99 protein-coding genes, 2 tRNA genes, 1 other RNA gene and 2 pseudogenes (1 of these 104 only partly in view) are annotated in these 112,789 nt (G+C 64.2%); 64 read left to right on the top strand and 40 right to left on the bottom strand.

What is annotated here, in order from left to right:
* Positions 1-295: 295 nt before the first annotated feature.
* The 8 genes from fdnG (at position 296) to E8F12_RS24795 (ending at position 11,742) form a co-directional block, all read left to right on the top strand.
* The gene (gene fdnG, locus E8F12_RS24830) at positions 296-3,370 is read left to right on the top strand and encodes a formate dehydrogenase-N subunit alpha (protein ID WP_280327872.1); all 3,075 of its coding nucleotides are present in this window, start codon (positions 296-298) and stop codon (positions 3,368-3,370) included.
* An 11-nt stretch (positions 3,371-3,381) separates the two neighbouring features.
* Positions 3,382-4,287 carry a formate dehydrogenase subunit beta gene (gene fdxH / locus E8F12_RS24825; RefSeq protein ID WP_280327871.1) on the top strand — a complete coding sequence of 302 codons (906 nt, stop codon included), beginning with the start codon at positions 3,382-3,384 and terminating at the stop codon, positions 4,285-4,287.
* Between the two features lie 78 nt (positions 4,288-4,365).
* Positions 4,366-4,998 (top strand): formate dehydrogenase subunit gamma, encoded by a 633-nt coding sequence (locus tag E8F12_RS24820; protein ID WP_280327869.1) that lies wholly within the window; start codon positions 4,366-4,368, stop codon positions 4,996-4,998.
* 204 nt (positions 4,999-5,202) lie between these two features.
* A complete protein-coding gene (gene fdhE, locus E8F12_RS24815; RefSeq protein ID WP_280327868.1) occupies positions 5,203-6,132 on the top strand; it encodes a formate dehydrogenase accessory protein FdhE in 930 nt (309 codons plus the stop codon).
* Positions 6,133-6,176: 44 nt separating this feature from the next.
* Positions 6,177-7,583 (top strand): L-seryl-tRNA(Sec) selenium transferase, encoded by a 1,407-nt coding sequence (gene selA, locus E8F12_RS24810; protein WP_280327867.1) that lies wholly within the window; start codon positions 6,177-6,179, stop codon positions 7,581-7,583.
* The gene (selB, locus tag E8F12_RS24805; RefSeq protein ID WP_280327866.1) at positions 7,580-9,493 is read left to right on the top strand and encodes a selenocysteine-specific translation elongation factor; all 1,914 of its coding nucleotides are present in this window, start codon (positions 7,580-7,582) and stop codon (positions 9,491-9,493) included. The genes selA and selB overlap by 4 nt, the downstream gene beginning before the upstream one ends.
* Positions 9,494-9,840: 347 nt before the next feature.
* On the top strand, positions 9,841-11,139 hold the full coding sequence (locus E8F12_RS24800; RefSeq protein ID WP_280327865.1) for a nucleotidyltransferase: 1,299 nt from the start codon (positions 9,841-9,843) through the stop codon (positions 11,137-11,139).
* Positions 11,140-11,145: 6 nt separating this feature from the next.
* The gene (locus tag E8F12_RS24795; RefSeq protein WP_280327864.1) at positions 11,146-11,742 is read left to right on the top strand and encodes an SLATT domain-containing protein; all 597 of its coding nucleotides are present in this window, start codon (positions 11,146-11,148) and stop codon (positions 11,740-11,742) included.
* Positions 11,743-11,791: 49 nt separating this feature from the next.
* Here E8F12_RS24795 and E8F12_RS24790 read toward each other — a convergent pair whose 3' ends face one another.
* The 4 genes from E8F12_RS24790 to E8F12_RS24775 all read right to left on the bottom strand — a co-directional run bounded on the left by E8F12_RS24790 (position 11,792) and on the right by E8F12_RS24775 (position 14,900).
* A complete protein-coding gene (locus E8F12_RS24790) occupies positions 11,792-12,250 on the bottom strand; it encodes a hypothetical protein (RefSeq protein WP_280327863.1) in 459 nt (152 codons plus the stop codon).
* A gap of 328 nt (positions 12,251-12,578) precedes the next feature.
* The gene (locus E8F12_RS24785; protein ID WP_280327862.1) at positions 12,579-13,895 is read right to left on the bottom strand and encodes a cell envelope integrity protein TolA; all 1,317 of its coding nucleotides are present in this window, start codon (positions 13,893-13,895) and stop codon (positions 12,579-12,581) included.
* Between the two features lie 143 nt (positions 13,896-14,038).
* A complete protein-coding gene (locus E8F12_RS24780) occupies positions 14,039-14,554 on the bottom strand; it encodes a hypothetical protein (RefSeq protein ID WP_280327861.1) in 516 nt (171 codons plus the stop codon).
* Positions 14,555-14,633: 79 nt separating this feature from the next.
* The gene (locus E8F12_RS24775; RefSeq protein ID WP_280327860.1) at positions 14,634-14,900 is read right to left on the bottom strand and encodes a DNA-binding protein; all 267 of its coding nucleotides are present in this window, start codon (positions 14,898-14,900) and stop codon (positions 14,634-14,636) included.
* Positions 14,901-15,025: 125 nt separating this feature from the next.
* On the opposite strand from E8F12_RS24775, the gene E8F12_RS24770 reads away from it, so the two are divergent.
* The 10 genes and pseudogenes from E8F12_RS24770 (at position 15,026) to E8F12_RS24725 (ending at position 22,246) form a co-directional block, all read left to right on the top strand.
* On the top strand, positions 15,026-15,250 hold the full coding sequence (locus tag E8F12_RS24770) for a DNA-binding protein (RefSeq protein ID WP_280327859.1): 225 nt from the start codon (positions 15,026-15,028) through the stop codon (positions 15,248-15,250).
* Between the two features lie 3 nt (positions 15,251-15,253).
* Positions 15,254-15,547: pseudogene (locus E8F12_RS24765) on the top strand (DUF5447 family protein).
* Positions 15,548-15,550: 3 nt separating this feature from the next.
* Positions 15,551-16,168, top strand: coding sequence for a DNA cytosine methyltransferase (locus E8F12_RS24760; RefSeq protein WP_280327858.1), 618 nt, complete (start codon positions 15,551-15,553; stop codon positions 16,166-16,168).
* Positions 16,169-16,321: 153 nt separating this feature from the next.
* The gene (locus E8F12_RS24755; protein WP_280327857.1) at positions 16,322-16,627 is read left to right on the top strand and encodes a transcriptional regulator; all 306 of its coding nucleotides are present in this window, start codon (positions 16,322-16,324) and stop codon (positions 16,625-16,627) included.
* A 157-nt stretch (positions 16,628-16,784) separates the two neighbouring features.
* Positions 16,785-16,880: transfer RNA gene (locus E8F12_RS24750), tRNA-Sec, on the top strand.
* A 485-nt stretch (positions 16,881-17,365) separates the two neighbouring features.
* Positions 17,366-17,668, top strand: coding sequence for a hypothetical protein (locus E8F12_RS24745; protein WP_280327855.1), 303 nt, complete (start codon positions 17,366-17,368; stop codon positions 17,666-17,668).
* A 172-nt stretch (positions 17,669-17,840) separates the two neighbouring features.
* Positions 17,841-18,131 carry a hypothetical protein gene (locus tag E8F12_RS24740; RefSeq protein WP_280327853.1) on the top strand — a complete coding sequence of 97 codons (291 nt, stop codon included), beginning with the start codon at positions 17,841-17,843 and terminating at the stop codon, positions 18,129-18,131.
* 647 nt (positions 18,132-18,778) lie between these two features.
* The gene (locus E8F12_RS24735; RefSeq protein ID WP_280327852.1) at positions 18,779-19,231 is read left to right on the top strand and encodes a hypothetical protein; all 453 of its coding nucleotides are present in this window, start codon (positions 18,779-18,781) and stop codon (positions 19,229-19,231) included.
* A 557-nt stretch (positions 19,232-19,788) separates the two neighbouring features.
* A complete protein-coding gene (locus E8F12_RS24730; protein ID WP_280327851.1) occupies positions 19,789-21,588 on the top strand; it encodes a multicopper oxidase domain-containing protein in 1,800 nt (599 codons plus the stop codon).
* Between the two features lie 40 nt (positions 21,589-21,628).
* Positions 21,629-22,246, top strand: coding sequence for an SCO family protein (locus E8F12_RS24725; RefSeq protein ID WP_280327850.1), 618 nt, complete (start codon positions 21,629-21,631; stop codon positions 22,244-22,246).
* Positions 22,247-22,339: 93 nt separating this feature from the next.
* On the opposite strand, the gene E8F12_RS24720 is transcribed toward E8F12_RS24725, so the two are convergent.
* The 7 genes from E8F12_RS24720 to E8F12_RS24690 all read right to left on the bottom strand — a co-directional run bounded on the left by E8F12_RS24720 (position 22,340) and on the right by E8F12_RS24690 (position 26,869).
* Positions 22,340-22,807: a YbaK/EbsC family protein gene (locus E8F12_RS24720; RefSeq protein ID WP_280288458.1), complete on the bottom strand. Its 468-nt coding sequence runs from the start codon at positions 22,805-22,807 to the stop codon at positions 22,340-22,342.
* A 228-nt stretch (positions 22,808-23,035) separates the two neighbouring features.
* A complete protein-coding gene (locus E8F12_RS24715) occupies positions 23,036-23,533 on the bottom strand; it encodes a GNAT family N-acetyltransferase (RefSeq protein ID WP_280327848.1) in 498 nt (165 codons plus the stop codon).
* A 7-nt stretch (positions 23,534-23,540) separates the two neighbouring features.
* Positions 23,541-24,098: a DUF4136 domain-containing protein gene (locus E8F12_RS24710; RefSeq protein ID WP_280327847.1), complete on the bottom strand. Its 558-nt coding sequence runs from the start codon at positions 24,096-24,098 to the stop codon at positions 23,541-23,543.
* 203 nt (positions 24,099-24,301) lie between these two features.
* A complete protein-coding gene (locus E8F12_RS24705) occupies positions 24,302-24,901 on the bottom strand; it encodes a DUF4136 domain-containing protein (RefSeq protein WP_280327846.1) in 600 nt (199 codons plus the stop codon).
* Positions 24,902-24,912: 11 nt separating this feature from the next.
* Entirely contained in the window at positions 24,913-25,662 is a 750-nt protein-coding gene (locus E8F12_RS24700; RefSeq protein WP_280327845.1) for a methyltransferase domain-containing protein, read from the bottom strand.
* Complete coding sequence (locus E8F12_RS24695) at positions 25,659-25,961, bottom strand: MazG-like family protein (protein ID WP_280327844.1); 303 nt, start codon at positions 25,959-25,961, stop codon at positions 25,659-25,661. Before E8F12_RS24695 ends, E8F12_RS24700 begins: the two co-directional genes overlap by 4 nt.
* Before the next feature lie 53 nt (positions 25,962-26,014).
* Complete coding sequence (locus tag E8F12_RS24690; RefSeq protein ID WP_280327842.1) at positions 26,015-26,869, bottom strand: MaoC/PaaZ C-terminal domain-containing protein; 855 nt, start codon at positions 26,867-26,869, stop codon at positions 26,015-26,017.
* A 171-nt stretch (positions 26,870-27,040) separates the two neighbouring features.
* Between E8F12_RS24690 and E8F12_RS24685 the strand changes: the two genes are divergently transcribed.
* Positions 27,041-28,039, top strand: a complete 999-nt coding sequence (locus tag E8F12_RS24685) for an AraC family transcriptional regulator (protein ID WP_280328095.1) — start codon at positions 27,041-27,043, stop codon at positions 28,037-28,039.
* A 351-nt stretch (positions 28,040-28,390) separates the two neighbouring features.
* Here the strand turns inward: E8F12_RS24685 and E8F12_RS24680 are convergent, their stop codons facing one another.
* Entirely contained in the window at positions 28,391-29,746 is a 1,356-nt protein-coding gene (locus E8F12_RS24680; RefSeq protein ID WP_280327840.1) for a 3-oxoacyl-ACP reductase, read from the bottom strand.
* Positions 29,747-29,908: 162 nt separating this feature from the next.
* Here E8F12_RS24680 and E8F12_RS24675 point away from each other — a divergent pair, with 162 nt between their 5' ends.
* On the top strand, positions 29,909-31,186 hold the full coding sequence (locus E8F12_RS24675; protein WP_280327839.1) for an acetyl-CoA C-acetyltransferase: 1,278 nt from the start codon (positions 29,909-29,911) through the stop codon (positions 31,184-31,186).
* 238 nt (positions 31,187-31,424) lie between these two features.
* On the opposite strand, the gene E8F12_RS24670 is transcribed toward E8F12_RS24675, so the two are convergent.
* Both E8F12_RS24670 and E8F12_RS24665 read right to left on the bottom strand, forming a co-directional pair.
* A complete protein-coding gene (locus E8F12_RS24670; RefSeq protein WP_280327838.1) occupies positions 31,425-31,706 on the bottom strand; it encodes a DUF2218 domain-containing protein in 282 nt (93 codons plus the stop codon).
* A gap of 9 nt (positions 31,707-31,715) precedes the next feature.
* Positions 31,716-32,357, bottom strand: a complete 642-nt coding sequence (locus E8F12_RS24665) for an NAD(P)-dependent oxidoreductase (protein WP_280327837.1) — start codon at positions 32,355-32,357, stop codon at positions 31,716-31,718.
* 100 nt (positions 32,358-32,457) lie between these two features.
* Between E8F12_RS24665 and E8F12_RS24660 the strand changes: the two genes are divergently transcribed.
* From E8F12_RS24660 to E8F12_RS24645, 4 genes are all read left to right on the top strand, one after another.
* Positions 32,458-33,351 (top strand): LysR family transcriptional regulator, encoded by an 894-nt coding sequence (locus tag E8F12_RS24660; protein ID WP_280327836.1) that lies wholly within the window; start codon positions 32,458-32,460, stop codon positions 33,349-33,351.
* A 71-nt stretch (positions 33,352-33,422) separates the two neighbouring features.
* Complete coding sequence (locus E8F12_RS24655; protein ID WP_280328094.1) at positions 33,423-34,316, top strand: PA4780 family RIO1-like protein kinase; 894 nt, start codon at positions 33,423-33,425, stop codon at positions 34,314-34,316.
* Between the two features lie 65 nt (positions 34,317-34,381).
* A complete protein-coding gene (gene bfr, locus E8F12_RS24650) occupies positions 34,382-34,846 on the top strand; it encodes a bacterioferritin (protein ID WP_280327835.1) in 465 nt (154 codons plus the stop codon).
* Positions 34,847-35,422: 576 nt separating this feature from the next.
* Complete coding sequence (locus E8F12_RS24645; protein ID WP_280327834.1) at positions 35,423-36,325, top strand: EamA family transporter; 903 nt, start codon at positions 35,423-35,425, stop codon at positions 36,323-36,325.
* Here the strand turns inward: E8F12_RS24645 and cueR are convergent.
* The 3 genes from cueR to E8F12_RS24630 form a co-directional block, all read right to left on the bottom strand.
* Positions 36,291-36,692, bottom strand: coding sequence for a Cu(I)-responsive transcriptional regulator (gene cueR / locus E8F12_RS24640; protein WP_280327832.1), 402 nt, complete (start codon positions 36,690-36,692; stop codon positions 36,291-36,293). The two genes, E8F12_RS24645 and cueR, sit on opposite strands and share 35 nt — an antisense overlap.
* Positions 36,693-36,805: 113 nt before the next feature.
* Positions 36,806-39,193, bottom strand: coding sequence for a heavy metal translocating P-type ATPase (locus E8F12_RS24635; protein WP_280327831.1), 2,388 nt, complete (start codon positions 39,191-39,193; stop codon positions 36,806-36,808).
* Positions 39,194-39,254: 61 nt separating this feature from the next.
* Positions 39,255-39,626, bottom strand: a complete 372-nt coding sequence (locus E8F12_RS24630; protein ID WP_280327829.1) for a hypothetical protein — start codon at positions 39,624-39,626, stop codon at positions 39,255-39,257.
* A gap of 111 nt (positions 39,627-39,737) precedes the next feature.
* Here E8F12_RS24630 and E8F12_RS24625 point away from each other — a divergent pair, with 111 nt between their 5' ends.
* Complete coding sequence (locus E8F12_RS24625) at positions 39,738-39,935, top strand: cation transporter (RefSeq protein ID WP_280327828.1); 198 nt, start codon at positions 39,738-39,740, stop codon at positions 39,933-39,935.
* Between the two features lie 103 nt (positions 39,936-40,038).
* On the opposite strand, the gene E8F12_RS24620 is transcribed toward E8F12_RS24625, so the two are convergent.
* Positions 40,039-40,659, bottom strand: coding sequence for a TetR family transcriptional regulator (locus E8F12_RS24620; RefSeq protein WP_280327827.1), 621 nt, complete (start codon positions 40,657-40,659; stop codon positions 40,039-40,041).
* A gap of 146 nt (positions 40,660-40,805) precedes the next feature.
* On the opposite strand from E8F12_RS24620, the gene E8F12_RS24615 reads away from it, so the two are divergent.
* The 3 genes from E8F12_RS24615 to E8F12_RS24605 all read left to right on the top strand — a co-directional run bounded on the left by E8F12_RS24615 (position 40,806) and on the right by E8F12_RS24605 (position 46,517).
* Positions 40,806-41,981 carry an efflux RND transporter periplasmic adaptor subunit gene (locus tag E8F12_RS24615; RefSeq protein ID WP_280327826.1) on the top strand — a complete coding sequence of 392 codons (1,176 nt, stop codon included), beginning with the start codon at positions 40,806-40,808 and terminating at the stop codon, positions 41,979-41,981.
* Positions 41,982-41,994: 13 nt separating this feature from the next.
* Positions 41,995-45,135: an efflux RND transporter permease subunit gene (locus E8F12_RS24610; protein WP_280327824.1), complete on the top strand. Its 3,141-nt coding sequence runs from the start codon at positions 41,995-41,997 to the stop codon at positions 45,133-45,135.
* A gap of 191 nt (positions 45,136-45,326) precedes the next feature.
* Positions 45,327-46,517, top strand: coding sequence for a Bcr/CflA family multidrug efflux MFS transporter (locus tag E8F12_RS24605; protein ID WP_280327823.1), 1,191 nt, complete (start codon positions 45,327-45,329; stop codon positions 46,515-46,517).
* Here E8F12_RS24605 and E8F12_RS24600 read toward each other — a convergent pair.
* From E8F12_RS24600 to E8F12_RS24590, 3 genes are all read right to left on the bottom strand, one after another.
* On the bottom strand, positions 46,514-46,693 hold the full coding sequence (locus E8F12_RS24600) for a hypothetical protein (RefSeq protein ID WP_280327821.1): 180 nt from the start codon (positions 46,691-46,693) through the stop codon (positions 46,514-46,516). The two genes, E8F12_RS24605 and E8F12_RS24600, sit on opposite strands and share 4 nt — an antisense overlap.
* Positions 46,694-46,802: 109 nt before the next feature.
* Complete coding sequence (locus E8F12_RS24595; RefSeq protein ID WP_280327819.1) at positions 46,803-47,816, bottom strand: PAS domain S-box protein; 1,014 nt, start codon at positions 47,814-47,816, stop codon at positions 46,803-46,805.
* A 283-nt stretch (positions 47,817-48,099) separates the two neighbouring features.
* Positions 48,100-49,116, bottom strand: coding sequence for a zinc-binding alcohol dehydrogenase family protein (locus E8F12_RS24590; RefSeq protein ID WP_280327817.1), 1,017 nt, complete (start codon positions 49,114-49,116; stop codon positions 48,100-48,102).
* A 100-nt stretch (positions 49,117-49,216) separates the two neighbouring features.
* On the opposite strand from E8F12_RS24590, the gene E8F12_RS24585 reads away from it, so the two are divergent.
* The 6 genes from E8F12_RS24585 (at position 49,217) to E8F12_RS24560 (ending at position 56,356) form a co-directional block, all read left to right on the top strand.
* The gene (locus E8F12_RS24585) at positions 49,217-50,131 is read left to right on the top strand and encodes a LysR family transcriptional regulator (protein ID WP_280327816.1); all 915 of its coding nucleotides are present in this window, start codon (positions 49,217-49,219) and stop codon (positions 50,129-50,131) included.
* 172 nt (positions 50,132-50,303) lie between these two features.
* Complete coding sequence (locus tag E8F12_RS24580; protein WP_280327815.1) at positions 50,304-52,847, top strand: PAS domain S-box protein; 2,544 nt, start codon at positions 50,304-50,306, stop codon at positions 52,845-52,847.
* 120 nt (positions 52,848-52,967) lie between these two features.
* Complete coding sequence (locus E8F12_RS24575) at positions 52,968-53,234, top strand: PepSY domain-containing protein (protein WP_280327814.1); 267 nt, start codon at positions 52,968-52,970, stop codon at positions 53,232-53,234.
* 3 nt (positions 53,235-53,237) lie between these two features.
* Positions 53,238-53,771, top strand: a complete 534-nt coding sequence (locus tag E8F12_RS24570; RefSeq protein ID WP_280327813.1) for a cytochrome b/b6 domain-containing protein — start codon at positions 53,238-53,240, stop codon at positions 53,769-53,771.
* 234 nt (positions 53,772-54,005) lie between these two features.
* Positions 54,006-55,421 (top strand): MFS transporter, encoded by a 1,416-nt coding sequence (locus E8F12_RS24565; RefSeq protein WP_280327812.1) that lies wholly within the window; start codon positions 54,006-54,008, stop codon positions 55,419-55,421.
* A gap of 275 nt (positions 55,422-55,696) precedes the next feature.
* On the top strand, positions 55,697-56,356 hold the full coding sequence (locus E8F12_RS24560; RefSeq protein WP_280327811.1) for a 7-cyano-7-deazaguanine/7-aminomethyl-7-deazaguanine transporter: 660 nt from the start codon (positions 55,697-55,699) through the stop codon (positions 56,354-56,356).
* Between the two features lie 90 nt (positions 56,357-56,446).
* Here E8F12_RS24560 and E8F12_RS24555 read toward each other — a convergent pair whose 3' ends face one another.
* The 4 genes from E8F12_RS24555 to E8F12_RS24540 form a co-directional block, all read right to left on the bottom strand.
* Positions 56,447-57,397: an adenosine deaminase gene (locus tag E8F12_RS24555; protein WP_280327810.1), complete on the bottom strand. Its 951-nt coding sequence runs from the start codon at positions 57,395-57,397 to the stop codon at positions 56,447-56,449.
* Between the two features lie 528 nt (positions 57,398-57,925).
* Positions 57,926-58,510 carry a YigZ family protein gene (locus tag E8F12_RS24550; RefSeq protein ID WP_280327809.1) on the bottom strand — a complete coding sequence of 195 codons (585 nt, stop codon included), beginning with the start codon at positions 58,508-58,510 and terminating at the stop codon, positions 57,926-57,928.
* Positions 58,510-59,175, bottom strand: coding sequence for a TetR/AcrR family transcriptional regulator (locus E8F12_RS24545; protein ID WP_280327808.1), 666 nt, complete (start codon positions 59,173-59,175; stop codon positions 58,510-58,512). The genes E8F12_RS24550 and E8F12_RS24545 overlap by 1 nt, the downstream gene beginning before the upstream one ends.
* A gap of 213 nt (positions 59,176-59,388) precedes the next feature.
* Positions 59,389-60,309: a LysR family transcriptional regulator gene (locus tag E8F12_RS24540; RefSeq protein ID WP_280327806.1), complete on the bottom strand. Its 921-nt coding sequence runs from the start codon at positions 60,307-60,309 to the stop codon at positions 59,389-59,391.
* A gap of 120 nt (positions 60,310-60,429) precedes the next feature.
* On the opposite strand from E8F12_RS24540, the gene E8F12_RS24535 reads away from it, so the two are divergent.
* From E8F12_RS24535 to E8F12_RS24525, 3 genes are all read left to right on the top strand, one after another.
* Positions 60,430-61,776: an aspartate aminotransferase family protein gene (locus E8F12_RS24535; protein ID WP_280327805.1), complete on the top strand. Its 1,347-nt coding sequence runs from the start codon at positions 60,430-60,432 to the stop codon at positions 61,774-61,776.
* Positions 61,776-62,063 (top strand): cupin domain-containing protein, encoded by a 288-nt coding sequence (locus tag E8F12_RS24530; protein ID WP_280327804.1) that lies wholly within the window; start codon positions 61,776-61,778, stop codon positions 62,061-62,063. The genes E8F12_RS24535 and E8F12_RS24530 overlap by 1 nt, the downstream gene beginning before the upstream one ends.
* Before the next feature lie 179 nt (positions 62,064-62,242).
* Positions 62,243-63,739 carry a CoA-acylating methylmalonate-semialdehyde dehydrogenase gene (locus tag E8F12_RS24525; protein ID WP_280327803.1) on the top strand — a complete coding sequence of 499 codons (1,497 nt, stop codon included), beginning with the start codon at positions 62,243-62,245 and terminating at the stop codon, positions 63,737-63,739.
* A 104-nt stretch (positions 63,740-63,843) separates the two neighbouring features.
* Here the strand turns inward: E8F12_RS24525 and E8F12_RS24520 are convergent, their stop codons facing one another.
* A complete protein-coding gene (locus E8F12_RS24520; protein WP_280327802.1) occupies positions 63,844-65,133 on the bottom strand; it encodes an FAD-binding oxidoreductase in 1,290 nt (429 codons plus the stop codon).
* A 325-nt stretch (positions 65,134-65,458) separates the two neighbouring features.
* Here E8F12_RS24520 and E8F12_RS24515 point away from each other — a divergent pair, with 325 nt between their 5' ends.
* Entirely contained in the window at positions 65,459-66,856 is a 1,398-nt protein-coding gene (locus tag E8F12_RS24515; protein ID WP_280327801.1) for a VOC family protein, read from the top strand.
* A 162-nt stretch (positions 66,857-67,018) separates the two neighbouring features.
* On the opposite strand, the gene E8F12_RS24510 is transcribed toward E8F12_RS24515, so the two are convergent.
* From E8F12_RS24510 to E8F12_RS24490, 5 genes are all read right to left on the bottom strand, one after another.
* Positions 67,019-67,810, bottom strand: coding sequence for an NYN domain-containing protein (locus tag E8F12_RS24510; RefSeq protein ID WP_280327800.1), 792 nt, complete (start codon positions 67,808-67,810; stop codon positions 67,019-67,021).
* A 339-nt stretch (positions 67,811-68,149) separates the two neighbouring features.
* Positions 68,150-68,491 carry a zinc ribbon domain-containing protein YjdM gene (locus tag E8F12_RS24505; RefSeq protein WP_280327799.1) on the bottom strand — a complete coding sequence of 114 codons (342 nt, stop codon included), beginning with the start codon at positions 68,489-68,491 and terminating at the stop codon, positions 68,150-68,152.
* A 194-nt stretch (positions 68,492-68,685) separates the two neighbouring features.
* On the bottom strand, positions 68,686-69,156 hold the full coding sequence (locus tag E8F12_RS24500) for an LEA type 2 family protein (RefSeq protein WP_280327798.1): 471 nt from the start codon (positions 69,154-69,156) through the stop codon (positions 68,686-68,688).
* Positions 69,157-69,659: 503 nt separating this feature from the next.
* Entirely contained in the window at positions 69,660-70,409 is a 750-nt protein-coding gene (locus E8F12_RS24495; RefSeq protein WP_280327796.1) for a phytanoyl-CoA dioxygenase family protein, read from the bottom strand.
* 123 nt (positions 70,410-70,532) lie between these two features.
* On the bottom strand, positions 70,533-71,369 hold the full coding sequence (locus E8F12_RS24490) for an arylamine N-acetyltransferase (protein ID WP_280327795.1): 837 nt from the start codon (positions 71,367-71,369) through the stop codon (positions 70,533-70,535).
* 385 nt (positions 71,370-71,754) lie between these two features.
* On the opposite strand from E8F12_RS24490, the gene E8F12_RS24485 reads away from it, so the two are divergent.
* Positions 71,755-73,200: a sodium:solute symporter family protein gene (locus E8F12_RS24485; RefSeq protein WP_280327793.1), complete on the top strand. Its 1,446-nt coding sequence runs from the start codon at positions 71,755-71,757 to the stop codon at positions 73,198-73,200.
* A gap of 78 nt (positions 73,201-73,278) precedes the next feature.
* Here the strand turns inward: E8F12_RS24485 and E8F12_RS24480 are convergent, their stop codons facing one another.
* The 4 genes and pseudogenes from E8F12_RS24480 to E8F12_RS24465 all read right to left on the bottom strand — a co-directional run.
* Complete coding sequence (locus tag E8F12_RS24480; RefSeq protein WP_280327792.1) at positions 73,279-73,590, bottom strand: hypothetical protein; 312 nt, start codon at positions 73,588-73,590, stop codon at positions 73,279-73,281.
* A gap of 108 nt (positions 73,591-73,698) precedes the next feature.
* Positions 73,699-74,517, bottom strand: coding sequence for an outer membrane protein OmpK (locus tag E8F12_RS24475; RefSeq protein ID WP_280327791.1), 819 nt, complete (start codon positions 74,515-74,517; stop codon positions 73,699-73,701).
* A 655-nt stretch (positions 74,518-75,172) separates the two neighbouring features.
* A tRNA-Ala gene (locus tag E8F12_RS24470) sits at positions 75,173-75,248 on the bottom strand.
* 69 nt (positions 75,249-75,317) lie between these two features.
* Positions 75,318-75,476: pseudogene (locus E8F12_RS24465) on the bottom strand (type II secretion system protein GspG); the annotation flags it as partial.
* A 168-nt stretch (positions 75,477-75,644) separates the two neighbouring features.
* Here E8F12_RS24465 and E8F12_RS24460 point away from each other — a divergent pair.
* Entirely contained in the window at positions 75,645-76,265 is a 621-nt protein-coding gene (locus E8F12_RS24460; protein WP_280327788.1) for a lytic transglycosylase domain-containing protein, read from the top strand.
* Between the two features lie 157 nt (positions 76,266-76,422).
* Here E8F12_RS24460 and E8F12_RS24455 read toward each other — a convergent pair whose 3' ends face one another.
* On the bottom strand, positions 76,423-76,872 hold the full coding sequence (locus E8F12_RS24455; RefSeq protein ID WP_280327787.1) for a phage infection protein: 450 nt from the start codon (positions 76,870-76,872) through the stop codon (positions 76,423-76,425).
* Positions 76,873-77,330: 458 nt separating this feature from the next.
* Between E8F12_RS24455 and E8F12_RS24450 the strand changes: the two genes are divergently transcribed.
* From E8F12_RS24450 to E8F12_RS24440, 3 genes are all read left to right on the top strand, one after another.
* Positions 77,331-77,639 carry a hypothetical protein gene (locus tag E8F12_RS24450; RefSeq protein WP_280327786.1) on the top strand — a complete coding sequence of 103 codons (309 nt, stop codon included), beginning with the start codon at positions 77,331-77,333 and terminating at the stop codon, positions 77,637-77,639.
* 284 nt (positions 77,640-77,923) lie between these two features.
* The gene (locus E8F12_RS24445) at positions 77,924-78,133 is read left to right on the top strand and encodes a DUF3203 family protein (RefSeq protein WP_280327785.1); all 210 of its coding nucleotides are present in this window, start codon (positions 77,924-77,926) and stop codon (positions 78,131-78,133) included.
* A 120-nt stretch (positions 78,134-78,253) separates the two neighbouring features.
* On the top strand, positions 78,254-78,439 hold the full coding sequence (locus tag E8F12_RS24440; protein WP_280290043.1) for a hypothetical protein: 186 nt from the start codon (positions 78,254-78,256) through the stop codon (positions 78,437-78,439).
* A gap of 124 nt (positions 78,440-78,563) precedes the next feature.
* Here the strand turns inward: E8F12_RS24440 and E8F12_RS24435 are convergent, their stop codons facing one another.
* Positions 78,564-80,321: a carboxylesterase family protein gene (locus tag E8F12_RS24435; protein ID WP_280327784.1), complete on the bottom strand. Its 1,758-nt coding sequence runs from the start codon at positions 80,319-80,321 to the stop codon at positions 78,564-78,566.
* A gap of 496 nt (positions 80,322-80,817) precedes the next feature.
* On the opposite strand from E8F12_RS24435, the gene E8F12_RS24430 reads away from it, so the two are divergent.
* Positions 80,818-81,519: a response regulator transcription factor gene (locus E8F12_RS24430; RefSeq protein WP_280327783.1), complete on the top strand. Its 702-nt coding sequence runs from the start codon at positions 80,818-80,820 to the stop codon at positions 81,517-81,519.
* Between the two features lie 177 nt (positions 81,520-81,696).
* Here the strand turns inward: E8F12_RS24430 and E8F12_RS24425 are convergent, their stop codons facing one another.
* Both E8F12_RS24425 and E8F12_RS24420 read right to left on the bottom strand, forming a co-directional pair.
* Positions 81,697-85,758 carry a DUF5801 repeats-in-toxin domain-containing protein gene (locus E8F12_RS24425; protein ID WP_280327782.1) on the bottom strand — a complete coding sequence of 1,354 codons (4,062 nt, stop codon included), beginning with the start codon at positions 85,756-85,758 and terminating at the stop codon, positions 81,697-81,699.
* Positions 85,759-86,117: 359 nt separating this feature from the next.
* The gene (locus E8F12_RS24420; RefSeq protein ID WP_280327781.1) at positions 86,118-86,474 is read right to left on the bottom strand and encodes a hypothetical protein; all 357 of its coding nucleotides are present in this window, start codon (positions 86,472-86,474) and stop codon (positions 86,118-86,120) included.
* Positions 86,475-86,857: 383 nt separating this feature from the next.
* Between E8F12_RS24420 and mhpB the strand changes: the two genes are divergently transcribed.
* From mhpB to E8F12_RS24325, 19 genes are all read left to right on the top strand, one after another.
* Positions 86,858-87,817, top strand: a complete 960-nt coding sequence (mhpB, locus tag E8F12_RS24415; protein ID WP_280327780.1) for a 3-carboxyethylcatechol 2,3-dioxygenase — start codon at positions 86,858-86,860, stop codon at positions 87,815-87,817.
* 1 nt (position 87,818) lies between these two features.
* A complete protein-coding gene (locus E8F12_RS24410; RefSeq protein ID WP_280327779.1) occupies positions 87,819-88,676 on the top strand; it encodes an alpha/beta fold hydrolase in 858 nt (285 codons plus the stop codon).
* Between the two features lie 14 nt (positions 88,677-88,690).
* Positions 88,691-89,485 (top strand): 2-keto-4-pentenoate hydratase, encoded by a 795-nt coding sequence (gene mhpD / locus E8F12_RS24405; RefSeq protein ID WP_280327778.1) that lies wholly within the window; start codon positions 88,691-88,693, stop codon positions 89,483-89,485.
* A gap of 20 nt (positions 89,486-89,505) precedes the next feature.
* Entirely contained in the window at positions 89,506-90,447 is a 942-nt protein-coding gene (locus E8F12_RS24400; RefSeq protein WP_280327777.1) for an acetaldehyde dehydrogenase (acetylating), read from the top strand.
* Positions 90,444-91,463 (top strand): 4-hydroxy-2-oxovalerate aldolase, encoded by a 1,020-nt coding sequence (gene dmpG / locus E8F12_RS24395; RefSeq protein ID WP_280327776.1) that lies wholly within the window; start codon positions 90,444-90,446, stop codon positions 91,461-91,463. Before E8F12_RS24400 ends, dmpG begins: the two co-directional genes overlap by 4 nt.
* Before the next feature lie 257 nt (positions 91,464-91,720).
* Positions 91,721-93,700, top strand: coding sequence for a methyl-accepting chemotaxis protein (locus E8F12_RS24390; RefSeq protein WP_280327774.1), 1,980 nt, complete (start codon positions 91,721-91,723; stop codon positions 93,698-93,700).
* 224 nt (positions 93,701-93,924) lie between these two features.
* On the top strand, positions 93,925-94,968 hold the full coding sequence (locus E8F12_RS24385) for a YCF48-related protein (RefSeq protein WP_280327773.1): 1,044 nt from the start codon (positions 93,925-93,927) through the stop codon (positions 94,966-94,968).
* A 35-nt stretch (positions 94,969-95,003) separates the two neighbouring features.
* Positions 95,004-97,379 (top strand): MMPL family transporter, encoded by a 2,376-nt coding sequence (locus E8F12_RS24380; protein WP_280327772.1) that lies wholly within the window; start codon positions 95,004-95,006, stop codon positions 97,377-97,379.
* Positions 97,380-97,423: 44 nt separating this feature from the next.
* Complete coding sequence (locus E8F12_RS24375) at positions 97,424-99,031, top strand: DUF1302 family protein (RefSeq protein WP_280327771.1); 1,608 nt, start codon at positions 97,424-97,426, stop codon at positions 99,029-99,031.
* Between the two features lie 21 nt (positions 99,032-99,052).
* Complete coding sequence (locus E8F12_RS24370) at positions 99,053-100,318, top strand: DUF1329 domain-containing protein (protein ID WP_280327770.1); 1,266 nt, start codon at positions 99,053-99,055, stop codon at positions 100,316-100,318.
* Positions 100,319-100,447: 129 nt separating this feature from the next.
* On the top strand, positions 100,448-101,554 hold the full coding sequence (locus E8F12_RS24365) for an alcohol dehydrogenase catalytic domain-containing protein (RefSeq protein ID WP_280327769.1): 1,107 nt from the start codon (positions 100,448-100,450) through the stop codon (positions 101,552-101,554).
* Positions 101,555-101,622: 68 nt separating this feature from the next.
* Positions 101,623-102,171 carry a cupin domain-containing protein gene (locus E8F12_RS24360; protein WP_280327768.1) on the top strand — a complete coding sequence of 183 codons (549 nt, stop codon included), beginning with the start codon at positions 101,623-101,625 and terminating at the stop codon, positions 102,169-102,171.
* Between the two features lie 306 nt (positions 102,172-102,477).
* Positions 102,478-103,479: an AraC family transcriptional regulator gene (locus E8F12_RS24355; protein WP_280327767.1), complete on the top strand. Its 1,002-nt coding sequence runs from the start codon at positions 102,478-102,480 to the stop codon at positions 103,477-103,479.
* A 162-nt stretch (positions 103,480-103,641) separates the two neighbouring features.
* Entirely contained in the window at positions 103,642-104,976 is a 1,335-nt protein-coding gene (locus tag E8F12_RS24350; RefSeq protein WP_280327765.1) for a Rieske 2Fe-2S domain-containing protein, read from the top strand.
* 51 nt (positions 104,977-105,027) lie between these two features.
* On the top strand, positions 105,028-105,891 hold the full coding sequence (locus tag E8F12_RS24345) for an alpha/beta hydrolase (RefSeq protein ID WP_280327764.1): 864 nt from the start codon (positions 105,028-105,030) through the stop codon (positions 105,889-105,891).
* Positions 105,888-107,285, top strand: coding sequence for an amidase (locus tag E8F12_RS24340; protein ID WP_280327763.1), 1,398 nt, complete (start codon positions 105,888-105,890; stop codon positions 107,283-107,285). The genes E8F12_RS24345 and E8F12_RS24340 overlap by 4 nt, the downstream gene beginning before the upstream one ends.
* 500 nt (positions 107,286-107,785) lie before the next feature.
* The gene (locus E8F12_RS24335) at positions 107,786-108,811 is read left to right on the top strand and encodes a ring-hydroxylating dioxygenase ferredoxin reductase family protein (protein WP_280327762.1); all 1,026 of its coding nucleotides are present in this window, start codon (positions 107,786-107,788) and stop codon (positions 108,809-108,811) included.
* A 10-nt stretch (positions 108,812-108,821) separates the two neighbouring features.
* Entirely contained in the window at positions 108,822-110,147 is a 1,326-nt protein-coding gene (locus E8F12_RS24330; RefSeq protein WP_280327761.1) for an acetylornithine deacetylase, read from the top strand.
* A 205-nt stretch (positions 110,148-110,352) separates the two neighbouring features.
* Complete coding sequence (locus tag E8F12_RS24325; RefSeq protein ID WP_280327760.1) at positions 110,353-111,108, top strand: SDR family NAD(P)-dependent oxidoreductase; 756 nt, start codon at positions 110,353-110,355, stop codon at positions 111,106-111,108.
* Between the two features lie 118 nt (positions 111,109-111,226).
* Here the strand turns inward: E8F12_RS24325 and ssrA are convergent.
* Positions 111,227-111,601, bottom strand: a transfer-messenger RNA (tmRNA) gene (ssrA, locus tag E8F12_RS24320).
* Positions 111,602-111,742: 141 nt separating this feature from the next.
* Between ssrA and E8F12_RS24315 the strand changes: the two genes are divergently transcribed.
* Positions 111,743-112,789: the 5' end (the start) of an ATP-binding protein gene (locus E8F12_RS24315; RefSeq protein ID WP_280327759.1), read on the top strand. 1,872 nt of this gene lie beyond the right edge of the window; the window shows 1,047 of its 2,919 coding nt (coding positions 1-1,047); its start codon is at positions 111,743-111,745; its stop codon lies off the right edge, out of view.

The raw sequence follows: 112,789 nt of genomic DNA, 5'->3' as shown, positions 1-112,789 counted from the left end.
AGCAGTCCCTGGCCACGGAATTTAGAAGCGCCGCGATTCATCTTTCACATCCAGCCACTCACGGCTTGCCGGTGGGCTTCACCCCTGTGGGGGCGATTTCAATCGTCAAGCAGGCTGCCGGTCTGGCCTTGGGTCTTCCCAGGGGCAGCTGCGCTGCCCTTGGCGAATGAATTCGCCCCCACAAGGCCCTCTGCCCCGCGGCTCTGGCATTACCCCCGAAGCTAGCTAACCTTTTAAGGGATATGTGCCCGGCAATGTACCGGGCTGGGTCTGCCTGATGAGGTGGGAAAGCACGATGGACATGAACCGTCGACAATTCTTCAAGGTCTGTGCCGTGGGCCTTGGAGGGTCCAGCCTGGCGGCACTGGGGGTCGCGCCCCCGGAAGCCTTCGCCGACCAGGTCCGGCACTTCAAGCTGGCGCGCACCAACGAGACGCGCAACACCTGTCCCTACTGCTCGGTCGGCTGCGGCCTGATCATGTACAGCCAGGGCGATGCAGCGAAGAACGTCGCGCAGAACATCATTCACATCGAGGGCGACGCCGACCACCCGGTCAACCGCGGGACCCTCTGCCCGAAAGGCGCCGGTCTGCTGGACTTCGTCCATAGCCCCAACCGCCTGAAGTACCCGGAGATCCGCGAGCCCGGCTCCAACGAGTGGAAACGCATCGAATGGGATGAAGCCCTCGACCGCATCGCCAAGCTGATGAAGGCCGACCGCGATGCCAACTTCGTCACGCAGAATGCCCAGGGCCAGACGGTCAACCGCTGGCTCACCACCGGCTTCCTCGCGGCATCGGCATCATCCAACGAGTCCGGCTACATCACCCACAAGGTGGTGCGCTCCCTCGGCATGCTGGGATTCGATAACCAGGCTCGTGTCTGACACGCCCCGACGGTAGCAGGTCTTGCTCCGACGTTTGGCCGTGGCGCCATGACCAACCACTGGGTCGACATCAAGAATGCCGATCTGGTGCTGATAATGGGCGGCAACGCCGCCGAAGCCCATCCCTGCGGCTTCAAGTGGGTCACCGAAGCCAAGGCGCACAACAAGGCCCGCCTGATCGTGGTCGATCCGCGCTTCACGCGCTCGGCCTCTGTGGCGGACTACTACGCGCCCATTCGCGCCGGCACCGATATCGCGTTCCTCGGCGGCCTGATCAACTACCTGATCAGCCACGACAAGATCCAGCACGAGTACGTGCGCAACTACACCGACGCGCCCTTCATCGTGAATGAAGGCTTCAGCTTCAAGGACGGCCTGTTCAGCGGATACGACGAAACCAAGCGCTCCTACCCCGACAAGTCCACCTGGAGCTATGCCAAGGGAGACGACGGCTACGTGCTGTCCGACCCGACCCTGCAGGACCCGCGCTGCGTGTTCCAGCTGATGAAGCTGCATTACAGCCGCTACACCCCGGAACTGGTCAGCAGCATCTGCGGTACGCCGAAGGCGCTGTTGGAGCAGGTCTGGGGCCTGGCCGCCGAAACGTCCGACCCGACCAAGGTCATGACCATCATGTACGCCCTGGGCTGGACCCAGCACTCGGTGGGCTCGCAGATGATCCGCACCGGCGCCATGGTGCAGCTGCTGCTGGGCAACATCGGCATGCCCGGCGGCGGGATGAACGCCCTGCGCGGCCACTCCAACATCCAGGGGCTGACCGACCTGGGCCTGCTCTCCAGCTCCCTGCCGGGCTACCTGACCCTGCCGGCCGAGGCCGAGCAGGACTACGCGGCCTACATCGACAAGCGCGCGAGCAAGCCAATTCGGCCGGGGCAGATGTCCTACTGGCAGAACTACGGCAAGTTCCACGTCAGCCTGATGAAGGCCTGGTTCGGCAAGTCGGCAACCGCCGAGAACAACTGGTGCTACGACTGGCTGCCCAAGCTCGATGTGCCAGCCTATGACGTGCTGCGCTACTTCGACATGATGTCCCAGGGCAAGGTGAACGGTTACTTCTGCCAGGGCTTCAACCCCATCGCAGCCTTCCCCAACAAGGCCAAAGTCACTGCCAGCCTGGCCACGCTCAAGTACCTGGTGATCATGGACCCGTTGGCCACCGACACCTCGGAGTTCTGGCGCAATGCCGGGGAGTTCAACGACGTCGACACGGCCAGCATCCAGACTACGGTGTTCCGCCTGCCCACCAGCTGCTTCGCTGAGGAGGACGGCTCCCTGGTCAACAGTGGACGCGTGCTGCAATGGCATTGGAAGGGCGCCGAGCCGCCCGGCCAGGCGCGCACGGACATAGCCATCATGGGCGGCCTGTTCCATCGCCTGCGCAATCTCTACGCGAAAGAGGGCGGGGCCTTCCCGGACCCGATCCTCGGCCTCGACTGGGGCTACCAGCGTCCCCATGATCCATGGCCCGATGAGCTGGCCCGCGAGTTCAACGGCAAGGCCCTGGCCGACCTCACCGACCCGGCCACCGGTGCCGTGCTGCTCAAGGCCGGCGAGCAGATTCCCGGTTTCGGCGTGCTGCGCGACGACGGCAGCACCGCCAGCGGCTGCTGGATCTTCGCCGGCTGCTGGACGGCCGCCGGCAACCAGATGGCCCGCCGCGACAACGCCGACCCCTACGCCATGGGCCAGACCCTCGGCTGGGCGTGGGCCTGGCCGGCGAACCGGCGCATCCTCTACAACCGCGCCTCGGCCGACCCATCCGGCAAGCCGTGGGATGCAGAGAAGAAACGCCTGGTGTGGTGGAACGGCAAGGCCTGGACCGGCACCGACGTGCCGGACTACAAGGTCGACGCGGCGCCCGAGGCGGGCCTGAGCCCGTTCATCATGAACCCCGAGGGCGTAGCGCGCTTCTTTGCCGTGGACAAGATGAACGAGGGGCCGTTCCCCGAGCACTACGAACCCTTCGAGACCCCTGTCGGGCGCAACCTGCTGCATCCGGATCACCCCAAGGTCACCAGCAGCCCGGCGGCGCGGGTGTTCAAGGGCGACCTGGAAATGTTCGGCAAGGCGGACCAGTTCCCCCATGTGGCCACGACTTACCGCCTCACCGAGCACTTCCACTACTGGACCAAACACTGCCGGCTGGCCGCGATCACCCAGCCCGAGCAGTTCGTCGAGATAGGCGAAGCCCTGGCCAAGGAACTGGGCGTCGCCGCCGGCGAGCGGGTCAAGGTCACCTCCAATCGCGGCTTCATCAAGGCGGTGGCGGTGGTGACCAAGCGCCTCTCACCGCTGACCGTGGATGGCAAGACTGTCCATCAGGTCGGCATCCCGCTGCACTGGGGCTTCTCCGGCGTGGCGCATAACGGCTACCTGATCAACACGCTTACTCCCTTCGTCGGCGACGGTAATACGCAGACGCCGGAGTTCAAGTCGTTCCTGGTCAAGGTCGAAAAGGCATGAGGAGCTGAGCCATGGCATCACAAGACATCATCGCCCGCTCCGCCACCACCACCCCATACCCCTCGGTGCGCGAGATGGATGAGGTGGCGAAACTCATAGACGTCTCCAAGTGCATCGGCTGCAAGGCCTGCCAGGTGGCGTGCTCGGAATGGAACGACCTGCGTGACGAGGTCGGCCAGAACCACGGCACCTACGACAACCCGGCGGACCTCACGGCCGACTCCTGGACGCTCATGCGCTTCACCGAGTACGAGCCCGAGGCGGGCAAGCTGGAGTGGCTGATCCGCAAGGACGGCTGCATGCACTGCGACGATCCGGGCTGCCTGGCGGCCTGCCCGAGCCCTGGTGCCATCGTCAAATACGCCAACGGCATCGTCGACTTCAACCAGGACAAGTGCATCGGCTGTGGCTACTGCATCACCGGCTGCCCCTTCAACATCCCGCGCATCTCGCAGAAGGACCACAAGGCCTACAAATGCACCCTCTGCTCCGACCGGGTTTCGGTCGGGCTGGAGCCGGCCTGCGTGAAGACCTGCCCGACCGGCGCCATCGTCTTCGGCACCAAGGAAGACATGAAGGAGCACGCCGCCGAACGCATAGTCGACCTCAAGTCGCGCGGATTCGAGAACGCCGGCCTCTACGACCCGCCGGGAGTTGGCGGCACCCACGTGATGTATGTGCTGCACCACGCCGACAAGCCCTCGCTCTACGCCGGCCTGCCGGACGACCCGGTCATCAGCCCCATGGTCGGCCTGTGGAAAGGCGTGACCAAGCCGCTGGGCCTGCTGGCCATGGGCGTGGTGGCGCTGTTCGGCTTCTTCCACTACGTGCGGGTTGGCCCGAACAAGGTGGACGAGGACGAGGCGCCGCAAGGCGATCCGGCGGTGCGCCGGCCCGACCCGAAATCGCCAAGTTGACTACGGCACAGAACCACCCCCTCTCCCTCTGGGAGAGGGTTGGGGAGAGGGAAGCCCGCCCCAGCTACGGAGCCAGACATGAACAAAGACATCGAGCGCTACACCCCTTCCGAGCGCAGCAATCACTGGGCGGTGGCCATTCTCTTCGTCCTCGCCGGGCTCTCCGGCCTGGCGCTGTTCCACCCGTCCCTGTTCTGGCTCAGCGCCTTCTTCGGTGGAGGGCCCTGGACGCGCATCCTGCACCCCTTCCTCGGCGTCGCCATGTTCCTCTTCTTCATCTGGCTGGCCATGCGCTTCGCCCACCACAACCGCTGGGAAAAGAACGACAGCCAGTGGCTGAAACAGTGGAAGGACGTGGTGAACAACCGCGAGGACAAACTGCCCGAAGTCGGCCGCTACAACGCCGGGCAGAAGCTGCTGTTCTGGGTACTGCTGCTCTGCATGCTGGTGCTGCTGCTGACCGGCGCGGTGATCTGGCGGGAGTACTTCAGCCACCTATTCGGCATCGAACTGATCCGTATCTCGGCCCTGCTGCACGCCTTCGCCGCCTGGGTGCTGATCTGCAGCATCATCGTCCACATCTACGCCGGCATCTGGGTCAAGGGCTCCGTCAGCGCCATGCTCCATGGCTGGGTCAGCAGGAGTTGGGCACGCAAGCACCACGGCGCCTGGTACAAGGAAGTCAGCAAGGAGGAGGGAGGCAAGCGTTGAACTTTTCTGTGGGGGGAATTCATTCGCCAAAGGCCGCGAAGCGGCCTTGTAATTTGGGCAAAACTCCGCGAAGCCCAACGATTCCACGCACAGGTTCGTAGGCTGGGTGGGGCGCAGCGATACCCATCAATTCGGCGCAAACGCTGGGTATCGCATTGCTCCACCCACCCTACACCCCTGACCAATCCACTGAAGGAGTCTTGAGTGCCAGGCCAGATACTAGAACCCGGCCAGATCGAAGCGGCCGCCAACATTCCGCCTTTCCTCCACCTGCCCGGGCGCGACCTGTTCCGCCAGCGTGCCGCACGTCTGCGCAAACTCGCCGAAGGCCACCCCCTGGCCGGCTACCTCCAGTTGGTCGCCGAACTCTGCGAGGCCCAGCAACAGGTGCTGGATAACCCGCCACAGCTGCCCGGCCCGGCCCCGGAAGCCCTGGCCCGCAGCCGCGAGCACGACATGCCGCCGATTGCCTTCGAAGCCCTGGTCCGCGCCGATGGTTGGCTGGCCGCCCTCGATGCCCTGCTGACGCGCTTCCAAGCTCCGTCCAACCCCGCCGTCACCGCGGCCCTGCATCAACTCAAGGGGGCCGACCCGGCCCAGCGCAAGGCCTGGGGTGTGGGCCTGCTCAGTGGCCAGTTCGACCTGCTGCCGCCGGCCCTGGCGCCCTTCATCGGTGCCGCCCTGCAGGTCGCCTTCAGCCATTGGTTGCTGGCCCTTCCGGAAGGCTCGCTGGTGGAAACCGAAGCCACGGTGCTCTGCCCGGCCTGCGGCTCGCCACCGGTCAGCGGCATGGTCCGCAATCGCGGTAAGCATAATGGACTGCGTTATCTCGCCTGCTCCCTGTGTTCCTGCGAATGGCACTACGTGCGTCTGAAATGCAGCCAATGCCAGGAGGGCAAGCGCCTGGCCTACCTTTCCCTGGAGCGCGACGGCCTGAAGGGAGAAGAGGCGCCCATCCGCGCCGAGGCGTGCCCCAACTGCCAGGCCTACCTCAAACAGTGCTACCTGGAATTCGACGCCGAGGCCGAAGCCCAGGCCGACGACCTCGCCAGCCTCGACCTCGACCTGCGCCTGGCGGAGGAGGGCTACCTGCGCCACGCGCCCAACCTGCTACTGGCCCCCGGTGGGGAATAAGCACCTAGACTCAAATACGGATCGCCCCGCGCTAAGGAATGCCCATGTCGGCCGCTCGATTGCCTTCCATTGACCGCCTGCTGCGCAGCCCGGCCTGCGCTCCCCTGCAACAGCGCTATGGCCGCGAGGCCCTGCTCAAGACCCTGCGCGACCTGCTCGACGAGCTGCGCGAACCCGCGCGCCAGGGCCAGCTCGCCGCCATCGAACTCACCGACGCCGTACTCGCCGGCCGTGCCGGGGAACGCCTGGCAGCCTGGCACTCCAGCCAGGTGCGGCGGGTATTCAACCTCACCGGCACCGTGCTGCACACCAACCTCGGCCGTGCCCTGCTGCCGGAGGACGCCATCGAGGCCATAGCCCTGGCCGCGCGCTATCCGCTCAACCTGGAATTCGACCTGGCCAGCGGCAAGCGCGGCGACCGCGACGACCTCATCACCGGGCTGATACGCGAGCTCACCGGCGCCGAGGCCGTCACCGTGGTCAACAACAACGCCGCCGCCGTGCTGCTGGCGCTCAACAGCCTGGGCGCGCGCAAGGAAGGCGTGATCTCCCGCGGCGAACTGATCGAGATCGGCGGCGCCTTCCGCATCCCCGACATCATGGCCCGCGCCGGTGTGAAGCTGGTGGAGGTGGGCACCACCAACCGCACCCACGCCCGCGACTACGAAGCCGCCATCGGCCCGCGCTCGGGCCTGTTGATGCGCGTGCACACCAGCAATTACAGCGTCCAGGGCTTCACCGCCAGCGTGCCCACGGCGGAGTTGGCGGCCATCGCCCACGCCCACGGGCTGCCCCTGCTGGAGGACCTAGGTAGCGGCACCCTGGTCGACCTGACCCGCTGGGGCCTGCCCAAGGAGCCGACGGTGCAGGAGGCGCTGGCCGACGGTGCCGATGTCGTCACCTTCAGTGGCGACAAGCTGCTCGGCGGGCCCCAGGCCGGGCTGATCCTCGGCAGTCGCGAGCTCATCTCGCGAATCAAGAAGAATCCCCTCAAGCGCGCCCTGCGGGTGGACAAGCTGACCCTGGCCGCCCTCGAAGCCGTGCTCGCCCTCTACCGCGACCCGGAGCGCCTGGCCGAGCGCCTTCCTACCCTGCACCTGCTCAGCCGCTCGCAGGTGGAGATCCAGACCCAGGCCGAGCGCCTGGCGCCGCTGCTGGCCGCACAACTGGGCGCTACCTGGCAGGTGAACGCGGTGCCGGCCCTGGGCATGATCGGCAGCGGCGCGCAGCCCGTGGCGCGCCTGCCCAGCGCCGCCCTCTGCCTGCGCCCGCAGCAGCCAAAGCGCCTGCGCGGCCGCGCCCTGCGCCAGCTCGAAGAAGCCTTGCGCAGCCTGCCCATCCCGGTGATCGGCCGCCTGGACGACGACGCCCTCTGGCTCGACCTGCGCCAACTTGACGATGAGCCGGCCTTCCTCGCCCAGCTGCCGCAGCTCGCGGGGGGCGCCGAGTGATAGTCGGCACCGCCGGGCATATCGACCACGGCAAGACCGCGCTCCTCAAAGCCCTCACCGGGCTGGAAGGCGACCGCCGCCCAGCCGAGCGCGAGCGCGGCATCACCATCGACCTCGGCTACCTCCACGCCGACCTGGGCGATGGCCAGCCCACCGCCTTCATCGACGTGCCCGGCCACGAGCGCTTCGTCCACAACATGCTCGCTGGCGCCTGCGGCATCGACCTGCTGCTGCTGGTGGTAGCCGCCGACGATGGCGTGATGCCCCAGACCCGCGAGCACCTGGCCATCGCGGAGCTGCTCGGCATCCGCCGCGCCCTGGTGGCCCTGACCAAGATCGACCGTGTAGCGCCGAAGCGAATCGAACAGGCCCGTGCCGAAGTGGCGGCCCTGCTGGCGCCCGGCCCGTTCGCGGACGCCGCCATTTTCCCCGTAGCCAGCCCCGGAGGCGAAGGAATCGAAACCTTGCGCCAGGCCCTGCTGGGTGAGTCCGCCCGCGTCGCCGCGCGCAGCGCCGAGGGCCACTTCCGCCTGCCCATCGACCGTGCCTTCAGCGTCGCCGGAGCGGGGGTGGTGGTCACCGGAACCGCCTTTGCCGGGCGGGTGACGGTGGGGGATGAACTGGTCCTCAGTCCGTCAGGCCGCAAGGTGCGGGTGCGTGGCCTGCATGCGCGCAACCAGCAGGCCGAGCGGGCCGAGGCCGGCCAGCGCGTCGCCCTCAATCTCACCGGCGAGCGCCTGGCCCTGGAGCACCTGCACCGAGGCGACTGGCTGCTGGCCCCGGCACTGCTGGCACCCACCACCCGGCTGGATATTGACCTCAACCTACTTCCTGGTGAGGCCCATGAGCTGGCCCACTGGACCCCGGTGCACGTGCACCTTGCTGCTCAGGACGTCACCGGTCGCGTGGCGCTGCTGGAAGGCAACAGCCTGGCCCCCGGCCGGCGCGCCTTCGCCCAGTTGCTGTTGAATGCCCCCAGCCACGCGGTGCATGGGGACCATCTGGTGCTGCGCGACCAGTCCGCCCAGCGCACCCTCGGCGGTGGCCGCGTGCTCGACCCCTTCGCCCCGGCACGCAATCGGCGCATCCCGGAGCGCCTGGCCCAGTTGGAAGCCCTGCGCGGGGACGGGCTGGAGGCAGCGCTGGAAGCCTTGCTGGCAACCGCCGCCAATGGTCTCGATCCCCAACTGCTGGAGCGCCAATTCAACCGCCCGCGCAGCAGCTGGGCGTTGCCCGCCGATGCCCTGGAAATCAGCAGCCGCCTGGGCCCACGGCTGTTCGCCAGGGACCGCTGGCAGGCATTGGAAGAAGAGCTGCTCCAGGGCCTGGCACGCTTTCACGCGGAACTGCCCGACGAACTCGGTCCCGACCGCGACCGATTGCGCCGCTATGCATTGCCCGAGCTGGACCGCCCAATCTTCATCGCCCTGCTGGAGCAGGCCTTGGCCAGCGGCAGCGTCCAGTCCAGCGGCCCCTGGCTGCACCTGCCCGACCACCGTGTGCAACTCAGCACCGAGGACGAAGCCCTGCGCGAGCGCATCTGGCCCTTGTTGGAAGCAGGCGCCTTCGACCCGCCCTGGGTCCGCGATCTGGCCAAGGAACTGAAGGTCGACGAGGGCGCCATGCGCCTGCTGGAACGCAAACTCGCCCGCATCGGCCTGCTGCAACAAGTGGTGAAAGACCTCTTCTACCCCGATGCGACCATCCGCCAATTGGCGTTACTCGCCCGGCAACTGCAGGATGAATGTGGCAGCATCAAGGCCGCCGCCTGGCGCGATCGCCTCGGCATCGGCCGCAAGCGCAGCATCCAGCTACTGGAACACTTCGACCGCATCGGCTTCACTCGCCGAATCGGCGACCAACGCAAGATCAGGGAAGACTCCGCCCTGGCCCAAGGGCCCGACCCCTGATCACCGATTTGGAAGGCAAGCACGCCCGGTGGCGTGGCCGGGCTTCAAACCCGATTTTATCTTGGTTTATCAATGGGCTACGTTGGCGAGTATCAGCAAGGGTCGTGATTTCTTTTGTTTTAAATGGGCTTTTCTGGTCAATCGTGGCCAGTGATTTCGACACATTTTCGACACCTCTTCTTCAGTATCAGCTTCTTGAACGATTCCTCTGTCTCACGTCCTTAAGCCCAGCCTCCACTTGTGGATCGGGGGTGATTTGAATTTTTTGATCCTGCATACCTTGGGCTAGACATGGTGATATCAAATTAGTAGCCTCCAGTGATTTGGGTCATCAGGGATTGAGTGGCATGAGTGTGGCGGATAATTTTAAGAATTTCTTAAACAATATTAAAATTACGAACGATGACCAGATAAGTCTTCGGTATGGAGAAATAACGGCGGCTTTAAATAGGGAGTTCAGAGAAACTGACTCAAAGACCGCCAATAATCTTCAGGTGGGCTCATATGGCAGATGGACCGCCATTCAAGGTGTATCAGATCTCGATATGCTATATATAATGCCTGCATCCAAGTGGGCGGGTTACAATAAGAGTGGTGGCCAGTCAAAGCTTCTTGAAGATACTAAGAATGCCATTAAAGATCGGTACCCTCGCACAGATATATACGTAGACAGTCCTGTGGTTAGGGTGCTGTATACTAACTTTCATGTTGAGGTTCAGCCCGTATTTGAACAAGAGGATGGCAGCTTCAAGTACCCAGATACGTCTAATGGCGGTAGTTGGAAGATTACAAAGCCTAGGGAAGAGATAAAGGCCTTATCTGATGTAAATATTGAGAAGAATCGCAATTTGCGTCGCTTGTGTAAGATGGCGAGAGCTTGGAAGAATAAGCACGGTGTTGCGATGGGCGGGCTTCTCATAGATACACTTGCGCACAATTTTTTGAAGTCTACTGATTATTATGATGAAAGAAGTTTTCTTTACTATGATTATATGAGTAGAGATTTCTTCAAGTATTTGGCGGATCAGCCGGACCAAGAATATTATGCTGCGCTAGGAAGTGGTCAGAGGGTAAAGGTAAAGAAGAAGTTTCAGAAGGCAGCAAAGAAAGCATACGATCTTGCCCTTGATGCCATAAGTGCAGCGGGGGATGACAGCGAAAATGATAAGTGGCGTAAAATATATGGACGCCCATTCCCTGCGGCAGAGAAGGTAACCAGGGCCGCTTTGGAGACGTTAGCTTCGAATCGGCGCTTCGATGATACCGAACAGTTCATAGAACTTAAGCATCCTATAGATATTCGTTATCATTTGCGAATTGAGTGTGAGGTATCTCAAGATGGATATAGAGAGGCTTTCTTGCGGGACCTGCTCAGTAAGAGAATACGGTTGAATGTAAGGAAGTCGCTAAAGTTTTATGTTGTTCAGTGTGATGTTCCTGTGCCGTGTCAAATTTATTGGAAAGTTTTGAATAGAGGGCCTGAGGCAGAGCGCCGCAATTGTATTCGTGGCCGAATAGTGGCCGACGGTGGTCATCGTGAGGTAGTTGAGAGGACTGATTTCAACGGTGATCATATCGTTGAGTGTTATGTTGTTAAGAATAATGTTGTTGTCGCAAAAGACAGAATTCACGTACCTATACAGTGATTTGGAATGAATAAAGATCTGTTGTTAAAGAGCATCGCTGATGCTGGGTACAATGTTGGCTTCGGTGGAAGGAAGCATTGGGCTACTTATGATATTGTAGATAAGGTTCCTGGGCTTATTGGCTTTGTTTCGATGGCGTTTGGCATATATGCTTTGGTTTATGATGAGCTCTCGGCGAAATATTTGTCTGCCGCGCTTTTGGTTATTGGCTTGATGGGGTTGTATATATCTTTTTATGATCACAAGAAGGGTGATTATGAAAAATCTGCGAATAAGTTGACTTGTCTATATAATGAGCTTCGCAATCTCTATAGAGAGGTGCAAAGTAGTTATAGTTCGCCTGATGAATATTTGGTTAGGCTAAAGGCTATAGAGTCTGAGTACTATGACAACTGTATCAGTAAGCAGATATTGTTTAGTGATTGGTATGCTCACTATAAGTTCTTTTGGCAGTATCAAATTGGTTGGGTTAACGAACAAAAGGATTTTAAGTTTTTTAGAGATATGGTTCCGTTGTCATTTACCTGTTGGGTAGTTCTGCTGGTCGTTGCTCTTGTTGTTTGGGTTGTAAAAAATATGGGCTTTGGTTGGTTTGGTTGCTAACTGCGTTTTGATTGAGTTTTTATATTTTACGGTTGGCGATTAGATGTTGTTAACCCATAGGGCTAAAGCTACTCGCCGCCGAGCAATACCTCTGTTTCATGCGGTCGCTTTGTTGCGACCGGTCGTTTTGCCATCGCTCTCCCCAAGCCCTGCATTCATCCTTGAAAAACTGCTTCGCGCCTTTGCGGCATTCGCGATAATCAATCGAACCTCGCTTGTGGTTGCCGCACACGCTGCCGCCGTCGATGTAGTTATTCACGATGGTCCAGGTGGCATAGTAGCGGGCGCCGCCGCTCCACTTGTCGATCCACTCGCCATGCTTCTTGATGGTTCTGCTGCGTGTGGTTGTCTGCTGGGCGGGCTGTTGATAGGCGGATGACTGTCTGACGCCTTCCATGCTCACCACATTGTCAGGCTGTCGCGGCGTGTAGTTGTGATCGTTGTAGTCGGTTTGCTTGATCTGGGCTTTCCGCTCTTGTTCTTGCTGCTTGACGCTGGACCAGAACATTTCTTCAGCGGTCGGCTGATTCGGATCCGGTTCTTCAAATGGAGGGAGGGAAGACTGTTCGTCTTGTCGCTGCTCGATCTGCGCCGTTGGGGTGGAGTCCTGTAGGAAAGGAATTCCGACACCTGCAAGGTGAAGTAGACCGGCTGTAATGCTGGTTCCTATTACACCGGCAATCAGCCACTTCCCGATTTCACTACCGCCTTTGGATGCCTTCAGGCGGGGCGGGGCGTCATCCCAGTCCGATTTAATTTCGTGCTCCTTGCCAACCCTTATTGACTCCGAGTGTCAGAAAAATCTATTTCGGATTGAATGTTGTGCCGAAAACTTTTCAGCTTTCTATATGGTCTTCTTCATAGTAATCATTAAGTTTTGCTTTAACTTTTTCAATGGTGAAATCGCCAAGTGCATATTTTCCGACTTGCAAGTTGCTTCGTACTTCTACGCTGATTGAAATTTCTCTCCCTGCAACATCACTTTCTCTTCTATGATGGCCGCTGGCGGATGCATGAATAACAGAATTAAATCCATTTTCGAAGGAGGAAGTCCTTGCTTCTTCTATGTTAACTTCTTCGAAGACTGTGTCGGATTCGGCTATTGGGCCGGATAAGCTTTCATGCTCTAGGAGAGAGTATTTGTTGTTTTCGATAAACTCCATGCTGATCTCTTCCAGGTCTCCAAAAGTTGTAAGCTTGTATGGTAGGTCATCAAAAATAGACCGTATGTGATCGAAAAGTAAATCTGAGGTTAGATTTTCGTCTGGCGATTCTTCGATTGAAATGACGTCGTCCAGTTTCTTTGCGAGAATATCTGGTGAGTAAAATATGTATTTTACTTTAGATAGGGTGGTGTTGTTGAATTTTTCATCTTCGACAAGGGAGTCAAAATCTTTGTAGCCAAATATGCTGGCCACAATTTTGCTGGTTGCCGAGAGCGAAAGTTTTATGCCGTCTTGGCTTGTGCTTTCCTCGATTAGGGACATAAAAAAGTATGCTGATGGGAAACGATGCGAAGCTAGGGTTGACCTGTTTTCTGCGCTGCTAATTCTGAAGCGTTGCTGCTCTAACTCTGATTGTTTTTTTCTTTTGCTCTCTTCGAGTTGGAGTATGTTTACTTTGCTTTGTGCTTCCGCAGCTTTAGCTGTTGCTTCTAGAGCTTTTGCTTTGACGCGTACCGTTCTTTGTTTTGTTTGTTCAAGAATTTCTTTCTTTCGATCTATGTCCAGCTGTACGCTTTGCTCCAAGAACTGCTTGTCAGGATTTGATCTCAATTTAATTTTGTTTAGATTTTCCTGCTGTAATACCTTGCTGAGGTCAACGTCAACGGCTTGCTGATGAAGTTTTCCATTTGCTTTTCTTTGTAGTGAATTTACGATTAGTGATAACCAAGGCAGTGCAAATAGATAGAAAACTGAAAGTATAAGTGGTATGGAGAATACTGCATTAAGCTCGAATGGGTTGCTTTCAGTTAGATATCGATGAAAGTCGCTAATTCGTTGGGATGCGTTCCCTTCTCCCCACAGAAGAAGTGCAAGATGGTTCCAGTTACAGACTACCCATGAAGCTATAAATGTTCCAATGAATGGATCGTTGACTCTGACTTTTGCGTTTCCTATAACTGATGACCAAATATCATCAAGTATTTTCATTTTCTGCTGGTCCAGGGTTCTTAATAAATATTGGCTATTTATTTTGTAGAGTTGCGACGTATTTTGGTGGTGCCTGATGCGGAGTGTTGGAAAGACATGCTTTTCTCGGCGTCTTGGCTGAGCTTTGTGGGTTTTCAGACGCCTTAGTTATTTTGGCCTCCGCATGCCTCTGCCTTTTTCTGTACCGTTCGCTCTGTAGGATTCTCTTGATTCTGTTGCCACCAGAACTGGCACTGGGCAGACTCGAAGCGCTTTTCTTGTTCGATCCTAGCTCGCTCGGCTTTCTGCTGGGCTAGCTCTTGAGTACGCCGTTGTTCTCTTGCTTGAGCTTCAGCTGCTGCACGCTGTCGCATTTCGGCTTGGGCTCGTCTTGAATCCTGCTCTGCCTGTTTCAGCGACTGCTGCATGTATAAGGCGGCTTCATTGAGAGCGGCCTTCATACGCTGTTCCTGGAGGTAGTCGTAGAAGAGCTTCCCACCCCAAAGGCCGCCAACGATGATGATGGCGGCCAGGATGATGGCGTGGCTTGTGTCCATCGGCTGATGGGCATGACGATAAGAAGTGGCTCTCCTGCCGCGACGTTCATTGCGATCGTCGATTTCTTCATCCATGTCGAAGCTTAGATTTTTCAGCTGCTCGTCGACTTCGCGTTTTTCCATGCCTGACGTACTCCCTGCTAACCCTTCCTGACTCCATGTGCTCGGGCAAACCAGCGCCTAGTCACTTCTGTTGTGATCGCTATCCCGCGTTCTGTTCGGTCAAGTTTCGGTTGGCCTCGTCGTGCTCGGGGCTCGTTTGTCCAATCTCGGGCATGACTTCGCCGGTGCTTAGCCACCAGCGGTATGCCGGGAACACTTTGCCGAGAATCTCTATTTCCTCGGCGCCCACTCTGGCTTTACCCCGTCGAATACTCGCCCAGCGGTCGTAGTTCGTCTCTCCCGCGCGCGTCAGCGTGTTGAGGTTGGTGCGCTCAATTAATAGGAGTGCTCTATCGGTTATGTTCATGCTGATCGAATATTGTCATTAATGGACTATTGCCTGGACATAGTCCCGATGCCAGTATCTGGATATAGTTCTGGACATAGTCCAGATAATAGTCCTCTATAGACCAACATAGTGCAGGAAACGCCATGGATGTGGAAGGAACCGACCTATCGATTAAAGACCTGCTCAGCCCGCCCCCAGTGATGCCCTGGCGCGAGTTCGCCGACTGGATACGGATGAGCGACGAACACAACATCGTATGGGGATGGATTCGCAACGGCTACATCCCCTCCCACAAGGTCGGCAAGCACGTGATGGTCAACGTCGCGCTCCTGACCCAGCAGTTGCTGGAGAAGGAGCGGACGGCATGAGCCATGAACACACTCTACCGCTACCGCCGCCTCGCCCACGCCGAAAGTTGCGACTGCTCTGTCTGCTGGTCCCGTCGCGAACGGGCGAAGAGCGCGCCCTACCGGTCCATGTCCTGCGAGCACTGCCACCCCGCGTAGATATCCAGGGTCGCTGGGCGCCGGGTCTGCCAGCCGGCCTCGTTCTGCGGGAAACACAGGCCCGTGCACCGCGCCCAGAAGCACTGGCTCGTTGTATATGGCAGCGGCAAGCCCACGCCCTCCATGCCCATTTGCGAGCCATTCGACAGGGAGCCCTGAGCCATGCCTGAGCGCCAACCCCGGGCCTTGGTGGCCTGCGAATTCTCCGGCCGCGTACGCGATGCCCTGACCCGCGTCGGCTTCCATGCGGTGAGCTGCGACCTGCTGCCCTCGGAAACCGAAGGCGAACACGTCCAGGGGGATGTATGCGAACTGTTGGACCTGGGCTGGGACTTGCTGATCGCCCACCCGCCTTACGTTGACTTCGCGACCTCCGGTGGCCGTCAACTCGCCGCCAAGGTCGCGGACGGCAGGCAGGGCAGGGCGCTCGATTTCGTCCGCACCCTGCTGGCTGCGCCGATTCGCTTCAAGGCCCTGGAGAGCCCCAAGTCGGTGATCTCCACGCAGGTCCGCAAGCCGGACCAGATCGTCCGGCCCTGGATGTTCGGCTACGGCGAGCGCAGTGAAATTCACCTCTGGCTGGAGAACCTGCCGAAGCTGCGGCCCACCCGCATCGTTTACGAGCGCGATCCGGCCGCGCGCTACCTGACGCCCGGCCCCGGCCCCGAACGCTGGAAGAACCTCTGCCGCACTTACCAGGGCATCGCCGACGCGATGGCTGACCAGTGGGGCTGCTACGTGATCGACCAGCTTGCCGGGCGGCACCGGGCCAGCGAGTGACTCGCCAAGATCCTCACGATCATGCGGAAAATTTCGCGCAGCTCACCTTGCTCCCATATTCCTTATGGGCGTGAGGATTATTCAGTTAACGTGCCTATCGACTCTCCAAGAGCCCTGGATCGCCTCATTCGGGCCTGCCGAAAGGCAATAGCTATGCGCCAGGATGTGGCCGCTGGCGTTATCGGCGTAAGTGAAAACTTTCTCGGCAAGGTCGAGCGCGGCGGCGAAACTGTGCAATGGGGCCTGCTCTTTCAGGTAATGCGAGAGCTGGGGCTGAAAGTGTCGGTGGAGGTTCCCGATGAGATTGCCGGGGAGGCGAGAGCTCAGTTAGGTCGCGCACTCAGCAAGTCTGCGCTAGCCCATTCCGGCGAGAGCAATTCAGGCTCCGATGATCTGGACCGTCTGCTGTTTGCCATCGAGAAGTCCTTGAGTACTCAGCCTGACGACAACGCGCGATGATGGATCGCAATGGCCTGCCCCTTTGCTACGCTCACCTCGCGCCAGGTCATTTCCAGGACGTCCTGGAATTTGGCCCAGCCCGGGATTTTCGACAGTTCTTCGACACCTCCCCGCCTGCAGAGCAGGAAGGCACGGAAAAAGCCTTATAGATCAACATGGAAGGCAAGCACGCCCGGTGGCGTGGCCGGGCTTCAAACCCGGTGGGGGACGGCAGCCGTTCCTGGGTGGGTTCGACTCCCACTGCCTTCCGCCATTTCTGCCCTCGTCTTTTGGAAGAGAATCCGGGAATGAGGGAAGCCTTGCTTGGACGCAGTACCAATCCATTTCCGTAGGGGGGGAGCGCTCTTCTATCCACCATCGCCGCCAAGCGAAACGTCGTCCGGTGGACAGAAAGAGCGCTGTCCACCCTGCATTTCGGGAGGGCGGGAAACGGGGTAGAACTCCCCTGCTGCAACCGACCACCACATTGGATGCAGCCTGCAGGAAAATCGCCGACCTCTTTGGATCGCCCCTCTCCGGCAGAATGAATCCGTCCTCTGCTTCTCCCAAGCTCCTGCCCCCTTTCTCGGCTCGAAGGCCGGACGTCGGGACACTGCCGGGTGATCTGGGCAGAAGGCCGCGCTGTACTAGACTGCACCACGCTTGCGCGGTCGAGGTTCAGATCGCTGCATAACCAGGTTTCCAGATCGCTGCAACGCGGACCACGGAGGGCCGCCGTTCCAGGTGGAGAGCGTATTCGTGCCGTACAGAAAACGTCTGATCGTTGCTGCCGCAGCTGTTGCGGCCGCCTTCATGTCCAGTGCCCATGCCAGCGACTCAGCCATCCAGGCGCATTGTCAGGAGAAATGGAGCGGCGATGCCATGCGCGCTTATTGCCTGGAGGAACAGCGCGAGGCGGCCAAGGCGATTGCCAGCTACAGCGGCCCGATTCGTAGTCGCTGCGAGTCCGAATGGAAGGACGATTTTCATATGGTGCTGTTCTGTATTAAGGAACAGGAGCCTCCATTCCAAGCCACCATCGGCGATGTGATTCAGGACTAATTGGGGTCTATCAGCGCGTACGACGGACGGTCGACCGAAGCCGGTCTTGAGCCCTTGCGGTGTCCATGGGCGCTCAGCACTATTCGCGTGGGGCGGCAGCTCGAGCTGTGCCAACCAAGAATGCGCCTCCACGAAGACGCACTTCCGCACGAGCGATTAGTTAGGAGTTGATATGGCCGTCCGAATCGTACTGGGCAGCGCGCTGGTACTCATGGCAAGCCTGGTGTTTGCCGCAACCCCCGCAGCCAAGGCCAAGCAGGGGGGCAGCGACAATTACTACCTGAACTGGCAGGAACGTAATGGCGTGATCGCCCTGGACAGCGTCTGCAGCAAGAACGAGAAGGGTTCTTCGCAGTTCCGCGACTGCCAGAAGCACGCCCAGGTGGTGTTCCGTAACTCCTGCACCCGGTCGAAAGACCCAGCCAGCAAGTGGTGCGTTGCCCAGGGCCACTACAAGCCCTGAGCCCGCAGTGAGGCATGAACGGCCGGATTGGCCAGGGATGCTGTCGCCGCGTTCATGTGAGTAGCTGCGGTGTGGGCTTCAGCGGCGAGACAGGATGGCAGCCCGGTTCCAGGAATACTGTAGAAACTGAGCTCTTCTTCGGCATCGCCTGCGGCACATTGCAGGTATGTGTCCTTGGGTCTGTGTTCGCAAAGTGAGTCGTAGAACTCTTGGGATGGTTCTATGTTGATTCCCGTCCAGCATAGAAACCATTCTCAAAGAATCTCAGTGCGCGCAATATCTGATTTCTTCGAAATTCTGCGCATACCAAATGAACTTCAGGTTTATTGCCCGTTGATTATGGTGATGAAGTGCGTTGGTAGTTGCGCGAATGGCTGTGGTCTTGATGCGCGTATGCCAGGATTTTCGCCATAGCCTGTCGACTTTGAATGCGCATTTCCAGGCACGCATACCTTGTCACGGCCAAGGCCCGCCAAGATTAAGTGGCGGCTATATTTGCTGCCCTTGGCATGGACAGGCTACTGGAAACGATCACACCCAGGACCGCTGGGCAGAGAAGGCGCTGTTCTGAATGATGGCGGCCCGGCCGGCTCTTATAGTGAAAAGGTGACTATTGCATCGGCGCTACTCACGCCAGGCGGTCATCGATGAACGCGAAAGAATGTCTGGCACTGGTCATGGTCGCTGGCGGACTGTCAGCATGCGCGAGCCCAGCGGGCAAGGTGGATGAGCAGAGACTCGATGTCAGGATGACGGCCACGGAGAGGAATGCGGGTGAAATCGCCCAGGCGACTCTGGTGCCTCGGGGAGGTGAGACGGGCGTGACGCTGTTCGTCAGTGGAGTTCCATCCAGCGTGGCGCGACCTGTCCATCTCTACACCTACATCTACCCTGGAACCTGCGCGGCTCCGGGCGCTTCGCCGGCCTATGAACTGAACCGGACGGTGAACACTTACCATTATTCGCGGGGCGATGTATGGCGGCTATCGAGAACCGCGCCAGTCGCTCTGGCGACGCTTCGCTCAAGCAGCCACTCCATCGTTCTACGAACGAGCCCGGCGGACGGCAACCTCGATATCTTTTGCGGCGACATTCGCTGACGCCCATCCGCGGCGAGATTACAGGTGCGGAGCCAAGTGCGATTTCCCGCCATATCCCGGGGGCTTAAAAGCTGATGCCAATGCGCCGCATCGGTCTATGAAAACCAAACTGAAACAGCGGGTTGCTGGCCGCTCGGGAATGATTCTTGATCTAGACTAATTGTTGACATTTTTTGCAATACAGCTCGGTTCCCGAGATGGGGTCGAGCACTGGAAGGCACGGAAAAGTGCCACACAAGAGGCTGAACAGCGAAGGAGCAGATGAAGAGCACAGCAGCAGTCACGCGCGTGGCGGCGAAGCCAACCGCCGCTCTTACGTTTGTGTGCTTACTCCCCGCCGCTCCCTTCCGACCCTTGGCGCACCGTCCACGTACAGCCCCCCAAACGACTGAGCGCTGAAAAACGAAAGCGACGCGGAGGAGTTCGGCTGCAGGCCCCATCCCGATAGCTGGCAGCCAAGCTCCCCGGTCCGATCATAAAGCTGGCGCTTCTCCGCGAGGCTGGATGCAGGGTTGCAGCCAGCGAACAGTAATCCGCTTACTGAGGGAGGGGCCGTAATGAAAACCACAGATTCGGGACACAGGAAAGGCCGCCTGCCACCCCCTGAAGACACGGATGCTACCGAAGACCGACGCACCTTCCTCAAAATCGGCGTCGCCGCGATGCTGGCGCCGGTACTGCTGAAGTCGAGCGAGGGCGGGGCCGCCACCTTCCCGGTGTTCCCGCCAAGCCCGCCGACTACGCCGTGGCTGGTCACGCTGCCCAACGAGATCACTCCGCTCCAGGCAGTCGCCACCCTGAGCCCGAGCCCCACGATCGCCGCGAATACCGCCGGTGGCGAAGCCGGGCGCGCGCCTCTCCAGCGTTACGCCGAACTTACCGGCGTGCTCGGTGCACCCCTGCTCTACGAATTGAAGGCCAAGGAGCGGCTCGACTGGGTGTTCCACCCGGCCTATCCGCCGCAACGCATTTGGGGTTACGAAGGCAACACGCCGGGTGCCGTTTCGCCCGGTCCGGTCATCTTCGCCCGCTATGGCAAGCCGATCATCGTGCGGTTCCGCAACCAGTTGCCGCAAAACCACGTGGGCTTTGGCACGCCGGAGATCTCCACCCACCTGCACAACGCGCACACGGGATCGGAGAGCGACGGTTTTCCGGGCGACTATTACAGCGCGAACAAGGCGGGGCCTACCCTGACCGCGCCCGGCGCCTTCAAGGACCACTTCTACCCCAATATCTACGCGGGCTACGACCAGCTGCAGAACCACATCGGCGATCCGCGCGAGGCCCTGGGCACGCTGTTCTACCACGACCACACCCTGGACTTCACCGCCGCGAACATGGAGCGTGGCCTGTTCGGCGATTACCTGTTGTTCGACAACGTCGACTCGGGCAACGAGCTCGATCCGAGCCCGAGCGCACTGAGATTGCCGAGCCATCCCTACGACTACCCGCTGGCCTTTGCCGACAGGCGATTCGACGCGAACGGCATCATGGTCTACGACCAGGTCAACCCCGAGGGGACCCTGGGCGACAAGGTGCTGGTGAACGGCTTTATCGAACCGGTATTGCGGGTCGCTGCCCGCAGGTATCGCTTGCGCTTCCTCAACGCCGGCCCCAGCCGTTTCTACGCCTTCTATCTGCAGTCGGCGGGTGGCCAGAACCAGAGGTTCACCTTCATCGCCAACGACGGCAACCTGTTGCCGGCGCCGCTGCTGAACCAGACCAATTTCCAGTTGGGCATGGCCGAGCGCGCGGACATAGTCGTCGACTTCTCCAAGTACCCGATTGGCACCGTGCTGTACCTGGTCAATAAGATGCGCCAGGAAGACACCCGCGAGGGCAAGGACATCAAGGACCCGGGCACCCGCGTGCTCAAGATTATCGTCGACCGCTTCCCGCCGGCGCAGGACCTGAGCCAGGTCCCCGCCGTGCTGCGGACGCTGCCGCCGATCACGGCTGCGGAGATCGCCGCCGCCCCGGTGCGCCGCTGGGTGTTCGAGCGTTCCAGCGGTATGTGGTCGATCAATGGCAGGCTGTTCAACGTGAATATCCCGCGAGCCTCGATCGCCCAGGGGGGCTTCGAGATCTGGGAACTGGTGAATCCCGAGGATGGCTGGACCCACCCGATCCACATCCACTTCGAAGAGGGGCAGATCATCGCCAAGTTCGTCAACGGGGTGAGCGTGCCGGTACCGCCGCAGCAACGCGGTCGCAAGGACGTCTACGTACTCGACGCGTTCACTACACTGCGCGTGTTCCTGCGCTTCCGCGACTTCAAGGGCAAGTACGTCATGCACTGCCACAACCTGATCCACGAGGACCACTCGATGATGGTGCGGTGGGACATCGTCTGACTGGCGCGGCAACAACGCTTATGAGGGTGGAGGGATGCACATGAACACTCGCAGATTTCTGGTGACCGGCATGGGCGTCGCCGCGCTCGGCCTGATCGCCTTGCCTGGCCTCACGCTCGAGCAGCCGCGTCCTCGCCGCGCCGCTGACGACGACAGCTACTTCCCCAATGCGCGGCTTCTGACCCACGAAGGCAAGGAGGTCAGGTTCTACGACGACCTCATCCGCGGCAAGGTGGTCGCGATCAACATGATGTACGTGTCCTGCGCCGGGCGCTGTCCGATCGCAACGGCGAACCTGTTGCGCGTACAGAAGATGCTCGGTGAGCGTGTGGGCCGTGACGTGTTCATGTACTCGATCACCTTGCAGCCGGAGCTGGATAGGCCGCAGCAGCTGAAGGCATTCGTCGAAAGGCACCGGGTCGGGCCGGGCTGGCTGTTCCTGACCGGAGAGCCCTCTGACATCGAGCGGTTGCGCCTGAGCCTTGGTTTCTACGATGTGAACCCGGAGGTCGACGCCAACCTGGCGAACCATTCAGGCATGGTCCGCATCGGCAACGACGTCTACCAACGCTGGACCATGGCGCCAGCGCTGGCGGAGCCGGAGCAGATCCTGTCCACCATCAATCACGTGGACAGCCGTGCGGTGCATACCGCCTAGGCAAGGCGGTGCGCGCCGTCGGTGTTTGATCCGAGGGTGCGCTGTGCGCACAGCGCACCCTACGGCTGACTCGCCTTCCCTACGAGTGGATGCTTACTCGCAAAGACGTCCCAGCTTCGCATCCGGCATCAGCGCCAGGTATTGCTTGCCGCTCATATGCACCAGGTCGTTGTGGTCGCCCGCTTCGAAGTAGATGTCCGACTGCTCGGTGAGGGACTGGTCGATCAGGGTTTCCAGGCCGAAGAGGTTGCCGACGGCGGGGATGGCGCCGATGGCGCAGCCGCTGAAGCGCTTGCTGAAGTCCCCCTCGTGGGCCAGGCGCCAATTGCGCTTGGTGAGCTTGTGGACCTTCTGCAGATCCAGCTGGCGGGTGGCGGGCACCACGGCCATCAGCCAATGGCCCTGGAAGTCGTCGAGGATGACGGGTTTGGCCATCTGCTGCGGCGGCACGCCGGCGCGGCGCGCGGCATCACGGGTGGTCATGGACGTGGCGTGGGTGAGTACGTCATAGCGCGATTTGTGCTGCATCAGGCTGGTTTGCAACTGGGTGATCATGGTCATGAGACACCTCCTGCCAGGGCGTCGGCTTGTCACTCCCGGTAAGTCGGCGTTGCCGGCACACAAGGAGGAGCCTCCCGCTCCCCACCTGGCACCCGCCGAGGCAGGTGCCCTGTTAGCAGTTTAGTGGAGGGTGGCCGGGTGGGTTCAGTCTCGGCCGACCGGTTCGGCCAGGGGTGAGGCCCATCGCCAGGCGGATGGTCGGGGGCGGGATCGTCCGGTGGCTGCGGTTCAGTCCGCTAGGGCCCTGTCCAGCTGCACCAGGGCCACGCGGCGGCCGTCCTGGGAGCGGCGCTCGACTATGCCGCGGGGCTGGTAGCCGAGCCGGCTGTAGAGCAGCAGGCCGCCGGCGTTGGCGTTGAAGCAGGAGACTTTCATCAGCCTGGCCTTGTACTGCTCGCGGGCCAGGCGCTCCATGGCCTCGATCAGGTACTGGGCCACGCCCTGGCCGCGCGCCCAGGGCGCCACCATCATGTTGCCGAGGGCACAGAACTCGCCGTGCTGCCATTGGTAGAAATTGGCGAAGCCGGCGACCTTGCCGTCGAGCAGAGCGACCGTGCTGCCACGGCGCTCGGCCATGGCGGCGGCGAGCTGGCCGACGGTGAGCGGCCAACTGGCCTTGGGGTAGGCGAAGAAGAGTTCGTCCGCATCCTGGGGAAAGCGGACGACTTCGTGGAGGTCTTCGGCGCTGGCGGGGCGGTGTTGCAGCTGTGGATTGGCGGCGGGCATGGAGTCCTCAGTGCGGCGGGTATTGGGCGATCACCTTGGCGACCGTGTCGCGGATGGCGGCTTCTCGCTCGGCTGGGGTCGGCGGCGCGCTTTTCATGATCTGCTCGGCGCTGCCGCGCCAGACCAGCTTGCCGTCCTTGCTGTCATACATGTCCACCTGGATGGTGGCCACCTTGTAGTTGTAGGTGCGGGTTTCGGTATAGGCCGGACCGCCCCAGTAACCTCCCCAATAGCCGCCCCCGTAGCCGCCGTAGTTGTAGCTGGTCTGCTGCTGGCGTTCGTCGATTATCAGCCAGGACTGGACGTTGAGGTCGGCCTTGCCGCTGGCGGCCGGGCGCAGGCCGCGCTGGTCGAGCTGCTGGCCGACGGCTTCGCGGATGCGTTGTTCGGTGAGGTCGCTCTTGATGCGCGGATCGTCGGGGCTGTACTGCAGGGCGGGCTCCTTCCAGCTCCAGCTGCGGTAGGCGCCGAAGTCGCGGGTGCTGTCGTAGTCGCGGTTGACGTTGTAGTTCTGGCAGGCGGCTAGGAGCAGGACAGCGGATAGGAGTAGCGTGCGGCGGATCATGATCGGGTCTCCTCTGCCGGAATCATTATCCAAACGCAAGGTGGGGCGTTCGGCAAGGGGATATTGAGCGTGATTTCGTGCTCGGCGTCGCACCTCCCCGAAGAGGAAAAGGGGGCGTGCCAGCGGCTCCGACGTTCACAAACAGTACGGACAAGCACCTCTCTCTCTGGGAGAGGGGATGGATGGTGGGACCCGTTCGGACTTCAACGAGGCGGATAGTCGTCCAGCGCCTCCTTCACCGCCTGGCGCAGCGCCGCCACCCCCTCGGAGCGGTTGCCACTGGCGTAGGCCTCACCGCTGCCGCTCCACACCTCCTGGTTATCGTGGGCGTCGTAGAACTGCAGGTAGACCACCGCCACCTGTTCCTCGTAGGTGCGCACGATCGGCACGCTGGCCCAGGCCCCGTACTGGTCGCGCCATGGGCCGCTGCCGTAGTAGGCGCCGCCGTAGTCGTCGTACTGCCGCAGGCGCCTTTCGTAACGCAGGCTGGCGCTGACCTTGAGGTCGGCTGCGGCGGGGCTGCGCGCCTGGCGCAGGCCGTGCTGGTCGAGGCCCGAATTGACCATGTCGGCCATCTGTTCCGGGGTCGCCCAGTTGTTGCCGGCAGGCAGTTGGCCGTCGAGCCAGGTCCAACTGCGGTAGCGGCCGAAGTCGCGCGGGGCGGCGGGGTAGGCGCTGCTGTCGAAGGTGCTGGCGGCGCCCGGCGGGGCGGGCGGCACCGGGCGGGATTGATAGAGGTAGGGGTTGGGGCTTTGGCAGGCGGTCAGGAGCAGGGCGAGGGCGATGCAGCCGGGCAGTTTCATGGGGCCTCCGTTCAGAGCGGCCGGCATATCCAGTGCAGATAACGGCCAAGTCCTTGGTAGCTGGGATGGCGGCGGTAGGCGAGTTCCATTTCCAGCAGATCCACCAGTTCGGCCTTGGCCTGGAACTCCTGCGGCATGTAGTCGTGGAACACGCGCACGCCGCTCTGTCGTTCGACCTGCCAGTGCCCGGCGAGTTGCGCCTCCAGCTCGCGCGGGTCCAGCGGCTGCTGCGGGGTCAGGCTCTGGCCAACGCCTGCGAACCTGTGTTTGCGCAGCTTGCGGAAATGGCCCTTGAGCAGGTTGCGGTAGATCAGCGCGTCCTTGTTGTAGAAGGCCAGCGACAGCAGGCCGTCCTTGGCGGTGAGCTGGTGCAGCACAGGGAGAATGGCGTGCGGCTCGGCCAGCCATTCCAGTACGGCGTGGCAGAGCACCAGGTCGTAGGGTTCGGTGAGCTGGCCGAGCAGTTCCTGCCAGGGCGCCTGGATGAAGGTGGCCGAAGCGCCGGCGTCGGCGAAACGCTGGCGAGCGCCGTCGAGCATGGGGTCGGCGGGTTCCGCGAGGGTCACCTGGTGGCCGCGTTGGGCCAGCCAGAGCGCCATGTGGCCGAGACCGGCGCCGATGTCGAGCACTCGCAGGGGGCGCTCGGGCAGCACTTCCGCCAGGTCGGCCTGGAGCACGGCGAGGCGGATGGCGCCCTTGGCGCCGCCATAGATCTTCTCGGCGAAGCGGGTCGCCAGTTCATCGAAGTGCCGGTCGGTCATGTGAAGCGCCTTTCGCTGTCGGCCAGTTTGGCGCGCACGACCTGTTCCATGTCCAGGCCCAGTTCGGCGCAGAGCAGCAGCAGGTAGAGGATGATGTCGCCCACTTCCTGGCCGGCGTGTGCCAGCTTCTCGGGCGGCAGCTGGCGCGACTGGTCTTCGCTCAGCCACTGGAAGATTTCCACCAGCTCGGCCATTTCCACGCTGGCGGCCATGGCCAGGTTCTTCGGGCTGTGGAATTGCCGCCAGTCGTTGTGGTCGCGGATGGCGTGCAGGCGGGTGGTGAGTTCGTCGAGGTTCATGGGGCTCTCCTTGAGCCGCCTATGGTCCCGCCGCCCGCGAGCCGGCGCAAGGGTCAGCTCGAGGGGCGCCAGCTTCCGGCCATGTGCGGCACGTCCTTGCTGCCGCGCAGGGCGAGCTGGCCTTCCGGCGCCGGGGCGCTGGCCAGCAGGGTCACCTCGCCGGGCAGCAGCACGGGCTTCTGGAAGCGCACTTCCACCTCATAGCTGGCGGCGGGCAGGCGGCTTTCCAGGGCCGCCAGGCAGCGGGCCTTGTTCCACAGGCCGTGGGCGATGGCGCGGGGGAAACCGAACAGTCTGGCGCTGACAGCCGAGAGGTGGATGGGGTTGTAGTCGCCGGCCACGCGGGCATAGCGGCGGCCGATATCGGCGGGGGCCCGCCATTGATCCAGCTGCTCCAGCGGCAAGCTTTCCTCGCTGGCGCGGGGCGCGGGCTGGCCGGGCAGGCGCAGCCCACGGAAGAGGATGCGGCTGTCGCCTTCCCAGACCAGACCGAGCTGGTCTTCCAGGCGGGTGATCAGGCTGAAGGTGGCGCCTTTCTCGTGGGGCTGCAGGCGTTCCACCGCCACGCTGGCGATGAAGGGCCCGAGGCCGCCCAGGGGCCGCAGCACGCGGATGCGATTCTCCAGGTGCACCAGGCCCAGCAGCGGGAAGGGGAAGCGCGGATCGGTGAGCAGGCGCATCTGCAGCGGAAAGGCGAGGATATGTGGATAAGTCGCCGGCAACAGGCCCTTGTCGGTGAAGCCGCAGACCGCCCGGTAGCGCTCGAGGTGGCCAGGGTCGACGCTCACCGGGCTGCGCACGCCCAGCTCGGGCAGGGCCTTGCCTCCCGTACCACGGCGCACGGCGGCGCGGGCGAACAGGCCGGGAAGGGCGGGGGGCGCGGGCAGGTCGAGCCAGTCGGTGGCCATGGGGATATCTCCTGGAGGCGAATGGGGCTCAGCATAGCCAGTCGCCCAAGGGGCACATTGGCCGACCGTCCCGGGCGGGCGGCAGGGCAGTCAATTGCCGGCCTTGAGTGCCGATGGCAAAGCTGCATAAGATGGCCGCGCCCCGCAGACAATAAGAATTCTCAAACGATGATGCGTGATCTGACCGACGATGTAGCGCTGATGCGCCCGGTGATCGACGCCCTGCGTGCCAGCGGCACCGACCCGGACAAGGTTATGGAACGCGTGGGCCTGCCGCCTGGTGGCCTGCCCGCAGGTCGTTTCCCCCATGCCGCCCAGGCCCAGTTCTGGAAGGCCGCCGCCGACGAATGCGGCGAAGAGCATGTCGGGCTTTATCTGGCCGGGCACCTGCCAGCCTTCCATGGTCTGCTGCTGGAGTACCTGTTCCTTTCCAGTGGCACCTTCGGTGAAGGGCTGCGCCATGCCCTGCGCTATGTGCGCCTGCTCTCCGACACCCTGAATGCGCAGCTGGACGTGGAAGCCGAGCGCGCCGTGCTTTCCCTCGGCCAGCATCCGGGTAGCAACCGGCATTTCCCGGAAATGCTCGCCGGCGCGGTGATCCGCCTGTTCCACGCCCTGACCGAGGGTCAGTTCAAACCCCATGAAGTGCAACTCATGCACGCCGAAGGCGCCCCCGCCGAGCGCTACCAGTCGGTGTACGGCTGCCCGGCCCGGCTTGGGGCAGAGCGCTATGCGCTGATCTTCGCTGCCGAAGTGCTGGACAAGCCTTCGCGCCACGCCGCGCCGGAATTGCTGCGCATGCACGAGTCACTGGCGCGACGCCAGTTGGCCGAGGTGGAGCGCCTGGACCTGGTGCGCCAGGTCCGCCAACTGATCGGCGAGCTGCTGGTGGACGGCGGCGCCACTCTGGAGCAGGTGGCCGCCCGCTTGAACATGCCGGCCCGCCGCCTGCGCGAGCGACTGGCCATGGCCGGGGTGCGCTTCAACGACCTGATCACCGACTACCGCTGCCGGCTGGCCAAGGAGCTGCTGTTGAAGACCGACGAGCGCATCGAGGTGATTGTCGAGCGCACCGGCTTTTCCGAGCCGAGCACCTTCTACCGCGCTTTCAAGCGCTGGGTGGGGGAGACGCCGGTGGAGTTCCGGCGCAAGGGCAAGGGCGAGGTCTGAGGTCCGAAACCTGACAGGGGCGAATGCTCTTGTAGGGGCGATTTCAATCGCCAAGCAGTCCGAAGGACTGCCCTGTGCAGCCCTCCGATGCTCAGTCGTTGGGCTTCGCTACGCTCGCGGAACGCCACTCGACCCAACAGGCAGGCCCGCGCGTCTGTGGGGGCGAATTCATTCGCGAAAGGACCGCAGCGCGGTCCCGTAGGTTGGCGCTGAGGAACGAAGCCCAACACAGCGACTCGACCGCGAACGTTGGGCTTCGCTTAGCTCAGCGCCAACCTACGGGGCAGCTGCGCCGCCCTTGGCGAATGAATTCGCCCCCTCAAAGGCATGGCGCACCCCCGAGGCTGTCCCTCACGCCCCCAACAAGCTCTGCCCACACACCCGCATCACCTGCCCGGTCAGGGCGCCGGAGCCCGGCTGAGCGAACCAGGCCACGGCTTCGGCCACATCCTGGGGCAGGCCGCCCTGGTTCATCGAGTTCATGCGCCGCCCGGCTTCGCGGATGGTGAAGGGAATGGCGGCGGTCATCTGGGTTTCGATAAAGCCCGGCGCCACGGCGTTGATGCTGATACCGCGCTTGGCCAGGGCCGGCGCCCAGTTCTGCGCCAGGCCGATGACCCCGGCCTTGCTCACCGCGTAGTTGGTCTGGCCCGTGTTGCCGGCGATGCCGCTGATGGAGGCGATCAGCACCACGCGGCCGTTGTCGTGCAGCTTGCCGGCGTCCAGCAGGGCCTGGGTGAGCACCTGCGGGGCGCGCAGGTTGACGTTGATCACCGAGCTCCAGAAGTCGTCGCTCATCTTGGCCAGGGTCTTGTCGCGGGTGATGCCGGCGTTGTGCACCAGGATATCGACGCCCTCTGGCAGGGCCTCCACCAACCGGGTGGCAGCGTCGTCGGCGGCGATGTCCATGGCCACGCCACGGCCGCCAAGGCGCGCGGCCAGGCCGTCGAGGGCGTCCTTGGCCTGGGGCACGTCGAGCAGGATCACGTCAGCGCCGTCGCGGGCCAGGGTTTCGGCGATCGCGGCACCGATGCCACGGGAGGCGCCGGTGACCAGCGCGCGCTTGCCGGCCAGGGGCCGGGTCCAGTCCTGCACCCGCTCGGCGCAGGACGCCAGGCGCAGCACCTGGGCCGAGACATAGGCGCTCTTGGGCGACAGGAGGAAGCGCAGGGCGCCTTCCAGCTGGTCCTCGGAGCCCTTGCCGACATAGACCAGCTGCACGTTGCCGCCTCGGCGGATTTCCTTGCCGAGGGAGCGGGTGAAGCCTTCCAGGGAGCGCTGCACGCTGGCGGCCTCCAGGTCCTCGATCGACTCCGGGGCGCAGGCCAGGACCACCACTTTCGGGCACTTGCCCAGGCCCTTCATGGCCGGCTGGAAGAAATCGCGCAGCTCGATCAGCTGTTCGAAGCGGGTCAGCTGGCTGGCGTCGAAGATCAGCGCCTTCAGGCGCGGGCCATGCTCGGCGGTCCAGCGTGACAGGCCGAAGCGACCGTCCTCATCGGCGAAATTCTGGTCGGTGAGTTTGTTCAGCACGCCGCTGGCGGCTTCGGCCAGGGCGCCCTGGCCGCCGATCAGCAAGGCGCCATCCACCGGCCGCGCACGGCCCGCCATCCAGCGCTCCAGGCGCACCGGCGCCGGCAGGCCGAGGGCGCCGACCAGGCGCCGGCCGGTGTTGGAGTTGGCGAAGGCGAGGTAACGGTCGTTCATGGGATAGCTCCTGCTGGCAAACGAAAGTGGGCCCACTCTACGCAGACACGGATTGCACGCAATTGACCGTGCTGACCTCCCGAGCGGCGAGGCGGCCAATCCAGGCGTCTAGTCTTGTATCCGACACTGCAACCCGCAAACCCTCACCCGCAAGGAGTCACCATGACCCAGCTGCGCCGGGTCGCCATCGTCGGCGGCAACCGCATCCCCTTCGCCCGCTCCAATACCGTCTACGCCACGGCGAGCAACCAGGACATGCTGACCAGCGCCCTCGAAGGCCTGGTGGAACGCTTCAATCTCCACGGCCAGCGCATCGGCGAGTTCGCCGCCGGCGCCGTGCTCAAGCACTCGCGGGACTTCAACCTGGCCCGCGAATGCGTGCTGGGCTCGCGCCTGGCCCCGGAAACCCCGGCCTACGACATCCAGCAGGCCTGCGGCACCGGCCTGGAGGCGGCCATCCTGGTCGCCAACAAGATCGCCCTGGGACAGATCGACAGCGGCATCGCCGGCGGCGTGGACACCACCTCGGACGCGCCCATCGGGGTGAATGAGGGGCTGCGCAAGATCCTCCTCGAAGCCAACCGGGCCAAGTCCACCAGCGAAAAGATCAAGACGCTGCTGCAGGTCCGCCCGCGCCACCTGGCGCCGCACATCCCGCGTAACGGCGAGCCGCGCACCGGTCTGTCCATGGGCGAGCATTGCGAGCTGATGGCGCAGACCTGGGCCATCCCCCGCGATGAACAGGACCAACTGGCCATCGCCAGCCACCAGAAGCTGGCGGCGGCCTACGCCGAAGGCTGGCAGAACGACCTGCTGAGCCCATTCCGCGGCCTGACCCGCGACCAGAACCTGCGCCCGGACATCAACGCCGAGAAGCTCGCGGCCCTGAAACCGGTGTTCGAACGCGGCGCGCGCGGCACTCTGACGGCGGCCAACTCCACACCGCTGACCGACGGCGCCTCGGTGGTGCTGCTGGCCAGCGAGGACTGGGCCAAGGCACGCGGGCTGCCGATCCTGGCCTACTTCAAGGATGGCGAAGCGGGGGCGGTGGATTTCGTCAGCGGCGAGGAAGGTTTGCTGATGGCGCCGGTCTACGCCGTGCCGCGCCTCCTGGCGCGCAACAACCTGTGCCTGCAGGACTTCGACTACTACGAGATCCACGAAGCCTTCGCCGCCCAGGTGCTTTGCACGCTGAAAGCCTGGGAGGACGCCGACTACTGCAAGACCCGCCTCGGCCTGGACAAGCCTCTGGGCGCCATCGACCGCAGCCGGATGAACGTCAAGGGCAGCTCCCTGGCCGCCGGCCACCCCTTCGCCGCCACCGGCGGGCGTATCGTCGCCAACCTGGCCAAGTTGCTTTCTGTGGCTGGCGAGGGCCGTGGATTGATCTCTATTTGCGCCGCAGGCGGCCAAGGTGTGACCGCGATCCTGGAAAAGTAATCCAATACCCGTGGCTGCAAGTCATCGCGGCCACGCGATGTAAGCAACTCCGTGATTTAGGGCGGCCCGCAATGCAGGGGCCGCCCTTTTTTTGCTCGCGAAATGGTCCGGTTCGCGAGCAAGCCCGCTCCTACACAGTTCCTGCTGCCGTGCAGCGGCCTCAGCCATCCACCAGCACGCCGCCGCGGACGATCTTCACCCTCTGGTGAAATTCCAGGCGCACCGGGTCGCGTCCCAGTCATCGCCACTCCAGCTGCAGCTCTTCCTGCCAGGCGACGCGGACGAAATGGCTACCGACTATTTCCTTCAGGCGTTCCAGGCCTTCGGGGGACTGGCTTTCCACGGCCAGGTTCAGGCCGTCGCCCTCGGCGCGCAACAGGCCGAGGCCCAGGTCGAATTCGATGCGGCCCTGCTGCTCGTCGTAGCTGACGGGCACCCGGTGGGCGAAGTGTTTGCACAGGCGGCTGATGTAGCGCGCCGGGGTGGCGGTGGTGACATGGGCGGAGGCGGTCAGGGTCATGGCAGGTCCTCAATAGCCGACGGTGAAGCGTTGGCGGATGTGCTCGGGTTGTTCCAGCTCGTCGATGATGGCCACGGCGAGGTCGGCCACCGAAATGCTCGCCGGCTGCTCGCCGTCCATCAGCAGCTGGTCGCTGCCGACGCGAAAGCGGCCGCTGCGCGCGCCGGGGTGCAGCAAGGCGGGCGGGGAGATGAAGGTCCAGTCCAGGGCGCTTTCCAGGCGTATCAGGTCGAGCGCCTGGCGCGCGCCCTCGGCGCCTTCCTTGTATTCGGCGGGGAAGTCCGGCGTGTCGATCAGTTGCAGATTCGGTGCGACGTAGAGACTACCGGCGCCGCCGACCATCAGCAGGCGCTTCACGCCGGCCTGCTTGACCCCGGCGAAAATGGCCTGGGTGCCTTCGATGAACAGTTCGCGGATCTTCGCCTCGCCCCAGCCGGGGTTGAAGGCGTGGACCACGGCGTCATGGTCGGCCACGGCCTGGGCGATGGCGGCGGCGTCATAGGCGTCGGCCTTGCGTGCGGTGAGATTGGCGTGCTGGGGGAGTTTTTCCGGGTGGCGGACAATGGCGGTGACCTGGTGGCCGCGCTGCAGGGATTCGGTAAGTACGGCGGAGCCGACGAAACCGGTGGCGCCGATCAGGGCGATTTTCATGGAGCATCTCCGAGGTAGGTTGCGGTGACGCATAATCGCTGCTGGATAATCGGTGGAAAAAGTGCCGTCAGGTGCTTTCACAATTAAGCGGAGCTTATGAATGGAGCAGCTCAAGCGCATGGCGGTGTTCGCCACGGTGGTGGAGCGGGGCAGCATGGTGGCCGCCGCCGAAGTGCTGGGCATGACGGCTTCGGCGGTCAGCCAGCAGATCCGCAAGCTGGAGCAGGAAACCCAGGTCAGCCTGCTGCACCGCACCACGCGCAAATTGACGCTGACCGAAGCCGGCGCGGTGTTCTACAAGAGCTGCGCCCAGGTGCTGGAGCTGGCGCAGCAGGCCGAGCAGCGCCTGGCTGAATTGCGCGACGCGCCGGTGGGCGAGCTGCGCATCGCCGCGCCCGTGGGCTTTTCCAACGGCATGCTGACCGAGGCGCTGGTGCCGCTGCTGGAGGCCCATCCGGGGCTCAGCCTGCAACTGTTCTTCCATGACGAGCAGATTGACCTGGTGGAACAACGCATTGATCTCGCCATCCGCGTTGGCCGCCAGGAAGACTCCAGCCTGGTGGCCAGGCATCTGGCCGACTGGCCTGCGGTGCTCTGCTGCGCCCCGGCCTACCTGGCGCGCAGCGGACCGATCCATCGTCCCGAGCAGTTGCTGGAGCTGGACTGGATCAGCCCCAATGGCGAGCGCCAGCAGCACCAGCTGACGTTCACCGGCCCCGGCGGCGAACAGCTGCGCCTGCGACTGGAAAGCCGGGTGGGCTGCAACAACATACTCGCCGTGCGCAGTTTCACCCTGGCGGGCATGGGCCTGTCCCTGCAGCCGGAGCCGGAAATCCGCGAGGAACTGGCCAGCGGCCGGCTGCTGGCGCCGCTTCCGGAGTGGCAACTGGCGCCGGTCGGGCTCTACATCGTCACCCCCCGCCGCGATGCCCAGCCGGCCAAGGTGCGCTATGCGATTGAGGCATTGCGCCGCAGCCTGTCGCGTCGTGGATAGCCGTAGGAGGCGGCATGCCGTATAACGTCGGCCCAGTGTCCCTATTTCCCGAGGCTGCCCGCTGCACCCGCATGAAGACCCCGAAACGCCTTGAGCCACTGCTGGAAGATGGCCTGATCGATGAAGTCCTGCGCCCGCTCATGAGCGGCAAGGAAGCCTCCGTCTACGTGGTGCGCTGCGGTAGCGAGCTGCGCTGCGCCAAGGTCTACAAGGAAGCCAACAAGCGTGGTTTCCGCCAGGCCGCCGAGTACCAGGAGGGCCGCAAGGTCCGCAACAGCCGTGACGCCCGGGCCATGGCCAAGGGTTCCAAGTACGGCCGCCGTGAGCGTGAAGACGCCTGGCAGAACGCCGAGGTGGCCGCGCTGTTCCACCTGGCCAATGCCGGGGTGCGGGTGCCCAAGCCCTACGACTTCCTCGATGGCGTGCTGCTGATGGAACTGGTCAGCGATGGCGAGGGCGATGCCGCGCCGCGCCTGAACGACGTCGACCTGACGCCCGAGGACGCCCGCGAATTCCACGCCTTCATGATCGGCGAGATTGTGAAGATGCTCTGCGCGGGTCTGGTTCACGGCGACCTTTCAGAATTCAACGTGCTCCTCGACCCCTACGGGCCCGTTATCATCGACCTGCCCCAGGCGGTGGATGCCGCCGGCAACAACCACGCTTTCCGCATGCTGGAGCGTGATGTCGGCAATATGGCCGAGTATTTCGGCCGCTATGCGCCGGAGTTGAAGTTCACCCGGTACGCCAAGGAAATGTGGGCCCTGTTCGAGGATGGCAAGCTGACGCCTGAGGCCCAGCTCACCGGCCAGTTCGCCGAACCCGAGGACTCCGCCGACCTGGACGCCGTGATGCGCGAGATCAAGGCCGCCCTGGCCGACGAGGCGCGACGCCAGGCGGCACTGGCCGAACGCGATGCGCCGACCGAGCGGGCAGAGCCGACTCCTCCCTGGATGCTCGGCTGAGGCTGACTTGACCGGGGCGGGTCGGCACAGGATCCTTGTTCGCTGGTTTTTCAGGAGATGTGCAGATGCAAGGCCAAGCCGAAGTGGTGGAATACCTCAAGGACCTATTGCGCGGCGAACTGGCCGCCCGGGACCAGTACTTCCTGCATTCGCGGATGTATCAGGACTGGGGCTTCAACAAGCTCTTCGAGCGCATCAACCACGAGATGGAGGAGGAAACCCAGCACGCTGATGCCCTGCTGCAGCGCATCCTCTTCCTGGAAAGCACTCCGGACATGCGCCCCCGGGCCATCCACCCCGGGCATACAGTGCCCGACATGCTGCGTGCCGACCTCAAGCTGGAATATGAAGTGCGCGCCGCGCTGAGCAAGGGCATCACCCTGTGCGAGAAGCATAAGGACTACATGAGCCGCGACATCCTCGCCGCCCAGCTGAAGGACACCGAGGAAGATCACGCCTACTGGCTGGAGCAGCAGCTCGGCCTGATCGACCGCATCGGCCTGGAGAACTACCTGCAGTCGCAGGCGTGAGGCTGATCCGGGATTAAAGAGGGGCCGCTGATGCGGCCCTTTTTGTTTGGTGGATGTGGTCGCTGGGCACGGTGCCTTGGTCTGTTGGGCTTCGCTGCGCTCGCGGAACGCCGCCCGGCCCAACCTACCGGGCCGCTGCGCGGCCCTTTCGCGAATGAATTCGCTCCTACAGGGAGAGCCCTTAGGTGCGATGAGGTGCCTGGCTGCACGGTCAGCCCCCTGTCCCGCCTGCGGGAGAGGGTTGGGGTGAGGGCTGGTGGGCTCGGAACGGCGTCCGAATGCCAGACCTACGGTCTGCTTGGCGAATGAATTCGCTACAGAGAGGGCCCTTAGGTGCGATGAGGTGCCTGGCTGCACGGTCAGCCCCCTCTCCCGCCTGCGGGAGAGGGTTGGGGTGAGGGCTGGTGGGCTCGGCACGGCGTCCGAATGCCAGACCTACGGTCTGCTTGGCGAATGATTTCGCCCCTACAGGTGGAGAGGCGCCCATACACCTCCCTGGCGTTTTCCCACCCATCTGTATCCATACAATCCCGCGCCCGGCTGCTAGCGTGTGCCTGAGTTTCCGGAGCGCACGCCATGTCCCTCCCGCACATTCTCCTGGCCCTGCTGGTCACCCTGATCTGGGGTGTCAATTTCGTGGTGATCAAGGTCGGCCTGGAGGATTTCCCACCGCTGCTGTTCTGCGCCCTGCGCTTCGGCCTGGCGGCGTTGCCGCTGTTGTTCCTGCGCGGCCCCATGCCGGCGCCCTTCTGGCGGATAGTGCAGATTGGCCTGCTCCTGGGGGTGATCAAGTTCGGCCTGCTCTTTGTTGGCATGCATCTGGGCATGCCGGCCGGGCTGTCGTCGCTGGTGCTGCAGAGCCAGGTGTTCTTCACCATACTGATCGCCGCGCTATTCCTCGGTGAGCGGCCCAGCCGCCGGGGGTTGTTCGGCTTGCTGCTGGCGGCGTCCGGGCTGGTGCTGATCGGCCTCGGCCGGCCGCTGGGCGACAGCCTGCTGGCCTTCATGCTGGTGATCGCGGCGGCGCTGGCCTGGGCCTTCGCCAACATCGCCACCAAGCGCAGCGGCGCCAAGGACATGCTGCGGCTGATCTGCTGGGTCAGTCTGATTCCTCCGCTGCCCCTGCTGGCGTTGTCCTATGTCTTCGAGGGACCGGAAGCCATTGGCGCGGCACTGGCCCATCCCAGTTGGGGCGGCATCGGCGCGCTGGTCTATATCGCCTTCCTCGCCACCACCGTGGGTTTTGGCCTGTGGAGTTTCCTGCTGCAGCGCTACCCGGCCAGCCTGGTGACGCCTTTCGCCCTGGCGGTGCCGGTGTCGGGCCTGCTGTCGGGCTGGCTGCTGCTGGGCGAGCAGCTCAGCGCCGCCGGTTGGCTGGCCTGCGTGCTGGTGTTCACTGGGCTGGCGATCACGGTGCTGCCCAAGGGGCTGCTCGGCCGCGTATTCAGTGGCAACAGCCGCCTGACTCCAGATCCCTGAGGATCGGGCAGTCGGGCCGTTGGTCACCGTGGCAGTGCTCCACCAGCTCCTGCAGGGTGTCGCGCAGGCCGGCCAGCTCGGCGATCTTGCGGTTCAGCTCGTCGATATGGCCGCGGGCCAGGGCCTTCACATCGGCGCTGGCGCGCTGGCGGTCCTGCCAGAGCTGCAGCAGCTTGCCGACTTCTTCCAGCGAGAAGCCCAGGTCCCGCGAACGCTTGATGAAGGCCAGGGTGTGCAGGTCCTGGGCGCTGTACTGGCGATAGCCGCTGTCGCTGCGGCCGGCCGCCGGCAGCAGGCCGATGCCTTCGTAGTAGCGGATCATCTTTGCGGTCAGTCCGCTTTTCTTGGCGGCTTGGCCGATGTTCATGGCTATTTCCTCATGCAGTTTCCGTAGGTTGGTGCGGGCCACGCTGGTCCGAGCGGAGCGAGGCCCAACATCGTCGTTGGGCTTCGCAGGCTCAGCACCAACCTACGAGAGCATTACTCGTCCGGCTTCCAGGTCTTCAGCAGCAGCGCATTGCTCACCACGCTGACGCTGGACAGCGCCATGGCCGCGCCCGCCACCACCGGGCTGAGCAGGCCGGCGGCAGCCAGGGGGATGCCGATCAGGTTGTAGATGAAGGCCCAGAACAGGTTCTGGCGGATCTTCGCATAGGTGCGCCGGGAGATATCCAGCGCCGCCGGCACCAGCCGCGGGTCGCCGCGCATCAGGGTGATGCCCGCGGCATGCATGGCCACGTCGGTGCCGCCGCCCATGGCGATGCCGACGTCGGCGGCGGCCAGGGCCGGGGCGTCGTTGATACCGTCGCCGACCATGGCCACCACCGCGCCGTCCGCCTTGAGCGCCGCCACAGTGGCGGCCTTGTCCGCCGGCAGCACTTCGGCATGGACCGACTCGATGCCCAGGACCTCGGCCACCACCCGCGCGCTGCCGCGGTTGTCGCCGGTGATCAGGTGGCTGTGGATATCCCGTTCGCGCAGGGTCTGCACGGCATCGGCAGCGCCCGGCTTCAAGGTGTCGCCGAAGGCGAAGAGGCCGAGCACGCGCCGCTGCGGCTCCAGCTCCAGCAGCCAGGACAGGGTGCGGCCTTCGGCTTCCCAGGCGGTGGCATTTGCCTCCAGTTCGCCACTCGGCAGGCCTTGCTCGTCCAGCAGACGACGGTTGCCCAGGGCCAGCAGACGCTCACCCACCCGGCCCTGGATACCGCGCCCGGCCAGGGCCTGGCTGGCTTCCACGGCCGGGACTTGCAGATCGCGCTCGGCGCAGGCGTCCAGCACGGCCTTGGCCAAGGGGTGTTCGCTGCCGCGCTGCAGGGCGCCGGCCAGTTGCAGCAGCTCGGCATCGCTGCCCGTGGCGGCGGCCAGATGGGCGATGCGCGGGCTGCCGGAAGTCAGGGTGCCGGTCTTGTCGAAGGCCACGGCCTGCACGGCATGGGCCACTTCCAGGGCTTCGGCGTCCTTGATCAGGATGCCGTGGCGCGCGGCGACGCCGGTGCCGGCCATGATGGCGGTGGGGGTGGCCAGGCCGAGGGCGCAGGGGCAGGCGATTACCAGTACGGCAACGGCATTGATCAGCGCCGTCTCGATGCCGGCGCCGGCCAGCAGCCAGACGACCAGGGTGGCGAGGGCGATCAGCAGCACTGCGGGGACGAACACCTGGCTGACCCGGTCGACCAGCTTCTGGATCGGCGCCTTGGCCGCTTGGGCGTCTTCCACCAGGCGGATGATCCGCGCCAGCACGGTTTCGCCACCGAGGGCGGTCGTGCGTACCAGCAGGCGGCCTTCGCCATTGATGGCGCCAGCGGTGACGCGGTCGCCGGGCTGCTTGGGCACCGGCAGGCTTTCACCACTGATCAGGGCTTCGTCGGCATGGCTCTGGCCTTCGCTCACCTCGCCGTCGGCGGGGAAACGTTCGCCGGGCTTGACCACCAGCAGGTCCCCCAGTTGCAGGGCGGCGATGGCGACGTCTTCCTCGCGGCCATCATCGCGCAGGCGGGTGGCGCGCTCCGGCCGCAGGGCCTCCAGCGCGCGGATGGCGGCGCCGGTCTGGCGCTTGGCGCGGCTTTCCAGGTATTTGCCCAGCAGCACCAGAGCGATAACCACGGCCGAAGCTTCGAAGTAGAGGTGCGGCAACTGGCCGGGTTGCGTCGCCCACCACTGGTAGAGACTGAGGCCGTAGCCGGCGCTGGTGCCGATGGCCACCAGCAGGTCCATGTTGCCGGCGCCGGCCTTCACTGCCTTCCAGGCGGCGCGGTAGAAGCGCGCACCGAGGATGAACTGCACGGGTGTGGCCAGGGCGAACTGCGCCCAGGCCGGCAGCATCCAGTGCAGACCGAACCATTCCAGCAGCATCGGCACCACCAGCGGCAGAGCCAGGACAAGAGCCAGCAGCACCGCCCAGCGCTCGCGTTGCAGGCGGGCTGCGGCGTCATCGACCGGCGGCTGGTCTTCGTCGATCAGCCTGGCCGAGTAGCCGGCGGCTTCCACGGCCTGGATCAGGCTGGCGCTGTCGGGCGGGCCGAAGAGATTCAGGTGGGCGCGCTCGCTGGCCAGGTTCACCGTAACCTCGGCGACCCCCGGCACCTTGCGCAGGGCGCGCTCGACGCGGCCGGAACAGCTGGCGCAGGTCATGCCGCCGATGGCCAGTTCCAGGCGCTGGGCCGGTACCTGGTAGCCGGCCGCTTCGACGGCCGCCACCAGGGCCGGCAGGCTGTCGCCGGGCGCCTGGACGCGGGCCTGTTCGGTGGCCAGGTTGACGCTGGCGGCCTGTACCCCCGGCACCTTGGCCAGGGCACGCTCGACGCGGCCGGCGCAGCTGGCGCAGGTCATCCCAGTGATGGGCAGGTCGAAAGCGGTTGGGTTGCTCATGGCTGATCCTCCTTGGTCTGCGCCTAGGATCAACCTTGACACGAGGGTAAGGTCAAGTGCTTCACTGCACGGCGGTGGTCCGTACCAGGTAGAGGCCTTCGGTGCTTTGCGCCAGCCTATACTTGCGCACCTCGCCGGCCATCAGGGTGATGGACTGCTGGCGGAACTGCTCAATGCCCGGCTTGCAGCGCCCGGGGCCGAGCAGGCTGAGGCGGATCGACAGCGGCCCTGGCGGCAGGTTGAAGGACACGATCTGGCCCTGCACCAGGCGCGCGGCCAACTGGTCTTCCAGGTACAGGCCGACGTCGCAGGCGGTCGCGAGTTCGAGGCGCTCGCGGGAGATGATCAGCACGCTGTAGTCGACCGCTGGCTGCGCCAGGGCCAGCAGCGGTACGGCGAGCAGGGTGAAGAGGGTAGGGCGCAGGCCATGCATGGCGGATATCTCCCGCGGAATGGGCAGATTCCAGTGTAGGAGGCCCTATTGACCTTGCCATGGTGGCAAGGATGACACTTGCCCCAGGTTTCATTCCCAAGGAGATCGACCATGCAGATATTCAAGGTTCAAGGCATGTCCTGCGGACATTGCGTCCGTGCCATCACCCAGGCCGTCCAGTCCCGCGACCAGGCCGCCGACGTGCAGGTGGACCTGGCGGCAGGCGAAGTGCGGGTGGCCAGCCGGCTGGCGGAAGAGCAGGTGCTGGCGGCGATCCGGGAGGAGGGATATCAGGCCGAGGCGGCCTGAGGCCGACACCGGTCTTGAGCCTTTTGCCGGGTGGATCACGCTTCATCGATCCACCATCGGAGTTCGACCGTCTGTCTGCGCCATCAATGCCCCGGTTCTGCCTTCAATCCCAGTCCTTCACCAGCCCGCGGAACAACGCATCCACCATGGGTTCGGCATCCGTCAGCGGGTCGAACAGCTTCGGATCGCGGGTCCAGTCGCTGAATAAACCAATCACCAGGCCATGCACCGCCCGGGACGCCTGCAGGGGCGTGATGCCCGGGCGCAGGCGTGCGCTGCAGGCGGGGCGGTCGAACAACTGTTCGCAGAGCTGGATGAACTGATCGACGAAGGCGTAGTGGCGCTCTTCGGCCTCGCGCAGCTCCTCGGTGAATTCGCAGCGGTGCAGCAGGATGTTGAAGATGCGCTTGCGCTGCTCATCCCGCGCCAGGTTGATGATGGCCTCCAGGCAGAGGTCGCGCAGCGCCAGCATCGGGTTCTGGTTACCGCAGCCGCCCAGGCGGTCGATCATCTGCTCCTGGGGCAGGCGGACCTGGGACAGCATCTCGTGGAACAGGTGGGCCTTGTTCTCGAAATGCCAGTAGACCGCGCCCCGGGTCACCCCGGCGGCTCGGGCGATCTGTTCGAGCGAGGTATGGGCCACGCCGTTCTCGAGGAACAGGTGTTCGGCTGCGACGAGAATCGCACCCCGTGTTTTCTCAGCTTCTTCTTTCGTTCTGCGCATAGCAGGTGGGCTAATACTGTCTAGGCTTCTTGTTTGGGGAACGGAGTGTACCGATTTTGCTCGGAGAACAACCGTTTACAGACATATATGAATGTATGATGCAGCCTGCTTCACTTGCCCGTTCGGCGCCCGTATGGAGACACCCTATGCCGTTTGCTCGTTATTTTCCCTTCAGCCTTGCACTTTTCGCCGTATGCGCCAGCTTCGCAGGCATGGTCGGCGCCGCCGATGCTCCGAGCGGTGCGCCACCGGCTCCGGAGGTGGTGGTGGAGACCGCCAAGTCCGCCCCGCTGCCACTGGTCCTGGAATACGCCGGGCGCACCGCGGGCTTTCGCGAGGTGGAAGTACGGGCCCAGGTGAGCGGCATCCTCCAGCAGCGCACCTACCTGGAAGGCAGCAAGGTCAAGCAGGGGCAGGTGCTGTTCCGCATCGACCCGCGCACCTACGAAGCGGCCCTGGCACGGGCCAAGGGCTCCCTGGCCCAGGAGCAGGCGCGTTATCGCCAGACCGAGCGTGACCTCAAGCGTACCCGCGAGCTGCAGAAGAAGGGCTTTGCCAGCGAAAGCGAACTGGATAACGCGATCTCCAACTTCGAACAGAGCAAGGCCAACGTGGAGGCCGCCCAGGCCGAAGTGAAGGCGCGGCAGATCGACCTCGATTACACCACGGTGGAAGCGCCCATCTCGGGCATGACCAGCAAGGAAACCCGCTCCGAGGGCAGCCTGGTGGTGGCCGGGGACCCCAACGGCAGCCTGCTCACCCAGCTCACCCAGCTCGACCCTATCTTCGTGAACTTCGCCTATCCGGACACCGAGGCCGAGCGCCTGCGCGATGGTGTGAAGAACGGAAAGATCGAACTGCCGCCAGATGGCCTGCTCAGCGCCGACCTGAAGTTCGGCGATGGCTCCACCTATCCGCTCTCGGGCCGCGTGGACTTCACCGACAGCTTCGTCAACACCGGCACCGGTACCGTCAGTGCGCGGGCCGTGGTGCCCAACCCGGAGCAGAAGCTGCTCCCCGGCATGTTCGTGCGGGTGCTGGTGAAGGGCTTCACCCGGCCCCAGGCCATCACCCTGCCGGAGCGGGCCCTGGCCCAGGGGCCGCGTGGCACCTTCGTCTATGTGGTGGACAAGGACGGCATGGCGCGGGTGCGCCAGGTCAAGACCGGCGATACCCGCGACGGCCGCTGGGTGATCGAATCCGGCGTCAGCGCCGGTGATCGGGTGATTGTCGAAGGCCTGCCCAAGGTCCGGCCCGACTCGCCCGTGAAAGCGGTGGAAGCCAGCAAGGCTCCCTCCGATCAAGCTGCCAAACAGTCCTGAAGGAGCGCTCGCCGTGATCTCGCGCTTCTTTATCGACAGACCCGTCTTCGCCGCGGTCATCTCCATCGTCATCGTGCTCGCCGGCCTTGCCGCCATGCGCGCGCTGCCGATCGCCCAGTACCCGGAAATCCTCCCGCCGCAGGTATCGGTCACCGCCGCCTACCCGGGCGCCAGCTCGCAGGTGATCGCGGAAACCGTCGCTGCGCCCCTGGAGCAGGAAATCAACGGCGTCGAGGGCATGATCTACCAGCTGTCCAACTCCGACAGCAGCGGCGCCATGAGCCTGACCGTGTACTTCGAGGTGGGCAGGGACCCGGACCAGGCCACCATCGACGTCAACAACAAGGTCCAGGCGGCCCTGGCCAAGCTGCCGGAAGAGGTGCGCCGGCAGGGCGTTAAGGTGGAGAAGAAATCTTCCGACATCCTCCAGGTGGTCACCCTCTATTCGCCGGACAACTCTCGCGACCCGATCTTCATCAGCAACTATGCGCTGATCAACGTGATCGACGAGCTCAAGCGGATTCCCGGCGTGGGTGATGCCAGCCAGTTTGGCTCCAAGGACTACTCCATGCGCATCTGGCTGCGCCCGGACAAGCTGGCGCAGTACGACCTCACCCCCACCGACGTGGTCAATGCCATCCGCGAGCAGAACTCCCAGTTCGCCGCCGGTAGCTTCGGCCAGCAGCCGCTGAACCAGCCCCAGGACTTCACCTACACGGTGACCACCCAGGGCCGCTTCACCGATCCCAAGGAATTCGAGGGTGTGATCCTGCGTTCCGATGCCACCGGCGCCAGCCTGCTGCTGAAGGACGTGGCGCGGGTCGAACTGGGGGCGCAGGACTACTCCCTGATGACATCGCTCAACGGCCAGCAGAACGCCGCCTTCGGCATCTACCTGCAGCCGGGGGCCAATGCCCTGGATACCGCCGAAGCGGTGAAGTCGACCATGGAACGGCTGGCCAAGCGCTTCCCCGAAGGCATCACCTACAAGATCCCCTACGACACCACCAAATTCGTCGAGGTCTCCATCGAGGAGGTTATCCACACCTTCTTCGAGGCCCTGGTGCTGGTGGTGCTGGTGGTCTTCATCTTCCTGCAGAACTGGCGCGCCACCCTTATCCCGGTGCTGGCGATCCCTGTTTCGCTGATCGGCACCTTCGCCGGCATGTACATGCTCGGCTTCTCCATCAACCTGCTGACGTTGTTCGGCATGGTGCTGGCCATCGGCATCGTGGTCGACGACGCCATCGTGGTGATCGAAAACGTCGAACGGGTGATGGCGACCAAGAAGATCGGCCCACGCGAGGCGGCGATCGAAGCCATGGAAGAGGTCACCGGCCCCATCATCGCCATCGTCCTGGTGCTCTGCGCGGTGTTCATCCCGGTGGGCTTCCTCGGTGGCCTGGCGGGGCAGATGTACCAGCAGTTCGCGATCACCATCGCCGTGTCCGTGGTGATCTCCGGCATCGTCGCGCTGACCCTGTCGCCGGCACTTTGCGCCTTGATGCTCAAGCCGACCCACGGCACGCCGGCAGCCCCGTTCCGCTGGTTCAACACCTTCTTCGATCGTATGACTTCCGGCTACGGCGCCGGGGTGCAGTTCTTCCTCAAGCGCGCGCTGGTCGGCCTCGTGCTGTTCGGCGGGATGATCGCCCTGATGGTCGTGCTCTTCGGCCGCGTGCCCGGTGCCCTGGTGCCGGACGAGGATCAGGGCTATGTGCTCAACGCCTACTTCCTGCCGCCAGCCGCCTCGCTGACCCGCACCGAGGAAGTCACCGGCGCGGTCAGCGATCAGCTGTTGAAGCACCCGGCGGTGCAGGACGTCGTGACCTTCGCCGGCTTCGACATCCTCACCTTCGGCACCCGCAGCAACGCCGGCGTGTCCTTCGTGCCACTGAAGGACTGGAGCGAACGCACCACGCCCGAACTGGACGCACGCAACCTGACCCACAACTTCATGGCCATGGGCGCTGGGCAGAAGGACGCCATAGTGCTTTCCTTCAACCCGCCGCCTATCACCGGCATGAGTACCACCGGCGGCTTCGAGTCCTATATCCAGGACCGCAGCGGCGGTACCGTGCAGCAGTTGGAAGAGGTGGTGCAGAAGTTCGTCGCCGCGGCCTCCAAGCGACCCGAGCTGGCGGGGGTCAACACCACGTTCAACGCCAACGTGCCGCAGTACTACATCGACCTCGACCGCACCAAGGCACGCGCCCTGGGTGTGGCGATCAACGATGTGTTCACGGCCATGCAGTCCACCTTCGGCAGCTACTACGTCAACGACTTCACCCTCTATGGGCGGACGTGGCAGGTGAGCCTGCAGTCGGAGCCGGAGTTCCGCCGCAAGCCGGATGACCTCGGCCAGGTCTACGTGCGTTCAGCCAGCGCCGACCTGGTGCCGCTGTCGTCCCTGGTGCGGGTGGAGCGCATCCTCGGACCGGACTCCTATGCGCGCTTCAACGTCTATCCGGCAGCCAAGATCCTCGGCGGCCCGGCGCCGGGCTACAGCTCCGGCCAGGCGCTGGAGGCCATGCAGGAAGTGGCGGACGAGGTGCTGGGCGAGGACTACAGCCTCGGCTGGATCGGTTCGGCCTACCAGGAGCTGGCTACTCACGGTTCGGGCAGCATCGCCTTCGTCTTCGGCCTGATCATGGTGTTCCTCATCCTCGCCGCCCAGTACGAGCGCTGGACCCTGCCGCTGGCGGTGGTCACCGCGGTGCCCTTCGCGGTGTTCGGCGCCATCCTCGCCGTGTGGCTGCGCGGGATCCAGAACGACGTTTACTTCCAGGTCGGCCTGGTGACCCTGATCGGCCTGGGGGCGAAGAACGCCATCCTGATCGTCGAGTTCGCCGTGCTCTGCCGCGAACAGGGCATGGGTCCTGTGGAGGCAGCGCTGGAGGCGGCCAAGCTGCGCTTCCGTCCGATCATCATGACCTCGCTGGCCTTCATCCTCGGTTGCGTGCCTCTGGCCATCAGCTCCGGCGCGGGCTCGGCGAGCCGCCACTCGATCGGCACCGGGGTGATCGGCGGGATGCTCGCCGCGACCCTGCTGGCGACCTTCCTCATCCCCATGTTCTTCATGTTGGTGGAGAAGTCCTCGGACTGGCTGGAACGCAGGAAGGCGCCCAAGACCGAGCAGGCCCATGAGGGGTAGGTAGGAATGGACCGATTGTAGGGGCGAATTCATTCGCCATGCCGGCCGAAGGGCGGCCCAGGGCGACTGCATTGGGTGGCTGCGCCACCCTTGGCGAATGAATTCGCCCCTACAGAGAATTGCCCCGCCGCCCTGATGTCCCCTGTTAGTATCTGGCGCCGTATCCGCAAGGGATGGCGCCAGCCTCGACCATGACTTTCCGCATTCTCCTGCTGCTCGGCGCGCTCAGCGCCTTCGGCCCCATGGCCATCGATTTCTACCTGCCCAGCTTCCCGGCCATCGCCACCTCGTTCGGCACCGATGTGGAGCACGTGCAGCTCACCCTGGCGTCTTACTTCGTCGGCCTGGCTTTCGGGCAACTGGTCTACGGCCCGCTGGCGGATCGCTTCGGTCGCCGCCCGCCGTTACTGCTCGGGGTGACCATCTTCACCCTGGCCTCGGTGGCCTGCACACTGGCGCCCAGCCTGGAATGGCTGATCGGCGCGCGCTTCGTCCAGGCCCTGGGCGGCTGTGCCGGGATGGTCGTGTCACGGGCCGTGGTGCGCGACCTGTGCGACCCCATCGCCTCGGCCAAGGCCTTTTCGCAACTGATGCTGGTGATGGGACTGGCGCCGATCCTGGCGCCTCTCGGCGGGGGCCTGCTGCTGGAGCTGTTCGGTTGGCAATCGATCTTCTGGGGCCTGACGCTGTTCAGCGCCCTGGTGTTGCTGGGCGTCGCCGCCTGGCTGCCGGAAACCCTGTCCGACGTGACCCCGCGCGCGCCCCTGCGTGGCGCCATGGGGCAGTACCGGCGGCTGTTCGGCGACGGGCAGTTCCTCGCCTACGGCATGACCGGCGGCCTGGCCATCGCCGGGATGTTCGCCTACATCGCCGGCTCGCCCTTCGTCTTCATCCAGCTCTACGGCGTGCCGCCGGAGCATTACGGCTGGCTGTTCGGCAGTAATGCGGCGGGCTTCATCCTGGTGGCGCAGGTCAACGCCTGGTTGTTGCGCCATCGCGGGCCGGCCTTCTGGATGCGGCGAGTGATCTGGGTCTACCTGATCTGCGCGTTGGCGCTGCTGGTGGTCTCCAGCCTGCGCACCGAGGCGCTATGGCCGCTGTTGCTGCCGCTGTTCGGCTGCATCGCCAGTCTGGGCTGCATCCTGCCCAACGCCTCGGCCTGCGCCATGGCCGGCCAGGGCCAGAACGCCGGAAGTGCCTCGGCACTGATGGGTAGCCTGCAATTTGCTGTGGCGGCGGGAGCCGCCGCGCTGGTGGGGGCGCTGCACGATGGCAGCGCCATGCCCCTGGCCTTGGTCATCAGCCTGTGCGGCTGCGCGGCAGTCGCCTGTGCGCTGCTGACCTGGCGCCTGGACCGCCATGGCCAGGCGCCCCTGGGCTAACTCGCGATTCGTCGCGACCACTCGGGCAATGTATGGGGCGCCTTCAGGCGCTCCTCAAGAACGCTGACGAATCGGCGTGCTTCGGCTTCGCTACGGAAACTCACCGCGTGCTGGTCCAGGCAGACTTGCCAGCTGGCACCCTGTGGGGTGCTGGTCGGGCGAACGAGAATTTTCACCTCTGTCATCTCCCTATCGTTTGTGGCAGGAGCTTGAGTGTAGACCTGCCCAAATGACAGAAAATGACCTCGATCAATGAGCCGACTGATGGTCGGCAAAGGTCCGGTTTCAGGCCGGGCCACCGTCCGACGATTGGCCTTCCGGCGTGGTCCGGTCGAGGCGTTGGAGCAGTTGCTGGTAACGATTTTCGCTTTGTCGAAGGGCATCCCGGGCGGACTTCAGGGCACTGAAGTCGATGTCCACGCAGTAGAGCTCCAACTGGTTGTGCAGGTTGCGCAGGATCAGGTGGCTGGAGAACACCGTCACCGGACTGCCATCGCGACGCTGCAGGGTCAGCTCGCTGGCGGGAATGGCCGGCCCGCCGATCATCCAGTTGCTGATGTCGGCGACCACCTGCTCGCGCATGGCCGGCGGGATGATCAGCTCCTCCAGATGCCGGCCCATGGCCTGGTCGACGCTGTAGCCGTAGAGCTGCTCGCTGGCGTGGTTCCAGTAGATCACCCGGCGCTGACGGTCGTAGCCTTGCACGGCGATGCGCGGCGTCTGCTCGAACAGCTGGCGGAAGCGCTGCTCGCTCTCGCGCAGCGCCTCTTCGTCGCGCTTCTGTCCACTGATGTTCTGCACCGTGCCGAAGGCGCGGCCGTCCGGCTGGATCTCGCCGCGCAGTGCCAGCCAGACCGGTTGCTGGTTGTTGGGCCGATTCAGCCTCGCGTTCACGGCCAGTGCGCCGCCTTGCGCGAGCAGCGCCTCCAGGCCGCGCTGAACACCCATGCGGTCGGTCGGATAGAGACGGTTCAGCAGACTTTCCAGGCTGTCCTGTGCGCCGCATTCGAGGATGCGCTGCGCGCCCGGGCTCCAGGCGAAACCCCGGTCATACTCCCAGTTGCCCAGGGTGGCGTCGCGCTGGGCCTGGTCCAGTTGCAGGCTGGTGCGCCGCAGCCCCTGGCGCAGGTGCTCACGGCCCAGGCGGTGACGGCGTTCGAGAAAGAAGATCAGCAGGCCGCTGAACAGGACCAGGCCGCATACGCCTTCCGCCCCCATGCCCCAGACCAGCAGCCAGGCACCGGCGCAGAGCAGGTAGAGGCCCGCCAGCAAAGCGGGCCGGGCGACAGTGGGATGCATCCTGGACCCCGGCGAATCAGGAGCGAAGCTTCGCGGCGCAGCCGGCCGCTGGCGAGACGAGAAAAAAGTCTAGCCTCTTCGTCCACGCGTACCGAACCGTTCGCCCGCGCATCCGCTCGCTGGTCAGGCCTGGCTCACGCATGGGGCCGCTGCGTAGCCCTTCGCGAATGAGTTCGCTCCTATGGATAACGGAGCCGGCTTGCGGTCGGTGAACGTCCGGAGTGCTGTTCCCGTGGGAGCGATTTCAATCGCGAATGCAGGCCGAAGGGTTGCCCGGCGGGACTCAGGCAAACCCCTCCAGCACTATCTTGCCTTTGGCCTTGCCACTTTCCAGCAGGGCATGGGCGCGGCGCAGGTTGGCGGCGTTGATGCTGCCGAAGTGCTCGCCCACCGTGGTCTTCAGCACGCCGGCGTCGATCAGCTGGCTGACCCGCTCCAGCAGGCGATGCTGTTCGAGGATATCCGCGGTCTGGAACATCGAGCGGGTGTACATGAACTCCCAGTGCAGCGACAGGCTCTTGCGCTTGAGCTTGGTCACGTCCAGCGACGCCGGGTCGTCGATCAGGCCGAGGCGGCCCTGGGGCGCCAGGGCTTCCACCAACTGGTCGAGGTGCTGATCCGTCTGGGTCAGGCTGGCGACGTGGGTCACGCTGGGCAGTCCGGCGCGGCGCAGCTCCTCGGCCAGGGGCTTGCTGTGGTCCAGCACATGGTGGGCGCCCAGTTCGCGCACCCAGGCCTGGGTTTCCGGGCGCGAGGCGGTGCCGATCACGGTCAGGCCGGTGAGCTGGCGAGCCAGTTGCACCAGGATCGAACCCACGCCGCCGGCGGCGCCCACCACCAGGAGGCTATGGCCCTGGTCGTCCTCACCTTCGGCTATCTGCAGGCGGTCGAAGAGCAGTTCCCAGGCGGTGATGGCGGTCAACGGCAGGGCGGCCGCCGCGGCGAAGTCCAGGCTCTTCGGCATGTGCCCGACTATGCGCTCGTCCACCCGGTGGAGCTCGGCGTTGCCGCCCTGGCGGGTCAGGTCGCCGGCGTAGAACACCCGGTCGCCGGGCTGGAACAGGCTCACCGCGCTACCGACCGCCTTGACCACCCCGGCCACGTCCCAACCCAGCACCTTGGGCTGGCCCGCCTCCGGCGCGGCGTTACGGCGCACCTTGGTGTCCACCGGGTTGACCGAGATGGCGCGGACTTCCACCACCAGGTCGCGCGGGTCCGGCTGTGGTTCCGGCAGGACGATGTCCTGCAGCGCTTCGGGATGGTCGATGGGCAGGTTCTGGAAGTAGGCGACAGCTTTCATCTGGATTCTCCGCTTGGGGCTGATGGGGCCGCATGGTCGGTTATTTCGCAGGAGAGAAAAATCGGCTAGAAAATGACAGTCTTTCAAAGGATTTTTGAAAATGCTTCGCCTCGACGACCTCGCCCTGTTCGTCAGTACCGCCGACCACGGTAGCCTCTCGGCGGCCGCTCGCAAGCTGGACGTTTCTCCGGCCGTGGCCAGTGCCGCACTCAAACGCCTGGAGCAGCAACTGGACGTGCGCCTCTTCGCGCGTTCCACCCGCAGCCTGCGCCTGACCCCCGAGGGTGAGCAGTTCCTCGCCCATGCGCGCAATGCCCTCGAGAGCCTTGCGGAGGGCCAGCGCCAGCTGGCCGGTGGCCGCAGCGACATAGCCGGCGTATTGCAGCTGTCGGCGCCTTCGGACTTCGGCCGCAACGTGCTGCTGCCCTGGCTCGACGAGTTCCAGCGCGAACACCCGAGGCTCAGCCTGCGCCTGCAGCTGAGCGACCGCGTCGCCGACCTGTTCCGTCAGTCCGTGGACATCGCCATCCGCTATGGCGAGCCCGAGGACTCCAGCCTGGTGGCGCTGCCCCTGGCCGCCGCCAACCGCCGGGTGCTCTGCGCCTCGTCCGGCTATTTCGCCCGCCATGGACGGCCAAGTCAGCCGGAGGACCTGGCCGCGCACAACTGCCTGCTCTACCAGCTCGGCGGGCGTGTCCACGACCGCTGGAGCTTCAGCCAAGGTCGCCGCGAGCAGGTGGTGACAGTCGCCGGCAACCGCGCCTGCGACGATGCGGATGTGGTCCGGCGCTGGGCCCTGGCCGGGCAGGGACTGACCTACAAATCCTGGCTGGACGTGGCCGGCGACGTCCAGGCCGGACGTCTGGAATTGGCCCTGCCGCAGTACCGCGGCGAGGCCACCCCGCTGAACCTGATCTGCGCCCACCGGGCCCAGTTGAGCAAGCCGGTGCGCCTGCTCCGCGAGTTCGTCCAGACGCGCTGCGCCATGCTGCTCGTTGGCGCGCCATGGGCCTGAGTGTCGGTCGCGGAAAAGCGGACGTCTGAAACGTCGAATTGCTCGGGCCTGCGATTCCGCTATTGTCTGGATAAGCCGTGGCCCGCGAGGAGAACCTCGTAGCTGACTTGTGTCCGACTTGCCTGAACCCCGCCGGGCCGCAGCCCGGCGCTTGCCAAGGGAGATTTGGCTGATGGCCCGTACTCGCGAGCCCGGTGATTTCCTGCCGACCCTGCTGCTGATTTTCGCTGGCTACCTGCTGCTGGCCCTGAGTGCTGTGTGGCTATCGCGCCAGCCCGGCAGCATCGCCACCCTCTGGTACGCCAACGCCTTCACCGTCGCGCTGATCTGGGACCAGCCGCTGCGCCGCTGGGCCGCCCTGCTGGGGGCGGCGATGCTGGCCAATCTGCTGGCCAACCTGGCCTTCGGTGATGGCCTGCTTCTGGCGGCCAGCTTCACCCCGCCCAACTTGCTGGAAGTGGGTATGGCCGGCGCACTCCTGCGGGTCAGCGGCGCCGCGCGGCGGATGAACGAAAGCCCCGGCGCTTTCCTCCAGTTCATCTTCTTCGGCGCCCTGCTACCGCCGCTGGTGGGGGCGAGCCTGGGCGCCAGCATCCTCGCCTGGCAGGGGCTGGACTCCTTCGAGCGCGGCTGGCTGTTCTGGGTCGAGGGCTCCATGCTCGGGGCCGTCTCGGTAATGCCCCTGGCCGTGTGGCTGCGCCAGAATGGCTGGTGGGAGCTGCTCGGTGAACGACGCCGTCGCGAGCTGCTGCTCTATGGCGCGGTGGTGCTGCTGGTCACCCCCGTTTCCCTGCTGCTGCTGCCATTCCCCTTCGTCTACCTGTCCCTGCCGCTGATGATCGCCGCCGTGCGCCTGACCTTCGCCAGCACCGCGTTGCTGGTGGCCCTGGCCTCGATCTGCGGCGGCTTGATCATCGCCCTCGGCCTGCTCGATGCCCACGCCCTGGACCAGGGCTGGCGTGATCTGCTGACCTACCTGCCGCTGCTCCTGGCGCTGTTGCCGGCCCTGCTGTTGGCCTCGGCCGTGGAACAGCTGCGCAAGCGCCGGCGCGAGCTGACCGCCAGCGAGACGCGCTTTCGCGACGCCATGGACCACTCCGCCATCGGCATGGCCCTGGTGAGCCTGGATGGGCGCTGGCAGCGAGTGAACCGTGCCCTCTGCGAGATGCTCGGCTATGGCGAAGACGAGCTGTCCAGCCTGGGTTTCCAGGACGTCACCCACCCCGACGACCTGGCCAGCGACCAGGCGCTGGTGGACGAGATCCTCGCCGGGCGGCGCCACAGCTACCGCCTGGAGAAGCGCTACCTGCACAAGAGCGGAAGGGTGATCTGGGGCCTGTTGGCGGTATCCCTGGTTCGTGACCACGAAGGTGAGCCGCTCTACTTCATCTCGCAGATCGAGGACATCGACCGCCGCAAACGCGCCGAAGAGCGCGAGACGGAACTGGCGCGGCGCTACTCGGTGGCCACCGAGGCCAGCGGCGTCGGCGTCTGGGAGTGGGACCTGGCCAGCGACCGGCTGCTCTGGGACGAGGGCATGTACCGCCTCTACGGCCGCGCCGGTGGATCGGGTGAACTGTCCTACGCCGAGTGGCACGCCCACCTGCATCCCGAGGACGCCGAACGGGCCGAGCGCGAGGTGATGGCCGCGCGGGATGGCAAGGGCCGGCTCGATATCGAGTTCCGCATCCGCCGCGCCGACGGCGCCCAGCGGGTGATCAAGGGCCACGCGCGGCTGGTCTGCGATGCGGCCGGCAAGCCTCTGCGCATGGTGGGCACCAACTGGGACGTCAGCGAACTGCGCCAGTTGGCCGAGCGCTTGCACGACGAGCGCGAGCGCCTGCAGGTGACCCTCGATGCCATCGGTGACGGCGTGATTACCACCGACCTGGAAGGCCGGGTCAGCTTCCTCAACCCGGTGGCCGAGCGCCTCAGCGGCTGGCGAAGCGAGGATGCGCGCGGCCTGCCCATCGAACAGGTCCTGCTGCTGGAAGGCGAGGACGGCCGCATGGTGGCCAACCCGGTGCGCGAGTGCCTGGCCCAGGGCAGCGCCGCCAGCCTGCAGGGCCTGGCGTCGTTGCGCCATCCTGCCGGCGGCACCATCGCCCTGCGCGGTCAGGCGGCGCCCATGCGCGGCGGCGATGGCACCCTGCTCGGCAGCGTGCTGGTGCTCACCGACGTCAGCGAGGCGCGGGCGATGCAGAAACACCTGCGTTACGCCGCCACCCACGATGCGCTTACCGGCCTGCTGAACCGCCCGGCTTTCGAGGACGCCCTCACCGAAAGCTGCCGCGAGGTGCTGCAGAACGACGGCAACAGCGTGCTCTGCTTCATCGACCTGGACCACTTCAAAGGCGTCAACGACACAGCCGGCCATGCCGCCGGAGACGAGCTGCTGCGCCAGCTCGCGAGGCTGATGCAGGCCCAGGTGCGTGCCGGCGACCAGCTGGCGCGCCTGGGCGGCGACGAGTTCGCCCTGATCCTGCGCAGCTGTCCCCGGGCCCAGGCGGAGCTGCTGGCGGCCCGGCTGATCGCGCAGATCCAGGCCCTGGCGCTGCATTGGGAGGGGCAGGAATTTCACGTTGGCGCCAGCGTCGGCATGGCCTGCATCCACAGCGGCAATGCCCAGCCGGCCGAGCTGCTGAAACAGGCTGATACAGCTTGCTACCGTGCAAAGCACGCAGGCCGGGGACAATTCGCGGTCGAACATCGCTGAGCCCGGCATATCTGCAAATGACAGGCTGCCGAGCCTGGCCTAAGCTCCTCCGTCATGGCAGTGAATGAGAAACCCTTGCATTGCCCTTTGCCATACCACGTACGATTCGAGGTCAATACCATGCGTAAACTGCTTCTTGTTTCCCTGGCCCTCGTCAGCCCGCTGACCTTCGCCAAGACCGAATGCACGACTGCCGACAAGGCCACCTGGCAAGACCAGACCAAGTTCCAGGAAGACCTCAAGGCCCAGGGCTACGACATCAAGAAATTCAAGGTCACCGCCGGCAACTGCTACGAGATCTACGGCTGGGACAAGGACAAGCGCAAGGTCGAGATTTACTTCGACCCGGTGGACGGCAAGGTGGTCAAGCAGGAGATCGAGGACTGATCGGTGAGCACCGAAACCGTTCGCCTCTGGGACCCTGTGGTGCGTATCGGCCACTGGTCTCTGGTGGCCGCCTTCATCGGTGACTACTTCCTCAACGAGGCGGGCGACGGCTGGCACCGTTGGCTCGGCTACTACGCCGTGGCAGTTGTGCTGGTGCGTGTGGTCTGGGGCTTCGTCGGCCCCAGGCCGGCGCGCTGGGCAGACTTCTGGCCGCGCCCGGCGCGCCTGGTTAACCACGCCAAGGTCCTCCTCCGCGGCGGGCACCTGCACCACCTGGGCCATTCGCCCCTGGGCGGGCTGGTGATGATCCTCATGCTGCTGCTGATGTTCGGCCTGGGCGTCACCGGCTTCCTGATGGAAGAGATCGACTACTTCTGGGGCGAGGACCTGCCCCGGGATATCCATGTGTTCATGGCCGACGGCCTGTTCGGGCTGGCCTGCATACATGTGCTGGCCGCGCTGGTGGAAAGCGTGCGCACGCGTGAGAACCTGCCCTGGTCCATGGTCACCGGCCGGCGCCGGCCCGGAGCCGAGTGAACGGCGCTGCTGTAGGGGCGAATTCATTCGCCAAGCAGGCCGAAGGCGTGCCCTGATGACTCCCCTGTGGGGGCGGCTACGCCACCCTTGGCGAATGAATTCGCCCCTACAGGTATTCCTGGCGTCCCCTGCCAGGTCGGCCAGAGCTGTCCCCAGGTCGCATCCAGCGAACAACCCGCGCCTTCGCCGCACCCATACTCGGCGGCACACCCCGCAGCGAAGGAAGGGACTCCCATGCACGCCCCTGGCTACAGCGCCGCCGAACGTCTCGAACGCCTGCCCATCAGCAGTTACCACCGGCTGATCTTCATCATCATCGCCCTGGCGTTCTTCTTCGACTCGATGGACCTGGCGATGATGACCTTCCTGCTCGGCTCCATCAAAGCCGAGTTCGGCCTGAGCAGCGCCCAGGCAGGCTTGCTGGCCAGCTCGAGTTTCTTCGGCATGGTGCTTGGCGCTTCGCTCTCCGGCCTGCTGGCCGACCGCTTCGGGCGCAAACCGGTGTTCCAGGGCAGCATCCTGCTCTGGGGCCTGGCCAGCTACCTCTGCTCCACCGCCCAGGACGTGGAGACCCTGACCCTCTACCGCATCCTCCTCGGGATCGGCATGGGCATGGAATTTCCCATCGCCCAGTCGCTGCTCTCGGAAATGATCCCGGCCAAACGTCGCGGCCGTTACATCGCCCTGATGGATGGTTTCTGGCCGTTGGGCTTCGTCGCCGCCGGGCTTCTCTCCTACTTCCTCCTGGAGCGCATCGGCTGGCGCGATATCTTCCTGGTGCTGGCCTTTCCGGCGATCTTCGTCCTGGCCATCCGTTTCCTCATTCCCGAGTCGCCGCGCTGGCTGGAGCAGGTGGGCCGGCTCAAGGCGGCGGACAAGGTGCTGCGCGGCATCGAACGGCGGGTGATGGCCTCCCTCGGCGCTGACAGACTGCCCGAACCCCGGCGCATGCCGCGCCAGGCAGCCCGCGCACCGGGCTTCTTCACCGCCTTCGGTGAGCTCTGGTCGGCCCATTACCGGCGTCGCACGCTGATGATCTGGAGCGTCTGGTTCTTCGCCCTGCTGGGCTTCTATGGCCTCACTTCCTGGCTCAGCGCATTGCTGCAGCAATCCGGGTTCGCCGTCACCCAGTCGGTCTACTACACGGTGCTGATCTCCCTCGGCGGCATCCCCGGCTTCCTCGCCGCTGCCTGGCTGGTGGAGCGCTGGGGGCGCAAACCGACCTGCGTGCTGACCCTGCTGGGCGGCGGCATCATGGCCTTCTTCTACGGGCAGAGCGCGGTGTTTGGTGGCAACCAGGCACTGTTGATCGGTACCGGCCTGGCCATGCAGTTCTTTCTCTTTGGCATGTGGGCGGTGCTCTACACCTACACGCCGGAGCTGTATCCCACCTCGGCCCGAGCCACCGGCTCAGGCTTCGCGTCGGCGGTGGGGCGCGTCGGCTCGCTGCTGGGGCCCACCGTTACCGGCCTGCTCTTCCCCATCACCGGCCAGGGCGGCGTCTTCGCCCTGGGCGCGGCCTGCTTCGGCGTGGCGGCGCTGGTGGTCTGGATCTTCGGCATGGAGACTCGAGGCCGAACCCTGGAAGAACTGGCGGGCGAGGAGGGCGGCAATCCGGAATTGCAAGTGGTGGATCGTAGGTTGGGCTGAGCGAAGCGAAGCCCAACGATTCGTCGTTCCGGGGTGGCACAGACGTTGGGCCGCGCTTCGCTTGGCGCCAACCTACGGGGCGGCTGCGCCGCCCTTTGCGAATGAATTCGCTCCTACAAGTGCCCACCAGCCTACGGCAGTCCACTGCGGGTGTCCGGCACCAGATGAAGCGTCTTTTCCTGACGTTCGGGTCAAGTTAGAATGCGCGCCGTCGTCGGCTTTGGGGCTGCGACATGGGTTCCCTCACCCCATCGGCAAAAAGGATGCGAACCACCATGCCCGCTGCAATTCCCTCTGTCTGGCGCCCGGCGCTGGCCGGCCTGATCGCCTTCCACATCCTCATCATCATCGCCAGCAACTACCTGGTGCAGTTGCCCATGACCCTGTTCGGCTGGCAGACCACCTGGGGCGCCTTCAGCTTTCCGTTCATCTTCCTGGCCACTGACCTGACTGTGCGCCTGATGGGCAAGGCCGCGGCGCGTCGGGTCATCGCGCGAGTCATGCTGCCGGCGCTGGCGGCTTCCTACGTGGTCTCGGTGTTGTTCCAGGACGCCGCGTTCCAGGGCATCAAAGCCCTGGGCGAGTTCAACCTGTTCGTCGCGCGCATCTCGCTGGCCAGTTTCCTCGCCTACGTGCTCGGCCAGGTGCTCGACATCCAGGTGTTCGACCGCCTGCGGCAACTGCGCCAGTGGTGGGTAGCCCCGGTGGCCTCGACCATCGCCGGCAATCTGCTGGACACCTTCGCCTTCTTCTCCGTGGCCTTCTGGCGCAGCGACAACCCCTTCATGGCCGAGCACTGGGTGGAAATCGCCACGGTGGACTACGGCGTGAAACTGGCTGTCAGCCTGCTGCTCTTCGTGCCGCTCTATGGCGTGCTGCTGGGCGGCATCCTGCGCTGGATGGCGCCGGCCGCAACGTTTCGCCGGGTTGGATAAAGGCGGCGATATCCGGGACAGCGACGCGGGATTCAACTTGTAGGAGCGAATTCATTCGCTCCTACAGATTTAGCCCCAGAGGGCTCTTCCTTACTTCACCAACCGCGCATCCAGGCTGTTCTGCGCCAGGCGTCTGGCCTGGTCCTCGGTCATCCCCAGGTGCTCGTGCAGGGCGGCGAAGTTCTCCGTGACATAGCCGCCGAAGTAGGCCGGGTCGTCCGAGTTCACCGTCACTTTTACGCCGCGCTCCAGCATCTCGAGGATGTTGTGCTGGCGCATATGGTCGAACACGCAGAGCTTGATGTTGGACAGCGGGCAGACGGTGAGCGGGATCTGTTCGTCGATGATGCGCCGCATCAGGCGCTCGTCCTCGATGGCGCGCACACCGTGGTCGATGCGTTCGATCTTGAGCAGGTCCAGGGCTTCCCAGATGTACTCCGGCGGGCCCTCCTCGCCGGCGTGGGCGACGGTGAGGAAGCCCTCGGCGCGGGCGCGGTCGAACACCCGCTGGAACTTGCTCGGCGGATGACCCTTCTCGGAGCTGTCCAGGCCCACGGCGATGAAGGCGTCGCGGTAGGGCAGGGCCTGGTCGAGGGTCTTCTGCGCTTCTTCCTCGGAGAGGTGGCGGAGGAAGCTCAGGATCAGCCCCGAGCTGATGCCCAATTGCTCGCGGCCGTCTTCCAGCGCCTGGCGGATGCCGGCCAGCACTACTTCGAAGGGGATGCCACGGTCGGTGTGGGTCTGGGGGTCGAAGAAAGGCTCGGTGTGGATCACGTTCTGCGCCTTGCAGCGCTCCAGGTAGGCCCAGGTCAGGTCGTAGAAATCCTGCTCGGTGCGCAGCACGTCGGCGCCGGCGTAGTAGAGGTCGAGGAACTCCTGCAGGTTGTTGAAGGCGTACGCCTTGCGCAGGGTCTCCACGTCGGCCCAGGGCAGGGCCACCTTGTTGCGCTCGGCCAGGGAGAACAGCAGCTCGGGCTCCAGGGAGCCTTCCAGGTGCAGGTGCAATTCGGCCTTGGGCAAGGCGTTCAGCCAGTCGTACATGGTGGTTTCTCGTTATCAGGCATGGTCGCCGGAAAGTTTAACCGCAAGGACAGGATCTCGCTGGGCTGGCCTCGCTTCGCAGCGCTCGTTGCTGGTGCGTGATTGACGCTTTCGATGCAGGGGTGTTGGGTGTTTTTTGATCAGTGTCTTGCAGCCAGCGCCGATACTGGGCTGCACGGGCTATTCCCAAGCTTATCCACAGTCTTTTCCCCGTTCCGGGTGGACAAAAAGCCTTGCCGCCAGCAGCCCGCGCACCCTATTGCGCAGCCTTGGTGCGCAAGAGAATGCTCCTTTAAATCAGTTGCTTACCTTTGGGGCAGGGGATAGGTTCGTTGCTGGGCAAAAAGCGAACAATTCTCGCCAAGCCCCGCAGGAACCGCGTTGCAGCGAAGAGCCCACGAGTTATCCACAGCTGGCTCCACAGAATTTGTGGGTTGTGGGGAAAAGGAACCGGGCTCGAATTGCAGCCCCTGCACGTTCGTAGGAAGAGCCATGCTCGTTCGGGCGATGAAGGGCCAAAGGCCCGCCCTACAACCTCTTCAGCCCCTGCCGTCCACGGCTGATATCCCGCAGCAACCGTTCCAGCCCGGCGATCTGAGCCTCGGGCAGGGCCAGCACCAGCTCTGCGCCTTCGGCATCGAAGCGCTCGCTCTCCAGCAGGGCCTCGAACTCGCCCAGGCGGGCCTTGAGCAGGGGCAGTTCGGCGAAGCCGGGGTGGCAGCTGACGCGGCTGCGGGCGACCAGTTCCACCCGCGCGCCGCCTTGCAGGCACTTGGCGGCGCTGCCGCCGTAGGCACGGGCCAGGCCGCCGGTGCCGAGCTGGATGCCGCCGTAATAGCGGATGACCAGCACTGCCACCTGGTCAAAGGCCTGGCCCTCGATGGCGGCAAGTATCGGCCGGCCGGCGGTGCCGCCGGGTTCGCCGTCGTCGCTGAAGCGGTACTGGTTGCCCAGTTTCCAGGCCCAGCAGTTGTGCGAGGCGCCGGGTTCGGACAGGCGGGCGATGAAGGCCTGCGCCTCCGCCGCGCTGGCAACGGGCGCGGCGTGGGCGATGAAGCGGCTTTTCTTGATCTCCTCGCGGTACTCGGCGGGAGTGGACAGCGTGAAGGGCATCAGGCGACCGGTGGGTTGAGGCCGCAGCCCTTGAGGATGATCTGGATGAGGTTCTGGGTGGCCGCTTCGAAGTCGTCCCGGGTCAGGCGCTTGCGCCCGGTGACGCGGCAGATCTGGGTGTTGAAGTCGGCGTAGTGCTGGGTGCTGCCCCAGAGCAGGAAGATCAGGTTCACCGGATCAACCGGGTCCATCTTGCCGGCGGCGATCCAGGCTTCGAATACCCCGGCGCGGCCCTTGAACCAGCTGCGGTAGTCCTGATCGAAATGGGTTTCCAGGCAACCGCCGCCGCTGATGATCTCCATGGCGAAGATCTTCGAGGCCAGCGGGTGGCGGCGGGAGAATTCCATCTTGGCGCGGATGTAGCGGGCCAGGGCCTCGGCTGGATCGTCTTCGGCGGTGAGGGTATTGAAGGTGCTGTCCCAGAGTTCCAGGTGGTTGCTCAGCACCGCGATGTACAGCCCTAGCTTGTTGCTGAAGTAGTAGTGCAGGTTCGCCTTGGGCAGCCCGGCGCGCAGGGCGATGGTGTTCATGCTGGTGCCCTTGAAACCATGGCGCGCGAACTCTTCCTCGGCGGCGGCGAGGATCAGCTCTTCGTTCTTCTGACGAATGCGGCCGGCGGGTTTCGAGGCAGGGTTCGGGCTGTGGGCGGGCACCAGTGAGGTCATAGGTTTCCTGATTCTTGTAGGAGTTGGCGACAGCACTGATACCCCACTGCCTGCGTCGTTACAAGCCGAGAAGCGAGAAAACCCGATGTGCCGGTCAGCTTTTTGCAGGAGCGAGTCTTAGGGTGGATCGCGCTTCATCAATCCACCATCGGCGCTGGGATGGGCTCCGCTGGTGGATATGAAAAGCGATATCCACCCTACGGAAGCAGCCGCTCAACCCGTGGCAGCCAGCGCCTCCAGGAAGCTTTCCAGCACCAGGTGCGGCCGGCGCCCCTTTCGGGTCACCGAGGCCAGGGACAGGTCGTAGAAGCGGCTGGCCGGCTTCAGCGCCCGCAGCCGTCCCTGCTGCACCCAGAAGCTGGCGTAGTGGTCCGGCAGGTAGCCGATGTAGCGCCCGGTGAGGATGAGGAAGGCCATGCCCTCGCGGTCCGAGGCGCTGGCGCTGCAATTGAGTACCTGGTACTGCGCCTGGATGTCCGCCGGCAGGCGGAAGGTGGGGGCGATGGCGTCCTGCTGGTTCAGGCGCTCGTCGCTGAGCTGGGTGTCGTCGGCGTAGAACAGCGGGTGACCCACGGCGCAGTAGAGCAGCGAGCGCTCGCTGTACAGCGGTTGGTACTCCAGCCCGGAGAGCGCCACGGTGTGCGGCACCACGCCAACGTGTACGCGTCCGTCGAGTACCCCTTGCTCCACTTCGCTCGGTGGCGTCATGCGGATGTTGATCACCACGTCCGGCCCGCGTTCCTTCAGGCGCGACAACGCGTGGGTGATGCGCATATGGGGCAGGGTCACCAGGTTGTCGGTGAGGCCGATGTTCAGCTCGCCGCGCAGGTGTTGGTGCAGGCCGTTGACTTCGGTGCGGAAGCTCTCCAGCGCCGCCAGCAGCTGCATGGACGACTGGTAAACCTCGCGGCCTTCCTCAGTCAGGGCGAAGCCGGCTCGGCCGCGCTGGCACAGGCGCAGGCCCAGGCGTTGCTCCAGGTCGCTCATCTGCTGGCTGATGGCCGAGCGGCCGATGCCCAGCACGCTCTCGGCGGCGGAGAAACCGCCGCACTCCACCACGCTGCGGAAGATGCGCAGCAGGCGGATATCGAAATCGCTGACCTGCGCCAAGGGGTCGGGGCGGCGGCTGCTCATGGTTTAGTGATCCCTGATCTAAAGATTTGAAAAGTTGGATTTTCGTGACTTTATGCCCGTGGCAATGTCGGCAGCAAGTAGCGCGTCGTTCCTCAGAACAAGACACTTTCGAGGCCACTCATGAACATGCCGCAGACCGCCCAGCTTCCCCTCGCCAGCCAGCTCAAGCTGGACGCCCACTGGATGCCTTTCTCCGCTAACCGCAACTTCCAGCGCGACCCGCGCCTGATCGTCGCCGCCGAAGGCAGCTGGCTGATCGACGACCAGGGTCGTCGCATCTATGACAGCCTCTCCGGTCTGTGGACCTGCGGCGCCGGTCACTCGCGCAAGGAAATCCAGGAAGCCGTGGCCAAGCAGCTCGGTACCCTCGACTACTCCCCCGGTTTCCAGTACGGCCACCCGCTGTCGTTCCAGCTGGCCGAGAAGATCGCCAACCTGACGCCTGGTGAACTGAACCACGTGTTCTTCACCGGCTCCGGCTCCGAGTGCGCCGACACCGCCATCAAGATGGCCCGCGCTTACTGGCGCCTGAAAGGCCAGCCGGCCAAGACCAAGCTGATCGGCCGCGCCCGTGGCTATCACGGCGTGAACGTCGCCGGCACCGCCCTGGGCGGCATCGGCGGCAACCGCAAGATGTTCGGCCAACTGATGGACGTCGACCACCTGCCGCACACCCTGCAGCCGGGCCTGGCCTTTACCAAGGGCGCCGCGGAAACCGGTGGCGTCGAGCTGGCCAACGAGCTGCTCAAGCTGATCGAGCTGCATGACGCGTCGAACATCGCCGCCGTGATCGTCGAGCCCATGTCCGGCTCCGCCGGCGTGCTGGTACCGCCGGTGGGTTACTTGCAGCGCCTGCGCGAAATCTGCGATGCCAACAACATCCTGCTGATCTTCGACGAAGTGATCACCGCCTTCGGCCGCATGGGCAAGATGACCGGCGCCGAATACTTCGGCGTGACCCCGGACCTGATGAACGTGGCCAAGCAGATCACCAACGGAGCCATCCCCATGGGCGCGGTGATCGCCAGCCGCGAGATCTACCAGACCTTCATGAACCAGGCGACGCCCGAATACGCTGTTGAGTTCACCCACGGCTACACCTACTCCGCGCACCCGGTCGCCTGTGCCGCGGGCCTCGCCGCCCTGGACCTGCTGGAGCAGGAAAACCTGGTGCAGCAATCCGCTGAACTGGCGCCGCACTTCGAGAAGGCCATCCACGGCCTGAAGGGTGCCAAGCACATCGTCGACATCCGCAACTGCGGCCTGGCCGGTGCCCTGCAACTGGCCCCGCGTGACGGCGATGCCATCGTCCGTCCGTTCGAGGCCGGTATGGCCTTGTGGAAGGCTGGCTTCTACGTGCGCTTCGGTGGCGACACCCTGCAGTTCGGCCCGACCTTCAACGCCAAGCCGGAAGAACTCGACCGCCTGTTCGACGCCGTCGGCCAGGCCCTGCAGGGCGTGAACTGATGAGCCAACGCCCCCAGGCGGTGCCCACCGTGCAGGTGGACAACGACGAGGTGATCGTCACCGAGTGGCGCTTTGCCCCCGGTGCCGAAACCGGTTGTCACCGCCACGGCTATGACTATGTGGTAGTGCCGATGACCAACGGCACCCTGCTGCTGGAAACCCCGGAGGGCGACAAACACGCCCCCCTGGTGGCCGGGCAGAGCTACTTCCGCAAGGCGGGCGTCGAGCACAACGTGATCAACGCCAGCGACCACGAAGTGGTCTTCGTCGAAACAGAGATCAAGTAATAGACAGCGGCCCCCTCTCCCTTTTGGGGTGAAGGGGCGCGTTTTTGGAAGCACCGCTTCCTGCGCCCATGAGCGCCTGAACGCTACGCGTTCAGGCCGGGGCGCGGAGCGGGGCCGGGGGGAGAGTCAACTCTCTTCCCCGGGACAACCAGACAAAAGCCCTACAAGAGACCCCACCCATGAGCCTCATCCCGCACCTGATCAACGGCGAACGCATCGCTGACCAAGGCCGTACCGCCGCCGTGTTCAACCCGTCCACCGGCGAAGCCATCCACCAGCTGGGCCTGGCCAGCCGCGCCACCGTGCAGCAGGCCATCGACGCCGCCAAGGCCGCCTTCCCGGCCTGGCGCAACACCCCGCCGGCCAAGCGCGCCCAGGTGCTGTTCCGCTTCAAGCAACTGCTGGAGCAGAACGAAGCCGTCATCGCCAAGCTGATCAGCGAAGAGCACGGCAAGACCCTGGAAGACGCCGCCGGTGAACTCAAGCGCGGTATCGAGAACGTCGAGTACGCCTGCGCCGCCCCGGAAATCCTCAAGGGCGAATACAGCCGCAACGTCGGCCCGAACATCGACGCCTGGAGCGACTTCCAGCCGCTGGGCGTGGTCGCCGGCATCACCCCGTTCAACTTCCCGGCCATGGTGCCGCTGTGGATGTACCCGCTGGCCATCGCCTGCGGCAACTGCTTCATCCTCAAGCCGTCCGAGCGCGACCCGAGCTCCACCCTGCTGATCGCCGAGCTGCTGCACCAGGCCGGCCTGCCCAAGGGCGTGCTGAACGTGGTGCACGGCGACAAGGAAGCCGTGGACGCGCTGATCGAAGCGCCGGACGTCAAAGCCATCAGCTTCGTCGGCTCGACCCCGATCGCCGAGTACATCTATGCCGAAGGCACCAAGCGCGGCAAGCGCGTGCAGGCCCTGGGCGGCGCGAAGAACCACGCCGTGCTGATGCCCGACGCCGACCTGGACAACGCCGTCAGTGCGCTGATGGGCGCCGCCTACGGTTCCTGCGGCGAGCGCTGCATGGCCATCTCCGTGGCCGTGTGCGTGGGCGACCAGATCGCCGATGCGCTGGTAGAGAAGATCGTCCCGCAGATCAAGGGCCTGAAGATCGGCGCCGGCACCAACTGCGGCCTGGACATGGGCCCGCTGGTCACCGCCGCCGCCCGCGATAAGGTGGTCGGCTACATCGACGACGGCGTCGCAGCCGGTGCCGAACTGGTGGTGGACGGCCGCGGCTACCGCGTCGCCGGTCATGAAGACGGTTATTTCGTCGGCGGCACCCTGTTCGACCGCGTCACCGCCGACATGCGCATCTACCAGGAAGAGATCTTCGGCCCGGTGCTCTGCATCGTCCGCGTCAACAGCCTGGAAGACGCCATGCAGCTGATCAACGACCACGAATACGGCAACGGCACCTGCATCTTCACCCGCGACGGCGAAGCCGCCCGCCTGTTCTGCGACGAGATCGAAGTGGGCATGGTCGGCGTCAACGTGCCGCTGCCGGTACCGGTGGCCTACCACAGCTTCGGCGGCTGGAAGCGCTCGCTGTTCGGCGACCTGCACGCCTACGGCCCGGACGGCGTGCGCTTCTATACCCGCCGCAAGGCCATCACCCAGCGCTGGCCGCAGCGCGCCAGCCACGAGGCGGCGCAGTTTGCCTTCCCGAGCAACGGCTGAGTGATGCATTGAATGAAAAGGCCCGGCATAAGCCGGGCTTTTTTCTTTCGATGGGTTTCGCTCCGCTAGAGCGAAGCGAAACCCATCAAGGGCGGTGCACGCTGCTACCGGTTCAACCGCCGCGCATCAAAGGCATCGCGAGCCTGGAAGGCGGTGTAGGTCATCTGCGCGGCAAGCATTCCGGCGAGGCCGAAGGTGCGGGTCAGGCCGAATTTGCGGAAGCCGGCGGGGATCGGGACGGCCTTGGCGATGGCGTCTGCCAGGACTTCGCCTGCCACCGTCGTCGGCGCCATGCCGTGGCCGCCGAAGCCGACGGCGTGCCAGATGCCGTCATCGTCCTGGCCGATCTGCGCCATCTGGTGGCGGCCGTAGCTCATCAGCCCGCCCCAGGAGTACTGGATTTCCACGTCTTCCAGTTGGGGATAAACGGAGACGAGATCCGCCTTGAGCAAGCCGGCGATGGCTTCCGGGCCGCGGTCGAGGATGGAGATCCGGCCGCCCCAGAGAATCCGGCTGTCCTGCAGCGGCCGGTAGTAGTCGAAGGCGAAGCGCGTGTCGTAGACCGCCGATTCGCAGTTGATGGCGTCCTTCAGGCGATCACCCAAAGGCTCGGTGGCCACCACATAAGTGGCGATGGGCAGCACAGCCCGCTCCACCGGGCGGTACAGGCCGCGGGCGTAGCCTCCGCCGGAGAACACCACGTGATCGGCATGCACTTCACCGCCTTCGGTCCGCACCACGTACTTGCCTTGGCGCTTCTCGATGGCCAGCGCAGGGGAGTTTTCGAAAATCTTCACGCCGAGACCGGCAACGGTGCGTGCCACGCCGCAGACGTACTTGAGCGGGTGGAAGTGGAAGGCGTTGCGCTCCAGCAGGCCGCCGAAATAGCGGTCGGACTTCAATTGCTCCTTGAGCTGGCCTGGCGGGACGTATTCCCAGTCCACCCCGTAGGCCTCCTTCATCAACTGGCGCGGGGTCTCCAGCCGGGCTGGATCGTTGAACCAGTTGGCGAGGATCACGCCCTTGTCCACCAGGTCGCAGTCGATGCCGTACTGCTGGACGCGCTGACGGATCAGGCCCACCGCATCAAGGGTCAACTGGTATAGGCGGCGTGCTTCCTGGGCGCCCAGGCTGGCGAGCAGGTCGGCATTGCCCAGGCTGTAGCCGCCGAAGACGAAGCCGCCGTTACGCCCTGAGGCGCCGTGGCCTACACGGTGGGACTCCAGCACCACCACGTCGGTGACGCCGCGTTCGGCCAGGCCGAGGGCCGTGGAAAGACCGGCAAGGCCGCCGCCGAGGATGCACACGCGGGTGTCGGTGCGGCCGGACTGCGTCGGGCAGGACGGCTGCTCGACCGTGGCTTCGTAGTAGGTCTTGAGGAAATTGGTGTTCATCAGTCGATCCTGTCGGTGACGTCCTCGAACCCGGCGGGCAGGACTCATCCGTCTAGTGCTAGCTGAACGACTGTTTAGCGGGTCCGGGAGGGGGAGGACAACCGAAATATCCTCTGAATGTCATTCCACAGCGGAATGTCGCATGGGGCGGCCCCGACCAGATGGTCCCTTTAATAGGGCGACTTCATTCCCTGGAGGAATCAAGTGCGGAGGATATGTCGTTTGTAGACGCCACCGAAGCTGAGCAGAATCGCCCCCATGCCGGCGCCGCCCGTTGCCCGGCCAAACCCGTTTGATTCGTTGATCCGAGGGAGTTCGCAGCACCATGACTAAGCAGGGGTTCGTGAGTCCGGACGAAATTCGCGCGCGGTTTTCCAGCGCCATGTCCGACATGTACAAAGCAGAAGTTCCCCTCTACGGCACCCTGTTGCAGCTGGTCGCGGACATCAACGACAAGGTGATGGCCGAGGCGCCTGAAGTCGCGGAGCAGCTGCGGCGTACCGGCGAAATCCAGCGGCTGTCCATGGAGCGTCACGGTGCGATCCGGGTGGGCACGGCCGATGAGCTTTCCACCATCCGCCGCCTGTTCGCCGTCATGGGCATGCAGCCGGTGGGCTACTACGATCTCGGCAGCGCTGGAGTGCCGGTCCACTCCACCGCCTTCCGCGCGGTGCACGAAGACGCGCTGCAGGTCAGCCCGTTTCGGGTGTTCACCTCGCTGCTGCGCCTGGAGCTGATCGACAACCTCGAGCTGCGCGAGCTGGCTTCGCGCATCCTGGCCAATCGGGACATCTTCACGGCCCGCGCCCGGGAACTGATCGCCCGCTTCGAGCACGACGGCGGCTTGAACCAGGAGGATGCCGACGCTTTCGTCAAGGAAGCCCTGGAAACCTTCCGTTGGCACACCCAGGCGACGGTGACGGCCGAGGAATACCGGCAATTGCATGACCAGCATCGGCTGATCGCCGATGTGGTCGCGTTCAAGGGCCCGCACATCAATCACCTGACCCAGCGCACCCTGGATATCGACCTGATCCAGGCCAGCATGCCCGAACGCGGCATCACGCCGAAGGCCGTGGTGGAGGGGCCGCCACGCCGGCAGTGCCCGATCCTGCTGCGCCAGACCAGCTTCAAGGCGCTGGAAGAACAGGTGGCCTTCGTTGGCCAGCACAGCGCACTGGGCAGCCATACCGCCCGTTTCGGCGAGATCGAGCAGCGCGGCGCCGCGCTTACGCCAAAGGGCCGGGCGCTCTACGACGCCCTGCTGGACACGGCCCGGGCAGAGCTCAAGGAGTTTCCCAACGAGGGCAACGCGCAGCGCTATGCCCAGTTGCTTGAGAAGAGCTTCCAGGACTTCCCGGACAGCCATGACGAGATGCGCCGGCAGGGGCTGGCCTACTTCCGATACTTCGTGACGGAGCGGGGCCTCGCGGCCCGCAGCGATGTGGTGCGCCCCCGCGACCTGGACAGCCTGATCAAGGCCGGGCATGTGCGCTTCGAGCCGCTGGTCTACGAGGACTTCCTGCCTGTCAGTGCCGCTGGCATTTTCCAGTCGAACCTCGGCGACAACGTGCAAACCCATTATGGGATCAGCTCGAGCCAGACCGACTTCCATGCCGCGCTGGGAGCGCGCGTACTGAACGAGTTGCAGTTGTATGCCGACACCCAGCGCCGATCCATTCTGGAGTGCTCGGCAACACTCGACCTGCCCCCGCTTGTCTAGCGCCGGGCACCAACCACGAAGCGGCGCAGTTTGCGCTCCTGAGCAATGGTTGACCGTCTCTGGGTGGTAAAGGGAAGGCCAGTCGAATGACTGGCCTTCTCGTTTGCGCGGTGATTCCCCTGTCGGGACGGATTAATTCGCCAAGGCGCCCGGCGTTCGCCTTCATTTCCCTGGCTTGCGATTGCGCACATAGAGCGACTCACCGCCGCTGGCGCTGCTGCCCCTGACCTGGATCTCGAAGCGCTTGCTCTGGGCCTTGACCAGGTCGCTGAGTTTCCTGAATCCGTAAAGCCGCGCATCGAATGCCGGACGCAGTTTGCTGATGTTCTGGCCGAGGGCGCCGAGCTGGATCCAGCCGTCTTCGTCGGAGAGGTCGTCGATCAGCTTGGCGATGAAGTCCACCGGCACCTTCTGTGGCTTGGGTTTCGCGGTGGGCTTGGGTTGTTCGCTGGCGGGCTGCGGTTTGTCTTCGGTGCTGGGGGCCGTTTCAGCGGCTTCGGCACGGAGGATTTCCGTGTAGATGAATTTGTCGCAAGCGACGACGAAGGGCTTGGGTGTCTTCTCTTCGCCGAAGCCGTAGACGCTGAGGCCTTCTTCCCGCAGGCGCGCGGCGAGGCGGGTGAAGTCGCTGTCGCTGGAGACCAGGCAGAAGCCGTCGAAACGCCGGGTGTAGAGCAGGTCCATGGCGTCGATGATCAGCGCGCTGTCGGTGGCGTTCTTGCCCTTGGTGTAGGCGAACTGCTGGATCGGCTGAATGGAGTGGTCGAGCAGGACCTTCTTCCAGCTGCCCAGCTGCGGCCCGGTCCAGTCGCCGTAGATGCGCTTGACGCTGGCAACGCCGTACTTGGCGATCTCTTCGAACAGGCCCTCGATGATCGCGGCCGGTGCATTATCGGCGTCGATCAGAACGGCCAGGTGCTTCTGCTGCCGGGGAGCTTGGGGCTTGAGGGCCATGGTTCGTCCTTGGGAGTGGGGATGCCTGACCATACTGCGATTGGGTGACGCAGGCCATGGCTGGTGGACGGATGTTCGGCGCGGCAGAACATCAAGCTGCTGCTCGAGCGCCTGTCTGCGCTGAAACTGGCCGAGGGCCAAGTGTCGCTGAAGAACTGAAGTCTCAGCCCGCGTGGATCGTACAAGGCCCGGCATTTGCCGGGCCTTGTCTTTTCGGGCCCAGGTTGGCCTCGGCGTGGGGGCTGTTGGGCTTGGACTGTGGCTCAGGGCCAACCTGCGGCAGGCCGATGGCCTGCTTTCGCGAATGAGTTCGCTCCCGCAGGATTCGCGCGTCCGGAGTCAGACCTTGCGCACGAACTCCGACTTCAGCTTCATCGCGCCGATGCCGTCGATCTTGCAGTCGATGTCATGGTCGCCATCCACCAGGCGGATGTTCTTCACCTTGGTGCCGACCTTGACCACCAGGGACGAGCCTTTGACCTTGAGGTCCTTGATCACGGTGATGGTGTCGCCGTCCTGCAGGACGTTGCCGACGGAATCCTTGATGACCTTTTCATCGCTGGCCGCTTCGCTGCTGGCGTTGGCGGACCACTCGTAGGCGCACTCGGGGCAGATCAGCATCGCGCCGTCTTCGTAGGTGTATTCGGAGTTGCATTTGGGGCAGGGCGGCAGGGTGCTCATCAAGGCCTCGACGTCAGGTGTTACGAGAAAGACCGCATATTATAAGGGGTTTTGCCATCGCTTTGCCCGTTTCTGCGCTTTCATGGGCTCGATGTGCCGGGGACTTTATCGATTCGACCCTGTCGGAAACGTCCCCCAGGAGAGGCCGGTTCTCAGCCGGCTCGCGCTGCCGATAACGACTGTTGCGACTGCGTCTAGGGCGTGTCGATGGGTTCGGGAATGCGCAGCACGCCGGTGTCGGAGAAGCGCCGCGTGCCCCAGAAACCACCGCCCAGTTTACCGCGCAAGGCGTAAGGAACGTTCTGCATCGGGCTGCTGCCGGTCAGGTTCCAGGCCTGGCGCAGCATCGAGAAGGCCGAGATGCTGATGGGGACTTCGATCAGCTGTTCACTGAAGCCCGGCACCGTCCCGCCCTGATTGCTGACGCCGCTGGCCAAGGGCAGCTCATTGAGATCCAGCTGCAGGGCCACACCGCTGTAGCTGATCGCGCCTTCGTTGGGGTTCTGTACCCGCAGCTTGAGCTTGAAGCGCATCTCCAGGCCTTCTCCGGGAATGGGCTCCATGCCCGCCAGGTCCACCTGCAGGGGATCGCGCGGGTCGAGGCTGGCGCAGCTGCCAAGGAACAACAGCGGAATGATCAGGGCGAAAAGGCGGCAACTGCGCATGGGGGCTTCCTGCTCGGGCTATGCCTTGAGTAAAGAACAGGCCGGTTTTCGCGTGCCCACAAATTCTGTGGAGCGAGCTGTGGATATCTTCGGGATAGATTGCTCCGGGGCCCGTGCTTGGGGGCCTGGAAGCGGTTGCTCGGTTATTGAACGGGGAGGTGCAACTTCTACCGACTTCCAGCTCCTTGGCGCTCGATACGGATACCCACGGATTCTGTGGGGCAAGCTGTGGATATCTTTGGGATGGCTGCTTGCAGGCCCCGTGGCTTATGGCATGGAAGCGCTTGCTCGGTTTTTGTGCAGATGGGTTGTCCTGTTGATTGGTTAGGTTGCAATGGGCAAGAGCTTCGCGAATGAATTCGCTCCACAATGGTCAGGGAAAGCTCGCGAGTGGGGGCGGGAATGCTCACAGAATCTGTGGGAGATTCTGTGGATATCTTCGGGATAAGTGTGTGGGTGGCGCGTGGCGGCTGGGCTGGAAGCACCTGCTCGGTTTTTCGGCGTCAGTCGTATTCGGCGGCTGCATGGTCGCCCAGCAGGCGACGCTGGCGCGGGGTGCAGGCGGCCAGTACCTCGGGGTTGAAGTGGAAGTCCAGATAGGGCGAGAACTTCTGCGCCACCATGCGCCGGCCGTAATGGACCTGCAGCAGGTAGCGGCTGCGGTCGGCGCTGCGGTTGCGGCTGCCGGCGTGCCAGAGCTCGCTGCGAAACACCAAGGCATCGCCTGCGCGGCACAGTACGGCCTCGGCGGGGCGGCCCTGCCAGGTTGTTTCACCGGGCCGGGGTCTGCGCCCGGCGCGGTGGCTGCCGGGGATGACCAGGGTGGGGCAGAGGTCGGTGTCTATGTCGTCGAGGTAGAGGTGGGCGGTGCAGATCTGCATCGGCAACTGGAAGGCCGGGTCCGCCAGCAGGCTTTCCGGCAGCTCCATCACCAGGTGGTCGAGGTGCAGTTCGGCACCGACGAATCCGGGATGGTTGCGCCAGGCGGTCTGGCCGATCACATGGCAATCCCCGCCCAGGCCGGCCTCGGCCAGTTCGATGACGCCGGGCAGGTCGAGGTAGGGCAGCCATTCCGGGCCGCGGTTGAACACGCATTTGAAGTGGTCGTCCACCAGGCCGGTGTAGTCCCAGTGGATGGGCTGCAGTTGGTCGATGAGCTGGCGCAGGGCGGCTATGCGCGGTGCGTCGAGCACCTTGGGGAGCAGGGCGTAGCCCTGTTCATGCAGGGCCTGGAGGTGGGCGGCGGTGGACATGGAGATGTCCTCGTACGCGGGGAAGGCTCATATCGTAGGGTGAACCACGCTTTACCGGTCCACCAGACCCTGGCTTGCACCCTCGAAAAGGTGGATAGGAAAAGCGCTATCCACCCTACCTGTTCAAGCCTGCAGCAGGCCCGCCAGCCTCACTCGCAGCGGCTCGATTTCGTCTTCCCGCAGGTCGAGCAGGAAGTCCGTCTTCAAGACCTCGATCAGCTCCAGGGCGTCCTCGATCTTGCGGCTTTCCACCCGGCCATCCAGGTAGCGCCGGTTCAAGGTGCCGTTGGCCAGGGTGAGGCGGCATTCACCGTCGCCGCGGGCGCTCATCAGCATCTGCCGGAATATGCTGTCGGGGTGGGTGGAGGTGTACCAGTTGCGCGGGATGTAATCGACCCAGGCGTGGGTTTCCGGGCGGAAGCGATAGACCGCGGCCCAGCCGGTCTCGGCGCGGAAATTCTCCAGTTGCACCTCGCCGGTGCCATCGTCCTGGGGCCGCAGGCGGAAGGGGAAGTCGGGGATTTCCCGGTCGTCCAGGGGCACGGCGCGCCAGGGGGTAGCGGAGCCGAAACCTACGTCCACCAGGTGCGGGCCCTCGTCGAGCAGCACCCGCAGCGTCAGGTGGGAGAGCATGGTCTGCGGCGCGTCCAGCGGCAGACCCCAGCGCACGCGGGCGGCCAGCAGTTCGACGCGGTAGCCGAGCCCGAGCAGCAGGCGGGCGAACAGGTTGTTCAGTTCGAAGCAGTAGCCGCCGCGCCGGCGCTCCACCACCTTGGCGAACACCGAATCGCCGTCGATGCGGATGGGGCGATCCAGCAGCACGTCGACGTTCTCGAAGGCCACCTGGCGCTGGTGGGCGGCGATCAGCCGGTCGAGGGCGGCGAGGTCGGGCTGCTGCGGGGCGGGGGTGTCCAGGTAGCGCAGGTAGGCCTCGGACTGCTGCGGGGTCAGCGCGTGCATGGTGGTCGGCTCCGTGACGATGAAGCCAGGATGCTAGCAGAAGCCTGGGCTGGCCGGACAAACGGTAGCTTGGTGTTTATCTTAATCAACGGCCTATGTAAAAAATAAAATACTGTCGAGTCACAGGATGACGTTGCAAAGCTCTATAAATAAGGGTATTGAGCCGAATCTTGTCAGCGGGGTGAGATGCGTTCTGTCGATTTTTTTGCTCATCTGCGTCGTAATTGTTTGACATATTTTACGTGTTTGGCAGACTGCGCCTCCGTGGGAACCGCCCGATTCGCTGCGTGCCGGGCCTCCGCGTCAATAACAAAAACTCCGCCAGTCGAGGACCTGCCGCCCAGGCGTCCTGGCCCCGACAGGCGTGCCTCTGGAACAAGAACAAATGCTGATCTGGTTTGTTGCGGTATACCTGCTGATCACCGTCGCTGTCGGTTTCTACGCTTCCACCCGCGTGAAGAACTCCACGGACTTCGCCTCCGGTGGCCGGAGCATGTCCTTCCCCCTGGTCGTGGCCATGGTGTTCGCCACCTGGTTCGGCTCCGAAGCCGTGCTGGGCATTCCCGCCACCTTCCTCGAGGAAGGCTTCGCTGGGATCATCGAGGACCCCTTCGGTTCGTTCGGCTGCCTGATGCTGGTGGGCCTGGTATTCGCCCGTCCGCTCTATCGCCTGAACCTGCTGACTATCGGTGATTTCTTCCGCAAGCGCTTCGGCCCGAACGTGGAATTGCTCACCAGCCTGGTGATCATTGCGTCCTATCTGGGCTGGGTCGCCGCGCAGCTCACCGCGCTGGGCGTGGTGTTCAGCGTGCTGTCCGACGGCGCCCTGACCACCACCGAGGGCATGATGATCGGTACCTTCATCGTCCTGCTGCACACGCTGTTCGGCGGCATGTGGTCGGTGGCGATGACCGACTTCCTGCAGATGATGATCATCGTTGTCGGCCTGTTCTATCTGACCTGGCTGGTCGGAGACATGGCAGGCGGCCCTGCGGCTGTGATCAGCCACGCAGCTGCCGAAGGCAAGTTCACCTTCCTCCACGGCACCTCGGCCAAGGATATCGTCGCCTTCCTCGCCGCCGCGGTGACCATGATGTTTGGCTCCATCCCGCAGCAGGACGTGTATGCCCGGGTGATGTCGGCCAAGACCGAGAACATCGCCGCCCGCGCCTCGATGACCGGTGCCTGCTTCTACCTGTGCTTCTGCATGCTGCCGATCTTCCTCGCCTACTCGGCCAAGATGATCGACCCGCAGATGGTCCAGCACTGGCTGGCCGAGGATTCGCAGATGATCCTGCCGCGCCTGATCCTGGAGCGCACGCCGCTGTTCGCCCAGATCATGTTCTTCGGCGCCATCCTCTCGGCGATCATGTCCACCGCCTCCGGCACCCTGCTGGCGCCGTCGGTGACCTTCACCGAGAACATCCTCAAGCGCTTCATCCCGGACATGACCGACCGCCAGGCGCTGCTGGCCATGCGTTGCAGCGTGCTGGCGATGACCTTCGCCACCGGCCTGTTCGCGCTGAACTCCAACTCCAGCATCTACGAGATGGTCGGCAACGCCTACAAGGTGACCCTGGTTGCCGCAGCCGTGCCGCTGTTCGCTGGCCTGTTCTGGAAACGCGCCACCACTCAGGGTGCGCTGCTGGCCATTGCCGCTGGCCTGGGTTCCTGGGGCCTGCTGGAAATGACCTACCAGGAAACCGATTTCTGGCCGCCACAACTGGCTGGTCTGTTGTTCAGTTTGCTGGGCATGGTCGTGGGTTCGCTGCTGCCGCAACTCGTGCGCAGCCGCGCCGAGATCATCGGTGTGTCCCCGGCCAGCGCCTGAGTGGTAAGAGCCCCATGAAAAAGCCCCGCCATGTGCGGGGCTTTTTCATGGGCGTGGAATAATTTCTTGCGTTGCGCTTCAGGCCACCAGCTCGACCATGCCGCGCAGCACGGTCAGGCCGACGAACAGGCTCATGGCGATCTGGCTGCCACGGGGCACGCTGTCGCAGAGGCCTTTGTAGTTGATGGGCGTGAGAAACAACCGGGGCCAGCAGGCGAAGGCGGCGCAAAGGGTGAGCAGGGAAAGCAGCGCGAGGCTGGCGGAAAAGTCGAAGGTTTCGTCGGAGAAAAAACAGCTGACAGGGATAGCGATGCCCAGGACGAGCCAGCCGCCAGTGACCACTTTCTCACCCCGGGTACGCGGTGCGGCTTGGGGGCTGTCGCTGGCCATCGGAAATTTCCTTATCAGACTGCAGGCGGAGACTGACGCGCATTTTCCACCTGCCGCCTGTAGGGCACAAGCCAGAGGGGCCCGCCGTTGCGACGGGCGCCTCATTCGTCAGAAATGCACCTTGGCCAGCAGGCTGAAGGTGTTCTGGTCGGTGCCGTCGAGGATCTCGTCGCCAAGGAAGCTGTTGTCGTCGATGGCGTACTTGTTCTTCCAGTAGTCGTACTCGATGCCGACGTAAAAGTGCTTCACCGCGCTCCAGCCCATTGCCTTGCCCAGGTCGTACTTGATCTGCGGGTTGAAGTGCAGGTTGGCGTGCAGGTCGTTGGGGCGGTCGGAGGTGGCGTCCTTGTTGTTCCACACCCAGTCCATGAAACCGTCGATCACGACGTCCGAGTTGCCCACCGGGATGGTGTAGGACCAGACCGGGGTGACCTGCCACTGGCCGGACGGGTTGTTGGTGATGCCGTCGGGCTTGCGGTAGTAGAAGTTCAGCTGGAAGTAATCGAAGCCGGGCACCTTCAGGTCGAAGCCCGGGCCGAGCAGGTAGTTCTGGTTGCGGTTCTCGCCGCGCTCGTAGGTGGCGGCCAGGAGCACGTCGCTGATGGGGCCGAACTCCAGCTTCTGATCGAAGATCTTGCCGAAGGACAGGCGCGGGGAGATCTCGCCGTAGTAGGTGTTCTCGCCCAGGTTGGCGTCTTCCTCGCCGTTGTAGTTGATCTGGTCGACGAAGATGAACAGGTCACCGAAAGTCCAGCCGCTGGCGTGCTCGAAGGTGAAGGTCTGCTGGATTTCCGGGTTGATCTTGAAATCCTTGCCGTACAGGTAGGTCAGGCTGTTGTCCTGCCACAGCAGCGGGCCGTCGGCCAGGGCGTTGCCGGCAGCCAGCAAGCCGCCGGCGAGCGTCAGCGAGGAAAGGGTACGGTTCATCGTGGATCGGGCTCCAGGGGTCTTGATTTCTATCTGCGCAGAACGTGTCTGATTGGTCGGGGCAGCCTGCCAGGGCAGGAAAGGCGCCACGATTTCACGACGCCCGGCCGGGCGCGCGATTATCGGGGGAAAGCGCCGTTTTTCAAGTGGTTATGCGAAGTTGGCCGGCAAATGCCGACCGCTGGAAACTGACCGGGTGCACAAGTCGGGGGGCGGCGATTCGACAGGGCAGGCTTTCGGCCTGCTTGGCGAATGAATTCGCCACAAGGAAATTCTCGCCGGAATTTCCAGACCTACCTGGAACTGCTCGGTTGCGAAGAGTGAACCGCCGCCCTGCAGAAGGTGCAGAGGTACAAGCCGGACCTGCTGTAACGCGACCGGTCGGACAAAGCGCAGGTAAGGACCTGCGCTTTTTCTTTACAGGGCAAAAAGTTGACAGATCGACGCCGGGGTAGGGGTCGGATTAAGGTCGCGGCACCTGGACTCCCAACCGGATACGAGGACTGCCCCATGCTTTCGCTCGAACTCATGCTGGAACACCAAACCCTCAGCCTTGCCGTAGCCGCCGCCATGACTTGCCTCGCCTGGCTCGCCTATGGCCACGCCTGAAAGGACAAGCCCCCGAAGGTCGCGCACCCTCGGGGGCTTCTGGTTCTGGTGGAGACGAGGAGGATCGAACTCCCGACCTCGGCGTTGCGAACGCCGCGCTCTCCCAGCTGAGCTACGTCCCCGGCAGAAAAAGCGTAGTAGGTGAGGGCGGTTGTTGCAGGGCGCGGGACAGCGACTGGTCGTCGCGGGTGCGCACGGGCCACCTTGGTCTCGGAGCGGCCCAGTTGATTGAAATATTTTGGCGCCACAATTCCGGCCAGCAGGCCGAGCACCACCAGCACCAGCAGCACCAGCAGCACCAGCAATTCAAGGAGGGTGAAGCCTTGTTCGGGCCGGCAATGCATATCCATGAAAGCCTCCGCTTCGGGGTCAGTGGAGGTGGATACGCAATTGCTGTGCAAGACGAGCGGGCGACAGGGGCGATGTATCGCCGGTTGTGGCATTTCGGCATGTGCTTTGCTCAGGGTGCAGCACCGAACAATCCCAAAGGGCGCCGGCCCTGGCAGGGGAGAAAAACGATGAAAGTGCCCGCCCTGGTGCTGTCCAGCATCCTTGCGACCAGCGCATTCTGCGCCCAGGCCGATATCTACCGCGTGGTCTCTGCCGACGGTGGAATCACCCTCACCAACATTCATCGCTCGGACCGCAAATCTGTTCGCGTGGCCCGCGAGAGGTCGCTGATGGCCCGGACTCCGCCCGTTGTCGCGCCCAAGCGAAAACGCCCGCAGAAGGCGCCGCGCTACGCCCTGATCGTGGCCCAGGCGGCCTTCGACTACGACCTGCCGGCGGAGCTGCTGCACGCGGTGATCAAGACCGAATCCAACTACGACCCCATGGCGGTGTCGCCCAAGGGCGCGGCCGGCTTGATGCAGTTGATGCCCGAAACCGCGCGGGACCTGGGCGTAGGGGATGTGTTCGACCCGGCTGCCAACGTCCGCGGTGGGGCGCGCTATCTCAAGCGCATGATGAAGTTGTTCGGCAACGATCTCTCCCTGGCGCTGGCCGCCTACAACGCGGGTCCCGGCGCCGTGCTCGCCTACGATCGCGCCATTCCTCCCTACCCGGAAACCCAGCGCTATGTGCCCAGTGTGCTGGGGCATTACCAGCGCCTCCAGGCCGACGCGAAACGACCCCGTTAGTGGGGAAAATCCCCAGATGCGGGGTGAGGTTTCGGGGATTCCTGGCCGGCTTGCGCGAATGAATTCGCTCCCATAGGAGGGCGTTCCCGCTACCCCTGATGCAGGCAACAAAAAGCCCGGCATCCGCCGGGCTTTGAAGGGGTGGAGCGCGCGTCGATCAGCTGATGCGCTGGGCTTGCAGCAGACGGTCGGAACCACCTTCGGCGACGCGGAAAGCATTGGTGCGATCGGAGCCGCTTTCAGCGACGCGGAAAGCATTGGTGCGATCGGAGCCGCTTTCAGCGATGCGGTTGGCACCGGTGCGGTCGGAACCACCTTCGGCGATGCGGTTGGCGCCAGTGCGGTCGGAGCCACCTTCGGCGATACGGTTGGCGCCAGTGCGGTCGGAACCGCTTTCAGCGATACGGTTGGCACCGGTGCGGTCGGAACCGCCTTCGGCGACGCGGTCCAGAACCATGAAGCTGCCTTCAGCGGCAACCGGGTCGACGACCTGGATGTAGGTACCTTGCTTGGACTCACCCAGCACCGGCTGGGAATCGGACGGCAGGGCGAAGACGCTGGTGCTCAGGGTGGTGATGAACAGGGCGGCGAAGGCTTGGGTTTTCATGATCTGGGGCTCCTCGAGGGGGGCTGGAAACTGGGTACGGAGCCAATCTTACGGATGGGGGGCTGATTAAAAAGTGATCACGCCCGATAGCAAACATCAACGCCGTTGATGTTGTTTTAAACCCTTAAGGATCAAGGTCTTGGCGCTTCTGGCGGGTTTCTTCAGAGGGAGCGTCCAGTTCCGTAGGGCCGCTTTGCGGCCCTTGGCGAATGAATTCGTCCCTGCAAGGCCAGGAGCCGCGCCAACCCAGTCGCCTTTTCCCGCTCCCAGAAAACCGGGTAATTGGGTGAGGGAAAAGTGGGATTTCACCAATCGATAATTCCAACTCTTCGAATTAAAAAGTCTTTGCTTGATGGCATAAGCATTACTCAGGCAGTCCTGCCCTCCATCGCTTTACCGGAACCCACTCCCGCATTGCCGTGGTCAACCTTACTCAAGCCACCTTGCCGGAGTTCGCCATGACCACAACCCTCAGCCGGAACACCGCCATGCGCCTGGCCAGCGAAGCCTTCGTCCCCTACGGCTGCAAGGCCCAGGCCCATGAAGAAGACGACAGCTTCAGCATCAGCATCCACGACCTGCACGGCCAGCAGGTGCACGGCATCGATCACATCCTCAGCACCCAGTACGCCAGCCCCGTGCGCCTGGCCGGGGTGATCGAACAGGCCCGCACTGACCTACAGCGTCAGGGGCGCAACCTCGACCCCTGGACCATGCCCCATATCCCGGACCCTGAAGTCCTGCCGGAGGCGCCGCCGGTTTATTGATCTGTGGAGTCCGTACTTGCCGGATGCCAGCCGGCCACCGCCGCAGCAACGGGCGCCGGTTCCGAGAGGGGGCGACGCCTTTCCTCCCCACCGGAGCGATAGAGTCCGGCCCCTGTGGACCTGCGTTCCGGACGACCATCGGCCAAACTTGCAGGGTAGGCGAGGATGCCAACCATGCGGATGCTGCGTGCCGAGCCCGCTTCGACCCGGCGTCCATGCCGCCTGAGCGTCGCTGCCGATACCGTGCGGCACGGTCGCTTGACTGCCAACCGAAGGAGGGCGCGATGGTCGTGACCATAGACCTGGAACGTGGCATCTGTACCCTGGAACTCGACGGCAAGCTGATCGAGTTGCCCATTCAGCAGGTCGTGATTGCCACCGATCAGCAGATCCACGCTCCGGTGATCCGTTGCGTCGACGGCAATTTCTGGATCAGCGAAGATCAAGCACTGATGCTGATCGGCGTCGGTGCCAGGGACGACCGCAGCACCTGACATCGGCTAGCCAGGGCGGGACCGGGTGAGCGCTGACCGGTGGTGGACCGATTGGCTGAACGATGGCGCGCCTTCGCGACTCAAATATTTACGGACCGTGTTGGTCGGAAGAGGTGCAGCATGAGTAGTGAGCGAAGAAGCGGCATTTCTGGAAATGACAGCAAGCGCCAGCCGGATTTCCCGCGCTGGCTGATCGATCCCGATTGCGTCGACCTGGAACTGGAGCGCGATCCGGAGGATCCCCTGTTCGACCCCACCCTGGACGATGCCGAAACCTTCCGGCATTCCCACCGGGCTGAACGATAATTGTTTTTACCCGTAGCGCTGCCTGAACAAATAGTGGCAAAATGAAATCAAGCGACACGGACGTCACCCATCTTCAAAGACAGAACCCCCGGCAGCGAAAGCTCCGGGGGTTCTGCTTTCCGGGCTACTGGTAGCCGACACCCGCGTCTTCCAGTTGCACCTGCTGGCCATTCATCAGGTCCAGCACCTTCTGCTGGTCATCCGTGCCCAGCTGGTTCAGGGCGCTGTTCACGTCCGACAGCCAGACGTCGTGGGAGCTGCTGCTGATGGTGTTATCCAGGATCAGCCGCTTCTGGAAGACCCAGAAATTCGACCAGTCGTACCAATCGGGCAAGCCGTCGAAGGTCTTGTTGGGATTGCCGGTGCGCATGAATTGCGCGACGTACCGGGTGAACTTGCCGGACAGTGCCGCGCGCTGGCCCTGGTTGACACTGCTGCTGATGAAACGGAACAAGTCCTCCTGGGGCGCCGCGGGGAAGTTGCCGAAAAGAAAGGGTACGTCCATGCCGTGCACCGCGCCCAGCGCCTCCTGCCAGGGGGCGGGGGCGTCGTCCCAGTCGAAGTTGTAGCGGTAGATGCCGCCCTGCAGCAGGCGCAGGTAGCGGCAGATGTTGTCCACCGTCAGGTCGATGCCCAGGCTCAACGCGCGGTGCACCGGACGGTAGCTGGGGTAGAGCTCCGGTTTGACTATGTCGGTGATGGCAAGGTTGGCCGGGTTCTGGTGGTTGACCATGTCCCACATCTGCGCGTGGTTCGGCTTGAAGTAGCCGAGCAGTTCGCCAGCGAAGTAGGTGCCCTCGTCCTTGGTGGTGCCGAGGATCATCGGCACCTTGTGGTAGCCGCCAGCGATCAGGTCGACGTAGCCGGCCCAGGGAATCACATGGCCGTCGGTGAAATGCCCCATGACGACGGGTGTTGGCGTGTGCCGCACGATGTCCGCCGCCGGCAGGCCACGGAGAAAGCCACGCACCCAGGCCGCGCCCTGTGCCTGGCGGAAGGCGGCGGCCTGCAGCGTGTCGTTGGCATGGCCTTTCTCCACCAGCAGCCGGTCGATCATGCCGTTGGATTGCAACTCGCCCAGGGCCGTGGGATAGGCGTTGGGCAGGCCCGACATGCAGATCATGCGGTCCACCAGGGCGTCGGCCAGCGGCGACTGCAGCAGGCCCCAGGCGTTGATGCAGCCGGCGGATTGCCCGGCGATGGTGACGTTGTTCGGGTTGCCTCCGAACTGGGCGACGTTGTCGCGCACCCACTCCAGGCCCTTGATCAGGTCCAGGGTGGCGAAGTTGCCCGAGTTGTCCTTGGCGTCGCCGTCCTGCAGGGCGGCGTTGTACAGCCAGCCCAGGCTGCCCAGGCGGTAGTTCACCGAGACCACCACGACATTGGCATTGCGGGCGAAGTTGGCGCCGTTGTAGACCAGCTCGGAAACGGCGCCCTTGAGGTTGGAACCGCCGTGGATCCAGAACAGCACCGGCAGGTTGGACTCCGTGCTTTTCGGCCGCCAGACATTGAGGTAGAGGCAGTCTTCCGAGCCGATCGGCTGGCCGAAGGTGGCCGGGTCCGGCGCACCGAAGAAGCTCCCCAGTTGCGGGCAGATGCTGGCGAAGCGGCTGGCATCGCGCACGCCACTCCAGGCACCCGGATTGCGCGGCGCCCGCCAGCGCAAGTCGCCCTGCGGTGGCGCGGCATAGGGAATGGCGCGCCAGGACTGAGTGTTGCCGACATCCGCCACCCCCTGTACCTGGGCCCCGCCCAGGGAGGTGATGGAACGCGTCAGCGACTGGTTGTCGGCGGCCTGGCCGGTCATGGCCAGGGAGCAAAGGACGAGGAGGGCGGTGCCGCGCAGGCAGCCGCGACGGGGCAGCTTCAGAATCCATTTCATTGTTGTTATCTCGTTCCTGGTCGCCAGGGGGTGGCGGATAGGGGAAGTGCCGACTGCGAAAGTCGGGCCGCCAATCCGCTCGGCAACAGGCACCGTCCAGGCGCATTGGCACAGTGGACTGCGGGATGTGGTCTAGGCAGCGCCAGGGCGTCCGTCAAGGAAACGGGGCAGCGGCGGGATGACTGGTTGGTCAGGTCAGTGCCGGCAGGAAGTCCAGAGATTGCGTCGACCGAATGGGCGCGAGGGAAAGTGTCCGTGTTCGCGTCACCCTTTTGACTCCCGAGAAAATGCCGCAGGTGCTTGCCTGGACTGCATCAGGCCGACTGGAGCACCTGTTCTCCGCCTTGAACGGCTGCCCAGTTTGAAGCGGATAGCCGTTTATCCCGCCATCTCCGCTGCAGGTCCGCGGCTGCTGGCAATATGCCCAAAGCCCACTTATATAAAACCAGCTGTCATCGAAACGAATCCTTCATTTTGCAGGGGAGCGAGAAAGGCCATGCCAGCTCGCACAAATCCCATACGCGTGATGCTGATCGATTGTCGTCCCCTCGTCCTCATGGGCCTGCATGACTTGATCAATGCCAGGAAACCCCGAATGGAAGTGAGCGGCCAGGCCACCACCTACGCGATTGCGCTGGAGCTTGCCGCTCAGTTGCGTCCCGATGTGATCTTTTTCAGCTTCTTTCCGGATGCGCTGGATCCGCTGGAGGTCATCGCTGGACTCGCCCGCAACGCCGAAATGAAAGTACTGGTGCTCAAGGGCCTGTATGAGGCCGTTCCCGTCGCCCAGGCAATAGAGGCCGGCGCAAGGGGCGTCGTGCTGGCGGAAGCCCCGACGGAGTCGATCACCCAGGCCATCATCAAGGTCCACCATCGCGACAATGGACTGGATATAGCCTGGGCTGGCGGGCTTTCCGGCTATAGCGCAAACGGGCACGCTCACGTGAACGGCGACCCGGAGCACGCGAAACAGGCGCAATTGACCCTGCGGGAGAAGGAATTGATCCGCACCATTGTCGGAGACCCGTCTGCCAAGTACATGTGCATCGCCGCGCGCCTGGGCATCAGCGAACACACGGTGCATAACCACCTCAGCAGCATCTATCACAAGCTCAACCTCATCAATCGGACCGACTTGCTGATGTATGCGCTGAAGCACGGGCTCACCAATAGAGAAGAACCGCCCGAATCCGCTTAGGGGGAGACGGATTGACTGGGGCACGCCACGGTGCAGCGCAAGCAATCATCGAGCAGGGGACAAGCAACGAGTTCTTGTGCGCCCTGCAATCCCGGCAATGGCATCTCAGGAAAGAAGCGGCCCAATGAAAACGGCCTGGCCCCTTGTGGGAGCCAGGCCGTCTACCCGCAACGGCGATCAGACAATGTCAGTGCTTGTCATATCCGTTACACCGACCAGTTTGATGATGTTTGTGATCCCCTCGCCATCAGCATCCTGGGCCAGGTAGCCGTCGCTTCCGACCACGCCGAAGTAGTAGTTCGTCGTGCCGTCCAGCTCTTCATCGGCGGCGGCTGTGAACGCCGCCAGGTTGGTGGCCGGCGTCAGCACTTCGGTGTAGTTCGCTCCGGAACCAGCCGCCGTGAAGTCCAGCTTGTCAATGCCGGTGGCAAAGCCGCCATCGATGACAGTCGTGACCATGGAGAGCAACCCGTCAACGTCCGTGTCGCCGATCACGAAGGTGTCCGCATTCGCTGAGGCCGTCACGCCGTCGTCGCCAACAATCGCCACATCCAGGGTCTGCGTGGCCGTCGCGTCACCGTCGGCATCCGTCACCACCACATCGAAAGTCAGGTGGGCGTCCGGTGTCGACGTCGTCACGAAGCCGATGTTGACGATCTTGATGGGTTCGTTATTCCCCTCAGTCGTGGCGCCGCCGAAAGCGATCTGGGCATCGGTTGTTGCGCCTTCACCCGTCGGAGTCGCGGGATTGTCGATGGCCCCATTGAGCTGGTACCCGGTCCCGCTTACGCCTTGGGTCGATGTCACCACTTGCGCACCCTGGATCGAGTAGTGCTCATCGCCGAAGTTGTAGTCATTGCTCTCGAAGACCACGATGCCGTTTTGTGCTCTGGCCACAAATCCGTAGGCGGGCAGATTGGCATTGAACACGTCGTCATTACCGGTTGAGTTTCCAACAATGAAGGTCCGATTGGCTGTTGCCCCGGTAATGTCATCAACCAGCTTCAGTACCACCACCATGTCTTTGCCAGCACCAGGGCCGGCCTGTGTGAACTCGATAAAGATCGCCTTGCTCGTGGCCCTGGGCTCGGTCGCGAGAGAACCGGTGAACCCTTCGGGATTTTCTTTGAAAAAGTCCAGATCAATCACCTCGTCCGATTGGAGTGTGTCGCTGGCAGCGCCAATCGAACTCGATGAGACCGTGACATACCGTCGATCATTCGAGAACAAGCCTGTGTTGGTGTCGTAAGCGAAGGTTTGGGGCGTCCCATTAATCACGCCGAATCCCTCGAACTGCACAAAGAAGTTGCTGGCAAGCGTCATCACCGAGACCGGCGGATTCGATCCAACGGTCGCGGCTGAGTCGAGCGCATAGCCCTGAAGGGGGTTTCCAGGAGTCGAGGTGTTCAGGATGCTGAAGCTCTGAATCTCCTGATCCAGTTTCAAGGTGTACGTGTCAGCCACCTTGTCAAAGGTCAGCGTGCCGGTGGCGTTGGTGGTCGCTCCCGTCGTTGGATTGGACACGTAGGTGAAGCCCACGTTGAACACCGCCAGGCTATCAGTCTCCGAGGCCCAACTCACCGATCGGTTGGTGATGGGGTTCGTACCCACCGTGACGCCCGTGAGCGTGACGGACAAGTCGGTGTTCGACGCGCTGTAAGGCGCCACATGCTTGTCCGCGCCAATCGAGTAAGCGAAGACACCCGTGCCACCGACATCCGTCAACGGCGGCGAGTTGCTGGCGTTCGCATAGACCAGATTCGACTTGGCCGTCACGACCGGGGTGTCGTCATCGACGTCGATGGAGAGCGTGCCATCGGCCGTGTCGCCATCGCCATCGGTCACCCGGTAGGTGATGGTAAACGTCTGGTTATTCTCGGTCAGGCCCGCCGCATGGAGGATCGGGCTGTTTTGCTCCACCGTGTAGGCGCCGGTTGTCGCGACCATCGTCAGCGTCAGCACCGTGGTCGTGCCCTGCTTGACCAGCAGGCTGGTGTCCGACAGTTCATAGCTGAAGCCCGTGGGGGCGCCATTCGTCCGGTATGCCACTGTCGCACCTTCATCGTCCTCGCCAAATGCGTGGCCCAAGGTGCCGCTGACGTTGGCCGAGTTCGCATCGTCGCCCAAGCCGCCCGGGTTGCCACCAGTGAACGCATCGTCGTCGAGCAGCACCGTTGCGTTGGTCGACACCGTCGGCCCGTCGTCCTGGAAGTTAATGCCGTCGCCAATGCCGATGTTGTGGGTAGCCACATCGCCGTCGCCATCGGTCACCGTTACCACGGCATCGAGCTTGCCGGTCAGGTCAAGTTCTTCGTCGTAGTTGTTCGGGAAGGTCGGGTGCTTGATCGAGTCGTACTGCGCTACCGAGACCTTGCCGTCGTTGTCGATCCTGATTGCGAAGATCACCGTGGCGCTGGCATTGCCGGCGCGTCCCGTCACATCGCCGTTGGCTTCCTTCCACAGGTTGATCTGCGTGCCGTCGGTCGTATCAAGGCCAGAATCCGATCCGTCGCCGTTGACGATGGACAGCGTTACCGCCGTCGTCGCACCCACGACATCGGTCCCGGTATCCGTCGTCGTGTCGGCTAGATTCACGCCCGCGACCGCGCCGATCGGTGCGCCGTAGGAGCCCGTGAACGGGTCGGTGCCGGGCGGCACGTCGTCGTCCTCGGCGTTGGCGTCGTTCGCATCCAGGCCCAGCGATTCGTCCAGTACCAGGTTGTCGGCTGTGCGGGCGAGCTGCGCCGTCGGCCCGTCATCGTGGAACGTCAGTGCCGGGAACGGACTTGTTGTGATATTGGAGTTGATCAGGGCGAAGCCGCCAATGTCGAAGGGGGCGTCGAAGTTGGTGTCGGTCGAACCGATGTTGTCGATCAGCACACGGTTGTGTGGGACGACGGTGTTGTAGGCGATCAGGTCGTCGGCTTCCAGGCCTTTGATTACCACGGTATTGGCGGAGAACGTGACCGTGATGCCGCTCAGCGTGGTGGGGGTCGTTCCAATACTGCCCTTGTCAAACACCAGGGTCTCACCCGGAACCGCATTCTTGCCGTGCCCGGTGGGCTGGGTGGTGATGGTGACCTTGTTGACCTCAACCGGCGTGTTGTTCTGCAGGTTGTTGATGAAAGCAGTACCTGGATTGAAAGGCGTTGTGGAGGCGCTGATTTCCAGCGTGGATTTATCGCCCGAGGCCGACTGGACAACGGAAAAACTGGCCCCATTGCTGCTGTAGAGCGAGGTGAAGTCGATGTTGGCCTCCACGTCCGCCTCGTTCTGGTCCAGGAATCCAAGTGAGGTCGCCGAATGGTCAGCGTTGACCGTGAAGTCCGGGTTCGCGCCCATCGCGAAGGTGAAGTACAAGCCGGTGCCTTCCACGATTTGCTGGCTGTTGGTACCCAGGGTGGTGGGGCCGCCGCCCTGGCCGGTGTTGACTGTGTCGCCGTCGGTGATGGCCGGAGCATTGGGGGCGGATTGGTCGATCGGGTTCTTGCCGGTGACGATGATCACCGCGTCGGTCGCGCTGGGGGTTCCGTCGCCGTACATCAGGAACAGGTTCTGGCCTGAAGGCGCGCCTTGCAGCGAGAAGTCGCTGCGATTGCTGACCGTGACATTGAGGTTGGCCAGGCTCAAGGCGTCGTCGGGGTTGGTGGTATCCGGGTGCTTGATTTCCTCGTACTGCACCAGCCAGACCTTGGAGCCCACGGCGTTCAGATCGGAGCTCTGGACGGCACCGGAAGCGTCCGTGGGTTGCAGGTACGCGGCGAAAACGACGTCGCCGGTGGGGTTTGCCGAACCGTCGGCATTGGCCTCGCGGCCGAACACGACGTTGTTCTCATCAATGCCCAGGTCGGCGCCCGTATAGCTGTAGAGGTAGATTTTGCGGCCGTCGACGGTCAGCAGGGAGGTGCCAAGCGTAGTCAGTGCCTCTTCCCCAAGCAGCGGACCACCCGTGGAATTGGTGAAGGCCAGATCGGTGACATTGGCCCCGAAACCGCTGAGCATGGAACTGCCATCAAGATCGTCGGAGGTGCCGTTGCTCACGGAGACGGTGACGTTGACCCCAGTGAGATCCTGCACCACCACGGCATTCAAAAGAGTGTCGAATGCAGTTACGCCGGTGGTGAGGAATCCCACACCAGCTTTAACGTCGTTGCCTGTGATGTCGCTGCCGCCGGCCGTCGCGTTCTGTAGACCCAACGTCTCGTCGATGATCAGTGTTCCGGTGATAGTGATAGCCATGATTTCCTCCTGCGTAGTGCCAGGCAGCGAGGTTTGACCGTTGCCTTGGTTGATGCAGGCCCCAACTATGGGGAAATGCCGGAGGATCGCGTATCGCCCGATACTCCCAGGCGGGGTGGGAGTTTCGGACTACCTGGCATGCGGAAATGGCAGGTCGGCGCTGGAAAATAGCGCTGCTGCGTGGGGGCAAGTGCGGCCGGACAGCCACCTGCGGTGTCATCGCTGCCCGGCAGCGCCAGGCAGGAAGCATTGCCTTCGATCTGCCTGCCGAGCTGTTCGGCAGCCTTTGACCGAAGTCGAGTAGCGGGTCTCGCGGGCAAAAAAGGCCTACGAGTCAGTCAGAAGTGTCCTCCAGCAATTCAACGGTGAATCCAGCCTTCGTAGACGTGATAGATGGCCACCAGAGCCATGCCCCACAAAAGCAACTCCCGAAACACCTTCAGGGTCAGGCACCAATAGACTGCAGCGGCCACCAGGGCACCCAGTATCAGCTTGTCCGTCGGGTCCCACTGCTTTTCATACTCTGCCGCCAAGTATCCAGCGGCCAATGACGCCAATACCTGCAGGGCTATCTGAAGGAAGAGTCCACCCGTAACAGACTTCGAAGTGGATTCGTAGACTTTCCCCAAACCCCGGCAGTAGCGGCACTCTGTCGCGTATCCATTTTTGAGAATCGCACGGCTGCCATGGCATACGGGACATTGTTGCCAAGCCATAGTCTCCTCTTGATATCAGGGTGGGTGCATTAATGGGAAACGTTAGCCCGCTCGGTGTCGCCTGGCATTACCGCACGTAGGGCAAAGGCGGCCGTTGGGCTGGTGGGAAGCGGTTGACGAGTACTCGGCCATTCGGAGGAAACAGGCCCGCTCACATTCTTGCGCTTTCGGGATAGCGCCGTACGCCACGGGAGCGCCTGCCGGGGGGCAGCTCCCTATCCTCGGTCGGGTCAGCCTCGGTTTTCGAGAGGCCACCATTGCCCGAGCGCCCTCTTTCCGGGAGGGGCGTTGCCGACGCAGTTACGGAGCCTGTCCCGCATGAGCCATTCAACCCATCCCGCCTGCCTGTGCCTGACGCCGCGATCGCTGTGGGTAGCACAGCGATGAGCGCGCTGCTGCAGTGCCTGTCGCACACGCCTCTGGTCGGCCATGTCGACCCTGCACCGGAGGTGCTCGCTGAGGTCGACGCGGTGATCGCCGCGGCGCGCGAGCGGATCGAACGTTTTTCGCCGGAGTTGGTGATCCTGTTCTCGCCGGACCACTACAACGGCTTTTTCTATGACGTGATGCCGTCGTTCTGCATCGGCATGGCGGCCCACGCCATCGGCGACTTCGGCACTGCCGCCGGTGTGATCAGCGTGCCGCAGGCGCTGGCCGAGCAATGTGCCGAGGCGGTGCTGGCTGATGGCGTCGATGCTGCGGTGTCCTACCGCATGCAGGTCGACCACGGTTTTGCCCAGCCAATGGAAGAGCTGCTCGGCGGTTTGCAGGGGTACCCCGTCATTCCGGTCTTCATCAATTCGGTGGCCACCCCGCTGCCCAGCTTCCAGCGCGCCCGCTTGCTGGGCGAGGCGGTCGGCCGCTTTGCCCGGACGCTGGACAAGAGGGTCCTGTTCCTTGGCTCCGGCGGCCTGTCGCACCAGCCGCCGGTGCCGGAACTCGCTCGGGCCGAGGGGTTGATGGCCGATCGCCTGAAGGGCAGCGGTCGCCATCTGCCGGCGGATGAGCGCGAGGCGCGCCAGCAGCGGGTGATCAACGCCGCGCGGCGCTTCGTCGAGGACCAGAACAGCCTGCACCCGCTCAATCCCGCGTGGGACCAGCAGTTTCTCGACCTCCTCGCCGAAGGCCGCCTGGCAGAGCTCGATGGTCTGGGCAATGCCGAGCTGTCCGCCATTGCCGGCAAGTCCACCCACGAGGTGAAGACCTGGGTGGCGGCCTTCGCCGCGCTGTCCGCCTTCGGCCCCTACCAGGCCAGCAGCCGCTACTACCGGCCGATTCCCGAGTGGATCGCCGGCTTCGGCGCGCTCAGCGCCCAGCCCCAATCCGCCTCCAAGGAGTCATGAGATGACCGCACTGACCGAAGCCTCCACCAGCCAGTTCATTCGTATCCAGGAAGGCGAGCTGGAGCTGAACATCCACTACAACGACTGCGGCCAAGGCGACGAGACCGTGGTCATGCTGCACGGCTCCGGTCCCGGCGCCAGCGGCTGGGCCAACTTCAACCGCAACATCCAGCCGCTGGTGGATGCCGGCTTCCGCGTGATCCTGCTGGACTGCCCGGGCTGGAGCAAAAGCGACTCCATCGTTTGCACCGGCTCGCGGTCGGACCTTAACGCCCGGATTCTCAAAGGTCTGGTCGACCAACTCGACCTCGACCGCGTGCACATCCTCGGCAACTCCATGGGCGGCCACAGCGCCGTCGCCTTCGCCCTGAGCTGGCCGGAGCGGGTGGGCAAGCTAGTGCTGATGGGCGGCGGAACTGGCGGCGCCAGCCCCTTCGTGCCGATGCCCACCGAAGGCATCAAGCTGCTCCAGGGCCTGTACCGCGACCCCAGCATCGACAACCTGAAGAAGATGATGAACGTCTTCGTCTTCGACCCCAGCGACCTCACCGAGGAACTGTTCCAGGCGCGCCTGGACAACATGCTGGCGCGCCGTGACCACCTGGAAAACTTCACCAGGAGCCTGGCCGCCAATCCGAAGCAATTCCCCGATTTCGGACCGCGCCTGGGTGAGATCAAGGCGCCGACCCTGGTGATCTGGGGCCGCAACGACCGCTTCGTGCCCATGGACACCGGCCTGCGCCTGGTGGCCGGCATCCCCAATTCCGAACTCCACGTGTTCAACAACTGCGGCCACTGGGCGCAGTGGGAGCACGCCGACACGTTCAACCGCATGGTGCTGGATTTCCTCACCCATTGAGCCCGAGGTGCGAGATGACCCTTTCGAAAGATTCCCTGGAACAAATGGCCGCCGCGTTGCGCGGCGCCGAAGCCAGCGGCGAGGCCATCGCCCCGCTGCGTGAGCGCATCGGCGTAGACAATGCCGAGGCGGCCTACGCCATCCAGCGCCTGAACATCGCCCATGGCGTGGCCGAGGGCCGCCGCGTGGTGGGCCGCAAGATCGGCCTGACCAATCCCAAGGTGCAGGCGCAGCTGGGTGTCGACCAGCCGGACTTCGGCACCCTGTTCGCCGACATGGCCTACGGCGACAACGAGGTGGTGCCGATCGGCAGCGTGCTGCAGCCGAAGATCGAGGCCGAGATCGCCCTGGTCCTGGCACGCGACCTGCCGCGCGCCGACACCACCCTGGTCGAACTGATGAGCGCCGTGGACTACGTGTTGCCGGCCCTGGAGATCGTCGGCAGCCGCGTTGCTGGCTGGAACATCCGCTTCGTCGACACCGTGGCCGACAACGCCTCCAGTGGTTGCTTCGTCCTCGGTGGCCCGGCCCGTCGCCTGGACGGGCTGGACCTGCGCCAGGCTGCCATGCGCATGACCCGCAATGGCGAGGAAGTATCCAGCGGCGGCGGAGCCGAATGCCTTGGCCATCCGTTGAATGCCGCCGTGTGGCTGGCCCGCACCATGGTGCGGCTGGGTGAGCCGTTGCGCGCGGGAGACCTGATCCTCACCGGTGCCCTCGGCCCGATGGCGCCGGTGGCCGCCGGTGACCGCTTCGAGGCGGTGATCGACGGCATCGGCCAGGTGGCCGTGCAGTTCAGTGCCGACTGATTGAAAAGAGAGTCCAGTCCATGAGCAAGAAACTCAAAGTCGCCATCATCGGTTCCGGCAATATCGGCACCGACCTGATGATCAAGGTGCTGCGTAACGCGCAGCACCTGGAGATGGGCGCCATGGTCGGTATCGACCCGGCGTCCGACGGTCTGGCCCGCGCAGCACGACTGGGCGTGGCCATTACCCATGAAGGCGTGGAGGGCCTGACCCGCCTGCCGATCTTCGACGAGATCGACTTCGTCTTCGATGCCACCAGTGCGTCGGCGCACGTGAAGAATGACGCCTTGCTGCGGGGCCACAAGCCCGATCTTCGTGTGATCGACCTGACCCCGGCCGCAATCGGCCCCTATTGCGTGCCGGTGGTCAACCTGGAGCAGCACCTCGCCGCGACCAACGTCAACATGGTCACCTGCGGCGGCCAGGCCACCATCCCCATGGTCGCGGCGGTATCGCGCGTGGCCAAGGTGCACTACGCCGAGATCATCGCCTCCATCGCCAGCAAATCCGCCGGCCCCGGCACCCGCGCCAATATCGACGAATTCACCGAAACCACCTCGAAAGCCATCGAAGTGATCGGCGGGGCGGCCAAGGGCAAGGCGATCATCATCATGAATCCGGCCGAGCCGCCGCTGATGATGCGCGACACCGTGTTCGTCCTCAGCGAGGCCGCCGACCAAGCCGAGGTGGAAGCCTCCATCGAGGAGATGGCCGCCGCCGTGCAGGCCTATGTCCCCGGCTACCGCCTGAAGCAGCGGGTGCAGTTCGATGTGATTCCGGAATCCGCGCCGCTGCATATCCCCGGCCACGGAACATTCTCCGGACTGAAGACTTCGGTGTTTCTCGAAGTGGAAGGCGCCGCCCATTACCTGCCGAGCTACGCCGGCAACCTCGACATCATGACCTCCGCCGCGCTGGCCACCGCCGAGCGTATGGCCCTCGCAATGGGAGCTTCGGCATGAACGGCAAGAAACTCTATATCTCCGATGTGACCCTGCGCGACGGCAGCCACGCGATCCGCCACCAGTACTCCATCCCGCAGGTACAGGCCATCGCCCGCGCCCTGGACCAGGCCAAGGTCGATGCCATTGAGGTGACCCACGGCGACGGCCTGCAGGGCTCGTCCTTCAACTACGGCTTCGGCGCGCACACCGACCTGGAATGGATCGAAGCGGCGGCCGACGTCATCCAGCACGCCCGCCTCACCGTGTTGCTGCTGCCCGGCATCGGCACCCTGCATGACCTGAAAGCGGCTTATGACGCCGGCGCCCGCAGCGTGCGGGTGGCCACTCACTGCACCGAGGCGGACGTGTCGAAGCAGCACATCGAATTCGCCCGTTCCCTTGGCATGGACACCGTCGGCTTCCTGATGATGAGCCACATGATTCCGGCCGAGGAGCTGGCCAAGCAGGGCCAGCTGATGGAAAGCTACGGCGCCCAGTGCATCTACATGGCAGACTCCGGTGGCGCGATGAACATGCAGGACATCCGCGAGCGCATGCGCGCCTTCAAGGCCGTCCTCGATCCAGCCACCCAGACCGGCATGCACGCCCACCACAACCTCAGCCTCGGCGTGGCCAACTCGATCGTCGCGGTGGAGGAAGGCTGCGACCGCATCGACGCCAGCCTGGCCGGCATGGGCGCGGGCGCCGGCAATGCGCCGCTGGAAGTCTTTATCGCCGCCGCCGAGCGCCTGGGCTGGAACCACGGCACGGACCTCTACGCGCTGATGGACGCCGCCGACGACCTGGTGCGCCCGCTGCAGGACCGCCCAGTGCGGGTCGACCGCGAGACCCTCGGCCTCGGCTATGCCGGCGTCTACTCCAGCTTCCTGCGGCATGCCGAGGTGGCCGCGGCCAAGTACGGGCTGAAGACCCTCGACATCCTGGTCGAGCTGGGCCGGCGGCGGATGGTCGGCGGCCAGGAAGACATGATCGTCGACGTGGCGCTGGACCTGCTGGCGGCGCGCAAGGCCTGATCGTCTGCACGCTTTGTAGGGGCGATTTCAATCGCTATGCAGACCGTAGGTCTGCCAATTGGAGCTTGAAGGGGCAGCTTTGCTGCCCTCAGCGAATGAATTCGCCCCCACAAAGAGCCGATCGGCCTTGTGGGAGCGAATTCATTCGCGAAAAGGCGGCGTACTCCGAGAGGTGCGCCGCGATCAACGACACAGACATCGCCATTGAATCCGCGGGGCCAGGGATGAGCCGCCGGCCGCCCGCTACAGGAGTTCGCATGCTGGCCAGACTGTCCCTGAAGAACAAGCTGCTCATCACCGTCCTGCCGCTGACCATCCTCGTTTACCTAGCCACCGTGCTGCTGGTCTACCAGTCGAGCAAGGCCTCGACCGAAGCCTTGGCCGAAGTGGCGGTGGACGCCATCGTGCGCCAGCAGGCCGCCGAAATCGGGGCGTACTTCGACAGCGCCCTGTATTCGGCGCGTACCACGGGCGAACTGCTCGGTCGGGAGCTGGCCGATGGCGAGCTGGTGGACAGCCGGATTGCCGACCAGATGCTCGAGACCCTGTTGCACACCAGCCCCAAGGTGAGTTCCGCCTGGTGGCTGCCATCGCAGGGGGAGGGGCGCACGCCGGTCTATTGGCTGCGTGATGGCGCTCGCATCCGGCCTGCCACGGTTGAGCAAGGTCAAGCCCTGGCCGGGGTGGTGGGGCGAAATGCCGTCGAACGCGAGCGGGTCGAGCCTCCCCGCACCTTGCCAGGGCTCGGTTCCGCGGAGCCGGCCATCCCGCTGCTCATTCCGGTACGCCAGAACGGACGGGTGGTCGGCAACCTGGGTCTCGCCTTGGACGCGAAGCAGTTGCAGGCCCGGGTTGCCCGGCTGCGCCCGCTGGGTGTGGGCCTGGCCGCATTGACCGCCCACGACACCACGCTGGTGTCGCATCCCGATCCGAGCCGGATCGGGCGCAAGGAGGCCGAAACCGAGGCGGACTTCATGGGCGAGTACCTGCAACCCATGATCGACGCGGTACGCCAGGGGCGGCCACTGACCCTGCGCTTCGTCTCGCCGGCCATGGGGGAAGAAATCTTCATGCTCGCGGTGCCGGTGGCCATCGGCGATACGGCGACGCCCTGGTCGTTCGGCGTGGCCTTGCCCAGTGCTGCGGTCCTGGGTGGGGTCAAGGCCTTGGCGATGAAGCTGTTGCTGCTGGGGACGGCCGCCGTATTGATCGCTGCGGTGTTGATCCTGCTGCTTGGCCAGGCCCTGGCGCGGCCGTTGAACGCCGTTGTGCTGGGGGTCAGGCAGCTGGCCTCCGGCGAAGCCGACTTGCGTGCCCGCCTGCCGGTCCAGGGGCAGGATGAGTTGGCGACGCTGGCCCGCGAATTCAATCGCTTCATCGGCTCCCTGGCCGAGCTGGTTGCCGAGATCAAGAGTACCGGCCAGACCTTGCACGACACCTCCGAGGCGCTCCAGCAGGAGAGTCAGGCAGCCGGGGCCGGTGTGGATGCGCAGCGGGATGAGATCGGCCAGCTGGCAGCCGCCATGCAGCAGATGGCCGCTACCGTCGAAGAGGTCGCCGGAAATGCCGACCTGACCGCCAGGGCCACCAGCGAGGGTGACCAGGCGGTGACCAGGGGACAGGACACGGTGGCTGCGCTGGCCGACGCGATCACCCGCAACGCGGCACTGCTGGAGGAGATATTTGCCCTCACCGAACAGCTGGAGGGCACCAGCCAGACCATCGGCAGCGTGGTGGCGGTGATCCGCGAGATCGCCGATCAGACCAATCTGCTGGCGCTCAACGCGGCTATCGAATCGGCTCGTGCCGGCGAGCAGGGCCGGGGTTTCGCCGTGGTGGCCGACGAGGTGCGGGCGCTGGCGCGGCGCACGCATAACTCCACCGAGGAGGTGCACCGCAGCATCGCGACGATCCAGGACCGGACCCAGACGGTGGTGGGAATGGTGGAAAAGAGCCGGCAAGGCTCGCAGTCCAACGTTGCCAGTGCTCGGGACGCCAGCGAGGCGTTGCACCGGATCACCCAGATGATCGGCCAGGTGCGCGACATGAGCCAGCAGATCGCGACGGCGACCGGCCAGCAGGCTGCGACCAGCGAGCAGTTGTCGCGAAGCCTGGTGGCCATTTCCACTTCGGCGGAAAACGCATCGCGCAGTGCCGGCCAGGTCCGTCGGCGCAGCCACGACCTGCAGTCCTTGGCGGGCCGTCTCAACACCCTGGTCAGCCGTTTCCAGCTCTGATCCCGGCCCGCGCTAAATCCGGCTATCCACACCGTTCAGGCCCCGTTCCGGGGGCCACTGGCTATCCCGTGAATGCACAGGGCCGGCGGGAATATCTGCGCCCGGGGGACAAGCCGTGCAGTGTCGGGATAGTTCGGCTCCTGGGGGGTACCTAGAGTGGGGTTGCCTGCGTTGCCGGCGCCATTACCAGAAAAAAGACGACGCCAACCCTGTGGACCCGAGCCATGTCAAAACTCATCAAAATCGATCACGCCGCAGCCCAGCGGATACCGCGCCCAGGCATCGTGCAGCACGCCCTGAATGCGCTGATGACGGTGCTGCCCTGGTCGATCATCGCCGGCCTGCTCTGGGCCGGGCTGTTTATCAAGCCGCAGCCCGTAGGGGGCACTGTCACCCCGCCGGCCCTGGAGCGCCGCGACCATTTCTATGGACTGGCGCGTTCGCCTGCCGGCGAGATCTGGGCCAGCGGCTCCAACGGCAAGATCCTCGCGATCGCCGCGAACGGCCTTGTCCGGCGCCTGCCCACGCCGACCGAGCGGACCCTGCAGGACATCGCCATCTGGGATGCCAGCCATGCAGTGGCCGTGGGCAACGACGGGGTGATCCTGCATAGCCAGGACGCCGGCCAGCACTGGCAGGCCGCGGCCGGCGTGCCGCGCTCGGAAGTCGCCAACAAGCTGAACCGGGTACGGATAGGTGCTGGCGGCCTGGCCATCGCCACAGGCGAGATGGGCGCGCTGCTGGTCAGTCGCGACTACGGCCAGAGCTGGCAACGCCTGCGCGAGGAAGAGGACGTGGCCTGGAACGACGTGGCCATCCTCGAGGGCGGTCGCCTGGTGGTGGTTGGCGAATTCGGTCGCGTCCTGCTCAGCGACGACCTGGGTCAGCACTGGGAGGAAATCGCGGCGCCCATTCCCGGTTCGCTGATGTCGGTGCATTTCCGCGATGCGCAGAACGGTGTAGCGGTCGGCCTGGAGGGCGCGCTGCTGATCACCCTTGATGGCGGGCGGAACTGGGAAGCGGTCGAGCTGGGGATGCGCGACCACCTGTTCGACGTCCTCTGGATACCGCAACAAGGCCGCTGGTTCGCCAGCGGTTCCCTCGGCCGCTGGGTCTCCGGCGGCGAAGAGGGCTGGAAAACCGGCGCCCTGGATGAGCGCAACCTGTCCTGGCACACCCGTGCCCTGGTGGACGGCCAGAACATCTGGCTGGCCGGCGCCGATATCGGCCGCTGGGATGGCCGCCAGTGGTCGGAGCTGCAGCCATGAAGTCCCTCCTGGCTCCTTTCAGTCGAGAAGATTCCATGATCGAACGCATAGCCGAGTTCTGTATCCGTCGGCGCGCCTGGGTGGCCGGCGGACTCCTGCTCCTCACCCTGGTGCTGAGCTGGTTCGCCCTGCACATCGAGGTCCGCACCGTCTTCGAGGACATGCTGCCGTCGCGTCACGAGTACGTGCAGACCCACGAGAAATTCAAGGACACCTTCGGTGGCTCGAACATGGTCACCATCATGTTCGAGGTGGAGCAGGGTGACATCTTCCAGACCAACGTGCTGGACAAGGTGCGCAGCGTCACCCTGGGCCTGCGCGAAGTGTCGGCGGTCAACCAGTACCAGATCACCTCCCTGGCCTCGAAGAAGCTCAAGGAAGTGCGTGCCTCGACCGCCGGCATCGAAAGCCGTCCGCTGATGTGGCCGGACCTGCCGGCGAACGCCGAGGCGATGGCCGAACTCAAGCAGGCCGTCCTGCGCAACCCGCTGGTCTACGGGCCCTATGTGTCCAAGGACCTGCAGGCCACCCTGGTCACGGTCGACTTCATCGACCAGCAGGTCGACTACACCAAGGTGTTCCACGAGATCCGCGACCTGATCGCCAAGGTCGACGACGGCAGTGTGAAGATCCGTGTGGTGGGCGACCCCATCCTCTATGGCTGGGTAGGCCACTATCTGCCGGAGACCATCCAGTTGGTCGCCGCAGCCCTGCTGGTGACCCTGGTGATGCTCTTCGTCCTGCTGCGCACCTGGCGCGGCTTGACCCTGCCGCTGCTGGCGGGACTGGTCAGCGCGCTCTGGGCCCTGGGTATCTGCCGGCTGCTGGACATCAGTTTCGAACCGCTGGTCATAGTGGTCGCCATGCTGATCACCTCACGGGCGGTGTCGCACTCGGTGCAGATCGTCAACCGCTTCGATGACGAGCTTGAGCTGTTGCCGCCCGGCGCCGACACTGCGCGCATCGCCGCCCGGGTCGCCCTGGCCGACCTGTTCCGTCCCGGCATGCTGGGGGTGATCGCCGACGCCGCGTGCATGGCGGTGGTGGCCTTGAGTCCGATCCCGATGCTGCAGAAGCTCACCGTGCTGGCGGTGGTCTGGGTGTCGACCCTGACCGTCAGCGCCGTGATTCTCACGCCGGTGATGCTGTCCTTCATCCGCAAGCCCCATGGCGTGGCCCATCCCATCGACTGCTTGCCGATGCTGCGCAAGGTGCTCGACCTGGCGGTGCGGGTCAGCCTGTCACGGGCCCGCTATGGGGTGCTCGGCGCCAGCCTGCTGGTGGTGCTCGGCGCCGGCCTCTACTCGCTGGACCTGAAGATCGGCGACGCCAACCCGGGCTCGCCGATCCTCTGGCCGGAGTCCACCTACAACCGTGACTCCGCGGCGATCAACAGCCGCTTCGAAGGTGTCGACCGGATGTTCGTGGTGATAGGCGACGACGCCCATCCCGGCCTGGTCAAGGGCAACGAGGCGCTGCACGCGATGAACGCCTTCCAGCGTTTCATCGAGGCCCAACCGGAGGTGGGTGGCTCGCTGTCCATCGCCGATGTGCTGCCCCATGTGAACGCCAGCCTGCGCGAAGGCAACCCGCGTTACCTGGAGCTGGGCGACAGCGGCGCGATCAACGGCAGCCTGATGGCCATGCTCGATTCGGTGTCCGAGCCGGGTGACATCTCCCGCTTCGCCGATGACCAGTACGCAAACGGCTCGGTAACCCTGATGTTCCGTGATCGCCAGGGCGAGACCATTCGCACCGCAGTGGCGCGGATCAAGGAATTCATCGCCACCCATCCGCTTGCCGAAGGCCAGTGGCACCTGGCCGGCGGCCTGATCGGCGTGATGGCGGCGGTCAACGAGATCATCCTCTCCAGCCAGATCGAAGCCATCGCCCTGGCCCTGATGGTGCTGGCGGTGCTCTGCACCCTGGTCTACCGCTCCAGCGTCGCCGGCATGCTGTTCATGGTGCCGGTGATCATTTCCAACATGCTGACCTTCGCCTTCATGACCTGGAAGGGCATCGGCATGAACATCAATACGGTGCCGGTGGCGGCCCTCGGCATCGGCCTGGGCGTCGACTACGCCTTCTACATCGCCGACCGCGTGAAGGAAGAAATCGCCGCTGGCCGCAGCGCCGAAGAGGCGATCCGCCTGGCCCTGCACTCCTCGGGCATGGGGGTGATCGTCACCGCCAGCGTGCTGATCGTCAGCACCTTGCTGTGGTGGGTGTCGTCCCTGCGCTTCCAGGCGGAAATGGGCCTGCTGATGGCCATCTGGCTGAGCGTCTCGGCCTTCTCCGCGCTGTTCGTCATGCCGTCGCTGCTCTACGTGTTCCGCCCGCGTTTCATCTTCGGCGAGCGGGGCGAAGTGGCGGCCGCCAGTGTTTCACCGCCCTCGCTCCAGCAGGCCTGAGCCCGGACAACAACAAGAAACTGCCATCACACTCGGGAGACAACATGAATAACAAGCGCATCCCGGCCGCGCGTGCGCGCGTGCCGCTCGACAAGCTCGCCCTGGCGATTTGCCTGGGCGGCCTCGCCATGCCCTCGCTGGCTGACGACAGCCTCAAATTCGACGGTTACCTGCGCGAGGAGCTGTCCTGGAACACCAAGAACTGGGGCGACACGCCCGGTTACGACGACAAGGGCAAGCTGTCGATGGCGCGCAGCACCGCGCGGCTCAACCTGGACTGGCAGGCCACCGACAGTGTCTCGGTGGTGGCCAAGCTGCGCGCAGTGCGCGAGGTCGAGACCGACTTCCTCGAACACCTGGAGGAGATGGGCGCCAACAACCACCGGGAGGCTGACGGTCGCGGTGACATCATGGATCTCTACAACAAGGCCGAGATCCGCGAGTTGTACGTCGACTTCCCGGTGGGCGAGCGCCTCTCCTTCCGCATCGGCAAGCAGCAGCTGGCCTGGGGCGAGACCGACTTCTTCGCCGCCAACGACCTGGTGCACGGTTTCGACTTCACCTGGCGCAACTTCCTCGAACCGGCCAACGAGGAACTGCGCAAGACCAACAACATCATCAAGATGAACATCGATGTGCCGGAACTGGAGGGTGGTCTGGAAGCCTTCGTCCGTCCGGGGCTGGACCGTACGCAAGACATCGGCACTGAACTGGACATCTACGGTGGACGCTGGTCGGGCAACCCCTACGCTGGCGTCGATTTCCGCAATATCGACCCGTACAACTTCGAGAACGACGAAGGGGATTACAAGGATGTCACGGGTGGCCTGCGCTGGAGCGGTCTGTACGGCGACATCAACTACTCCGTTTCCTATCTGAAGACCTTCTACAACTCGCCGATCCTCAACGCTTCGGACAACCTCGCGCTGTTCGGCCTGCCGAACGTGCCGTCCGGCGCCGAGACCCATGGCACCGACCAGACCCGTGGCGTGGCTGGCGAGGTCATCTACCCGATCGTCGACATCTTCGGCTTCACCGCCAGCGGCTACTCCGAAACCGCCGACGCCGTGTTCAGCACCGAGATGGCCTACATCAAGGACGCGCCGTACCAGATCACCCTGGACAACCCGACCATGCTGAGCCAGTTCATCGCTCCCGGTTTCGACGGCTTCACCCGCAAGGACGTGGTCGCGCTGATGCTGCGCATGGACAAGAACATCGCCGCCACCCAGACCTGGCTGGGCACCGAGAAACCGATGTTCTTCTCCGTGCAGCTGTTCGACAAATGGGTGCAGAACTTCGACAAGGATGACGGGCTGCTCTACAGCGTCGGCTGGGGTGGCAAGGTCAAGGAGCACTCGGTGCTGGCGACCACCATTTTCGACCTCAGTTACGACAGCGGGCGCGTCCACCCGCAACTGGTGCTGGGCGCCGACCTCAGCAACGGCGGCGGTTTCGCCATTCCCTCTGTGACCTTCGAGCTGTCCAGCAAGTGGCGCTGGAAGGTCGAGTACGACGCCTTCTGGGACGACGCCCACCGCGACGCCTCGAAGTGCGTTCCCGGACAGATGAACAACTGCGACAGCACCACCCTGTTCGGCGTTTTCCACGACCGCGACCAGGTCTACACCAGCCTGACCTACCTGTTCTGACCCCCAACCGGAGACCTCACCATGAGCGCATCCCGTTTCGCCCCGCGGCTCACCCTGGCCGCCAGCCTCATTGCCGCCTGCAGCGTCTCGTTCCCGGCATTCGCGGCAGAACTGCCAGCCGGCACCGTTATTTCCGCGGACAACATCGACAAGATCAGGAACGACACCTTCGAGGGGCACAGCATCGCCAGCCTGCTGACCGAGAAGATGGAATGGCGTATCCGCAACAGCGGCTGGAAGCTGCCGCTGGCCAAGTCCCAGCAGGTCACGCTGGACCCGCGCTGGGTCAAGGCCTCCCAGGCCAACGAGGGCAAGACCTCGATCAACAAGGAAGCCTGCCGCATCGAAGGCTGGGGGGCCGGCGCGCCGTTCCCGAACATCGACGAGAAGGACCCGCAGGCCGCGGAGAAGATCGTCTGGAACTTCCACCTCGGCCAACTGGTGGGCGACGTGTCCCAGGTGCCCAACTTCACCCAGGTGCTGATCGACGGCAAGCGCGGTGTCCACGCCGAGCCCGTAGCCGAGTTCACCCGCTACACGATGAAGGGCCGCCTGACCGGCGACAGCGCGGTGGAAGGCGACGGCAGTGAGCGTGGCCGCCAACTGCTGTATTTCAAGTCGCCGTCCGACATGAAAGGGCTCGGCACCTACACCGTCATGTACGACGCCGAGAAGGTCAACGACGTGTGGGCCTACGTCCCTGCTGTACGCCGGGTACGCCGGTTGTCCGGCGGGGCCTGGATGGACCCGGTCGGTTCCTCCGACCAGCTGCAGGACGATCTCGAAGGCTTCAATGCCCGGCCCTGCTGGTATCCGGAGTACAAGCTGGTCGGCAAGCGCTGGGTACTGGCGGCGGCCAACGCCAAGTCGGACCTCTGGAACACCAAGGGGGCGAGCTTCGAGGAGAAGTACCCGGCGATGGAAAACCAGCCGCCGTACTGGAACATCAACAACGACCGCTACGAGCCCCGTGAGGTCTACGTGGTGGAAGCCATCACCCCGGCGACCCACCCCTACAGCAAGAAGGTGCTCTACGTGGAAACCCGCTATCCGCGCATCCACTACGTCGAGGCGTACAACCGCAAAGGCGAGTTCTGGAAGTTCATGGAGTGGCACACCTACTACAACCCGCAAGGCGGCGACATGCGTACGGCGGGCAGCGCGGTGATCGACTTCCAGCGCAACCACGCGACGGTGTCGCTGATCGACAGCAGCACCTGGAAGACCAACTTCGACGCCAAGGCCAGCGATTTCTCCCTGCAGGCCCTGCAGAAGGCCGGCCGCTGAGGACCAGCGCGCCCCGTCGGTGAGGCGGGGTCTGGCAAGCATCCGCCGGGGCATCGCGCCCCGGCTACAACAAGACGAATCGGCCAGACACGGTGGGCCTGCACCGGTCATGGCCCAAGGAGCGTTGCAATGTCCAACATGAAAGCCGCGCGCCTGCACGAGATCGGCGGCCGCTTCACCGTTGACGAAGTCCCCGTGCCGGTTCCCGGCGACCATGATGTGCTGGTCAAGGTCGAATCCAGCGGGATCATTCCCAACCTGAAGAACGTCACCACCCACTTCCCCGAGTGGTATCCCTTCCTGCCGCTGCCGAAACTGCCGGCGATCTTCGGCCTGGACAGCGCCGGCACTGTCGCTGCGGTTGGTGCCAGGGTCCGTGGCTTCGCGCCGGGCGACCGGGTCTACGTCAATCCCGGCGTGGGTTGCGGCCAGTGCCGGTTCTGCAAGCAGGGCGAAGCGCCGCGCTGCGACGCCTACACCTTCCTCGGCTACTTCGGCTTCGGCCCGGGTTCGCAGGAGGTGTTCAGCCAGTATCCCCATGCCGGCTACGCGCAATACATGACCGCGCCGGCCAACAACCTGGTGCGCCTGCCGGCCAATCTCAGCAGTGCCCAGGCGACGCGTCTCGGCTATCTGGGCACCGCTTACTCGGCGATCCGCAAGTCGGCGCTGCGTCCAGGCCAAAGCATTTTGATCCTGGGCGCTTCGGGAACCCTGGGCGTTGGTGCGACGCTGCTGGCGCTGGCTTTCGGCGCCGCCAAGGTTCTGGTGGCGGCCCGTGACCGTGGCGCCCTGGAACGCCTGGAGACGCTCGCGCCGCAACGGGTTATCGGCCTGCCGATCGGCGACCGTCCGGTTTCCGAGCAAGTGCGCGAGCACTGCCCGGAGGGGGTCGACGCGATGCTCGACACCCTTGGCGCGAAAGCGCCCGCGGCGTTGTCCGTCGATGCCCTGCAGGCGGTCGCCCGTGGTGGCCGCATCGTGCAGATCGGCGGTGTGGCCGGCCCTATTCCGATCGATCCACACCCGTTCATGTGTGCCCAGTGGCAGTACATCGGCTCACTCTGGTTCACCACCACGGAGGGCGAGGAGATGGCGCGGATGATCGAGGCCGGCATCCTGGACCTGTCCTGGCTGGAGGAGCGTGCCTATCCGCTGGAGCGGCTCAATGAGGCACTCGAGGACATCCAGTCCCAGGCCAGCGGCTTCGTCAACTTCCACATCGTCCATTCCTGAGACCTGTCGCCAGCGGCGCGTCGAGCGGCTTGCCGACGCGTTGCCGGTGTCTGCCCGGAGGCTCCCGCATGTCCGTCAAACGCATCGTCACCGGCCACGACAGTGCCGGCCGTTCCCGTATCGTCAGTACCGGGCCGTTGCCTGGTACCGAATCCTTCGTTCATTCGCCCGGCTTTTCCGCTGCGGTGGTCTGGCAGACCGGTGCCGCCCCGCGGATAGTCGACGCCGCTGACGCGCCGGCCATGCCGCTGGCTTCGGTAGTGCCCGGGCCAGGTGGCACCAGCGCCATGCTGGTGACCTTCCCGCCGTCCAGCCAGGAGGTCGCGGGCTTCGACCCGCAGGCCGCCGCCGCGGAGCTGTGCGAGCGCCTGCCCGGCCTCGGCGAGCGCTTCGAGGCCAATGCGCCGGGCTTCCATCGCACCGACACCATCGACTATGGCGTGGTGCTCGACGGCGAGATCACCCTCGAACTCGATGATGGCCGCACCAGCCTGTTGCAGCGTGGGGACTTGGTGGTCCAGATGGGAACACGCCATGCCTGGCGTAACGCGGGTAACACTCCGGCGCGCCTGTTGTTCGTGCTGATTGGTGCCGATCGGGTCCATCCGACGGCCTGAACCGGGCAACTCTCGGGGTTTTCCAGCCGCGTCCCGGCTCTGGGACGGGGTTGGATGGCCCGTGCCCGGAAATCGGCCGGGCCGGCTGCCGTCCGTCGATCCGGCAAGGCCCGGGGCATGCTTCTTGCGTCTTTTCACGCGCCAGCGTCGGGCCGTCACAAGTGTTACCGAGAGGGAGAACACGGGTGATGTCGCATTGCCGATGCGCAAAAAAAGCAGAGCCGAACCTCACAACTAGAAATCGGCTCGCATGCCTTGCACAGACAACAGTCTGTTCCACCGTATCTGGAGCAGAGGATTAGCCTTATGGAACATCTCGCTTTTTCAGCCGCGACGCCCCCCGAGGTCGTCCTTTCCCGTTTCGAGGTTTGTCATACCCAGGACCTGGAAGAAGCCCGTCGCTGGGGGGAGCGCATCTTCTGCGCGAACCGCCTGCGCAATCTGGATGCCAAGGGAGCTGTGGATACCCGCATCTACTATCGCCGTCTCGGCGGTATCGGTATCGGCAGGATGAGCTACGGTGGCGACATCACCATCGAGCCGGGCGTGATGGAGTCCTTCGCCCTGATCCAGATGCCGATCCGCGGCCAGGAAATGATCGAGTACGGCAACCATCGGGTGCATTCGACACCGCGTCTCGGCTCGATTCTCAATGCGCACTCGCCGTTCAAGATCCACCACTGCTCAGGTACCGAGAAGCTGATCATTCGCGTCGACCGCAGCCTGCTGGAGCGCCACTGCCAGCAGCATCTCGGCCGCACCTTGCGCAAGGCGATCGAGTTCCAGCCGGAAATGCCCCTCGATACGGTCCGGGGGCAGAGCTGGATGCGTATGGTCGGCTGGATCTACGACTGCCTCTCGGTGGAGGAGGACCTGCCGCCGCTGCTGCGCGCGCAGTACGAAAGCATGCTGGTCAACACCTTGCTCGCCTGCCAGCCGCACACTTACAGCGCCGAACTGTTCGAAGACGAGAAGGCATCCATCGCCCCGGCCTTCGTCAAGCGGGTCGAGCGCTTCATCGAGGAACACGCCCACGAGCCGATCACCATCGTCGAGATGGCCGAGCACGCCGGGGTCAGCAGCCGCTCGCTGTTCACCGGTTTCCGGCGCTTTCGCAATACTTCGCCGATGCTGTACCTGAAGGAAGTCCGGCTGCGCAAGGTGCAGGAAGAGCTGCAGCGGCAGAGCCCAGGCTCCACCACGGTCACCGCGGTGGCCTTCCGCTGGGGCTTCAACCATCTCGGCCATTTCACCACGGACTACAAGCGCCGGTTCGGCGAGAGCCCCTCCGAGACGCTGGCCCGCTGATTTCTCACGGACAGGGATGTCCACCCCCCGCGCACTTTCTGCGCTACCGGGATAAACCACTCGGTCCCGGGAGCGTCAGCCCCGATGCCACTTCCTAGGATGACTCGCAAGCGTGCCGCAGTGCGACGCCATTGTCCTGTCAGCCTTATTGGGAGTGAACCCATGTCCGAGCAGCCCATCATTCGCCGTCGCCAGGTCAGCACCGGCATCAGCGATTCCCGCGTCAACAACGCCAAGACCCAGAGCCAGTACCAGCCCTACAAGGACGCCGCCTGGGGCTTTATCAACCACTGGTATCCAGGGCTCTTCAGCCACGAACTCGCCGAAGACCAGGTGCAGGGCATCCAGATCTGCGGTGTGCCCATCGTCCTGCGCCGGGTCAACGGCAAGGTGTTCGCCCTCAAGGACCAGTGCCTGCACCGTGGCGTGCGCCTGTCGGAGAAGCCGACCTGCTTCACCAAGAGCACCATTTCCTGCTGGTACCACGGTTTCACCTTCGACCTCGAGAGCGGCAAGCTGGTGACCATAGTCGCCAACCCGGACGACAAGCTGATCGGCACCACCGGGATCACCACCTACCCGGTGCACGAGGTCAACGGCATGATCTTCGTCTTCGTCCGCGAGGACGACTTCCCGGACGAGGATGTACCGCCGCTGGCCCACGACCTGCCGTTCCGCTTCCCCGAGCAAAGCGAGCAGTTCCCACATCCGATGTGGCCGGCATCGCCCAGTGTGCTCGACGAAAACGCCGTGGTGCTCGGCATGCACCGCACCGGTTTCGGCAACTGGCGCATCGCCTGCGAGAACGGCTTCGACAATGCGCACATCCTGGTGCACAAGGACAACACCATCGTCCATGCCATGGACTGGGTGCTGCCCCTCGGCCTGCTGCCCACCAGCGACGATTGCATCCAGGCGGTGGAGGATGACAACGGTCCCAAGGGCCTGATGCAGTGGCTGTTCACCGACAAGTGGGCGCCGGTGCTGGAGAACGAGGAACTGGGGCTGAAGGTCGAGGGGGTCAATGGCCGTCCCTACCGGACCTCCGTCGTCCTGCCGGGCGTGCTGATGGTGGAGAACTGGCCGGGCGAGCACCTGACCCAGTACGAGTGGTACGTGCCGATCACCGACGATGTGCACGAGTACTGGGAGGTCATCGTGCGCGTCTGCAACACCGAGGAAGAGCGCACGAAGCACCACTATCGCTACGAGCACGTCTACAAGCCACTGTGCCTGCATGGCTTCAATGACTGCGACATCTACGCCCGCGAGGCGATGCAGAACTTCTACAGCGACGGCACCGGCTGGGACGACGAGCAGCTGGTGGCGACCGACATCTCGCCGATCACCTGGCGCAAGCTGGCCTCGCGCTGGAATCGCGGCATTGCCAAGCCCGGTCGTGGCGTGGCCGGCGCCGTGAAGACCAGCAGCCTGATCTTCAAGCAGACCGCAGACGGCGAGCGGCCTGGTTACAAGACCAAGCAGATCGAGGAGTAACCGGCCAGGCCCGGCGCCACATGCGCCGGGTCGCCCTGCGAGGATTCCGCGATGGACCAACACATCGATGCGCCCAGCCGTTTTGTCACGGTCGAGGGCGTGCGGCTGCACTACCGGGAGGTCGACGGCCCCGACGCCGACCTGCCGGTGATCTTCACCCACGGCGGCGGCCCCGGCAGCACCGCGTGGAGCAATTTCCGGCATAGCGCCGCGGCATTCGCCGCCCGCTTCCGCTGCTATTTTCTCGACTTTCCCCAGTTTGGCCTGTCCGACATGGTGCCCGTCGAAGGGCCGGTGTTCGCCTGGCATGCGCGCAAGCTGCTGGGCTTCATGGATGCTCTCGGCATCCGGCGTGCGCACCTGGTCAACCAGTCGTTCGGCGGCTGCGTGGCGATCCGCTTCGCCGCCGACCACCCGGACAGGGTCGGACGCCTGCTGCTGATCGGCTCGCAGCCGGTGGCGCGTGGCGTGCTGGCGCCGCTGCCGCTGTTCAGCAAGCACGCCGCGACGTTGATGAGCGACTACTACCTGGCCGGCGAGGGGCCGACCCTGGAGAAGATGCGCGCGCTGATCCGACGCTACGAGCTGCATGACGATACCGCGCTCGACGAGGAATCCGCACGCCTGCGCTTCGAGGCCAGCGCCAATCCGGCCTATAGGGAACTGCTCGGGCGGCCCGGAGCGTTTGGCGAATGGGAAAACCTGATGGGCGAGTTCGCCCGCGTCGTGGCGCCAACCCTGATCCTCTGGGGCTTGCATGACTGGTTCGGCGGCATCGACGTGCCGATGCTGATGGTCAATCAGTTCGCCGATGCCCGCCTGCACATCCTGGGCAATGCCGCCCACCACCTGCAGAGCGAGCGCCCGGAGGAGTTCAACGGCGTCGCCCTGACCTTTCTTGGAGGCTATGCATGAGTAGTGCGTTGCATTACCTGGAACTCTGCGAGCTGTCGCAGCTGATCCGCAGTCGCAAGCTGTCGCCGGTGGAAGTGACGCAGGCCCAGCTGGCGCGGATCGAACAACTCGATCCGCAGTTGCACGCCTATGCCCGGGTCACGCCCGAGCTGGCCCTGGCGCAGGCCCGCGAGGCCGAGCAGGAGCTCGCGCGAGGCGTTTGCCGCAGTCCGCTGCACGGCATTCCGCTGGCGGTGAAGGACCTGTTGTGGACGTCCGATGTCCCGACCGCCGCCGGCATGCCGATCCATCGTGACTACCTGCCCGCGGAGGACGCCACCGTGGTCGCCCGCCTGCGCGAGGCCGGCACGGTTATGCTCGGCAAGCTGCAGATGACCGAAGGCGCCTTCGCGATCCACCATCCGAGCATTCCCGATCCACTCAACCCCTGGGGAGCCGGGCACTGGGCCGGCGCATCGTCGAGCGGCAGCGGTGTGGCGGTAGCTGCCGGCCTCAGCTATGCCTCGGTGGGCAGCGACACCGGCGGTTCGATCCGTTTCCCCGCCACCGCCAACGGCCTGACAGGCCTCAAACCGACCTGGGGGCGGGTCAGCCGCCACGGCTGCTTCGAGCTGGCCGCCAGCCTCGATCACATCGGGCCGATCACCCGCAGCGCCCGTGATGCCCTGTTCCTGCTGTCGACCATCGCCGGTCACGATCCGAAGGACCCCACCTCGTTGCCCAGCGTCTGTCTCGAAGTGCCGGGGATCGAAGAGTCGTTCCGTGGCCTGCGGGTGGGCATAGACGAAGAGTGGATCAGCCAGGGCGTGGACCCGCTGATCCGGCGTGCGCTGGACACCGTCATGGCGATCATCCTCGACGGTGGCGGCAGCCTGGTGCGCATTCGGATGCCGGACACCCGCGCGGTGAGCGGCAACTGGGAATTGCACTGTGGCGTGCAGACCGCCGTGGCGCACGCCGACACCTACTCGCGGCACGCGGCTGAATACGGCCCGGCGCTGAGCCGACTGATCGAGGGCGGGCGGGAGTTATCCGCGATGGACTACCAGCGTGTGCTGCTGGAGGCTCAGCGGTTCACCGGGGCGCTGGAAAGCGTGCTCGGCGAGGTCGATCTCCTGCTCGCACCGGTGCAGCCCTATGCGGCGCCCACCCATGGACAGCTCGCCAGCCTGGCCGGCGATCCGGAAGCCAATCGGATGCTGATCCAGTTCACCGCGCCATTCAACGTCAGCGGGCATCCCTGCATCAGCCTGCCCTGCGGGCTGACCGGGGAGGGACTGCCGATCGGCTGCCAGTTCATCGCCGGCAAGGGCGCCGAAGCGCTGCTTTGCCGCGCAGGAATGGCGTTGCAGAAGGTCACTGACTGGCACCGCCTGCATCCGCCCGGACTTTGAGTCAGCTCCTTTGGATTGCCCGTACCTCTGGTGCGGGCTTTTTTTTTGCGCGTCCGCCGGCGGCTCAGAGGCTCAGGCCGCATGGGTTTCGCTCCGCTCGCGGAACGCCGCCCGACCCATCCTACGAACTGGAGCCCAAGCCGAGCGTCCTTTCTTACTTTCAGGCTGGTTTGGGCTTCAGGATGGCTTGGCCGTTGCCGGCGCGAGTCACCCCTCTCCTCTTCAGGGAGAGGGGCCGGGGGAGAGGGAAGCGTCTGGCAGCGCGGAGCCAGGAAAAGACCCTCACACAAACTTGCCAACCCAGTGCGAACACGCTTTCCCCACAATTCCGCATACAACCTTTGGGGGAGGCCTCACGGATTGCCTGAGGAATATGCGCTCCCGGGATAAGCCCCACCGCCATGGGAGCGCGGCTGGGGGAGGGGATTCCTAAGATCGGGCCATGTTCAGCCCAGCCGGCAGGTCCGCTGGGATTCGACGCCTGTACGGAGCCAACTTTCATGAACGACATCCTGCATCAAGTCACCTTCAACTTTGCCGACGGCGTCAGCCGCAGTCTCAGCGTCGCTGGCAATACCAGCATTCTCGACGCCGCTCTCGAAGCGGAAATTCCCCTGCTGTACCAGTGCCGTTCGGGCAGTTGCTCGAGCTGCATCGCCCAGCTGTCCGGGGGCGAAGCGCATACCCGCTCCGGTGCCAGTTCGACCCTGCTGGCCAGCGAGTACGCGGCCGGACAGCGCCTGTTGTGCCTGTGCCAGGCGCAGTCCGATTGCACCTTCGAGCTGGGTTACGGCAGTGAGGTCGGGTCCAGCGTCGCCCGGCCGGTGCACGTATTCGTCGACTCAGTGGAGCGCATCGCCAGCAACGTAATGCGTCTGACCGTGGAACTGGCTGACGGTGACACGCTGGACTTCCGTCCGGGCCAGTTCATGCAGATCGAAGTGCCAGGGTACGGCGCGGTACGCAGCTACTCGCCGTCGAGCACGGCCACTGACCTGCCCAGGCTGGAGTTTCTCATCCGCCTGCTGCCCGGCGGGGCGATGTCCAGTTTCCTGGAAGAGAAAGCCGCGGCCGAAGATGTGCTGACGCTCTCCGGCCCTTATGGCGCCTTCTTCCTGCGTGAGGAAAAGCGCCGCGTGCCGCACATCTTCGTCGCTGGCGGCACTGGGCTGGCGCCGATCCTGTCGATGATCGACGCCCTGCGTCAGGGTGGCGGACGCAAGCCTCCGATGCTGCTGAGCTTCGGATGCGCAAACCCGGATGCCTTGTTCTGTCTCGACGAGATCGAGTTGCGCCAGCAATGGCTACCGAGTCTGGAGGCCCGTATCTGCGTGGACCGCGAGCCGCGCGAAGGGCTCCACCATGGCAGCCCGGTGAGCGCCCTGCGGGAAGGGGATGTGACCCCGGACACAGTCGCGTACCTGTGCGGTCCGCAACCGATGATCGATGCCGCCACCGCGCGCCTGATCGAGCTTGGGGTCGACCCCGGCAACATCTTCGCCGAACAGTTCGTCGCCAGTAACTAAGGAACTCTCCATGCAACCGACCACCCCAATGCCGTTTTCCGCGGAGCAGATGAAATGGTACGAACAGGCCTGCGCGAAGATCGATCCCAAGCGCCTCCAGCACCTGCTCTACGCCATCACCGATATTCACAGCCCGACTGGTGCTGCCCGCGCGGCCAGTGAGTACATGGCCGCCCATCTGCGACAAATCGGCATGGCCGCGCGCTATCAGCCCATGAATTTCACCAGCGGTAACGTGCTGGGCGAGCTGCGCGGTAGTGGTGGTGGTGCCAGCGTGCTGCTTTATGCGCCGATCGATACCCATCTGGAATGCGATGAAGCCGAGAAGCTGCTCACCGGCGAAGCCACCGAGGCGGATATGCAGACCTCGGCGCAGATGATGGACGACTGGGTGTTCGGCCTGGGGGCTTCGAATCCCAAGGGCATGCTCGCCACGCTCACCGAAGTGGCCACCGCGCTTATCGAGGCCGAGGTCCCGCTGATCGGCGACCTGCTGGTGGGCGCGGCCGACGGCGGTATGCCGGTGGATGTCTCCGCTCGCCAGCAGTCCGGCATGTCCAACGGCGTGGTGCATTTGCTCAGCCGTGGTGCCGCGCCGGATTTCGCCATCGTCATGAAGCCCTGGAACTGGGTCTACCACGAAGAGCCGGGCATGGGCTGGTTCAAGCTGCGCGTGCACGGCACCCTCGGTTACGCGGGCGTGCCGCGTGGCACGCCGGGCTTCCGCAGCTCGGTGGTGCCGGCCGCCACGGTGATCCAGGAGCTGGAGCAGTGGATCATCGATTATGCCGAGCGCAATACCTCCGGGGTGGTCAAGCCGCATGGCTGGATTGCCGGGGTCCGCGCCGGCGATCCGGAGCGCCCGGCCTTCCCCGGAGCACTGACCGAAATTTTCTTCGATGTACGGATCAACCCCCGCACCTCCCCCGGCGAGGTCAAGGCACAGTTCGCCGAGTTCGTCCGCCAGCTACAGGCGCAGCGTCCGGAGCTGGTGCTGGACTGGGAAATGTACGGTTCGGTGCCTGGCGGCACCACGGACCCGCAGAACTGGATCGTGCAATCCTGCAAGCGGGGCTGGGAGCATATCGAGAGGCGCCCGCACGGCGTTCCCGACCTGCTGGGCGGGCAGACCGACGGTGCAGCCCTGCGCCGCTTCGGCGTGCCGACTGCGAGGATCGGCTGGCCCTGGCCGGCGCAGGGCGCGCCACTGCCGGTCGCCGAGGGGCTGGGCGGGATGGGCGCGACCTACATCCCCGACCTGATCCCTTGTGCGAAGAAGATCATGTACGCACTGATCGACACCCTGACCCGGCCGCGCCGTGAGCTTGGCCTTTGAGACGCAAAAGAGGTGGTCGATGCGCGCTCCCTTGCGACTCCTGACTCGCGAAGAGCAGGACCTGCTCGTTGGCCACGGCCTGCCCGATTGGAATGACGTGCCAGGCTTCGCCCGGTGCTTATGTGACCTGTTCCTGGATCGCATCGTGGGCAGCGAGCGGCCACGGAATCCGGTAACGGCGCACGACCCCAATGGAGATTGATGAATGCAAACGGACTTTCAATTGCGCGACAAGGTGATTCTCGTCACGGGCGGCGGCAGTGGCATCGGTCGTGAGGTATGCCTGGCCCTGGCCCGCTCGGGGAGCCGGGTGGTGCTGGGCAACCGTAGTGCCGCAGCTGGAGAGGCGGTTGTCGAGGAAATTGCCGCAACGGGCGGCGAAGCGCTGTTCCTGAGGACCGACGTGTCCTGCTCCTCCGACTGCGCCGCCTTGGTTTCCCTGGCTCTGGAGCGCTACGGCCGGCTTGATGGCGCTTTCAACAATGCGGGCCTGCAGCATGCGTTCAATGCCTTGCACGAGACCCCGGCCGATGAGCTATCCGAAGTCATCGACGTCAACCTGAAAGGCATGCTGTACATGATGAAATACGAGGCTGCGGCGATGCTGGGCAACGGTGGCAGCATCGTCAACAACGCCTCGATCTTCGGCCTCAAGGGAATGCCTCGGGCGGCTGGCTACATCGCTGCCAAGCACGGCATCGTCGGCGCCACTCGGGCCACCGCGCTGGACTATGCGCAGCGCCGGATCCGGGTCAACGCCATCTGCCCCGGCCCGATCAAGACGCCGAGCTATGACCGTGTCACGGGCTGCGACGACCATCTGTACGACGATGCTGTACCGATGCATCGCATCGGCCAGCCACATGAAGTGAGCGCAGCGGTGCTGTGGTTGCTGTCGGCACAGTCTTCCTACGTGACTGGCGCAACCCTGTCGGTCGACGGCGGAATGTGCGCCGAGTAGGTGCATCGCCCGCCCTGGTGAAGTTGCCCTGCACAGCGCGGAGCGGCCAGGTCGAAACAATATCAATGCCCATGAAAAAAGCCCCTGAAGATCCAGGATCTTCAGGGGCTTTGGGTTTTGGTGGAGCCGGGGGGATTTGAACCCCCGTCCGCCAGCTCTCCGCTTTCGGGACTACATGCTTAGCCAAGTCTACTGAGTTAGCTCTTTGCGGCCCGACTGGCAGGGTGCTCAGAGCGAGCTGTATGAGTTTTAGCCGTTACGTCTACAGCGAACTTGGCGGCGATCCTGTTCTATCTGACAGTCATTTTGGGTTTACAGGCATCCCCTTATGACTGCTGGCAGCCGAAGCCGCCAGAAGGGTTAGGCCGCGAGGGCCGCCCCGTAGTTGTCGTCGTTGGCAACTAATAGTTTGCAGCAGCTGATTTACGAGGTCTGCTACCAGCTCGGCATGCCCCTAGAGTTTTGTTACCGGCGTCGAATCCTAATCGGCCCCAAGAACTGCAGGGTGTACAACGGGGTCTAGTCTACGGCATAAGACGGGGCAGCGTCGACCTCGCTTTTGACCTAACGTCATGGGTGCTTGCGATATGATTGCAGGCTATTGTCAGGAAGACCTTTGCGCTGAGACGTCGCCATGCCGCGTTCCGCCCGAACTCCCTTGCGCCAGTGGATCTGGCGTGCCTTCGTACAGAGTGCCCTGATACCGCTGATTCTGGTCGAATCGGTGCTGATCACGGCTTATCTGCTCACCAACAGCGCAATCCGCGATGCCCAGGTCGATTACCTGCAGCAAAGCGCGCTGGAGGATCTGAGCAGTGCCGTGCTTCGCGAGGGCAAAGTGATCGACATGCGCCTGCAGGGCATCGAAGTGCCTACGCGGCTGTTCCGCGACGCGGTGGGCCGGGCGCTGCAGGACCGGACCTTCAGGCCCGATGAGCTTGAGCGTCAGCGCCATGTGCTGAGTTCCGACGGCGTCTACTACACCCGCAGCGACGACGGCCGCGCCGCGTCCTTCTATGCCAGCAGCACGCCGCTGGAGCGCCAGGACCACGAGAAGGCCCTGCGGCTGTCCCAGGTCGACCCGCTGATGCGCTCCATACGCGAATCCAACCCGCTGGTGGCGGCGGTCTACTTCAACAGCTGGGACAGCTACAACCGCATCTTCCCGTTTTTCATGACGCCCGAGCAGTATCCCCATGACATGGTGATACCCAACTACAACTTCTATTACCTCGCCGACGCCAAGCACAATCCGCAGCGCAAGACGATGTGGACCGATGTCTACCTGGACCCGGCCGGCCTCGGCTGGATGATGTCGGCCATCACCCCGGTCTATCGTGGTGACTTCCTCGAAGGGGTGGTGGGCCTGGATATCACCGTGGGGCAGATGCTCGGCGAGATCGGCAGCCTCAAGGTGCCCTGGCAGGGCTACGCCATGCTGGTGAGCCGCGACCACAGCATCATGGCACTGCCGGAGGCGGGGGAACGTGATTTCGGCCTGCGCGAGCTGACGCGCTTCTCCTACGACGAGGCGGTGCGCCGCGAGGTGCTCAAGCCCGAGGACTTCAACCTGGCCCGCCACCGCGAGATGCAGCCGCTGCTGGAGGCCATGGCCGCGGGCAAGGGTAATGTGCAGGAAGTGGAGCTCGGCGGGCGCAAGCAGCTGGTGGCCTGGAGCGAG

The organism is Pseudomonas sp. BN102, from assembly GCF_029871245.1.
Lineage (GTDB): Bacteria > Pseudomonadota > Gammaproteobacteria > Pseudomonadales > Pseudomonadaceae > Metapseudomonas.
This window is presented reverse-complemented; position numbering and strand designations above follow the sequence as displayed.

What these genes read in the sequence shown, in the direction of transcription:
- E8F12_RS24375 (WP_280327771.1), top strand. Translation starts at nt 97,424, where the DNA reads ATGAATAACAAGCGCATCCCGGCCGCGCGTGCGCGCGTGCCGCTCGAC.
- E8F12_RS24645 (WP_280327834.1), top strand. Translation starts at nt 35,423, where the DNA reads ATGTCCCTCCCGCACATTCTCCTGGCCCTGCTGGTCACCCTGATCTGG.
- dmpG (WP_280327776.1), top strand. Translation starts at nt 90,444, where the DNA reads ATGAACGGCAAGAAACTCTATATCTCCGATGTGACCCTGCGCGACGGC.
- E8F12_RS24605 (WP_280327823.1), top strand. Translation starts at nt 45,327, where the DNA reads ATGACTTTCCGCATTCTCCTGCTGCTCGGCGCGCTCAGCGCCTTCGGC.
- E8F12_RS24505 (WP_280327799.1), bottom strand. Translation starts at nt 68,491, where the DNA reads ATGAGCACCCTGCCGCCCTGCCCCAAATGCAACTCCGAATACACCTAC.
- E8F12_RS24370 (WP_280327770.1), top strand. Translation starts at nt 99,053, where the DNA reads ATGAGCGCATCCCGTTTCGCCCCGCGGCTCACCCTGGCCGCCAGCCTC.
- E8F12_RS24680 (WP_280327840.1), bottom strand. Translation starts at nt 29,746, where the DNA reads ATGAACGACCGTTACCTCGCCTTCGCCAACTCCAACACCGGCCGGCGC.
- E8F12_RS24535 (WP_280327805.1), top strand. Translation starts at nt 60,430, where the DNA reads ATGAACATGCCGCAGACCGCCCAGCTTCCCCTCGCCAGCCAGCTCAAG.
- E8F12_RS24560 (WP_280327811.1), top strand. Translation starts at nt 55,697, where the DNA reads ATGCCCGCTGCAATTCCCTCTGTCTGGCGCCCGGCGCTGGCCGGCCTG.
- E8F12_RS24340 (WP_280327763.1), top strand. Translation starts at nt 105,888, where the DNA reads ATGAGTAGTGCGTTGCATTACCTGGAACTCTGCGAGCTGTCGCAGCTG.
- E8F12_RS24380 (WP_280327772.1), top strand. Translation starts at nt 95,004, where the DNA reads ATGATCGAACGCATAGCCGAGTTCTGTATCCGTCGGCGCGCCTGGGTG.
- E8F12_RS24770 (WP_280327859.1), top strand. Translation starts at nt 15,026, where the DNA reads ATGGATGTGGAAGGAACCGACCTATCGATTAAAGACCTGCTCAGCCCG.
- E8F12_RS24625 (WP_280327828.1), top strand. Translation starts at nt 39,738, where the DNA reads ATGCAGATATTCAAGGTTCAAGGCATGTCCTGCGGACATTGCGTCCGT.
- E8F12_RS24460 (WP_280327788.1), top strand. Translation starts at nt 75,645, where the DNA reads ATGAAAGTGCCCGCCCTGGTGCTGTCCAGCATCCTTGCGACCAGCGCA.
- E8F12_RS24615 (WP_280327826.1), top strand. Translation starts at nt 40,806, where the DNA reads ATGCCGTTTGCTCGTTATTTTCCCTTCAGCCTTGCACTTTTCGCCGTA.
- mhpD (WP_280327778.1), top strand. Translation starts at nt 88,691, where the DNA reads ATGACCCTTTCGAAAGATTCCCTGGAACAAATGGCCGCCGCGTTGCGC.
- E8F12_RS24685 (WP_280328095.1), top strand. Translation starts at nt 27,041, where the DNA reads ATGCGTGATCTGACCGACGATGTAGCGCTGATGCGCCCGGTGATCGAC.
- E8F12_RS24495 (WP_280327796.1), bottom strand. Translation starts at nt 70,409, where the DNA reads ATGTCCACCGCCGCCCACCTCCAGGCCCTGCATGAACAGGGCTACGCC.
- E8F12_RS24355 (WP_280327767.1), top strand. Translation starts at nt 102,478, where the DNA reads ATGGAACATCTCGCTTTTTCAGCCGCGACGCCCCCCGAGGTCGTCCTT.
- E8F12_RS24530 (WP_280327804.1), top strand. Translation starts at nt 61,776, where the DNA reads ATGAGCCAACGCCCCCAGGCGGTGCCCACCGTGCAGGTGGACAACGAC.
- E8F12_RS24820 (WP_280327869.1), top strand. Translation starts at nt 4,366, where the DNA reads ATGAACAAAGACATCGAGCGCTACACCCCTTCCGAGCGCAGCAATCAC.
- E8F12_RS24435 (WP_280327784.1), bottom strand. Translation starts at nt 80,321, where the DNA reads ATGAAATGGATTCTGAAGCTGCCCCGTCGCGGCTGCCTGCGCGGCACC.
- E8F12_RS24385 (WP_280327773.1), top strand. Translation starts at nt 93,925, where the DNA reads ATGTCAAAACTCATCAAAATCGATCACGCCGCAGCCCAGCGGATACCG.
- E8F12_RS24430 (WP_280327783.1), top strand. Translation starts at nt 80,818, where the DNA reads ATGCCAGCTCGCACAAATCCCATACGCGTGATGCTGATCGATTGTCGT.
- E8F12_RS24575 (WP_280327814.1), top strand. Translation starts at nt 52,968, where the DNA reads ATGCGTAAACTGCTTCTTGTTTCCCTGGCCCTCGTCAGCCCGCTGACC.
- E8F12_RS24420 (WP_280327781.1), bottom strand. Translation starts at nt 86,474, where the DNA reads ATGGCTTGGCAACAATGTCCCGTATGCCATGGCAGCCGTGCGATTCTC.
- E8F12_RS24550 (WP_280327809.1), bottom strand. Translation starts at nt 58,510, where the DNA reads ATGCCCTTCACGCTGTCCACTCCCGCCGAGTACCGCGAGGAGATCAAG.
- E8F12_RS24790 (WP_280327863.1), bottom strand. Translation starts at nt 12,250, where the DNA reads ATGTTCTGGTCCAGCGTCAAGCAGCAAGAACAAGAGCGGAAAGCCCAG.
- E8F12_RS24365 (WP_280327769.1), top strand. Translation starts at nt 100,448, where the DNA reads ATGTCCAACATGAAAGCCGCGCGCCTGCACGAGATCGGCGGCCGCTTC.
- cueR (WP_280327832.1), bottom strand. Translation starts at nt 36,692, where the DNA reads ATGAACATCGGCCAAGCCGCCAAGAAAAGCGGACTGACCGCAAAGATG.
- E8F12_RS24450 (WP_280327786.1), top strand. Translation starts at nt 77,331, where the DNA reads ATGACCACAACCCTCAGCCGGAACACCGCCATGCGCCTGGCCAGCGAA.
- E8F12_RS24720 (WP_280288458.1), bottom strand. Translation starts at nt 22,807, where the DNA reads ATGACCATGATCACCCAGTTGCAAACCAGCCTGATGCAGCACAAATCG.
- E8F12_RS24350 (WP_280327765.1), top strand. Translation starts at nt 103,642, where the DNA reads ATGTCCGAGCAGCCCATCATTCGCCGTCGCCAGGTCAGCACCGGCATC.
- E8F12_RS24700 (WP_280327845.1), bottom strand. Translation starts at nt 25,662, where the DNA reads ATGACCGACCGGCACTTCGATGAACTGGCGACCCGCTTCGCCGAGAAG.
- E8F12_RS24360 (WP_280327768.1), top strand. Translation starts at nt 101,623, where the DNA reads ATGTCCGTCAAACGCATCGTCACCGGCCACGACAGTGCCGGCCGTTCC.
- E8F12_RS24590 (WP_280327817.1), bottom strand. Translation starts at nt 49,116, where the DNA reads ATGAAAGCTGTCGCCTACTTCCAGAACCTGCCCATCGACCATCCCGAA.
- E8F12_RS24785 (WP_280327862.1), bottom strand. Translation starts at nt 13,895, where the DNA reads ATGAAAATACTTGATGATATTTGGTCATCAGTTATAGGAAACGCAAAA.
- E8F12_RS24740 (WP_280327853.1), top strand. Translation starts at nt 17,841, where the DNA reads ATGGCCGTCCGAATCGTACTGGGCAGCGCGCTGGTACTCATGGCAAGC.
- E8F12_RS24690 (WP_280327842.1), bottom strand. Translation starts at nt 26,869, where the DNA reads ATGGCCACCGACTGGCTCGACCTGCCCGCGCCCCCCGCCCTTCCCGGC.
- E8F12_RS24510 (WP_280327800.1), bottom strand. Translation starts at nt 67,810, where the DNA reads ATGGCCCTCAAGCCCCAAGCTCCCCGGCAGCAGAAGCACCTGGCCGTT.
- E8F12_RS24725 (WP_280327850.1), top strand. Translation starts at nt 21,629, where the DNA reads ATGAACACTCGCAGATTTCTGGTGACCGGCATGGGCGTCGCCGCGCTC.
- E8F12_RS24440 (WP_280290043.1), top strand. Translation starts at nt 78,254, where the DNA reads ATGAGTAGTGAGCGAAGAAGCGGCATTTCTGGAAATGACAGCAAGCGC.
- E8F12_RS24800 (WP_280327865.1), top strand. Translation starts at nt 9,841, where the DNA reads ATGAGTGTGGCGGATAATTTTAAGAATTTCTTAAACAATATTAAAATT.
- E8F12_RS24620 (WP_280327827.1), bottom strand. Translation starts at nt 40,659, where the DNA reads ATGCGCAGAACGAAAGAAGAAGCTGAGAAAACACGGGGTGCGATTCTC.
- E8F12_RS24630 (WP_280327829.1), bottom strand. Translation starts at nt 39,626, where the DNA reads ATGCATGGCCTGCGCCCTACCCTCTTCACCCTGCTCGCCGTACCGCTG.
- E8F12_RS24585 (WP_280327816.1), top strand. Translation starts at nt 49,217, where the DNA reads ATGCTTCGCCTCGACGACCTCGCCCTGTTCGTCAGTACCGCCGACCAC.
- E8F12_RS24655 (WP_280328094.1), top strand. Translation starts at nt 33,423, where the DNA reads ATGAAGACCCCGAAACGCCTTGAGCCACTGCTGGAAGATGGCCTGATC.
- bfr (WP_280327835.1), top strand. Translation starts at nt 34,382, where the DNA reads ATGCAAGGCCAAGCCGAAGTGGTGGAATACCTCAAGGACCTATTGCGC.
- E8F12_RS24480 (WP_280327792.1), bottom strand. Translation starts at nt 73,590, where the DNA reads ATGGCCAGCGACAGCCCCCAAGCCGCACCGCGTACCCGGGGTGAGAAA.
- E8F12_RS24595 (WP_280327819.1), bottom strand. Translation starts at nt 47,816, where the DNA reads ATGCATCCCACTGTCGCCCGGCCCGCTTTGCTGGCGGGCCTCTACCTG.
- E8F12_RS24545 (WP_280327808.1), bottom strand. Translation starts at nt 59,175, where the DNA reads ATGACCTCACTGGTGCCCGCCCACAGCCCGAACCCTGCCTCGAAACCC.
- E8F12_RS24780 (WP_280327861.1), bottom strand. Translation starts at nt 14,554, where the DNA reads ATGGAAAAACGCGAAGTCGACGAGCAGCTGAAAAATCTAAGCTTCGAC.
- E8F12_RS24580 (WP_280327815.1), top strand. Translation starts at nt 50,304, where the DNA reads ATGGCCCGTACTCGCGAGCCCGGTGATTTCCTGCCGACCCTGCTGCTG.
- E8F12_RS24565 (WP_280327812.1), top strand. Translation starts at nt 54,006, where the DNA reads ATGCACGCCCCTGGCTACAGCGCCGCCGAACGTCTCGAACGCCTGCCC.
- E8F12_RS24425 (WP_280327782.1), bottom strand. Translation starts at nt 85,758, where the DNA reads ATGGCTATCACTATCACCGGAACACTGATCATCGACGAGACGTTGGGT.
- E8F12_RS24325 (WP_280327760.1), top strand. Translation starts at nt 110,353, where the DNA reads ATGCAAACGGACTTTCAATTGCGCGACAAGGTGATTCTCGTCACGGGC.
- E8F12_RS24665 (WP_280327837.1), bottom strand. Translation starts at nt 32,357, where the DNA reads ATGAAAATCGCCCTGATCGGCGCCACCGGTTTCGTCGGCTCCGCCGTA.
- E8F12_RS24710 (WP_280327847.1), bottom strand. Translation starts at nt 24,098, where the DNA reads ATGATCCGCCGCACGCTACTCCTATCCGCTGTCCTGCTCCTAGCCGCC.
- E8F12_RS24345 (WP_280327764.1), top strand. Translation starts at nt 105,028, where the DNA reads ATGGACCAACACATCGATGCGCCCAGCCGTTTTGTCACGGTCGAGGGC.
- E8F12_RS24330 (WP_280327761.1), top strand. Translation starts at nt 108,822, where the DNA reads ATGCAACCGACCACCCCAATGCCGTTTTCCGCGGAGCAGATGAAATGG.
- E8F12_RS24695 (WP_280327844.1), bottom strand. Translation starts at nt 25,961, where the DNA reads ATGAACCTCGACGAACTCACCACCCGCCTGCACGCCATCCGCGACCAC.
- E8F12_RS24715 (WP_280327848.1), bottom strand. Translation starts at nt 23,533, where the DNA reads ATGCCCGCCGCCAATCCACAGCTGCAACACCGCCCCGCCAGCGCCGAA.
- E8F12_RS24555 (WP_280327810.1), bottom strand. Translation starts at nt 57,397, where the DNA reads ATGTACGACTGGCTGAACGCCTTGCCCAAGGCCGAATTGCACCTGCAC.
- E8F12_RS24485 (WP_280327793.1), top strand. Translation starts at nt 71,755, where the DNA reads ATGCTGATCTGGTTTGTTGCGGTATACCTGCTGATCACCGTCGCTGTC.
- mhpB (WP_280327780.1), top strand. Translation starts at nt 86,858, where the DNA reads ATGAGCGCGCTGCTGCAGTGCCTGTCGCACACGCCTCTGGTCGGCCAT.
- E8F12_RS24660 (WP_280327836.1), top strand. Translation starts at nt 32,458, where the DNA reads ATGGAGCAGCTCAAGCGCATGGCGGTGTTCGCCACGGTGGTGGAGCGG.
- selA (WP_280327867.1), top strand. Translation starts at nt 6,177, where the DNA reads ATGTCGGCCGCTCGATTGCCTTCCATTGACCGCCTGCTGCGCAGCCCG.
- E8F12_RS24760 (WP_280327858.1), top strand. Translation starts at nt 15,551, where the DNA reads ATGCCTGAGCGCCAACCCCGGGCCTTGGTGGCCTGCGAATTCTCCGGC.
- E8F12_RS24410 (WP_280327779.1), top strand. Translation starts at nt 87,819, where the DNA reads ATGACCGCACTGACCGAAGCCTCCACCAGCCAGTTCATTCGTATCCAG.
- E8F12_RS24675 (WP_280327839.1), top strand. Translation starts at nt 29,909, where the DNA reads ATGACCCAGCTGCGCCGGGTCGCCATCGTCGGCGGCAACCGCATCCCC.
- E8F12_RS24455 (WP_280327787.1), bottom strand. Translation starts at nt 76,872, where the DNA reads ATGAAAACCCAAGCCTTCGCCGCCCTGTTCATCACCACCCTGAGCACC.
- E8F12_RS24730 (WP_280327851.1), top strand. Translation starts at nt 19,789, where the DNA reads ATGAAAACCACAGATTCGGGACACAGGAAAGGCCGCCTGCCACCCCCT.
- E8F12_RS24735 (WP_280327852.1), top strand. Translation starts at nt 18,779, where the DNA reads ATGAACGCGAAAGAATGTCTGGCACTGGTCATGGTCGCTGGCGGACTG.
- E8F12_RS24775 (WP_280327860.1), bottom strand. Translation starts at nt 14,900, where the DNA reads ATGAACATAACCGATAGAGCACTCCTATTAATTGAGCGCACCAACCTC.
- E8F12_RS24490 (WP_280327795.1), bottom strand. Translation starts at nt 71,369, where the DNA reads ATGCACGCGCTGACCCCGCAGCAGTCCGAGGCCTACCTGCGCTACCTG.
- E8F12_RS24500 (WP_280327798.1), bottom strand. Translation starts at nt 69,156, where the DNA reads ATGCGCAGTTGCCGCCTTTTCGCCCTGATCATTCCGCTGTTGTTCCTT.
- E8F12_RS24520 (WP_280327802.1), bottom strand. Translation starts at nt 65,133, where the DNA reads ATGAACACCAATTTCCTCAAGACCTACTACGAAGCCACGGTCGAGCAG.
- E8F12_RS24525 (WP_280327803.1), top strand. Translation starts at nt 62,243, where the DNA reads ATGAGCCTCATCCCGCACCTGATCAACGGCGAACGCATCGCTGACCAA.
- E8F12_RS24515 (WP_280327801.1), top strand. Translation starts at nt 65,459, where the DNA reads ATGACTAAGCAGGGGTTCGTGAGTCCGGACGAAATTCGCGCGCGGTTT.
- E8F12_RS24540 (WP_280327806.1), bottom strand. Translation starts at nt 60,309, where the DNA reads ATGAGCAGCCGCCGCCCCGACCCCTTGGCGCAGGTCAGCGATTTCGAT.
- E8F12_RS24705 (WP_280327846.1), bottom strand. Translation starts at nt 24,901, where the DNA reads ATGAAACTGCCCGGCTGCATCGCCCTCGCCCTGCTCCTGACCGCCTGC.
- E8F12_RS24445 (WP_280327785.1), top strand. Translation starts at nt 77,924, where the DNA reads ATGGTCGTGACCATAGACCTGGAACGTGGCATCTGTACCCTGGAACTC.
- E8F12_RS24755 (WP_280327857.1), top strand. Translation starts at nt 16,322, where the DNA reads ATGCGCCAGGATGTGGCCGCTGGCGTTATCGGCGTAAGTGAAAACTTT.
- E8F12_RS24635 (WP_280327831.1), bottom strand. Translation starts at nt 39,193, where the DNA reads ATGAGCAACCCAACCGCTTTCGACCTGCCCATCACTGGGATGACCTGC.
- E8F12_RS24390 (WP_280327774.1), top strand. Translation starts at nt 91,721, where the DNA reads ATGCTGGCCAGACTGTCCCTGAAGAACAAGCTGCTCATCACCGTCCTG.
- E8F12_RS24335 (WP_280327762.1), top strand. Translation starts at nt 107,786, where the DNA reads ATGAACGACATCCTGCATCAAGTCACCTTCAACTTTGCCGACGGCGTC.
- E8F12_RS24400 (WP_280327777.1), top strand. Translation starts at nt 89,506, where the DNA reads ATGAGCAAGAAACTCAAAGTCGCCATCATCGGTTCCGGCAATATCGGC.
- fdxH (WP_280327871.1), top strand. Translation starts at nt 3,382, where the DNA reads ATGGCATCACAAGACATCATCGCCCGCTCCGCCACCACCACCCCATAC.
- E8F12_RS24670 (WP_280327838.1), bottom strand. Translation starts at nt 31,706, where the DNA reads ATGACCCTGACCGCCTCCGCCCATGTCACCACCGCCACCCCGGCGCGC.
- E8F12_RS24475 (WP_280327791.1), bottom strand. Translation starts at nt 74,517, where the DNA reads ATGAACCGTACCCTTTCCTCGCTGACGCTCGCCGGCGGCTTGCTGGCT.
- E8F12_RS24795 (WP_280327864.1), top strand. Translation starts at nt 11,146, where the DNA reads ATGAATAAAGATCTGTTGTTAAAGAGCATCGCTGATGCTGGGTACAAT.